Raw genomic sequence first — 115,343 nt, 5'->3', positions numbered from 1 at the left:
TTATAAGTTGACGTGTAAAGATTGTTGCCCTATGCCAGCTGGTGGAGGAACCCAAATGAACGATGCGACGCTAACGGAACAAGGGCGGCACTGAACGACGACGAAGCGGCGGCGGCGCTGGCACAGCTCTATGCGGACTTCGCTAGCGAACACCTGATGCCTCTTTGGACCCAGATCGACGATCTAATGCCGGTACATCCAAAACCCAAGGCGGTGCCTTATATTTGGAGATGGGCCAAGCTCTATCCCTTGGCGCAGCGCTCTGGCTAACTGGTTCCCGTCGGCCGCGGCGGTGAGCGGCGGGCGATCGGTCTCGGGAATCCCGGCCTCGGCGGCCGACCCTACATCAGCCCGACCCTGTGGGCGGCGATCCAATATCTAGGACCGAAGGAAACGGCGCCCGAACATCGTCACGCTCAGAACGCCTTCCGCTTCGTCGTGAAAGGGGAGGGCGTCTGGACCGTGGTAAATGGCGACCCAGTTCACATGAGGCGCGGGGATTTCCTGCTTACCCCCGGATGGAATTTCCACGGCCACCACAACGAGACCGACAAGCCGATGGCTTGGATCGACGGCCTCGACATTCCCTTTTCGTATCAGAACGATGTTGGCTTCTTCGAATTCGGCTCGGAGCGGGTTACCGATTACGCGACGCCGAATGTTTCGCGGGGCGAGCGGCTATGGTGCCACCCTGGCCTGCGGCCCCTGTTGGGATTACAGGACACTGTAAGTTCACCGTTGATGGCCTATCGCTGGGAATATACCGATCGAGCGCTGAATGAGCAGTTGCTCCTTGAGGACGAAGGCCAGCCGGCGACTGTCGATCAGGGGCATGCGGCGGTGCGTTACGTCAACCCGACAACAGGTCGCGACGTGATGCCTACGATCCGGGCGGAGTTTCACCGCCTGCGCGCTGGCGCCGTCACACCTTCTCGCCGCGAAGTGGGCTCCAGCGTATTCCAGGTTTTCGAGGGTCGAGGTTCGGTGGTGCTGAACGGCGCCGAGCATCCGCTCGAGATCGGCGATCTTTTCGTTATTCCGTCTTGGGTGGCGTGGTCGTTGCAGGCCGAAACACAGTTCGACCTGTTCCGCTTTTCTGATGCTCCGATCATTGTAAGCTGCAGGTGCCCTTGTGACATTTCGTGGTACGACTATAGCTTTTCGCGGAGCGCCTCGTAAGGCGTCTTTCCATTGAAGGCTCCGTGCGGTCAATGGAAGTTGTAGAATTGCTCCCATTGGTCAAGTTTTGCTTCGAGATCGACGTCATCCTTGTAGCTGAGCAGCTGGTAGAATTCCTGCTGATCTGATCGGTGTGAGCGCTCGACCTTGCCATTCAACTGAGGGGTGCCTCGTCTGATATATGCGTGGCGAATGCCCTTGTCCTCGACGTGCCAGTGGAATTTGGCTTGGAATTCGTGGCCGTTGTCGGTCCTGATCTCATGGATTCGGAACGGGAACTTCTCGATGATGTGGTCGACGAAGTCGATGGCGCTAGCCTGGGTGTGTTTCTCGTAGATTTTCAGAGCCCGCACCCTTGTCGCGTCATCAATGGCAGTGAACTGGAAGCGTCGAACCTTTTCACCGCACGCCCCTTTAAAAGTCAGGAACTTGACGTCCATCTGAATGTGGTGGCCGGGAACCTGCTTGTTGTAACGCTTGGTATGGACCTTGCGTAGGCGGGTGCCGCGCGGAAGGCGGTTGACGCCATTGCGTTTCAATATTCGGGAGACGGTTGCGTCTGATACCTTGATGCCGTGATACCGCGCCAGATACCAAACGATGCGCATGGGTCCGAGATAATATTTGCTCCGGAGATGGAGAACCTTCTCTTCGATCTCGATAGGCGTTCTGTTGGCGTGCCATTTAGGAATGGGCGGGTGATTCACCAAACCGGCGTCGCCGTGTTTCCGATAGGCTTCACGCCAACGGTAGAAGCTGCTGCGACCAATCCCAAAATACCGGCAGGTCTTCGCAACATGCCCAGTCTCGTCAGCATGCCGCAGAATGCGTAGCTTGCGCTGTATCTCGCGCTGATCCTTGTTCATGTGCATCTCCATCGTCCCAGAATTGGGAAGCTAATGGAAATGTCCCGCGAGTACCGACATATCTACATACGACATCTTTCTCGCCTCGGTGACGGCATCACAGCTCGCTTATTCGGGATACTCAACGAACTCGCAGTCGAGGCGATCCAGAATGGTATCGAACGTGTCACCGACGACAGCATTGAATCTTGGAGGCCAGCCTTGGAAAAGGAAGCGGCGTTCGCTTAAGCGTCCGAACATCACACTTCAATTGAGACGCGCCCGTCCTGAGTCTCAATTGAAGTGTGACTATCTTGCGAAAAACGCCCGAGTCCCAGATTGAAGTGTAAATCGACAGCTGGCTTTCCTGTCACCTCAGACGACGGATCACCGGGATTTCACCGGCGTTGTTCGCCTGCCCTCCATAAAGCCAATCGACGCTGTCGTACCACTCTTCGGGGCGCTTGGCGCGCATCATGGTGTTACGCAACTCCGCATGGGCACCTTCGGGGTGGTAGATGTTCTCGCCGATCCAGCGCGATTGCAGTTGCACGCGGGCGGTACGCATGTGGCGCTTCGCAACATAAGCTGGAATCGCGCGTTCCACCTCGCCCGAAGCGGCTTCGATCTCGGTGCTGATGCACACCGCGTCTTCCATGGCCATGCAAGCCCCTTGCGCGAAATACTGCAGCATCGGATGGGCCGCGTCGCCCAGAAGCACCACGCGGCTGTCCTGCCAGGTGATCACCGGATCGCGGTCGCAGAGGACCCAGAGCTTCCAGTCTATGCCGGTCTCGATGATCTTCTGAGCCTTGGGGTGTGTATGAGAAAAGCCTTTCATCACCTCCTGGTGGCTCACGGGCAGGCCCGCTACGGGTTCCGCTGCGTGATTGTGATAGGTGACGACGAGGTTGAAAGTCTTCCAGTCCGATAGCGGATAGTGCACAAGGTGGCACTTCGGTCCGGCCCAGAGCGTAGCCGCGTTCCAGCGCAACTCTTCGGGCATGTGGTCGGTCGGCACGACCGAACGGAAGGTCGTATGCCCCGAAACCTGCGGCTTGCCGTCGCCTGCGACGCGCCTGCGAATGTTCGACCAGAGCCCGTCCGCCCCGATCAACATCCGTCCGGTCACACGGGTTCCGTCCGTTACGATCGCCGTGACCGAAGCCGCGTCCTGCTCGTAATCGACCACCTCCGAACTGGTGCGCAACTCGACGAGGGGGTTCTCCTGGCAGGCACGCAGGAAGACGCCGAAAAGATCCCCGCGATGGACGACCGCATAGGGGTTACCGAACCGGGTGCGAAACCCGTCATCCAAGGGGATGCGCGCCACCTCTTCGGCCGTCATGGCGTCCATAAAACGGAGGCTGTCGATATAGACGGCCATCTTGCGGGCGGTCTCGCCCACACCGAGCTTCAAACGCATGAAAAGCGTTCGGGCCGAGCTGAATTCCGGCGCCGATCTCTCCAAGGACCGGGGACTTCTCGAGCACCACCGAGTGGAAGCCGCGGTTTGCGAGACCGATGGCGGTCGCAAGGCCGCCGATGCCGCCGCCTGCGATCAGGATGGGAAGGTCTTGAGACATGTCTCTTCTCTTTGCTGGGCCGGAAGGCACCGTTTAGGTTCGGAAAGGCTGCACTCGCAGGAAGCGGGGCTTGCGTGGTTAACCGGGGCCACCCTCCCGTGGCCCCGGAAAATCGTATTCAGGAGAAATCGGGCTGCCGTGCAGGTTCTGCCTCCGCAAAGGCCGGCAGGGCATTGCAGGCGGCATGGATCTCCTTCAGGCGACCAAGATCGGCGATGTCGACCTTGAACCGGTCTGCCGAAGCAAGCTGTGGAACGAGGCAAATGTCGGCGACCGATGGCGTATCGCCGAAGGTGAAGGCGCCGCCGTGTTTCTGGCGACGGGCAATCTCCTCGCACGCTTCCAGGCCGGGGCGAATCCATGTGGCGCACCAGGCCTCTTTCCCGGCCTGATCGACGCCATAGCTTGCCTGGAGATGGTTCAGCACCCGCAGGTTCTGCAGGGGATGGATGTCGGATGCGATGATCTGCGCGAAGGCGCGCGCCTGCGCTCTGAGATCCTTTTCCGCGGGCAGGAGCGGCACCTCGGGATATGTCTCGTCCAGCCATTCCATGATCGCGAGGGACTGGGTCAGCACCAGCCCGTCGACATCGAGCGATGGAACCAGGGCCTGAGGGTTCAGTGTGCGGTAGGCGTCGGAACGATGCTCGTTCTTCTGCAGATGGACGCCCCGGAACTCATAGGACAGACCCTTGAGGTTAAGTGCAATGCGGCACCTCCATGCTGCGGAGGAACGAAAATAGCCGTGAAAGATCATCACCCGGCCTCGCCAATCGTCAATTCGACGCCCTCAAGTCCATCGATGCCGCCCGTGAGTACCGCGCCCGGCTCGACCGCCCCCACGCCAGCCGGGGTGCCCGTGTAGATCACGTCACCGGGATTGAGGTGATAGAAGTGGGACAGGTGCGAGAGGATTTCCTCGACCTTCCAGATCAGGTCCGAAAGCTGGGCCTCCTGGCGACGCGCGCCACCCACGTCCAGCCAGATCCGCTGCGAACCGATCGCGCCAAAGTCCTCGGCGCGGGTGATCGCCGAGAGCACCGCCGATTTCTCGAAATTCTTGCCCAGATCCCAGGGGCGACCAGTCGCACGTGCCTTGAGTTGAAGGTCGCGACGCGTCATGTCGAGGCCGGTAGCAAAGCCAAAGGCTGCATCACGAGCGTCTTCGACCGAGGCTTTCCAGAGTGGTTTGCCGACGGCAACGACGAATTCCATTTCATAATGGTAGTTCGACGTTCCGGCGGGGTAAGGCACCGTCGCGCCCGAGGGGACATAGCTTGCAGCGTCCTTGAGGAAGTAGAAGGGTACCTCGCGGTCGACCTCAACGCCCATCTCCTTGGCATGCTCGGCATAATTGCGGCCGACACAGAAGATGCGGTGCAGCGGATAGACGTCTTCCGAGCCCGTGACCGGGATTTGCGGAAAGATCGGGTCGGGAAAGTTTGGGAAGAGGCGTTTGGTCATGTGAATCTCTGCCTTTTGTTTTCGCCCTTGGCGGGCCGACGGCGATGGGCTCGGGCCCAGCGGCTAATTTGGTTCAGTAACTATTCTGGCTCGTGCCGAGGTGGCGGCGTGCCAGCACGAAAAAATCGCCTGAGGGGTTGGGCGCGTGCCCGGTCTTCTCGGCAAGGAGCGCGCCGACGAAGTCCCCGGGGAAATCCTCGAAACGGCCTCCGTTGCGCAGGTCCACTGCGCGGAGCCAGACCTCCTTGGCGCGCAGCCAGGGCGTGACGCGGGCGCTGGGGATGCCCTCGAAGGGCAGCGACCTGTCCCAATCGTCCTCGGCCAGATCGCGCCATTCGACATTGAGATGCACCTCGGCGTGGGAAACGAGATGGCGCAGCGCGCCGGCAGGCAGTGTCTTGCCGTCTTCGATCTCCCCTTCGCGCTGGTCAGGACTTTCCCAGAGCGCAATCGGCGCACCGGTCCTGGCGCGCTCGGTCGCACGGGCCAGCGCGCGGGCGTGATAAGCCACACAGGCCGCGACCTGTCGGCGGCTCCAGCCCGGAACGCGGCTGTCGCCGTTAAGGGCGTTGTCGGACAGCTCGTTGAGCATGCGGGCAAAATAGGCAGCTCCACGACGCGCCCAGTCTAGCTCGCGGGCGGGTGCGTTCGGCGCGTCGTAGCGCGCGCCCAAGCCTTGCCGGGCTCGCAGAGCCGCGCGGGCTTGCTCGATACCGCCGAGCAGAACCTCAGGCATCCCGCCCTTCCACCCAGGTACGGTCGAAGTTCAGCCGCTCGATGATCGGCGCGTCGGAGAAGCGGAAGAGGTCGAAGCCTGTTTCAGCTTCAAGCGACCAACTCACCCACGACGGGATGACGAAGATGTCGCCCTTCTCCACGGCTTTCGTCTGGTTGCCAAGAACCACGTTGCCTCGGCCTTCGAACACCTGGAAGACGGTCGAGCCCACCTCCCGGCGAAGGGACGTCTTGGTGCCTTCGCGCAAGCGGTGGAACTCAGCTCGGATGGTGGGCATCACATCTGCGCCAGTCGTCGGATTGACGTAGCGCACTGCCGCATGGCCGGGTCCGACTGTGGCGGGCACCCCTTCCTCTTCGAGAAGAAGCTGTTCTGTCAGTGCCCGGTCGGTGAACTCCCAGCGATAGGCGCCGATGGGCGAGGAGACCGTGGCCTGAAGACCGGAGAGCGGGCGCAGGCCCGGATGGCACCAGAGCCGCTCGCCGCGCGAATAGCGTGGGGTGGCGTAGTCGGTCACCCGGTCGGAACCAAATTCGAAAAACCCCACATCGCTCTGCTGGCTGAATGGGATGTCGAGCCCGTCGATCCAGGCCATGGGCTGGTCGGTGTTATTGTGGTGGCCATGAAAGTGCCAGCCCGGGGTCAGCAGGAAATCGCCCCGCGACATGCGGACCGGATCGCCGTTGACCACGGTCCAAACGCCTTCTCCCTCTACGACGAACCGAAATGCATTCTGCGAATGGCGGTGCTCTGGCGCAGTTTCACGCGGGCCGAGATATTGGATCGCGCACCAGAGGGTGGGTGAAATATATGCATTGCCGCCGAGACCCGGATTGGCCAGGCCGAGGGCCCGGCGCTCGCCACCGCGACCCACCGGCACCAGATCTCCCGAGCGTTTCGCCAGCGGGTAGAGCTCGCGCCATTTCCACAAATGCGGCACCGCCGTGGGCTTGGGATTGCGGGGCATCAAGTCGCCCAATTGTGTCCAAAGGGGAAGAATGTGGTTGCGCTCGAAATCGGCATACAGCTCGCGAAGTTCGAGCGTTTCATCCGGCGTTGATGCGTTGTGCGCCGTGTCTTTCATTCGACTGGTCCCCCTTCGGAATGGGCACGACCGACCACCCCTTGCAACGTGACGGGTTGTGGCAGCAACGCACCGATTTGATCTCCTCCGAACGGCACCCTGTCCGGTGCGCCGTCGAAATAGTAAGTATACTTATTAGTTTCGCCTGTCAATCGCTGGTCAGTGGAATTAAGGAAGCCTGGGAATGCGGCCAGTCCGCGAGATTGGGGAGCGGAATGACGGTTGAGGTGAGCAAATCCACGAAATTCGACCTGGAAGCTTTGCCGGGCCATCTCATCCGGCGGTTGCAGCAGGTGGCGGTGGCGATTTTTGCAACGCGATTCGAGGACGCCAAGATCGATCTCACCCCCGTTCAGTTCGCCGCGCTTCACACGATCGAGCTGTCGCCGGGAATCGATCAGGCAAGCCTTGCAGGCATGATTGCCTACGACCGCACTACGATCGGAGGGGTCGTGGATCGCCTGATGCAGAAGGGCCTGATCCGGCGCGAAGTTTCCGAAAAGGACAAACGCGCCCGTTTGGTCTACCTGACGGAAGAAGGAACGGCGCTTATCCGGGAAGCCCGCCCAGCGGTGCTCGAAGTCCAGGACGTCATCCTGAAGGGCCTCTCGGCCGCCGAGCGACAAACCTTCATGGAGCTTCTGGCCAAGGCGGCCGAGGCCGGCAATAGCTACAGTCGCGCGCCGCTTTTGCGAAAATGAACCGGGTTATTAACCGGGACGGCTGTCGCGGCTGATGATCTTTGAGGGAACGAGTTTTTCCTTCAAAACGTCCGACGCCAACAAGTTCTGGAAAAGATCCGCCAACTCCTCGCGCGTGATGTTCTTCATCTGCTGCGTCCAGTAAAGATCCTGCTCGATTGCGATCTTCAGCGTCGGCTCGATGAGGGCCTGCCCCGCGGGCGTCAGCGCAATACGGACCGATCGGCCGTCTTCCTGATCATAGATTCTCTCGACCAGGCCCTTGCTGCACAGCCGGTCGATAGTGCGACTGACTGCTCCTGCATCAACACCCGCAAGGTCCGAAATCGTGCGCGGCGAGTTGGAGTCGTGGCTGTTCAGCAGGAGAAGGATATTCCACTGTGCGACCGTCACGCCATAGACGCTGAGAGCCGATTCAAAACGCTTGATCACTTCGGCGGACAGACGATGCAGCCAAAATGCCAGGAAAGCATATGTCGTGATCTGATTTTTGTCCCGGGACAATAGTTCACTCCGACTAGTAAAGGTCGTATTAGCCGCCGAAGGTGCGACCTGCAAGCATTCAGTCGCGGCGGGGCCGGACCGCTCGTGCCAGTTGTGTTTCGGTCGTCAGTGGCGGAAGACGAAGGGCGAGCCGTCGCGAAACCGTTGGAGGCGATAGATTGCCGGGTTGCAGACTGGTTTGACGCCGGCGATCATCGCCGCAAGCATCTGCCCGGCAGCGGGGGCGACCGAAAGCCCATTGCCTGAAAAGCCGGTGATGAGGAAAACTCCGGGGGTGTTGGCCACGTCCGAGATGACCGGGGTGGAATCCGGCGTGGCGTCGATGACGCCACCCCAACTGTCGACCACCCGTGCCGAGGCCAGCGCGGGGAATGCACGCGTCGCATTCGCGCGGATGGTGCCGTTTTCCTTGCGGTCGACACGGGCGCTCAGAATTCGGACATGCTCGAAGACAGAAGCCGCATCTGTTCGGCTTGATGCTCTCTCTCCAAACGACGTCCAGAAATCGCCGCCGAAGCGCAGCTTCAGCATCGAACGGGCGTGCCCCATAGCCGGCATGAAGTCGCGCAGGAAGCGAAAGCTGTCGAGCGTGAGCGGCGAGACATGGCGCAACCCGCCCATCGAATACTGGCCGTCCGCATGGCGGCGCCAGGTGAAGTCGCGACCATAACCCGCGCCCGCCGGGCCGGCGACCGATGACAGCCGCTGCATCGTGGTGCAGATGCCGAGTTGAGGCAGCCGGACGCCCAGCTGGCGTACCAGAAGCGAGCTCCAGGCACCGGCGGCGATCACCACCGTTTTGCAGCGGATGGTTCCGTGTTCGGTTTCCACCGCTGCGACCTGTCCGCCGGCGAGCTCAATTTGCCGTACCGCGCAGGGCGCACATATCGTCACCCCCTCGCGCTGGGCTCCACGCGCCAGACGTGAGATCGTGTACTGTGGCTCGATCGTGCCATCGCTGTCCTGATAGAGCGCGCCGAGATAGCGGTCTTGAAGCCCTGGCAGGAGACGGTCGAGTTCCTCGCCGGTCACGATGCGCGAGGTAATCGAAGGATCGGCTTGCTTGGCCTCGGAGAGCCAAGCCTTATGCGCCTCCATCTCCTCTTCCGAATTGATGAGGGAGAAATTCCCTGTCCGGCGATAGCCAATGTCCTCGCCGAAACGCCCGGCATAGCCTTCCCAGAGACGCTTGGCCTGGTTGGCCAGTTCCAGCTTCTCCGGGTGCCAGCCATTGGAATAGATCCAGCCGAAGGCGCGGCTGGACTGCTCGCCGGCGACCACGCCCTTCTCCAGAACCAGCACCTTCATGCCATGTTCGTTAAGATAAAGCGCGGTCGCGAGCCCCGCCACCCCCGCGCCGATCACCACGACGTCGGCCTCGGCCGGAGGGCGTTCTTCCGTCGCCACCGGCTCGGCCCGCGACACGCCCGAGGCGAGACGATAGCGGAGAAGGGATGCTATCCCCGCCCCGGCAGCCCCACCGATAATCGCTCCGCCGAGGAGAGCTTCCATGCCCGCTCCGAACATTTCATCGTTCCTTGATCTGTGAAGCCTGCCCTGCCCAACTGGCCAAGGCACGCGTGGGACGCCGGTCAGTTGGCAGTTGCCCGTGCAAGGCCGTGCAGGAGAAGTCCCCCGACGAGGTCGCGCCGATACTCCGCAGTCGAGCGGATGTCGGTGATCGGACGGGCGGCCGCCATCAGGGCGGCGGCAGCTTCCTCGCGATCTCCGCCCGCCGCGAGCAGGCGCTCGGCTTCCGGCACGCGCAACACTGTGGGCGCCACCGCGCCAATCGCGATGCGCACCTGGCGCGCGCCGTCGGCACCGGTCCATGCGTGATAGGCCACTGACGCCTTCGAGATGGTCTGCGCCTTGCGCGGGCCGCGTTTCTCGAAAAAAAACTGCTCTGCGCGCCGGTCTCCAGCCTTGGGGATTCGTATCTCGGCGATGAACTCGCCTGGTTCCAGAGCCACCCGCCGCGGGCCCTGTACGAAATCGGCAATGGGAACCGCGCGCTCGCCCTGCGGCCCCATACAGAGGATCTCGGCGTCATAGGCATAAAGCGGCGGCAGGCCGTCGGCAGCAGGCGAAGCATTGGAGATATTGCCGCCGATCGTTGCCCGGTTCTGGATCTGCATCGCGCCGATCTCGCGCGCTGCCATGGCCAGAACCGGCGAATGGGCAGCGATTTCGGGCGAATGAATGATATCGGTCCAGCAGGTCATGGCGCCGATGCTGATGTAGGTCTCGTCTTCACGGATCCCGCGCAACTCGGAAACAGCCGCCAAGTCTATCAGCGTCAAATCCTTCAGGTGGTGCTGTTCCTGCACCATCAGGTCAGTGTAGCCCGCGGCGAAGCGATATGGTGCCACCTGTGCGGCCAGACCGCTGCGCAGTTCGGCCAGCGAGGCCGGCCGCCAGTAACCGTCCATTTGCAAACTCGTGGCTGTGCCGGAGCCGAGCCGCGCGGAAAGCGGAGATCCAGGAGAGTCGTTCACGCTCTTTTGCATCGCCGTCAGGATCTTCGAATATCCGGTACAGCGGCATAGGTTGCCGCCAAGGGCATCGCGCAGGTCCTCTTCGGATCTAACCTCGCCCGAAGTGACCGCGCTCCAACCCTGCATCACGAACCCCGGCGTGCAGAACCCACATTGCACACCCCCCTCGTTTGCGAGGTTAATGGCGAGGGAGACACCGACCGGATCATTTCCTATGCCCTCGATTGTGGTGATCTCATTCCCTTCGACGGCGCCGGCTAAGGCGAGGCAAGAGCAGATCGTCTTGCCGTTCACGATGACGGTGCAGGCGCCGCACTCGCCCTCGCCGCAGCCATATTTCGTGCCGGTCAGGCCCAGGTCTTCACGCAAGACCTCCAGAAGCGGAGTGCGCGGATCGGCGGACAGGGTCTTGTCCACGCCATTAACGACGAACTTGATCATTTCTCACTCCTCTCCTTTGAGCGCAGACAGGACGGCTTCAGGGCTGATGGGGAATTTTGCGAAGCGGTGGCCGATCGCATCGTAGATGGAGTTGGCCACGCTGCAGGGGACGACCGGCAGGCCGATCTCGCCCAGGCCGCGAACGCCCAGGGGGTTAGTCACGTCTGGATGTTCGAACAGCCGCGTGGTCATCTTGATGGGGGTGTCACGGATGCTGGGGATGACGTAGTTCGTCAGCGACGGGTTCATCACCTTGCCGGCCTGAAGGATCAGATCCTCGTAGAGTGCGAAGCCCAGGCCCTGGACGAATGCCCCCTCTATCTGGCCCTCGATGTTTTGTGGATGGATCATGCGGCCAGTCTCGACATAGTTCTCGACCTCCAGGACGCTGACCTCGCCGGTTAACCGATCGACCTCGATGCCCATGACCTGGACCAGGTAGTTGTAGGCGATGTGAGGCATGCCGAAGACGAACTGCTCGGTCTGCTCGGGGATGAACGATGCCTCGACCACGAGATCATCGTTGTGGCCGGCGGCGGCGATCTTGGCGCGCAGTTCCTTGGCGGTCTTGGCAACGGCATTGCCAACCACATAGGTCGTGCGCGAACCGTGTGTCGCGCCAGAGTTCGGCCCGAAGCTGTCACCCATGATGTAATCGATGTCTTCGAGGGTGCAGGCCAGATGCTCGGCGGCGATCATCATGAACGAAGTGAGATTGCCGTTTCCGACATCGGGGACGCCGAGTTCCAGGAGGTAGCGGCCGCTTGCCCGACGGGTCAGGCGCACCGTCGCCCCCGCTTCAGCGCCCGAGCCCAGGCCGAAACTATACCATACCGAGGAAACACCGACCCCCCGCGCGGCAAAGGGACTGGCGGCCGCCTTGAAGGCCTCGCGCCCACTCCAGAGCGAGCCGGCTTCGGCCGCATCGAGCAGCGGTGCGAGGATCGGGTTTTCGGCCATTGGGAAACCAGGACCCGCCTTGTCGCCCTTGCGCAGGAGGTTTCGGCGGCGAACTTCGAAGGGCGAAATCCCGGTCGCGCGGGCAATGTCGTCCACGGCCTGTTCTATGCCTGGTAGGACCTGCGGAGCGCCCACGCCGCGGAAAGCCGAGGCTACACCGTTGTTGGTATAAATCGCCTTGGCGTCGACCTTCACCGCCTTGAAGCGGTAGGGGTCAGTGCAATGCTCGACCGACTGTGACAGCACGACCGGACTGTAGGTCATATAGGCGCCCGCATCCGACAGGAGCGAGATGTTCGCGGTCAGAAGCGTGCCGTCGGCGGCTGCTCCCACCTCGTAGGCAACCTGATAGCCGTGCCGCTTTACGCCAACGCGGATCGATTCCTCGCGGTCATACATGAGGCGGCTCGGACGGCCGGTCTTGAAGGTCGCCAGCGCAAGGGGCAGCTGGACGTTCAAGTCCTCCTTGCCGCCGAAAGCTCCTCCCATCATCGGGTTGAGGACGCGGATTTTCTCGGGCGCCAAGTTGAGCGCGCCGGAGAGCGCGACCATGTCGTGATGAGGTCCCTGACCGCCGACCGAAAGCGTCAGCACGCCGTTCTCTGAACTGATGCGGTGGATGCCCCTTCGCCTGGCATCGTATGATGTCATCCGCGCCAGGGTGGCGCATTTGAAGGAGGAGACCATGTCTAACGTGCATATTTTGGCAATTGACCTCGCCAAACGAAGCTTTCAGATCTGTGGCACTGATCGGGGTGGGGCGGTTCTATTTAACCGTACGGTTTCCCGCGCGAAGCTGATGCAGGTGCTTGATACGCAGGAGCCATGCATTGTGGCAATGGAAGCGTGCGCGACCAGCCACTATTGGGGCCGCGTCGCGCAGAGCAGCGGCCACGATGTCAGGCTGATTCCGCCTATTTATGTAAAGCCTTTCGTCAAGTTATGGCGAGGTGAGCATAACTTTACTAATCACGAGGTCGTCGTAATGCGGAGGAGCGCGGCCTGATCGGCGGATTTTCGCCGTTCTTGTCGATGTTCCTCCGCATTATTTCAGAGTGTGTCGAGCCAGGCGAGCACGCTGGCATCGCGCTTCCAGGATGGCTGGCTGCCGGGTGTGGCTGGAACGGCGACCTTTTCCAGGGCTTTCCGCTTCGTTTCCAGATTGGCCCTGGCATAGTGGTTGGTCGTGTCGAGGCTGACATGACCGAGCCAGCTTCGGATGACCGTAATGTCGACGCCGGCCGAGATGAGGTGCACGGCGGTGGCGTGCCGGAAGGCGTGTGGCGTTACGTGCTTGGCACGCAGCGTTGGCATGGTTTCGGCCGCCGCCTTCACGTAGGCGGCGAGCTTGAACCGGACCCCGGAGGCGCTGAGCGGCTCGCCATAGCGGTTGACGAACAGCCGCTGGTCGGGCGCCCGTGGTTGCCGTTCAAGCAGTTTCCGCAGCAACATCACGGTTTCTGGCCAGAGCGGACAGATACGTTCCTTCCGTCCCTTACCGGTCAAACGCACGCAACTCGGGCTTTCGAACCGGATTGCTTCTGGGCAAAGGTCGAGCGCTTCCTGTATTCGTGCGCCGCTGTTGTAGAGGAACGAGAGCAGCGCATGATCCCGCATGCCCTCAATGGTCGAACGATCTGGCTGAGCGAGGATCGCCGTCACTTCCGCCGGATCCAGATAGCTCGGTTCCGACACCGGAGCGCGCTTGATCGGTATGTTGAGGATTTCCACGCATTGCGCGATCGATCCAGGATCCCTTGTGGCCACGAAGTGGAAGAAGCTGCGGATCGCCGCAAGCCGGCAGTTGCGCGTGCCGATCGTACCGCCACGGTCATGTTCGGCGTGACTGAGGAACGCGGCGACCTCGCTGGCGGCCAGATCGGCCAGCGTGATCATAGCCACCTTCTTCCCAGTACGCTGGGCGACGAACCGGAGCAACAACCGCCAGGTATCGCGGTATGATCGGACTGTATGGATGGATGCGTTGCGCTGCTCGACCAGCCATTCGTAGAAGAACGCGCGCAGCAGGGCCGGGAACCGGTCAACCTTGCTCATGGCCGCATCTCCTGCCCCATGCTGAGGCACGGTGCGCCAACTGCCCGGAACCGCTCATTCGCGTAATGCAGCAGCTCCTGCGTGACGGTGATGTAGACCAATGTAGAGTTGATATCCCTATGGCCGAGATAGGTCGCGAGGAACGGCAGGCGATCCTGCGGGTTGATGCCCGTCCGGTACCATTCCAGGATTCTGTTCACGACCATCGAGTGGCGCAGGTCATGAACGCGAGGGCCCGCTTTTCCTCGCAATGGCTTCAACCCAGCGCGACGTATGACGTCAGAGAGCAACCACGTGATCATTTCCGGCGTGTAGTGACCGTCGCCTCGCTCGTGCCAGAACAAGCCGGAGCGCGCGTCCTGTGATCCACCGGCACGACGCCGTGCATCGACGTAGGCGCGAAGCTCGACTACAACGCTGTCGGGAAGCGGCAGTATCCGAGTCTTGAAGAACTTGGTCTGCCGGACGGTTACCGTACCGTCCCGCAGGTCAACGTCACCAAGATCGAGCCGGGCAAGCTCGCCGCGCCGCAAGCCTGCGCAATAGGCCAGCAGCAGCATTGTGTACATGCTCAGCGGCCGAAGCGGCACCCGTGGAGACGGATAGGTGCGGGCAACCTCGAGCATCCGCCGCACGTCGGCAGGCGAGTAGATATGAGCCTTTCGCCATTGCCTGGCCGCCTCCTTCCTCGGTCTCGGGTCCGGTCGCCGCACAGGTATCGACGGGTCGCGGTGACGAAGGATTTTCGCAAAGACGCGTTTGAGCTTTTCGCATTCCTCCACTTGGTGACGCGTGACATTCGTTGCCGCCCATCGATCAACCATGGCGCTCAGCGGTTCGGCCTCCGGTCCCGGATGCAGCTGCAGGAACCGGTCGAACCGCAAGAGCAACAGGGGCTGCGAAGTGTATTTGTATCCTCTGCGCCGCATCATCGCGACATGCTCAGCCATCATTTCGCCCAGCACGCTGCCGAACGGCCTGGGCTGGCGCAGTTCGGCGAGAGCCTGTTCCGGATCCCGCGACGCCAATGCCCGCCAGATGGGCATGCACTGCTTGATATTGCACGCATCTCGCAGAGCGGTGACGGGATTGCGTTCGATCGCGCCGATTTCCACCAGGCGTTCGAGGAACCGGTCAATGATGCGGGTGCGGTGTAGCCGCGTCGTCGCTGCCCAGCATTCGGCCGATTTACGCAGCCACGCAATCAGCACTTCCTGACCGAGTGCATCGTAACGTTCGGCCACATCCTGGAAGCCATGCAGGACCTGCCGATAACAGGCTCGGCTTTTCATGCTGTGCAGATCAAGGATCGCGACATGGCGGTCAATGATCGCGCGGTCGGGATCGGGCCAGCGGGCGGTCATGCCAGCACCTCCATTCCCGGCACGTCAAGCGCAATGGCCCTGAGGTCCTCGGTGGCGAGCTTGAGGTAGGGAGCCGTCGATCCCGTCGAACGGTGCCCCAGCACGTCGCCGATGACCTTTTGAGGCACCGCGACCCGCAACATCTCAACAGCGCGCGCATGGCGGAAGATATGGGGTCCACACTTACCAGGCGGTTGGACACCAGCGTCACGGAGCCACCGGCGAACCACGCTGTAAAGCTTGTCGAGCTTGCGATAGGGCGCGCGCGTGCGGAGGAAGATTTCCCTGGCGTCCGTCACGGGCCGCCCGGAACGCAGATAAGCAAGCAACGCTTCACCGACCGGCTCCATCAGGGGCAGCGATGTGCTGGCCCGCGTCTTGTGGTGGCGAACATGGATGGCTTCCGTCCGCCAGTCGATGTCCTCGATCCGCAGATTGCGGATCTCTCCAGACCGTAGCCCATATGTTGCAAGGAGTTGCAGGATTGCATGGTCCCGCAGCCCCGCTGGCGTCTTGTCCGCCCTCGCGGTTTCCAGCACCGCGGCGATCTGGTCTCGCTCCAGGATTGAGGGCACTCCTTCATATGCATAAAGCGTCGGAGCTATCACATGCCCTGACAGGTCCGTTGTGACGCGACCCGTGATGTGGAGATATCGCAGCAGCGAGCGAAGCCGCTCTGCGACAGACTTCAGCGAGCAGCGCGTCAGTTTCGGCGCGCGCAGATCCATGTAACGGTCTACGTCAACGACGCTCAGCCCCGCCAAGCCGCCGCTTCCGTAATCGATCTGCCAGGCAAGAAAGTTCCGGGCTTCCCACATCAGCGCTGCGACGCTGGAGCGAGCCAACCCGCGTTCCTCACGCAGCCAGATTTCGTATTCGTCACAAACTGCAAATCGGGCCACATCGGCCGCGCAGATAGGCTCGATTGCTGGCGGCCATTGACCGTGAGCAAGTCGCAACAGCGCATGAATTCCGGAGCGCGGAACCTCGTGCCAGCGTGCGCCGGGACGTCGACCACGCTCCTTTTCGAACTTTACGATCGCGTGCCGCAGGTATTGCTCTACCTGCACGTCGATCACGTCTGCGACCAGGATGCCCCGCTGTCCCAGATAATCGAGAAATCCAGATGCGTAGGTGCAGTAATTCCTCACCACGACCGGGCTGTATCGCTGACTGATAAGGGAGGAATTGAGTGCGGCAATTAGTTCGTGACGGATATAGGGCATTGGCGAGTCCTCTGTTGGTCGATTGACCCGCAGAGGTTCGGCACCGAATAATGCAAAGCAAGCCGATCGGAAAACAGCGAAAATCCGCCGATCAGGCCGCGCTCCTCCGCATTACGACGACCTCGTGATTAGTCAAGCGGCAGAAGAATGACGCGGCAGATGCTGCGGCAATTGCTGAAGCGGTATTGCGCCCGAACATGCATTGTGTTGCTGTGAAGAGCGCCGAGCATCAAGCGCGCGCTGTAGTTTTCCGAACCCACCAGTGCTTTGTTCGCCAGCGTACGCAACTGATCAATGCGCTGCGGGGTCACTTAGCCGAGTTCGGTCTGGTCTTTCCGCAAGGGCCAACCCATCTCAAGCAAGCAGCGGCCCTGCTGGAGGACGAGACCATCCAGATCCCGGACAGCGTCAGGGAGATGGCCCAACTTTACCTTGATCAGATTGCCCTGCTTACGGCCAAGATCGATGGCCTGACCCTCAGGCTGAGAGGCGCTATAAAAGAAACCCTTGAGATGCGGCGTCTCTGCACGGTGCCAGGTGTGGGACCAGTGACGGCCGGTGCAGTAATGGCGTTTGCTCCGGATCTGCGCACGTTTTCCAGCGGCAGGAACTTTGCCGCCTGGCTCGGCATAGTGCCACGGCAGAGGTCTACGGGTGGCAAGCAACGTCATGGCGGGGTGAGTAAAATGGGCCAGTCCGATATCCGAAAACTGCTGATTATCGGCGCTATGAGCCGGATTCGCTGGATCATCCGAAAGGGCATTTTGCCAGACAACTGGCTTGGACAGCTTGTCGGGCGCAAACCTCGCATGGTTGCGGCTGTTGCCTTGGCCAACAAGATGGCCCGGATCATATGGGCGATCATGACAAGAGAGCAAGATTATCGAATGGCGTGAACCGTCACCTCCTACAGGAGGTAGCGGCGAACGTCTCGGGGTCGTTTGATCCCGGCAAGGAAATCGACTGACGACCTATGCGGCAAGGACTTCAATGTTCAGGACGGGGTAAACCAGTCCCGGGGCTCGAGCACAAAGCTCTTTGAACCGATGTGGCCCCTGTTCTTCGAACTGCATACCGGCCCCGTGGCGCAGGCCACGATCAGAGGCCTGACACACGACCGATAGAAGCAACATGCTGCAAAAGAAATCGGAAGAAAACCCTTGCAAAGTCGGGGGCATCCACACACGCGCCGGGTTTGCCGGAGGCTAATTACGGTTAGTTACGCGGCCATGGCTTCAGTTTCCAGAGCTGCATAGAAGTTCTCCTCTGCCTGGGCTGGCGGGATGTTCCCGATTGGCTCGAGCAGGCGGCGGTTGTTAAACCAGTCGACCCATTCCAGCGTGGCATATTCGACGGCTTCGAAGCTCCGCCATGGTCCGCGCCGGTGAATGACCTCTGCCTTGAAAAGGCCGTTGATTGTTTCGGCCAGTCATAGCTGTCGCCAACGCTGCCCACCGAGGGTTCGATCCCGGCTTCTGCGAGCCGCTCACTGTAGCGAATGGACAGGTATTGCGCACCCCTGTCGCTGTGATGAACCAGCCCCATACCTTTTGCTGGACGCCTGTCGTGAACCGCCTGTTCCAGTGCGTCGAGAACGAACCCCGCATGAGCCGTGGTGCTGACGCGCCAGCCGACAATCTTGCGGGCATAGGCGTCGATGACGAAGGCGACATAAGCGAAGCCCCTCCAGGTGGCGACATAGGTGAAATCGCTGACCCATAGCATGTTCGGCGCCGGCACCTGGAACTGGCGGTTAACCTTGTCCATCGGGCAAGGCTGCTTTTTGTCCGGGATCGTCGTCTTGTGCGGCTTGCCTCTGATAATACCTTGAATGCCCATGACCTTCATCAATCTGCCAACGGTGCAGCGGGCAACGTAAAAGCCCTCGCGACGCAACTGCCGCCAAACCTTGCGCACCCCATAGACCTGATAGTTCTCCTCGAAGATGCGCCGGATCTCGGGACGTAACGCTTCGTCCCGGCGCGCACGAACTGACAGCCGTGTCGGATCAGATCGTCTCGCCAGATGATCGTAATATGTGGACGGGGCAATCGGCAGAAGGCTGCAGATCGGCTCGACCCCGTGCGCGCCCCGATGAGCGTCAATGAAACCCACCATCACTTCGACCGGCGGTCGAGTATCCGTCTTGGTCAAGGGCGATCAGGCAGCCAATCTCGCCTCTCACGCAGCAAAGTATTTGCAAGAACGATGATGCGCCGCATGATGGCGGTAATGGCGACTTTCTTCGCTTTGCCGGCCTTTAGCAACTGCTGATACTTGTCGTGGAGGTCTCGGTTGAAACGGATGGCGACAAGTGCGGGCATGTAGATCGCGCGCCGAATGGATGACCGTCCGCCGGTAATCCGCTCCTTGCCCTGCCACTTTCCAGATTGCTGCGTCATTGGCGCAAGTCCGGCGAGAGCGGTGATCTTCTTGCCCTCGAGGTGCCCAAGCTCCGGCATGTCGATCAGCATGGTGGTTGCGGTCAGACGACCAATCCCCGGAATGGTCATCAATCGGCGGATGCGCTCTTCAAGGGTGCCTCGCTGCCTGGCGATCTGCGCAATGACCTCATCAAGCGCTTGAATATCGGCACCGATGTCCTCAATGCGGCGGCCAAGCTGTTCTCGCACGAGCGGGTTCCGTGCAGTAGCAAGCCGCGTCTTCGCGGTCACCTGATCTTTGACCAAAGCGCGGCGGGCAGTCAGCAACTCTCTGAGAGGCTGACCCAAAAATATGTGAGTGATTTCAGTCAGTTGTGATTTCATCGGATTTGCGAAGATTCGATGGAGAGCACGATGGCTTGGACTGAAACCACCCGGCAGAATTATGTTCGTCATACGGCCCGATATGCAAGCGATGTCACGGATCGCGAATGGGATTTTGTTGCGGCTTTCATGCCTGCTCCCCGGCGTTTGGGTCGGCCGCGCAAGACCGATCTACGCGAGGTTGTGAACGCGCTTCTTTATATTGCGTCGACAGGTTGTCAGTGGCGGATGCTGCCGAAGGACTTTCCGCCCAGTTCGACGGTGCAGCGGTATTTTTATGAATGGCGGGCCATGGGCCTTTGGTCACGGATCAATCATCACCTCGTCATGGAGGCGCGGGAGCTGGAGGGGAAGGAGGCTTCGCCAACGGCGGGTGCCATCGACAGCCTGTAGATATGTCGGTACTCGCGGGACATTTCCATTAGCTTCCCAATTCTGGGACGATGGAGATGCACATGAACAAGGATCAGCGCGAGATACAGCGCAAGCTACGCATTCTGCGGCATGCTGACGAGACTGGGCATGTTGCGAAGACCTGCCGGTATTTTGGGATTGGTCGCAGCAGCTTCTACCGTTGGCGTGAAGCCTATCGGAAACACGGCGACGCCGGTTTGGTGAATCACCCGCCCATTCCTAAATGGCACGCCAACAGAACGCCTATCGAGATCGAAGAGAAGGTTCTCCATCTCCGGAGCAAATATTATCTCGGACCCATGCGCATCGTTTGGTATCTGGCGCGGTATCACGGCATCAAGGTATCAGACGCAACCGTCTCCCGAATATTGAAACGCAATGGCGTCAACCGCCTTCCGCGCGGCACCCGCCTACGCAAGGTCCATACCAAGCGTTACAACAAGCAGGTTCCCGGCCACCACATTCAGATGGACGTCAAGTTCCTGACTTTTAAAGGGGCGTGCGGTGAAAAGGTTCGACGCTTCCAGTTCACTGCCATTGATGACGCGACAAGGGTGCGGGCTCTGAAAATCTACGAGAAACACACCCAGGCTAGCGCCATCGACTTCGTCGACCACATCATCGAGAAGTTCCCGTTCCGAATCCATGAGATCAGGACCGACAACGGCCACGAATTCCAAGCCAAATTCTGCGTGTTTCACTAAATCACGGACACCGATTCCGGTAATTCGCGGACAGCGATTTCAGTAAATACGGGACAGTGATTCCGCTAATTCCCGGACAGTTTTCGGGGCGGATATGACGGTCGGTTCTCGGGAGCGCCGTTCTGGCATTTTGCCCTCTCATCATTGGGTTGAGAGGGGCCATGCCAAGACGGAAGCAAGCGAGACGAACGAGCGTGAAGGACATACGATCGATCCTGCGGCTGACGCATGAGCATGGGCTTTCCGTGCGTGCGGTGTCGGAACGGCTGAAGATCAGCAAGACCTCGGTTTCGACCTATCTGTTGCGAGCGCGAGAGGCAGGGCTTTGGGGCTGGCCGCTTCCGCCTGGTTGTGACGATGATGCGGCGCTTGAAGGGCTTCTATTCCGGAGGGTGGGCCGTCCGCCGCAGGATCTGATCGAGCCGGATTGGCCGATGATCGCGCGCGAGCTGAAGCGCAAGGGCGTGACGCTGACGCTGCTTTGGCAGGAATATCGAGGTGCCCACCCCGACGGTTATGGCTACACTTGGTTCTGCGACAGGTTCGGCATATTCCAGCGCCGCACGAGCGCGACATTCCGCAATCGTCACGTGGCGGGCGCGGTGATGCAGACCGACTATGCCGGCCACACCTTGCCCGTCATCGACCCCGATACCGGCGTCATCCGCCAGGCGCAAATCTTCGTGGCCGTGCTGGGCGCGTCATCCTTCACCTTCGCCCATGCCAGCTTCAGTCAAAAGCTGCCTGACTGGATCGAGGGGCAGTGCCGGGCGCTGAGCTTCTTCGGCGGCGTGCCGAAGGCGATCGTCTGCGACAATCTGAAGGCGGGCGTCGTCAAGGCACTGTGGTTCGAGCCGACGCTCAACCAGACCTTTGCCGCCATGGCCGAGCATTACGACACAACGATCCTGCCGACCCGAAGCCGCAAGCCCCGAGACAAAGGAAAGGTCGAGGGTGCGGTGCTGATCGTCGAACGCTGGATCCTGGCCCGGCTGCGCAACAGGCGCTTCTTCAGCCTCGCCGATCTGAATGCCGCAATCGCCGTTCTCCTGGAGGACCTGAACAACCGGCCCATGCGCCATGTCGGCAAGAGCCGTCGGGAGATGTTCGAGGAGATTGAACGTACGGCCTTGTCGCCATTGCCATCGACACCGTTCGAATATGCGGAATGGAAATCGGCGAAGGTCCACCCCGACTACCACGTCGAGGTCGACAGAACCTTCTACTCGACGCCGCATGGGCTGATCGGTCGGCGCGTGGATGTTCGGCTCACCCACCGGGTGGTTGAGATCTTCTACGACCACAAGCGGGTCGCCAGCCACGTCCGCCGCTCGCAGCGCTCCGGTCATGTCACCGTCAACGAGCACATGCCCAAGGCGCACCAGCGCTATGCGAACACGACACCCGCAAGCCTGATCCGACAGGCGATGACGATCGGCGTCAACACCGCCATTCTGGTCGAGCGGCTGATGCGCGACCGACCTCATCCCGAGCAGGGATACCGCTCCGCCTTCGGCATTCTCTCCCTGGCACGCCGCTATGAGCGGGAGCGTCTGGAGGCGGCCTGCGAGCGGGCGCTGATGATCAACGCGATTACCTATTCCTCCGTCAACGCCATCCTCAAATCCGGTCTCGATCGGGCAAGGCCCACCGCAGAGCCCGTCAAACCGACACCGCCGCACACCAACATCCGCGGCGGCTCCTATTATCAGTGAAGGAAAGGAACCAACCCATGCTGACACATCCCACCCTCGACCAGATGCAGGCCCTCGGCCTTGGCGGAATGGCGACCGCCTACCGGGAACTGGCTGAACAGAATAGCCCCGACGATCTCAGTCGCGATGAGTGGCTCGGTCTGATGCTCGATCGTGAAGCGGCCATCCGCGCTGACAAACGTTTGTCCAATCGGCTCGCCGCGTCGAGATTGCGTTTTGCGGATGCCTGCATCGAGAATATTGACTTCGCTGCCCATCGAGGGCTCGATCGGCGCAACACGATGTCGCTGGCCCAAGGCGCATGGTTGAAGGCTCATGAGAACCTGATCATCACCGGGCAGACCGGCACGGGAAAGACCTGGCTGGCCTGTGCCTTCGGACGGCAGGCGGCGAGGCTCGACCATTCGGTGCTCTATCTGCGCATGCCGCGTCTGTTCGAGGATCTCAGTTTGGCGCGCCTCGATGGCCGCTTCCCGCGGCTCGTCGACAAGCTGGCGCGGGTGCAACTGCTGATCCTTGATGATTGGGGCACTCACACACTGAACGACCAGCAGCGTCTCGATCTGCTGGAAATCTTCGAGGAACGCTATCGCCGGAAATCCACACTGATCACCGCGCAACTCCCCATCGCTCAATGGCACGCCATGATCGGAGAGCCGACGATCGCCGACGCCATTCTCGACCGCATCATCCACAATGCCCATCGCATCGGGCTCGAAGGGGACAGCATGAGAAAGCAAAAAACACCGCCACTCTTGACCAGCGACGAAAACGGCGAAATCAATCGCAAATGACTTCAACCAGGCAACCGGAAACCGACCCCATCATGCTGTCCCAGAATTAGTGAAATTGCTGTCCGCGACTTAGCGGAACGACTGTCCCGTTTTTGCGAAATGCGCACCAAATTCCACTGGCACGTCGAGGACAAGGGCATTCGCCACGCATATATCAGACGAGGCACCCCTCAGTTGAATGGCAAGGTCGAGCGCTCACACCGATCAGATCAGCAGGAATTCTACCAGCTGCTCAGCTACAAGGATGACGTCGATCTCGAAGCAAAACTTGACCAATGGGAGCAATTCTACAACTTCCATCGACCGCACGGAGCCTTCAATGGAAAGACGCCTTACGAGGCGCTCCGCGAAAAGCTATAGTCGTACCACGAAATGTCACAAGGGCACCTGCAGCTTACAGCGAGTGGATACGATTGCGCGTGTTCGTCGAGCCTTCCATGTTCAGGGCTGGTCGGTGAAGAAGATCGTCCGGGAGCTGCATGTTTCTCGCAACACGGTCCGCAAGATACTACGATCTGATGAGACTGACTTTTCCTACGAGCGAGAGCGGCAATCGCTTCCGAAGACCGGGGCTTGGAAGGCTGAGATCGAGCGCTTTCTGGCGACGAATGAAGGCAAGCCATCTCGCGAACGGCTGACGCTGATCCGGATTTACGAAGAGCTTCGCGCGTTGGGTTACGACGGCAGCTACGATGCGATCCGGCGCTATGCGAAGGGATGGTCGAAGGACCGGGGTGCTGTGACGGCGGAAGCCTACGTGCCGCTCTATTATTCACCTGGTGAAGCCTATCAGTTCGACTGGAGCCATGAGATCGTCCTGATCCAGGGCGTGACGACGACGGTGAAGGTCGCCGATGTCCGGCTCTGCCACAGCCGGATGATGTTCGCGCGGGCCTATATGCGTGAGAGCTAGGAGATGGTCTTCGACGCGCACGACAAGGCCTTCGACTTCTTCCGTGGCACCTGCACGCGCGGGATCTACGACAACATGAAGACGGCGGTCGAGTCCGTGTTTATCGGCAGGGAACGGCTCTACAATCGCCGCTTCCTGCAGATGTGCAGCCATTATCTCGTCCATCCCGTAGCCTGCACGCCAGCATCCCGCTGGGAGAATGGGCAGGTCGAGAACCAGGTCGGCCTCGTGCGCGAGCGGTTCTTCCACACCACGCCTCAGGGTCAAAAGCCTGGAGGAACTGAATGTCTGGCTGCTCGACAAATGCGTTGCCTATGCCAAGGCCCATAGCCATCCCGAACAGACGGGACAGACGATCCGGCAGATGTTCGAGGCCGAACGCGGCTGCCTCGTGCGCTATGTGGGGCCGTTCGACGGCTTCCATTGTGTGCCAGCGTCAGTATCCAAAACCTGCACCGTCCGCTTCGACAACAACAAATACTCGGTTCTATCGACTGCAGTCGGCCGCCCCTCGAGGTCCATGCCTATGCTGATCGGGTCGTCATCAAACAGGATGGAGTGACGGTCGCTGAACACCAACCGTGGCGAGACCGTCTATGATCCCTGGCACTATGTCCCTGTCCTCGCTCGCAAACCCGGTGCCTTGCGCAACGGCGCTCCGTTCCGGGAATGGGTTTTGCCTGCCGCGATGGAAAAGGTTCGCAAGCGACTGAAGAGCGTCGATGACGGTGATCGGCAGATGGTCAGCATACTCGGATGTGTTCCTGCTGATGGTCTTACCGCCGTTGAAGCTGCCTGCCAGGAAGCGCTCGATCACAGCGTCTGCTCGGCCTCGCTGATCATCAACACTCTGGCTCGAAGCCGCGATCCGGCTCCTGCTGCACCCCTGCAAATCCCGGATGCGCTTCGGCTTGCCCATGAGCCGGTCGACGACTGCGCCCATTACGACAGGCTCAGGAGGGCAAATTAATGGAACGCACGCAGGTTCTCGAACTGATGAGCACGCTGAAGCTCTACGGAATGCGAAGCGCCTACGACGAGGTCATGGGCAACGGCATCAAACGGCAGCACGAACCGCCACGCATCGTCGGTGATCTCCTGCAGTCGGAGATCGCCGAGAAGCAGGCACGCTCCATTTGCTACCAGCTCAGCATAGCCAAACTGCCACTCGCCAAGGACATCGACGACTTCGACTTTGCCGACACGCCCGTGAATGAACCCCTGGTCCGAGAACTGGCTACCGGCACCTTTGTGGCCGACCAGCGCAACGTCGTCCTCGTCGGCGGCACGGGAACCGGCAAGAGCCATCTGGCCATCGCGATTGCCCGTGCTCTCATCCGCAACGGCAAGCAAGGTCGCATGGCAGATTACCTTACGCGCCTCGACTTCATCATCCTCTACGAACTCGGCTATCTGCCGTTCGCGCAGGCCGGAGGTCATCTCCTCTTCCACCTGATCAGCAGGCTCTACGAGCGCACCTCGATCATCGTCACCACGAACCTTGCCTTCGGCGAATGGCCGTCGGTGTTTGGTGATGCCAAGATGACGACGGCACTCCTCGACCGCCTGACCCATCACTGCGAGATCGTGGAAACAGGAAACGAGTCCTGGCGCTTCAAGAACCGCTCTCAAAGCTAAAGCCGAAGATACCCATCACCCGCACTTGGCCTACCCTCTGCAACCCCGGCTAGCGCCGGGCAGGCCAAGCGCTGATCGTCTTCAGGGGGGGTGAATATTGGACGCCGATAAGGGGTCAACATTTCGCGCCGATTGACAATCCAAATTATTGGAACTGATCATTTCTTCGTCACAATCGCGATTTTAGGGAGGCCCACGATCACTGCCTGTCAGACACCGCAATCCGCAGCTCGAGTACCGCCTGCCGCCGCTCGGAGCGAATGACCCCGATAGCTCGTTCGAGCGCGGCGGGAAGATCGCGCCCGTGCTCGATACGCTCGACATAAGCGCGGCTTGCGGAGGCGATCTGCAGATAGTCGGGAGCGGGCTCAAGGTCGATCAGCGGCATTCGATTGGCTCTTACGGCAGCACCGTTCGGATAGCTGCTGACGACGGAACGACGAACGGCGTTCCAGATCCCGTTGTTCTTAATGATCGTCAGTATCGGCAGTTCGAGCGCCTCTGCGATCTGGTGACATGCTACCGGGTTAGCGAACATATAGGAACCATCCCCAACGCACGCGATGCACAAGCGCTCCCGATCAGCAAGCTGGGCCCCAAGGGCGGCAGGCACCCCCCATCCGAGCCCGCCACTGTGAGGAACGGTAAAGACCCGGTTAGGCCCGCACAGGCGCATGGCGTCTGGGGCGACCCCGAGTTCGGAAAACACCACGGCGCGATCATCCATCGCGTCTGCGATGCACCGGCTCATCCATTCTGTCGTCATCGGGGATGCGCAGCCCTGCGCCGACAAAGCTTCGGCGCGTTCGCGCCGTTGTACGGCCCGAGCTACGAACTCATCTCGTCGGCCATCGGCATTTACGGCGAGCGCCCGCATTGCCGCGGAAATCGACGCCACGCCCGCGGCGGGATCGCTAACGATAGCAAGGTCGCTGCGGTAGCTGCGGATAGGCATGCGCTGAAAATGCGGATCGCTTCCAAGATGGATGATCCGGGTTCCCTCGCGCGGCCGATGCAACGATTCCATCCACGGAACGGCGCTGTCGACAACGAGCACCACATCAGCTTCCGCGAGAGGCGCCTTCACGTCATAACCGAGAAACATTGGATGATCCGACGGCATGACATTTCGAATCGTGAAGGGTTCGACCACCGGGACTGCGAACTCATCTGCTAGTTGAACGATTTCCGTTGCTAGTCGCCCATGAGGATCGCCACGCTGGCAGATGATAAGCGGCGCAGCCGCACCAGCGAGCCAGGCTGCGGCAGCGGCTACGGCTTCCGGATCCGGATAGGCGGGCGACGACACGGACTGCGCGGGCGCCGCGGCCGTTGCGGAAGCTGGGATGGTGTCCATCAGCGGCTCGCGCGGCAAGCTGATATAAACCGGGCCACGGGGTTCGCTGCCAGCCAATCGCGTTGCACGCGTCGCCAGCAATTCTCCCTGCTCGGCATAGCGCATCTCATAATTAAACTTGGTGATGTCGCTGACCAAGGACGACTGGTTATACATCTCCTGGCCATATTGAATGGGGGTTACCCGCGAACCCTGACGGCCGCTTTCGGTGATCGGGGTACGCCCAGAGAGAACAACGACGGGAATATTATCACTCGCAGCGTTGATCACTCCCATTACGGAGTTGGCGAGTCCGACATTAACGTGAACCATCGTGGCCTGCGGTTTGCCGGTGACAAGATAGTATCCGTGGGCCATCGCGACACTGGCGGTTTCGTGCGGAACCGTCACGGGTCGCGGAGTCAGGTCCTCCCCCAATGCAACGAAGGCTTCAATGATTGGTGGAAAATCTGTTCCCGAATTCGCAAAAATATAATCGATGCCGTTCCGCTTGAGACCCAATAGAAGCGATTCAGCCCCGGTCTTTGCCGCCGATATCTCACGTTGGTTGCTCGTCATGCTACAAGGTCCCTTCAATCGATCTACTTAAGTTTTGGGTTTGAACGGGACGAGCCCTTAGCCGGGACGTCTGCCAAAACGGCTGACAGATTTGCCCCGCCTTAATGGCTGATTTCTCTCCACCCGCTAATGCCGCAAGTCCTTGGGAATCTTAGCTTTGAGCAACCCGTTCGCGATCGTACCCTGCGATTTTCTTGTAGTTTGAAGAGAGGCTGGCAAGTTCGTCTGCGGAAATGACATCCTCGATGCGGTCGAACGGCTTGTCGCCGGTGCGCTCGAAAACCTCCTTGAGGATGATATCAGGCGGTGTAGAGCGATTTGTGAGCACTACTTTGGCCGTTATTGGCAGCCGTTCTCCTTCATATGCCTTGAGGGCGTCGCGCGGGTTCTCAGCGCTCAGAAGCGCGTCGCCCAGCACCTTTCCATCCAGGATGGCTTGACCTGCGCCATTAGAACCACGAGGGTACATAGGATGAGCGGCATCGCCTAGCAGCGTCACCCGTCCCTGAGACCAAAACGGCAGCGGATCTTGATCGACCATAGGGAATTCCATGACCGCATCCGTGCTGCGCAGTAGCGCCGGCACGTCCAGCCAGTCGAACTTCATGTCCTCAAACGCCCACATGAAGTCGTCGAAGCAACCCTGTTTGTTCCAGTCCCGCTTCTTCTTGTACGTCGGGGTTTCGATCTCGGCCACCCAGTTGATCAACTGGTTCCCTTGGCCGTCGGCATCGTTCCGGATAGGATAGATCACCAGCTTTCCCGTCGACAGCCAGCCGATGCGCGTCATATTGGCTCCATCAAGAAACGGCTTATGTAGCGTTGCTCCGCGCCACATGTTAACGCCGGAATAGACCGGATCGCCCTCGTTGGGGTGCAAGCTCTTGCGAACCACAGAATGCAGGCCGTCGGCCGCCACCATAACGTCGCCGCGCACGCTTTCCAACAGCTTCTGGCCAAGCGTGTCCCGGAAATGCACTGTGACACCACCGTCGTCCTGATCGTATCCGACGCACTGATGGCCGGCATGAAGATGTCGCTTTGTCGCCAGTTCGGCGAAGCGCTGCAGCAGCGACTGATGCAAGTCGCCGCGATGCACGGAATATTGAGGGAGTTCGTAGCCTGCCCGGAGGCCCGCCGGCTCCGAAAAGATATGCTGGCCGAAGCGATTGAAGAAGGTCGATTCATAGGTTTCAACACTTCGGCGGGCGATCTCGCCGAGTACTCCGATCTCGGCCATCACCTTACTCGCATGCGGCAATAGATTGATTCCCAGGCCGACCGGCTGCAACTGCGGCGCTGCGTCATAGACCTCAGGAACGATTCCCCCTGCCGCAAGCTTGCATGCCAGCGTCATTCCACCGATTCCGGCGCCGATAATGATGACCTTCATCTGAAAATTACCCTCCTGCGATTTAGTATGACGTCTGATCACGTATATTGACCGTTTCTCTGCCGAAAATTCCCATCGAAGAGATGACGGCAATAGGACGGGCACCTTGCTTTACCTGAGCTTCTTCAAGCCATTCCCCGCCACTTGAGATTCGGGTTAGCCGTGTCTCGACGGCCTCGTCGCTTCCCACTGCGATCTAAATACCATGACGTCTTACTATTTTCAACCGGATAATCGACTTCCCCAGAAATGTGTATTGCGGGATTGTCGTGGCGATCTGGCCTTGTTAGATAGGATATTGACGAGACGAGGAATCGTAGGATGACTTCTCAATCCTTCGACCGAGCAAGTTGAGCATCTGACGAATGACAAATGAATTGACGATCGACGGAAGTGAGCGACCGGTTTGCAATGCTGATGTCTCGTTCTCGCAGATGTCGGGGCTTTATAACCGCCCCGGATTCAAGATCCGCCGCGCCCACCAGACGGCGGTCGCCATCTTTGCCGCCGAAACGTCGGAACTCGGGATCACATCTACCCAGTTCGGAATTCTCTTCGCGCTGGCCAGCGTCGCCGATCTCGACCAGGCCGGGATGGCGCGTCTGGTAGGGCTCGACCGGTCAACGACTGGACTAGTGGTTGACTTGCTCGAACGGCGCGAACTGCTGCATCGCGTGATGCACGAAGAGGATCGGCGCCGGCGCGTACTTAACCTTTCCGCCAAAGGAAGGGCGCTGTTCGAGCGCTCCCTGGAACCGGCCGCAACTGCCGTAAAAAGCCTGCTAGGAGATGCCGACCAGTCCGAGGTGTCTCGGTTTACCGACATCATGGAACATCTGGTCACTGAACATCTCGGCAGGGGGGAACTGGATACCGAGGGACCGCTGCGCGACCTTTACAGCCGTCCCGGTTATCTGATCCGGCGAAGCCATCAGCTATCGAGCGGGATCTTCGTTCGGGAATGCGAAGCGTTCAATGTAACCACGACACAGTTCGGTGTGCTCTATACGCTGTCGCATTGTCCCGCCATCGATCAGGCGACCCTGGCATGCCTGGTTCATCTCGACCGCTCGACGACCGCACTCGTGATAGGACTTCTTGAGGGACGCGGACTGGTGCAGCGGCGGATCGACCTCGCGGATCGACGTCGGCGCGTACTGACCCTTAGCGATGCTGGAGTGAAACTGTTCCAAGACCTCGGTCCCTCAGCCCAAGAGGCGATCGAACGTTTACTGCGTCCTTTGTCTGGGGGAGAACGAAAGTTTCTGTTGACTATGCTTGACGACATGGTGTCTCGCCACGAGCGTAGCACCTAGGCGTGTAGATATGTCGGTACTCGCGGGACATTTCCATTAGCTTCCCAATTCTGGGACGATGGAGATGCACATGAACAAGGATCAGCGCGAGATACAGCGCAAGCTACGCATTCTGCGGCATGCTGACGAGACTGGGCATGTTGCGAAGACCTGCCGGTATTTTGGGATTGGTCGCAGCAGCTTCTACCGTTGGCGTGAAGCCTATCGGAAACACGGCGACGCCGGTTTGGTGAATCACCCGCCCATTCCTAAATGGCACGCCAACAGAACGCCTATCGAGATCGAAGAGAAGGTTCTCCATCTCCGGAGCAAATATTATCTCCACCACATTCAGATGGACGTCAAGTTCCTGACTTTTAAAGGGGCGTGCGGTGAAAAGGTTCGACGCTTCCAGTTCACTGCCATTGATGACGCGACAAGGGTGCGGGTGTTGATTTGCACTGAGAGCTGATGGAGTGGATGCCCCCTCCCGACGGCATCGCAATGTGCCAGAGTGACGTTCGCGAGAACGTCACTTAGAGGAGAGAGCATCCATGAAGGAAGTTAGCATCGTTGGCCTGGACCTTGCAAAGCGGGTGTTTCAGGTTCATGCCGCCAGAAGCGATGGAAGTGTGGTCTTGCGCAGGAAACTGTCTCGCGGCCAAGTCGTCACCTTCTTTACGGAACTGCCCAAATGCATCGTCGCGATGGAGGCCTGCGCCACCGCGCATTACTGGGCGCGTGAGATCGGCAAACTTGGCCATGATGTTCGCTTGATCCCGCCGGCCTACGTTAAGCCCTTTGTCAAGTTATGGCGAGGTGAGCATAACTTTACTAATCACGAGGTCGTCGTAATGCGGAGGAGCGCGGCCTGATCGGCGGATTTTCGCCGTTCTTGTCGATGTTCCTCCGCATTATTTCAGAGTGTGTCGAGCCAGGCGAGCACGCTGGCATCGCGCTTCCAGGATGGCTGGCTGCCGGGTGTGGCTGGAACGGCGACCTTTTCCAGGGCTTTCCGCTTCGTTTCCAGATTGGCCCTGGCATAGTGGTTGGTCGTGTCGAGGCTGACATGACCGAGCCAGCTTCGGATGACCGTAATGTCGACGCCGGCCGAGATGAGGTGCACGGCGGTGGCGTGCCGGAAGGCGTGTGGCGTTACGTGCTTGGCACGCAGCGTTGGCATGGTTTCGGCCGCCGCCTTCACGTAGGCGGCGAGCTTGAACCGGACCCCGGAGGCGCTGAGCGGCTCGCCATAGCGGTTGACGAACAGCCGCTGGTCGGGCGCCCGTGGTTGCCGTTCAAGCAGTTTCCGCAGCAACATCACGGTTTCTGGCCAGAGCGGACAGATACGTTCCTTCCGTCCCTTACCGGTCAAACGCACGCAACTCGGGCTTTCGAACCGGATTGCTTCTGGGCAAAGGTCGAGCGCTTCCTGTATTCGTGCGCCGCTGTTGTAGAGGAACGAGAGCAGCGCATGATCCCGCATGCCCTCAATGGTCGAACGATCTGGCTGAGCGAGGATCGCCGTCACTTCCGCCGGATCCAGATAGCTCGGTTCCGACACCGGAGCGCGCTTGATCGGTATGTTGAGGATTTCCACGCATTGCGCGATCGATCCAGGATCCCTTGTGGCCACGAAGTGGAAGAAGCTGCGGATCGCCGCAAGCCGGCAGTTGCGCGTGCCGATCGTACCGCCACGGTCATGTTCGGCGTGACTGAGGAACGCGGCGACCTCGCTGGCGGCCAGATCGGCCAGCGTGATCATAGCCACCTTCTTCCCAGTACGCTGGGCGACGAACCGGAGCAACAACCGCCAGGTATCGCGGTATGATCGGACTGTATGGATGGATGCGTTGCGCTGCTCGACCAGCCATTCGTAGAAGAACGCGCGCAGCAGGGCCGGGAACCGGTCAACCTTGCTCATGGCCGCATCTCCTGCCCCATGCTGAGGCACGGTGCGCCAACTGCCCGGAACCGCTCATTCGCGTAATGCAGCAGCTCCTGCGTGACGGTGATGTAGACCAATGTAGAGTTGATATCCCTATGGCCGAGATAGGTCGCGAGGAACGGCAGGCGATCCTGCGGGTTGATGCCCGTCCGGTACCATTCCAGGATTCTGTTCACGACCATCGAGTGGCGCAGGTCATGAACGCGAGGGCCCGCTTTTCCTCGCAATGGCTTCAACCCAGCGCGACGTATGACGTCAGAGAGCAACCACGTGATCATTTCCGGCGTGTAGTGACCGTCGCCTCGCTCGTGCCAGAACAAGCCGGAGCGCGCGTCCTGTGATCCACCGGCACGACGCCGTGCATCGACGTAGGCGCGAAGCTCGACTACAACGCTGTCGGGAAGCGGCAGTATCCGAGTCTTGAAGAACTTGGTCTGCCGGACGGTTACCGTACCGTCCCGCAGGTCAACGTCACCAAGATCGAGCCGGGCAAGCTCGCCGCGCCGCAAGCCTGCGCAATAGGCCAGCAGCAGCATTGTGTACATGCTCAGCGGCCGAAGCGGCACCCGTGGAGACGGATAGGTGCGGGCAACCTCGAGCATCCGCCGCACGTCGGCAGGCGAGTAGATATGAGCCTTTCGCCATTGCCTGGCCGCCTCCTTCCTCGGTCTCGGGTCCGGTCGCCGCACAGGTATCGACGGGTCGCGGTGACGAAGGATTTTCGCAAAGACGCGTTTGAGCTTTTCGCATTCCTCCACTTGGTGACGCGTGACATTCGTTGCCGCCCATCGATCAACCATGGCGCTCAGCGGTTCGGCCTCCGGTCCCGGATGCAGCTGCAGGAACCGGTCGAACCGCAAGAGCAACAGGGGCTGCGAAGTGTATTTGTATCCTCTGCGCCGCATCATCGCGACATGCTCAGCCATCATTTCGCCCAGCACGCTGCCGAACGGCCTGGGCTGGCGCAGTTCGGCGAGAGCCTGTTCCGGATCCCGCGACGCCAATGCCCGCCAGATGGGCATGCACTGCTTGATATTGCACGCATCTCGCAGAGCGGTGACGGGATTGCGTTCGATCGCGCCGATTTCCACCAGGCGTTCGAGGAACCGGTCAATGATGCGGGTGCGGTGTAGCCGCGTCGTCGCTGCCCAGCATTCGGCCGATTTACGCAGCCACGCAATCAGCACTTCCTGACCGAGTGCATCGTAACGTTCGGCCACATCCTGGAAGCCATGCAGGACCTGCCGATAACAGGCTCGGCTTTTCATGCTGTGCAGATCAAGGATCGCGACATGGCGGTCAATGATCGCGCGGTCGGGATCGGGCCAGCGGGCGGTCATGCCAGCACCTCCATTCCCGGCACGTCAAGCGCAATGGCCCTGAGGTCCTCGGTGGCGAGCTTGAGGTAGGGAGCCGTCGATCCCGTCGAACGGTGCCCCAGCACGTCGCCGATGACCTTTTGAGGCACCGCGACCCGCAACATCTCAACAGCGCGCGCATGGCGGAAGATATGGGGTCCACACTTACCAGGCGGTTGGACACCAGCGTCACGGAGCCACCGGCGAACCACGCTGTAAAGCTTGTCGAGCTTGCGATAGGGCGCGCGCGTGCGGAGGAAGATTTCCCTGGCGTCCGTCACGGGCCGCCCGGAACGCAGATAAGCAAGCAACGCTTCACCGACCGGCTCCATCAGGGGCAGCGATGTGCTGGCCCGCGTCTTGTGGTGGCGAACATGGATGGCTTCCGTCCGCCAGTCGATGTCCTCGATCCGCAGATTGCGGATCTCTCCAGACCGTAGCCCATATGTTGCAAGGAGTTGCAGGATTGCATGGTCCCGCAGCCCCGCTGGCGTCTTGTCCGCCCTCGCGGTTTCCAGCACCGCGGCGATCTGGTCTCGCTCCAGGATTGAGGGCACTCCTTCATATGCATAAAGCGTCGGAGCTATCACATGCCCTGACAGGTCCGTTGTGACGCGACCCGTGATGTGGAGATATCGCAGCAGCGAGCGAAGCCGCTCTGCGACAGACTTCAGCGAGCAGCGCGTCAGTTTCGGCGCGCGCAGATCCATGTAACGGTCTACGTCAACGACGCTCAGCCCCGCCAAGCCGCCGCTTCCGTAATCGATCTGCCAGGCAAGAAAGTTCCGGGCTTCCCACATCAGCGCTGCGACGCTGGAGCGAGCCAACCCGCGTTCCTCACGCAGCCAGATTTCGTATTCGTCACAAACTGCAAATCGGGCCACATCGGCCGCGCAGATAGGCTCGATTGCTGGCGGCCATTGACCGTGAGCAAGTCGCAACAGCGCATGAATTCCGGAGCGCGGAACCTCGTGCCAGCGTGCGCCGGGACGTCGACCACGCTCCTTTTCGAACTTTACGATCGCGTGCCGCAGGTATTGCTCTACCTGCACGTCGATCACGTCTGCGACCAGGATGCCCCGCTGTCCCAGATAATCGAGAAATCCAGATGCGTAGGTGCAGTAATTCCTCACCACGACCGGGCTGTATCGCTGACTGATAAGGGAGGAATTGAGTGCGGCAATTAGTTCGTGACGGATATAGGGCATTGGCGAGTCCTCTGTTGGTCGATTGACCCGCAGAGGTTCGGCACCGAATAATGCAAAGCAAGCCGATCGGAAAACAGCGAAAATCCGCCGATCAGGCCGCGCTCCTCCGCATTACGACGACCTCGTGATTAGTCAAATTATGGCGAGGTGAGCATAACTTTACGAAGGGCCGCACATACTGCGGTGCGATCAGCTTTACCTCATGGCCATGTCTGGCCATCTCCCGAGCCCAATAGTGCGCGCTTCCGCAGGCTTCCATCACCACGGTTGCCACAGGATGGTCCGCCATGAACTTGCGGAACTGTAGCCGAGATAGCTTCCTGCGGAACTTTAGCTCCCCGGTCATTGAGGCTCCATGCACCTGGAAAACGTTCTTCGCCAGGTCGATCCCGATCATTGTCCCTATTGTCATCTTCGCCGTCCTTCCGTCCCGTTGGATTAGCCCGACGATCCTCCAACAGGAGTTGTCGGGTGGGAAGAGCGGCAACCACTCCATCTATTCAAACCTTCGGCAGCGGCTTCGCCTCTCCCGGGCGCTTGCCATGCTTTCGGATGGCTTTCCCGTGCAAACCGTCTCCCACAAGCTCGGCTACAGCACAAACTCTGCCTTCATTGCCATGTTTCAGGCGGCTACCGGGGCAACCCCCAACGCTTTTCGAGGCCTGGCGCGGGACGAAGACGAAACTTCAAACTGAGCCGCGGCTCGTCTCTTAGGTCAGCTGTGAGCTACCAGAGTAAGGCGGGGGCCGAGCCCCCGCAACATGTCAGAACTTACCGTTTTGATTCTTCCACTCGGCCTTGGCCGGAATGGTTTCGATCGTGTCCCAATGCTCAGCGATCTTGCCGTTCTGGACCCGGAACAAGTCGTAAAATGACGTCAGCTTACCGGCAAATGTGCCTTCGCTGACCGTCAAAACGAAATCGCCTTTTCCCAGAACCTTATAGACCCGGTCGTACTTCATGGTGATGCCGGCGTCTGCCATTGCCTTCAGAGCTGCACCCAGCCCCGACAGGCCGTCACCGATCTGCGGATTGTGCTGCACGTAGTTGTCGCCGTCGAAATAATCGCTCAGCTTCTGCGTACGGCCGTTGACGAGAATTTCGTCGACGAAAGACGCAACCAAGGTCTTGTTGGCCTCCGTCTTATCGAGATCCCTGGCTTCCGTGGGTCCGTCGATCATTGTACGGCCGCTCTGATTGGGGCCTGCCGTCTGCTGGAGATTGTCCCAGTGTTCAACGATTTTGCCGTCTTCGAAGCGGAAGATATCAAACCCAATCTTCGGTCCGAAGAAATCATAATCGCTATGGGCGAAAACGAAATCACCGTCCTGGAACACGCGCACTGTGCTCACTTTGGCCGCCCCCTTGGGAAGAGCAGCAAGCAGATCGCCAAAGCCTTTCAAGCCGTCGGCTGCTCCGAGATTATGCTGGATGTACTTCTCCGGATTGATCACGCCGACTGGCTCGGCCGCGCCGGTTTCGATCGCCTTGAGAAGGTCAAAGACCTGTTTTTCCTGCGTGGTCATATTGCTCTCCGTTGCATGAGTGGAGGTAACCGCCAGGTTCGCTCCGAGGGGGAGAAACGCCGCCATCGCAAGCACAACGCGGCGCGGGAGTTTGGTTTTCATGATATGTAACCATTTCTGTAACAGAAAATATGTATCTACGTCGGTTACATATAAATGTAAAGCGGTGCTGCTCTAGAAATCCGAATTTCGCTCAGCAGGCTAAATTGATCGCTAAAATATCGGTGGCGAGATCAGCGATGGTCGTGCGCGAGAGTTCGAGTTCAATCGCGGTTTGGACCTCCGCAAGGCGACCGCGCAGAACTTTGTTAATGTTCCGGCCAACCGGACATTGATGGTTCGGTTCCTGATGCAGTGGAAAAGCCACGAACTCTTCGTCGATTGCGCGATGAACGTCGAGCAACGTGATCGAGGAACCCGACCGCGCCAGCAATGCGCCCCCACCGCTTCCCATCTGAGAGGTTGTCAACCCGGCGTTGGCCAGTTGTAAAAGGAGCCGTCGGATGAGCGTCGGGTTGGTGTTGACGCTTGATGCTATGAGTTCGGAAGATGCGGGAGACCCCTGCTGGCACTGAAGAAAAGTCAGGATATGCGTGGCAACTGAGAAGCGGGTATTCATGGCGACCTCGATATGTACTTTACATAGGCACATATTGAATAGGCGAACACAATAGACAGGGCCAAAGGATCGCCAAAACGGTTGGAGCCAACTACGGCCAGTCGTGATAGTCAGACGACGTCGGGATGGTGAGCCTTTGGGCCTCGCTCACGGAGAGGGCGCGGTATCGCGCAGGCGAAAGCCCTGCATGACGCTTGAAAAAGTGGCTAAAATTGGCGGGATCTCGGAAGCCGAGCCCATAAGAAATCTCCTGCACGCTGCGGGCCGAGCGCTCGAGGCGCAGTTTGGCCTCCTGCACCACGCGGTCATGCACCAGTTGGAGCGGCGAACGCGACAGCATGCGCTGGCAGATCGCGTGTAACCGGTCGGCGCTGATTCCGAGTTCGTAGGCATAGTCGGCAATGGAACGGTGGCGGCGGAAACCGATTTCTACCGATTGTCGGAACCGCTGCAGGATCAATCCAGAACTCGCGCGGCGCTCCTCCGCGACATCGGCGCCACGCGTCAGCCGCCACGCGGCCATCAGGATGAGCCGCGTAAAGGCGGCTATCACCATTCGCGACGAACGCCCTTCCTCTGCGAGTTCTGTGACTACGCCTTCAAACAGGGGAATGATCTCTCGAACCGTTGTCGGCTGCAGGGCGTCATTGAATGAGACGCTACCGGAAAAGACGCGAAGCGCTGCGGACTCGGCATGGTCGCCGATCGCCTCACTGATGATCTCCGGCGACATGCCGACGAGATAACCGCGGCTGCCTGCGCCGATCGTGATCATTTCACCCTCGCTGGGTGGGAAGAAGGCAATGGCCGGACCTGAAATTGGCGCTGCGCCGTCATCACGCGACAGGCGGATCGAACCATTCACTAGCAACAGCGCATGGTGGAACCAGCGCTGTGGCGGCCGGCCGATGCGGATCAAGCGCGGCTGGATGGCCGCCTCGATTGCCTCGCCGCGGGCATCGTGATGGATGGCGGACTCGACGTGCATGCGTGAAATTACCACAAAATAACAAGTGTTGACCAGAAAATCACATTCTTATTTCCGGCACAAGGCGTAGCATTTTCACTATCGGCCTTTGGGAGGAGGCGGACATGGTCCTGACAAGCAATCCTGTCATCATCGAAAATCGGCGCGACCGTTCAGCGGTGGCCTCACCGCGGCTCGTGAACCTGCTGATTGGCGGTCGAGATGTCCCCGCTTCCGGTTCCGCGACTTTCGAGCGTTTCAGTCCCGTCTCCGGCGACCTTGTCGCCGTCTCGGCCGCAGCGACTCTGGAAGATTCGGTGGCCGCGGCCGATGCCGCCGCCGCAGCCTTTCCCGGCTGGTCGCAATCGAGCCCCGGCCATCGCCGCAAGCTTCTCGAACGCGCGGCTGACTTGCTGCTTGCGCGTGCGCCGGATTTCACTGCAGCCATGATGGCCGAGACCGGCGCCACGCGCGAGTGGAGCGGCTTCAATGTCGAACTGGGAGCCAGGATCTTCCAGGAGGCGGCGGCCGCAACGACGCAAGTCAGCGGCGCAATTATCCCCACCGACATTCCCGGCAAGACCTCCTTCGCCTATCGTCAGCCGGCTGGCGTTTGCCTCGCGATCGCGCCGTGGAATGCACCGGTCATCCTCGGTGTCCGCTCGATCGCAATCGCGCTTGCCTGTGGCAATACGGTGGTGCTGAAATCATCCGAACTTTGCCCGGCGACCCATCGTCTGATCGGCGACGTCCTGCAGGAGGCGGGCTTCCCGGCAGGGGTTATCAACATCATCTCCAACGCGCCGGCCGACGCCTCAGCGATCATGGAAAAGCTGATCGGTCACCCCGTCATACGCCGTATCAACTTCACCGGCTCGACCCGTGTCGGTCGGATCATCGCCCAGACGGCCGCCAAGCATCTCAAACGTTGCTTGTTGGAACTCGGCGGCAAAGCGGCCTTCATCGTCCTCGACGACGCGGACCTCGACGAGGCGGTGAAGGCCGCAGCCTTCGGTGCCTATTTCAACCAGGGCCAGATCTGCATGTCGACGGAGCGGATTATCGTCATGGACGACATCGCCGATGCCTTCGTCGAGAAATTCCTCGCCAAGGCGAGAAGCCTGCGGGCCGGCGATCCGACACGGGGTGAGTTGCCGCTCGGCAGCCTTGTCACCGCCGAATCCGCCCGCCGCGTGCGGGGCCTGATCGATGACGCTGTTGCCAAGGGAGCCTTGTTGCTGACTGGCGGCGAGAACCATGACGCGATGATGGACGCCGCCGTGATCGACCACGTCACCCGCCCGATGCGGCTCTATCGCGAAGAGAGTTTTGGGCCGGTCGCCGCGATCATCCGCGTCGGCTCGGTCGATGAGGCCGTGACGGTCGCCAACGACTGCGAATATGGCCTGTCGGGCGCCGTTTTCGGCCGAGACCTCGGCCGCGCCTTCGAGGTCGCCAAGCGCATCGAGTCGGGCATCTGCCACATCAATTCGGCCACCGTCGCCGACGAACCGCAGATCCCCTTCGGCGGGGTGAAGGCCAGCGGCTACGGCAAATTCGGGGGCCCGGCAGCACTCGACGAATTCACGGAACTCCGCTGGATCACGATATCCAGCGGCAAGGGAGAGTATCCGATCTGAGCCATGGCTCAAAACGGAGATTTCGAAAAGGGGAGGAATGGCAATGAAGAAGGGTATGACACGGCGCGAACTCATGGCGACAACAGGCGCCACAGCCGCGGCACTGGCACTCGGCGTGCGTCCGGCCTTTGCGGCCGATACGCTCAAGGTCGGGTTCATCAGCCCGCGCACCGGTCCACTTGGCAGTTTCGGAGAGACAGACGGCTACGTTCTCGAGTTGGTCCGCAAGGCGATAGGCGACGGCATCGAGATCAGCGGCAAGAAATACGCAGTGGAGATCCTCGACCAGGATACCCAGTCAGATCCATCCCGTGCCGGCCAACTCGCTAAGGACCTGATCAACAACCAGGGCATCGACATAATGCTGGCCGTCTCGACGCCCGAGACGATCAACCCGGTGGCCGATGCCTGCGAGGCCGCCGGCGTGCCGTGCCTGTCGACCGTCATGCCTTGGGAAGCCTGGTATTTCGGCCGCGGCGCCCAGCCCGGCGCACCGTCACCCTTCAAATGGAGCTACCATTTCGGCTTTGGCGTCGGTGAATTCCACAAGACCTATGTGTCGCAATGGAACCTGATCGAGACCAACAAGAAGGTCGGCGTCATGTATCCGAATGATGCCGACGGCAATGCGATCCGCGCCAATCTCGCGCCTCTGTTGCAGAAGGACGGCTTCACCATTGTCGACCCCGGCGCCTACGAGACCGGCACGACCGATTTCTCCAGCCAGATCGCGCTCTTCAAGCAGGAAGGCGTCGAGATCATCAACACCTTCCCGATTCCCCCGGACTTTGCCACCTTCTGGCGCCAGGCGGCGCAGCAGGGCCTGCATCGCCAGGTCAAGATCATTCAGGTGGCCAAGACCGGCCTCTTCCCCTCCGGCGTCGAGGCGCTCGGCAATCTCGGCGTCAATCTCGGCAGTGCCGCCTACTGGCACAAGGCCTTCCCCTACAAGTCCTCGATCGCGGGTGTCAGCGGCCCTGAACTTGCAGATGGCTACGAGGCCTCGTCGGGCAAGCAATGGACCCAGCAGCTCGGCGCGACGCTGTCGCTCTTCGATGCCGGCTTCGATGCGCTGAAGAAGACGACCGACCCGAAGAGCAAGGATGCCATCGTGAAATCCATTGCGACACTCAACACGGTCACAATCGCGGGCAAGGTCGACTTCACTTCCGGTCCGGTCCCCAATGTCTCGCCCGGCCCGATCATCGGCACGCAATGGGTCAAAGCGGCCGATGGCTCCAAATTCCCGCTCGACTATGTCGTGACGGAGAATGCGACCGATCCCAACGTCCCGGTCGTAGCCAAGCTGCTGCCCTACAACGGATAAGGGGCATGCTGGTGGAAAGCGGAAAAGGAACCAGCGAGAGTCGGTTCTCGGCGAGCGGCATCACCAAGCGCTTCGGCGCTTTACCAGTGCTGGAAAATGTCGATTTCTCGATGGACATGGGCGAGTCCGTGGGCATTGTCGGACCGAATGGCGCCGGTAAAACCACGCTGCTCGCAACACTCTCTGGTGCCTATCCGCCGAGTGCGGGATCGGTGATGTTCGCAGGACGCGACGTCACCAAGCTCCCGGCGGCCGAGCGCTGCAAGCTTGGGCTCGTGCGCACGCATCAGGTGCCCAAACCCTTCTCCGGCATGACAACATTCGAGAATGTCTATGTCGCGGCCGCGCATGGCAACGTGCAGAGTCGCGACGAGGCCTATGAGCGGGTCATCGACTCGCTGACGCTCTGCGGCATGCTCGCTGTGGCCAACCGCCGCGCCGAAACACTCGGCCTGCTCGACCGCAAGCGGTTGGAACTGGCGCGGGCGCTCGCGACCGGACCCAAAGTCATTCTGCTCGACGAGATCGGCGGCGGGCTGACCGATTCCGAGGCACAGGAGCTGGTCCATGCCATCCAGGAACTGCGCCGCCGCGGCATCGGCGTGGTCTGGATCGAGCACATCGTCCATGTGCTGCTGCAGGTGGTCGACCGGCTGATCTGCATGGATGCCGGCCGCATCATCGCGGATGGCGAACCGAAGGCTGTCATGACCGACCCGGAAGTCATTCGCGCCTATCTCGGGGGCGGCCCGAAATGAGCACGCTCATGGTAGAAAATCTCACCGCCCGCCACGGCCTGCTCGAAGCGGTGCGCGGCCTTTCCTTCTCCATCGCCAAGGGCGAGACACTGGCGCTGGTCGGCGCCAATGGCGCGGGCAAGACGACGCTGATGCGCACGCTCGCCGGCGCCCACGCCGTGCATGGCGGCCGGATCATGCTTGACGGCGAGGACGTCACCGCGCTCCCCGCCCACCAGCGCGTCAGGCGCGGCATCTCGCTCGTACCCGAAGGCCGCCGAATGTTCGCCTCGATGACCGTGTCTGAGAACCTCAAGCTCGGCGCCATGGCCGACCGCACAGGTGACTGGTCTATCGAACGGATCATCGAGATCTTCCCGAACCTCAAGAAGCGCCTCGACCACAAGACCGGCCATCTTTCCGGCGGCGAACAGCAAGCGACCGCGATCGGCCGCGCGTTGATGAGCAACCCGGACATCCTGTTACTCGACGAAGTCTCGCTCGGCCTCTCACCGCTCATCGTCGATCGCGTCTATGCCTCGCTCGAAGGGCTGATCGCATCCGGCACCACGATCATCCTGGTCGAACAGGATCTGACGCGCGCGATGAGTGTGGCAGACCGGGTGATCTGCATGCTGGAAGGCAAGGCCGTGCTCGAAGGAAGGGCGACGGATTTGACGAGGGAGCAGGTGACGGAGGCCTATTTCGGGCTCAAGCGAGCCACGGCCGGGAGGGCTCACGCATGACCAACCAGATTCTCCAGGGCATCCTGCTCGGCGGCTATTATGCGCTGATCGCCTGCGGCCTCTCCTTCATGTTCTCCGTCATGCGCATCATCAACCTCGCACACGGCAGCCTCGCCGTCGCTGCCGCCTATCTCATCTTCCTGCTGACGGAACACACCCACCTGCCGCTTTGGGCAAGTTTTCTGATCTCAGTCGCGGTCATGGCCGTCGTCGGTTGGCTGATCCAGCGCCTGATCCTTGATCGTTGCGCCCGCGGCGGCCAGCTTCTGCCGATCCTCTCCACCTTCGGCCTTTCCATGGTCATCGACAATACACTGTTTGAACAGTTCGGCGCCGATACCCGCTCCCTCGCCAACTCCATCGGCGACCTCTCCTGGGACAGTTGGGAGCTTCCCGGCGGGCTCTATGTCGGCAAACTGCCGGTGCTGATCTTCGTCACTGCGGTGGCACTGCTCGCGGCCCTGCAAATCATGCTGACCTACACCAAACTTGGCCGAGCCATCCGTGCCACGGCGGAGGATCCGGATACTGCAGGCCTCGTCGGCATCGACGCCCGTCGGGTGAATGCCGCAGCCGCCGCGATCACGCTGGTGACCGTCACCATCGCCGGCATGTTCCTTGCCATGCGCGCCACCTTCGAACCCTATTCCGGCGCGCCGCAGCTTCTCTTTGCCTTCGAGGCGGCCGTCATCGGCGGTGCGGGCTCGCTCTGGGGTACGCTGGCCGGTGGCATCATCCTCGGCATCGCCCAGACATTCGGCGCCTCGCTCCACCCGCTCGGCTTCCTGATCGCGGGCCATGCCGTGTTCCTGATCATCGTGTTCACGAGGCTGATCTTCCCGGATCTGCTGTCGCTGCCCGCGCGCCTCCTGGCGAGGCGGACCGCTCAAGGAGGTACCGCATGAGCACCGTCGTCACACCCTCGATGGTCCATCGCTGGACCCGCGCGTCGCGGACGGCCGCCTGGCTCTCTGCCATCGTGCTTCTCGGCTTCGCCGTGCTGCCGGGGGTGCTCGGCGCCGGCGCGGTTGATCGCCTCACGGCGCTCTTCATCTATGTCATCATGGCTGCGATGTGGAATGCGCTGGCGGGTTATGGAGGCCTGGTCTCGGTCGGCCAGCAGGTCTTCTTCGGCCTCGGCGCCTACTTCACCGTCCGCCTCGCCGAATCCGATATCGATCCGTTTATGTCGATGATCCTCGCCAGCCTCGTCGTTGCAGCCGTTTCCTATCCGCTGTCGCTGGTCATGCTACGGCTCAAGGGCGGTGAGTTCGCGATCGGTATGTGGGTCGTCTCGGCGCTCACCCATCTCTGCGTCAATCTCGACAGCCTGATCCAGGGCGAAACCGGCCGCTCGCTAATCTCGCTCAATGCCTATGATGCTGGCGCCCGGCGCGACATCATCTACTGGTTGGCCCTGATCGCGATGGCCGGCCTATTGATCGGCCTCTTCACGCTGCTGCGCAGCCATATCGGAGCTGCGATCCAGGCGATTCGCGACAATGAGGATGCGGCCGGCTCGCTCGGCATCGATGTGGTCAGGACCAAGCGCATCATCTTCGTTCTTGCCGCCTTCGGCACCGGCGTCGCCGGTGCGCTCTGGCTGGCGAGCGCCACGAGCTTCCAGCCCAAGACCTATTTCTCCGTCCAGTGGACGGCCTACATGATCTTCATGGTCCTGGTCGGCGGCATCGGACGCTTCGAGGGCGCGATCCTCGGCGCAGTGATCTTCTTCGTCATCGAGACCTGGTTCGGGGCGCTCGGCGTCTGGTACCTGATTGGCCTCGGCCTTGTCGCCCTTCTCTTCTCGCTGCTCCTGCCGCGTGGCCTCTGGGGCGAGATCGAAACACGTTTCGGGATTTCGCTGATGCCAGTTGGCTATCGTTTGGAGATCCCCAACCAATCCATCAGGGAGTAAAACATGTTGCTTGGAAAAACCCTCGTCGTCACCGGCGTATCATCGGGCATAGGCGCCCGAACCGCCGAACTCGCCATCGCCCAGGGTGCCGATGTGATCGGTATCGACATCAGCGATCCGCCCACGACCCACGGCGCCTTCCTCAAGGGCGACATCTCCAACCCGGACGGCATCGCCGAAATCGTCCGGCAGTTGCCGCAGCGCTTCGATGCCTTGCTGAATGTCGCCGGCGTCTCTGGCACGGGCGGCGCGGCCATCACGCTCGCAATCAATTTCTACGGCCTCAGGCATTTCAGCGAGACGCTGGCGCCAAATATTCGCGAGGGCGGCGCTGTAGTCAATGTCGCCTCCATCGCCGGCTACGGCTGGCGCGGGAATCTCGACCGGGCGAAACGGATGGTGGGCGTCCAGGGCTTTCCTGACATCGCAAAGGTCATGGCCGATAATGAGGTGCGCGACGAGATCGGCTATCCTCTCTCCAAGGAACTGCTGATCCTCTGGACGCAGATTGCCGCGCATCAACCGCTGTTCAGGGAGCATTGCATCCGCGTCAATGCGGTGAGCCCCGGCCCGGTTGAGACGCCGATCCTTAAACAGTTCCGTGATGTCCTGGGCGACGAGAAGGTGGACTCAGACATCAGCCGCACCGGCCGCGCGGGCACCGCCTCCGATATCGCTCCCGTGATCCTCTTCGCCGCCTCCGATGCGGCGCGCTGGATCAATGGTGCCAATCTCGCCGCGGATGGCGGTCTCGAAGCGTCGATCAATGCCGACGTACTTGGATTTAAGTGAAAGAGGAATCACCAATGGATATTCAACAGATCATCGGCGGCAAATTGGTCGGGGCCATTTCGGGCAGGACGTTCGACCGTATCGATCCCTTCACCGGCAATGTGGCGACCCGCTCGCCCGCATCGGGCCTGGACGACGTCAAGGCCGCGGTCGCGGCTGCGCAGGCCGCTTTCCCGGCGTGGTCGAAGTCAGGCCCGGGCGAGCGCCGTGCGCTGCTCAACAGGGCGGCCGATGCGCTTGCCGCAAAGGTCGGCGATTTCACGGAGTTGCTGACAGCAGAAACAGGCGGCACCGGTGCATGGGCCGGCTTCAACACCATGCTGGCCGCCAGCATACTTCGTGAAGCCGCTGCTATGACGACTCAGATCCAGGGCGAGATTATCCCGTCCGACAAGCCCGGCACGCTCTCGATGGCGATCCGCCAGCCGGCCGGCGTTTGCCTCGGCATTGCACCCTGGAATGCGCCGATCATTCTCGGCGTGCGCGCACTCGCCGTGGCGCTTGCCTGCGGCAATACCGTAATTCTCAAAGCCTCGGAATCCTGCCCAGGCGTGCACGTCACCATCGGCAAGGCGTTCCTCGAAGCCGGCTTCCCCGCCGGCGTGGTCAATGTCATTACCAACGCACCGGAAGATGCCGCTGCTGTCGTCGAAGCCCTGATCTTGGCGCCGGAGGTCAAGCGCGTCAACTTCACGGGCTCGACGAAGGTCGGCCGCATCATCGGCGAACTCTGCGGCAGGAACCTCAAGCCCGCCCTTCTCGAGCTTGGCGGCAAGGCGCCGATGATCGTGCTCGACGACGCGGATATCGATGCCGCCGTCAATGGCGCGATCTTCGGCGCCTTCGCCAATATGGGCCAGATCTGCATGTCGACCGAGCGGCTGATCGTGCATGAAAAGGTTGCCGACGAATTCGTTTCCAAGCTCGCCGCCCGTGCCACCAAACTCCCGGCGGGCGATCCGCGTGGCCATGTCGTGCTTGGTTCGCTGGTCAGCCCGGTCGCTGCCGAGAAGATGGATGCCTTCATTTCAGACGCGACGGGCAAGGGTGCCAAAGTGGCTGCTGGCGGCAAGCGAACCGGCAGTGTGGTTGAGGCCACGGTGCTGGACAATGTGAAGCCGGGCATGCGTGCTTACGACGAAGAGAGCTTTGGCCCGGTCAAGCCCGTCATCCGTGTGCGCGATGAGGACGAGGCGGTCCGCATCGCCAACGACACCGAATATGGCCTCTCCGCCTCTGTCTACAGCCGCGACGTTCAGCGGGCGATGGCGGTGGCTGCGCGCATCGAAAGCGGCATCTGCCACATCAACGGCCCGACGGTGCATGATGAAGCTCAGATGCCCTTCGGCGGGGTCAAAGGTTCCGGCTATGGCCGCTTCGGTGGCAAGGCGGCGATTGCTGAATTCACCGATCTTCGCTGGATCACCATCGAAGACCCACATCAGCACTATCCATTTTGAAGGTTGACGACCGGGATGCTGCGTGCATCCCGGTCGATCGATCTGATGGGCCATCACTTGCTCACAGCGATCTCACAAGTGAGGACGTCGACGTTTCGAACTTTCCCAAAAAGACCTGCTCGAACCCTACGCGGCAATTGGCACGGACGGTAAATCGAGGTGACGAAGGCGATGCACACTCAGGTAGGCATCGTTAGATTTGTATCGCCAGATCAGTACCTCGACTATATGCCGACCAATGAGCATCCGCGCCGAAGCGATGGAGCGCGCATGGTTGGCCTACTCGAAGAGGCTGATGCCGTAGCGTGCATGCACCCGAGCCGGACTTGCCATGACGCGTCGGCATTCTCCTCCAGTCAACGCCCACGCTTCGATTTCAAATAGCTGAGCGGGGGCCGTCATGATCTACGGCCAGACGGAGGAGGTAAGATTGGATCAATCACGGCTCCGAATTATGTACCTATCCCGCGAGGCCAATGCGATAACACTCAGGACCGGTGACATAGATCATCTCGCCGGCATCTCGTAGCCCCCAACCCGGTCGTGCAACAACTGAGCAAAGCGCAGAGTCGTGCGATCGTCAAGGAAATCGCCGACAACTTGGACGCCAGCAGGCAAGCCGCCGATAAAGCGTCGTGTAGGAATGACGGTGGATGGAAGGCTTGCCACGGTGATCAAGCCCGGCCACTTGAGATTGTCAAGATAGGGTCGCTTTTCGCCGCTGATATCGATTGTACGCGCGAGCTGTGCAACATGGTCTGCTCCGTGATGGTCATGCGGAAAGGCAACGGTCGACATGACAGGGCAGATCAGAACATCGCAGTCGCGGAAAAAGGCACCCCAGATCGTTCTCAATTGCTCTCGATGCTCAAGATGACCTTGCCAAGCCCTTAGATCCTGCACCGTTGCGGCGGCAATCCATTCGCCATAGCGACCGTTGTTGCCGCCGACCGCCTCGCGCGCGGTCTTGCTGTCAACATACATTTTCTGTGGCGCACTTGCGCAGAACTCGCCAAACAGCATGTTGAAGTAGGTGTTCGCGGACGCGTCGGTATCAACATCGGGCCGCGCGGCCCGGACGTTCACACCCAGCCGTTCAAGATCCTTTATCAATCCCTCAATCGCGTCCGCATATGCGGTATCAACCGGATAGGTTCTTTCGTCGAGCCAAACCCCGACACGGAAATCTTCGAGCCGCTGGTGTCGGGGTTCCGGAAGGGGCCAATGGCTGGCAGTTCGCGAACGTTCCGCCGGTCGCGAGATGACGTCGAACAGAAGGTCCAGATCGTAGGGATCGCGTGCCATCGGTCCTGCGACCAGCATTTCGGCTTTGCGCAGAGTATTTGGGCCAGGCGGCACGTGGCCTTGCACGGGCACCACGCCGTAACTGGATTTGTGACCGTAGACGCCGCAGAAATGCGCTGGGCATCGTATCGAGCCGCCGACGTCGCTGCCGATCTCAAGAGGCGTCATGCCCGCAGCAAGCGCGGCTGCGGCCCCGCCTGACGATCCACCGGGCGTTCTGGAAAGATTCCAAGGATTGTTGGTGGTGCCATAGATCGGATTGTAGGACTGATGATCACCCGCGCCTTCCGGCACGTTCGACTTACCGAATATGACAGCGCCAGCGTTGCGAAGAGCGGTGACGACCTCCGAGTCACTCTCTGGCATGTAGCCAGACAGATGCGGCAGACCTCCGGTTACGGGCATACCAGCGACGCTGAATACGTCCTTTATTGTCATAGGCAGTCCTTGAAGGATGCCCTTGTCCTCGCCACGTCCGCGCGCCTCGTCTGCCAATCTCGCCTCGAGCCTAGCTCTTTCCTCGTCGATGGCCACGATGGCATTGATCTCGGGGTTCACGGCACGCACCTGATCGAGATGCTGGTCGAGCAATTCGACCGCGCTTATCGCTCCGCTGCGCATTTGGCTCAGCATCTCGGTCGCTGTTTGGAATACACCCGATCTTGTTCCGGCACCGATGGGATTCACGTTAAGCTCCATTTCTTTTCAAGATTCAGACGACGAGGAGGTCCGTCAGCCGGTTATCTGCCAAAAGCTCTGAGGAGTTGCCCGAGATCGCCAGACGACCATGATCCAAAACCATGACCCGCCTGCAGATGCTCATGGCCAGTTTCGGATTTTGATCGACGAGAAGAAGGGCTATGCCCTGCTGGGCCGAGACCGAGACAAGCACCTCGACAAGCAGCTCGACAATTGATGGCTGCAGTCCCTGCGTGAGTTCGTCGATAATGATCAGCCGGGCACCCGTCATCAATGCGCGGGAAATCGCAACCTGCTGCTGGAGGCCGCCAGAAAGTGTCCCAGCGAGCTGATCGGACCGCCGCACCAGGTCAGGAAAGTAGGAGAAGACGTCTAGCATGCAGGGCCGATATGCGTTCATCCTGGCCAAGCGAAGGTTCTCGCCGACAGTCAAGCGTGGAAAGACGCCGCGGGTGTCTGGGATGAACGTGACTCCGGCCCTGGCCAAGCTTGCGGGCGACCGTGGTGGCAAAGGAACGCCGTCAATTGAGATAGTTCCGCGGCTTCGGTCGGCGAGACCCATAATCGTCCTGAGGAGTGTCGTTTTGCCTGTTCCGTTGCGCCCGAGCAGCGCAAGAGTTTCGCCTTCGCGCAACGTGAACGACACCTCACTGACAATCTCTATGTCCTTATAGCCTCCTGAGAGACCCTTGATATCGAGCAACATTGTCACCTCTGTCCGAGATAGGAGCGCCGAACTTCAGGATCTGCGGCAACCTGGTCCATTGTGCCCTCTTTCAATATCCGGCCCTGGTGCAGACAGATGACCCTGTCTGCAAGCTTCCGCACCAGTTCCATGTCGTGTTCGACGCAAACAATCGCGCAGCCGGTTTTTTGTCGTAGCTCTTTCAGGTCGTCGACGACCAGTTCGGATTCATTGCGAGCGAGCCCGGCCGCCGGCTCATCAAGCAGAAGCACATCTGGTCGTCTTGCCAAAGCCATGGCGATTTCGAGCATACGGCGTTCGCCAAGGGACAGCTTTCCCACCGGCACGTCCCAACGGGTTTTCTCCAGTCTCCGGTAACGCTCCGGCTGCACCTCGCTCGCGCCTCCCTCTTGCCGCGCAAGGATCATGTGGTCACCTACGGTGAGTTCCGGAAACAAGCTTGGCACCTGAAATGTGCGTGACAGCCCGAGTCGAACTCTGGTGCTCGACGACGTTTCAGTCACGTTCCTGTCCTTCAACAGGATCGAACCGCCGCTCGATGGCAGGAGCCCGGAGACAGCATTGAGCATGGTACTCTTGCCTGCGCCGTTCGGACCGATAACGCAAACGATCTCGGAAGCCCGGATAGAAAGGTCGAGTTTGTTGATGATGGTCGATCCACCCAGAGAGACAACAAGATCGCGCGTCTCAAGGCTAATACCGGCTGTACCCGTGTCCTTAGCTAACCCGGGCTTGCCCATGTCTTGTGGCTTGACCGGAGCGACATGCTCGCCTTTTTCAAACAAGCCGACGATCCCGCGTGGCATGAACAGGACGCTGAGCACGAAAAGGACGCCGAGGATGAGGAGATAATAGTCCCCAACGGAACCCGCCAGGGCGTCCTGGCCGTAGACCGCAAGAAGAGCGCCAGCGAAGGGTCCAACCAAGGTTCCCCTGCCGCCCAGTGCCACCCAAACGAGTGCCTGCGTCGACAACAGGATGCCGACTCTGTCGGGAGTGATGGTGGTGATGAGAGGGGCTGCCATCGCTCCTGCAAGCGCCGCAATGGCGGCGCCGGTCACGAAGGCGATAACGCGAGTCGAATGAATCTCGATACCCAGATGTTCGGCGCGCTGCTCGTTAAGCCTGATCGCGGTAAGGCGGTTGCCAAGCCTGCGGTCGAGGATGCATGACTTGGTGAGGAGAACCACCGACGCGATGACCCCAAGCGTACTCCAATAATACATATTTGTGTCACTGGGTGGGGCGACGAACAGACCGTTGCTACCACCTGTCACGCCAACCCAGGTTATGGCTGCCTTCTCGGCGAGCAAAGCCAATGCCAGCGTCAGCACGGCCATTGTCGAGGGGCTGGAAGCGCGCCGCAACCCGGCTCCTCCCACGGCGGCTGCAATGACGCAGGACACCGAAATCGCGCCGACAAAGCCCCAACCAGTCCAGATGCCAAACTTGGCTGCCAACCCGACACCATAGGCGCCGCAACCGAAGAAGATCGCTTGACCGATGGATACGATGCCTGCTCGCCCCCATGCGATGTCAAGTCCGAAAGCAAAAAGACCGTACAACAACGCCAAGGCCACGAGCTCGACCTGAAATGGGCCCATTAGAAAAGGGACCAAGGCAAGCATCGAAGCCCCAAGCACGGCAGCATAGCCCCCGTTGGACATTAGTTTAGGCATCATGGTGACCAATTCATCTACCCGATTACACTCGAACGACCGGCAATTGACTGGGTGGGATATCGCACTGATGTGCGTCCGAACCGGCTCGCACAATTCACTGAATTCCTTTGCCGATCAGCAGGTCAGCCCTGAAGGCAGCACGCCCGCACTCTCAGCGATCTTCCAAGTTCCCCCCGGGAGGATTTCGCAGACATACATGGGGTAGTCGACCGCCCGAGATGCTGGGGCAGCCTTGAGCGCATCCTCGCTGAGGATCGACTGCACCTCGAGGTCGTCAAATGCGCTAAGAACCTTATCTGCATCAAATGATCCGGCGCGTTGAACTGCCGCTCTGATAAAGTTCCAGCAGTCGAACGCTGCTGACGCGACCGACGGTATTGGCCCATCGCCGTGGGCCTTCTTATACTCCCGGATGAACTCGGCATTACGTTCGTTGTTGATTTCGGGTGTATATCTCGCCACCGTGAACTGGCCATCAACGGCACTGCCCAGTGCCGGATAAAATTCGGGCTGCAGTGAAATTCCAGTAATCTTTGTCTTGGCTAGAAGGCCTAGGCTATCTGCAGCCTTGATGAAGGCGATCGCATCGCCGCCGACAACGCTGGAGAGCACGACGTCGGGCGCGGCCGCCTTGAGCTTCGATACGACGCTCGACCAGTCTGCGGTACCCAATGGAGCAAATTCTTCTGCCACGACCATGCCACCGGCTGCGACGAGCTTCACCTTGGCATAATCCGTATAGTCCCGCGGGAACTGATAGTCGCTGCCCACGAAGGCCCACTTCTTACCGAAGCGACTAGTCATAAACGGGATGATTGGATCGACCATCTGCGGCACGGTTTCGCCAAGCGGAATCATGCTTCCGCCGCAGCTGTCTGCCTTGTTGCCGGCAGCTGCATAGTTACCCGCCTCTAACTGAACGAAGGGTGTGCCATAAATCGAGGCGATCCCTCGGACCGCGGTAGTCTCATCGTAGGTTACCGTGCCAACAATCAGATCTACCTTTTCTTGCTGAATGAACTTCTTGGCGAGCATGCTGGCCATGGACGGCTGGGACTGGTTATCTTGGGTGACCATCTCGACCGGCTTCCCGCCCAAACCGCCCAAAGCATTGATCTTGGCCAGCCCGAGTTCCAGTCCACGCCGCATCGCCTCACCTTCGGGAGAAATCGGACCAGTGAGCGGGGCGATAAAGCCAATCTTGAAAGAGCGGTCTGCCGTGAACCCGCTGGCGAGGGACGGTCCCGTCCATGCTCCTCCAATGCCCGCCGTCACAGCGGCGCCGAAAGCTCCCTTCAACAGTCCACGCCGAGAGAGAGTTCTCGAGCCCATCATATCAAGTTTGCTGAGTTCCATGTGATGTTCCCCTTTTTTTGAATTTCCATGCTATTCCGCGCGGCCAGACGGTCACGATGATCACAAGCAGCGCAAAAAGGATTCCGTCTGCGATCGTCACCTGGAATTGCCATCTCAGAATGATGAGCAGCAATTGAACAATGGAGGCTCCGATGATTGGGCCGAGGATGGACCCCTCCCGTGCGATCAAGACGCTAAAGAATGCCGGAGCGATGAAGCTCAATCCCATTGTGGGGGTGATCGAAAGCGTTGGAGCAACCAGAGCACCCGCAAGCAGCGCCATGGCCGACGCGATCGCGAAGACGAGCGTGAAAACATGTTGCGGCGCTATCCCGAAAACCGACGCCATTTCCACATTGTCGATGGAGGCGCGAATCCGCAGTCCGATATTTGTCTTATAGACCAGAAGAATGACAAGACCGACTATCGTCAGCATCCCCGCGCCGGCAAGCAAACGATAGAGCGGATAGGTGACACCTAGAACCTCGACCGACGTCGTGACCGGCATGTCGACGCCCTTCTGGGATATGGAGAAGGCGACTGAAACAAGTTGCTGCAGGACCAGCCCGATCCCCCACGTCGCAAGCAACGTTGCGATGAAGCCTTGGTGATAGACCCAACGCAGCACAAAGCGTTCAAGGATAAAGCCCAGGCAGAGGCCAATGACGACGGTCGACCCGAGCGCCGCCAAGAACGGCATGTCGCGCATCGCGTACATGCAATACGCGCCGACCATTACCATGTCCCCTTGGGCGATGTTGACAATTTTGAGCTCCCCCATAATCAGCCCGAGGCTTAGGGAGATGAGCGCCAGCGCCGAGAATGCCCAAAAAAAATCCAGTATCAACTGCAGCAACACGTGCTCCACCCCACCAGCAAACCATCCCTCTTGCCGTGCTCAAAACGCTATCACCGTTAGAAAGGGCTATCCCCCCCTCGAATGGGGGGGTGAGATGAGGTAATAGGTGACGTGAGGTAGACGCGCCCTGAAACAACGGACCACGGTGCGCGGGGGGATCTAGATCAGGCGCTAGAGACGCCTACAAGCGAAGTGGGAGGTAATGATGACGGCGGTTCCTCACACGAAACTGGCACCGCGCGCGATCAACTTCAAAGAGATGGCGCGCCCGCGGCTAAAGCAGTTCCTGACGACGGCATCCAGCACGCGCGTCACAATCGTCACTGCGCCCGCTGGCTACGGAAAAACCGTCACATTACGGCAATGGCGTGAAGTCCTGCTAACTCAGGGAGAACGTGTCGCCTGGATGGAGCTTGACCAGCGCGACAATGATCCATCGTCGCTCTCTCGCTTGTTGCAACAGGCAATCCTCGGTGAAGAGCTTGCCGACCCGCGTTCTTGGCGCGCGAGCCTCGATGCGTTGATCGAGAGAATGTCGCTCCTGCCGGAACGGGTTTGGCTCATGTTCGACAATTACAGTCTCGACAGCGGTGAAGGGGTGGATGAAGTGATTTCCCACCTCATCGATAATGGGCCGGATCACCTGCGCACCGTCATTTCCGGCCGAAGGCGTCCCCGGATACCGATTGCCAATCTACGTGTCGCAAACCAACTGCTCGAACTTTCCCATGAGCAACTGCGCTACGATCCGGAAGAATTGGTGCGATTTCTGCATACTAAACATCCGGCTGCGATAGATCTCGTTGACCATGAATTCATTACCGCCATCACGCGCGGTTGGCCGGCCGGGTTGAGAATGACCGCGACGATGCTTGGTCGCTACAAACGAACTAAGGACGCCTTGGCAGCCCTTGCACAATTGCCCGCAGAGTTTGCAGAGTTTTTTGCGGAATGCGTGGAAACTGACCTTACACCGCAACAGCTAGCTCTATTGGCCCGCACATCCATGCTCGATGAACTGAGCTTACCTGTGTGTAGGACCGTGGCCGGCGCTGCAGGCATCGAAGATCTCTTTCGCCGGCTGCGGTCTGGTGAACTATTCGCGAATTGCATCGATGAAGGCGGCACGCGGTTCGTGCTTCATCCACAGTTTCGCCAGTACTTGCGGACCTATTTGGACGAAAGGCTAAACGAAGACGGAAAGCTGCGGAATGCCCACGCCAGCGCGTGGTTCGCGCAAAACGGTAACTGGCAACTCGCCGTACAGCATGCCTTCTCAGCCGGAAATACACTTCAGGCGCTGGAATGGGCTCGACGATGCGCGCTCGAAGAAGTCGCGAAAGGCAATCTTTCCATGGTGCTCGGCTGGCTGGGGCAGATTTCTGTGGGCCAACTGATGGGAGATGGCGCGTTGCTGGCAGCCGCGGGCACGGCTTATGCTCTCAGCTTGAGACTGGACGACGCGAGGTCGATCGCAGGCATGATCGAAAATCTGCTTGCGGCGTCACCGTCCGATCCCGCTATCGACGAGCTATCCGACTATCGGAAAAGCCTGTTGATCTTCATCGCTTATATGTCGGATGACGGCACCACGTTACTGGCTCTCGCTGATGAATTTCGTAATTCCGTTTCACAGGCTTGGTCTGTTCTTGTGGTGGGCAATGCCACGATTCATGGGCACTTGATGGGCGGCAACATCGCTCTCGCCCGCGATTCTCTGCAGCCATTGCCCAGCGAAGCTGACCAACCGGCGCTGTCCTTCTCAGTCGTTTGCAGAACCTGCCTGCTGGCTCTGTGCGACGTGGCCGAGAATAGGCTCGACGAGGCAGAACCACGGCTCCGGCAGGCGCTTGACCTGGCGCAGAGGGTCACTGGGAGCGATACCGCGCCTGCTGTACTGGCAGCCAGCCTGCTGGCCTTCGTGCGCTACCAGCGCAACGATCTATTCGAAGCGGAGTCGCTGCTTTCAGGTCACCTCGATCTCATTGAGCAAACATGCTTTGTTGAAGGTCTGATCGCCTGCTATCTGACTTTGGTACGCATCATGGTCTCGCGCGGCGACTGGAAATCGGCATCTCAACTTCTTGAACGCGGGGACGCGGTAGGTCGAAAGCGAGACTGGCTGCGCCTTAGAACCGTTTGCATCGCTGAACAGATAAGGCTCAATTTACTCCAATCTCGACTAGCACAAGCCCGTACTCTCATGACGGGTTTCCGAGGTATGGTTCAGGCCCGGCCACCGACGGACAGGTCGCCGACATCTTACGGCTGGCGACTGCTAAGAATGTGCGAGGCTCGGCTCCTCATCGCTGAGAACAAGCCTCATCAGGCAGCTGAAATTTTCCAGCTTCAGATGCATAGCTTCGCTTGGGACAAGCCAGCCGAGTTGGAAGCGGGGATCGAGTACGCCGTTTCGTTACTAGCGATAGGCAGACGTGGCGTGGCAATGGAATTGATGACCAGCCTTCTTGCGCAAAGCGAGATTGGAGATGTCATCCGCCCGTTCATTGACTGCGGTGCAGGGGCAATCACACTGACGCAATCAGTAATCGCCTTCTTGCAGAACCATAACAGCAAGCGAGTTTCGACGGATTATCTCCACAGGCTGGCAGCTGCTCTGGCAACGGTTCAGGTCGAGCGCCAACATGGATACAATGAACCGTTCGGGACATCATCCTTGACACTGCGGGAACGCGAGGTGGTTAGTCGTGTGCAGCACGGTATGACCAACAAGGAAATCGCATCGGATCTCAAAATTGGCCTCGAAACCGTGAAGTGGCATCTAAAGACGGTCTTCAAGAAATTGAAGGTCAGGAATCGGACCGAAGTTGTCTCGGTAAGTCAGGCGGCGCTCGGTCATCCTGGACCTCGGGACGACGCTGGTCGCCCCGAGACCGAGGATGTTTTTCATTAAGCGGCTTCTTCGAGGTAGTCGTAGCAGCAATATGGCTTGAGGCGTTCGGTATCGACGTCCGCGCCGAGGCCCGGATCGGATCCGACTTCCAGTAAGCCGTTTTTGATGCGGTCTTCGGGAGCATTCTTCAGAACCTGAACGTAGCCCTGGGACTCCGGCAGGTAAGGATAGATTTCGAGGTCCATTGCATTGGCGCAAGCGGCCCAGACCTGAAGCGTAGCGGCCGTACAGAGAGACGACGCGCAGTTATGAGGAGACATTCGTGCGTTGTATGCCTCTGCCATCGCTGCGATCTGGACCAGTTCGAACACGCCCCCGCAATTGCCAACGTCCGGCATGACAACGTCGATAGCGCCGGAATCCAGGAGGTTCTTGAAACCGTTGCGGGTATAGACGCGTTCGCCGGCGGCGATCGGGAACTTGTATCGAGCGGCCAAGTTTTTGAGGCCCGCGAGGTTGAATGCGTCAAGGGGCTCCTCGACCCAGGAGACCTTGAGCTCTTCGCAGACGTCGAGGATTCGAACCAGTTGGTCGTTATTGACGCCACCTGAAAGATCGATGAGCAGTTCGGCCTGATCACCGACGACATCCTTGAGAAGGCGAATACGATCGATAGCGCGCTTGAACTCGTCGGCGGAAAGCGAGCGGCGCTGGACGTGGGTCAGCGTACGGCCCGGCTGTTGCGTTGCAAGAGGATAGCTCTTGAGCATCTTGTAGCCATCCTTGAGCGGGCGCTCGGCGGCCTTGGCCCACTCGGTGGCGTCATTGCAATGGTAGTTCCAGCCGTTCGCATAGACCGGTGCGGTGTCCTGGAAGCGGCCTCCGAAGAAGTCATAGACTGGGACGCCTGCAGCCTTGCCCTTGATATCCCAAAGCGCCTGGTCGATCGCGCTTACCGCAGCGAAGGCGATCGCGCCGCCGCCCTTGGTCCAGAAAGAGTTGTCGTAGATCGCGTGATAGACATGGCGGGGATAGTTCGGGTCCGCACCGATAACGCGCGCGGCATAGTCGGCGACCATGCCGGCTGCACCGCGAGCACCGAGGCCGTATGCCACGGCAGCTTCGCCCCAACCGGAAACTCCCTCATCCGTTACGACTTCGACAAGCACCGGGCGCACACCGCCGGTCGGGATCCGGTACGCCCGGATATTAGTTACACGCATGGCTGCACTCCTTCGTGCAAGGTATCGAGATACCTTGGCTTGGATACTGAGATTTAATCGGAACGCTCATGTCCAGAAGAGGCTTTCGCCCCTGTCTGCTCGCCTGCTCCGGCGGCAACCAATTCATCACCCAACATCGGAACTTTCGCAAAATTGAAGTTCTTATGGGGATATCAGCGGCACTTATGGGGATCACGTCCGGAGTGTAACCGACGATCTTACCGTCCTGGACGAAATCGAACGGCGCGTCGGCCGTTTCAGTCGCGACCGTGAAGACGCCTTTCTCCTGGATCGATGAAAGGGCAGGCCGAGGCGGAGAAGGACACGCCGACGGACATCGCAGCGGAGAGTGCCGCCGACGCTATGTGTTTAAAGATTTTCATGGTTGTTGCCCAGATGGTGACTGTGTCCGAATCCCGGCCCGTCAACGAGTTTTGTGGGGCAGCGAGGCTCTTGCTGCGTCAATCCGCACAAGTGCGCCGCCGAGCGCACTACAGTCATCCCGCATTGCGAAATCGACAGCAAAACCGAAGGTTTTATGCCTCCATGAGTGAAGCTTATGACCAGGCGCGCGGAGAGCTTTAGGTCCGATCGGGTCGGGAGATGTCCTCGTATGACAGCAAGGCCGTCTTGAGGCTGCCGTAGCATTTGTCCGCCACTTTCGACCTCGGTCGATATTTCGGACGGATCAGATAGTAGTGGGACGGAGATGCGTCGGATATCCGGTGGTATACGACATCCAGGCTCCCGTTGGTGAGTGCTCTCATAGCGCCGCACGTGATATTGTCGACCACCGCAACGCCGCCGTTCGAAATGGCAAAACATGCCATCGGGAAGAAGTTGGAAAATTCCACCTTGGGGGGCGCGATTTTCGACCGAATCTGTCGACTGGATCGATTCTCCTCGTAAAGCGTACAGACGTTGTAGCCTTTGATCTCCTCAGTCAGCAGGGTATCGCCTTGCGTCGAGATCAGACCGCGTGGCGAGACGGCGTAAACGGGAATGTTGAAGACCTCGACCTCGAACAGCGGTGAATTCGTCAACACTTCGAACGCCCCCTCATCGGTCAACGCGATGTCGTGAAGTTGGTTTTCCATCTCCGATACGATGGAGGCAGAGGTCCCGATCATGAGACGAAACTGCTGTCCCCCAGCCGCAATCTTGGAAATTGCGGTTGGAACAAGGTGGGTTCCCGCATTCCCGGAGGATATGATCGATATCCTTGGTACCTCGATTGAGGTAAGGCGGCCGAAATGGTGACGTATGTCGTTCAATTGAGCCATCACCGGGCTCACCTGCTGGAATAGCACCTCTGCCTCGGCGCGCGGTGATATTCGTCCTGCGTGTCGGTCAAACAGCGTGGTTGTCAGCTGCTCTTCAAGTGTCGCTATCGTCATACTCACGGCAGGTTGAGTGCGACCGAGATTCTTCGCGGCCTTCGAGATGCTGCCAGTCAACATCACTTGGTAGAATGCCTCGATCTGGTGATATTTCATTTTTTGCGGCCCCGTGCCGTAATCTCATCCCCCAGCGAGATTTTTCTTTTCCGCAGAACCTCCCTGGCCATCACCACGTCCAGATCGATCTGCTGGACCATTGCCTCAAGACCGTCGAACTTTGTCTCGGGACGCAAATACTCGATGAATGTCACCTGACATGTCTGGCCGTAAAGATCGCCGGCGTAATCGAGGACATACGTCTCCAATAGCAACTCGCCGTCGTCGACGACTGTCGGCCGCCGGCCAAAGCTGGCGACACCATTGCGAACGGTTCCGAAGCCATCCCGAAATCGCACCGCATAAATCCCTGGCGCGAGCCTACAGCATCCGCCCAGCTTCATGTTCGCCGTCGGGAAGCCGATTGCACGTCCGAGCTTAGCGCCATGAACGACCACACCTCGAACTTCCACCTGTTCTGCGAGGGTGGTTGCGTATCCATGGTGGTGGGCGCATTCTTCGGGAACCAGCAAGTCCGTTTCTTCAAGTGCAAGCATGTTCGCCTCCTTCGAACGCGCGGGGCGGTAGACACCCGGCCCGCGCGACGGTTCATTCGACGGGGTCGGCCCCTATAGCCGCAAGAGCAGCCCTGCCGACTTCGATGTCCTGATCTCCAGTGCCGGAGCCCACTCCTATTGCACCCGCCAGCTTGCCGCTGAACTTGATCGGCAGACCGCCGGGCAGATTTGTGACGCCGCCGCCAGTGGCAATTCCGGCGGCAATGCTGAATTCGGGTGTCATGCCGCCTGTCTTATTGCGGATGGACGCCGATGTGCGGGCCTTAGCCTTCGCTGTCTGCATGCTTAGGTATTTTGCTCCGTCCATACGGAGACTGGCGATCGTCTCGCCGCTGGCGTCAACGATACAAATGCACTGCGGAACCGAGATTTCCGCGGCTTTCGAAACCGCCGCAGCCAAAGCGTCCAACGCACCTGCGTGCGATAGGACAAGTGCTTCGAGATAGGAATCGGTCATCATATTCTCCTAGGGGTTAGTATCCTGCGGTCGCATCGACACGATTCCGTAAGGGTTCGCCACGCAGGTCCCTGCCAATGTTGTCAGCGAAGATCGAAAGGCAACGGTCGACGTATCCGTCGGCGTCGTCACAGGAAATATGCGGGAAGATGATCAGGTTGGGTACATCCCACAGCTGACTGTCGGCCGACAGGGGTTCCTCGTCGAAGACGTCCAGCGCAGCACCGCTCAGACGGCCATCGACGAGCGCCCTGATGAGGGGCCCCGTATCGACGAGAGGACCTCGCGCGATGTTGAACAAAGACGCGCCTGGTTTCATCAGGGCCAGTTGCTTTTCACCGATGAGCCCCTTGGTCGAGGCAGTGAGAGGGCAGCTGACGACAAGGCAGTCGGCCAGGGTAAGCGCCTGGTCAAGATCTGCGACGGTGAATACCTCATCGGCCGATGGACTGGTCTTACCTGAACGGGTGACTGCTACAATCCGCGGGCCGAACGGGCGCAAACGGTCCGCAATCGCGGTGCCGAGCGCTCCAAAACCTACGAAGACTATGGTCTTCGTATCGATCCCCGTCGCGAGGCGATTGTCCCAGCGATGGAGCCGCTGATTTTGAATGTGTCGCGGCACGCCCTCGCACAACATGAGAACGGTCATTAAGCCGAAAGCGCCGCCCTTCTTCGCGTGTACGCCGCTGCTGTTTGTCAGGACCGCTCCGTTCGGAAGCCAGTCGAGCGGCATATACTTCTCGACGCCAGCACTTGTGCAATGAACCACACGCAGGCGCTTGCCGTGGACTTTGAGGCGCGCGGTATCGAATCCGGAGCCGACGAAATAGTCTGCGGCTTCTAGCGCCTGGTAGTCGGGAAATTGAGCGTTGAATGATCGCACTTCTGCAAATCCCGCTACCGCTCCTAAAGCCTTGAGAACAGCGGGTTCCGAGACGAAGTAGGGGGACCCGGGCGGCACGGCGTTTTCCACGTATACGGAAAAATCACGCATAATCAATCCTTTAAGGTTATTTGTTATGTAGATGCAATTTGTGTGCCAATTTAATAATTTCCGATACGAAGGACTTGCGCAAGATCCAAACATGTGAGTACCCTAAGGGTGTTCGAAGGCCGTGCAGGAGAGATGGCACCGACGCCACGCCGAAGGAGCAACCCCCCAGGAAACTCTCAGGCAACCAAGACTGCACAGTTTGAACGATCTGGAGAGAGGCGCTCGCGTCCACCGAAGGGGACCCCCGTGGGGAAAAGCTCTCAGGTAAAAAGACAGATTGGGGGCTATGGGGCTGGCGAAGCCCCGGCACCAACTGTTGGAGACAAAAGTGCCCCATATCGCTGTATTAGGCGCCGGTATTACCGGCGTGACAACTGCTTACGCGCTTTCACGCCGCGGTTTCGACGTTACCGTTATCGACCGCAATCGTTATCCCGCGATGGAGACCTCGTTTGCCAATGGCGGACAGCTTTCTGCAAGCAATGCTGAGGTCTGGAATCATTGGTCTACGGTCTTGAAAGGCATCAAATGGATGCTCAAAAGCGACGCGCCGCTTCTCATGAACCCTACCCCGAGCTGGCACAAATATTCCTGGATGGGGGAATTTGTGGGGGGCATAGGCGGATATCGCACCAATACGATCGAGACTACGCGGCTCGCAATCGCTGCGCGTCAGCACATGTTCGAAATAGCCGATCGCGAGAAGATTGAGTTCGACCTCGAAAAGCGGGGCATCCTCCATGTCTACTATGACAAACCGAGCTTTGATTATGCCGGCAAGGTGAACGCGATGCTGACCGAGGGCGGCCTGGACCGGAGATCCGTATCGCAAGAGGAAATCAAGGCGATCGAACCCGCGTTGGTCGGTAATTTCTACGGCGGCTTCTTTACGCCGTCGGATTCCACAGGAGACATCCACAAATTCACGCGCGGCCTTGCCAAGGCATGTATGAAACGCGGCGTGAATTTCCTTTTCGACACGGAAATCCAACGGGTAGAATCCGGAGAAAGCACGACTGTTTACTGGAAGCCTGCCGAAAACCCTGGAAGCTCAAGCAACGTCCTGACGGCTGACGGCGTGGTTGTATGTGCTGGCGTCGGCAGCAGGAAAATCGCTGGGATGCTCGGCGATCGAATAAATGTCTATCCGGTAAAAGGCTACTCGATCACGGTTCATCTCGATGACGAGCGAAGCCAGAACGGCGCTCCCTGGGTCAGCCTACTCGACGACCGGGCAAAGATCGTCACGAGCCGTCTTGGAAACGACCGGTTCCGAGTCGCCGGTACGGCGGAGTTCAACGGTATCAATCGCGATATTAGACATGATCGCATCAAACCCTTGGTAGATTGGGTGCGCACGCTCTTTCCAGAGGCCTCGACATCCCGCGTCGTGCCTTGGGCGGGCCTTCGCCCCATGATGCCGAACATGATGCCACGGATAAAAAAGGGCTGCCGTCCCAACGTTTTCTACAACACCGGACACGGTCATCTTGGTTGGACGCTGTCAGCGGCGACGGCGGAACTCGTTGCGGAATTGGTTCAGCAGACGCCGACCTCCAGCGGTCGCAGGACAGCTTGAACAAACCGGGGCCTGGCGTATGTCGGGCCCCGTTATTTCGTCCGTAAGACTGTCTCAAGACTAAGCGCTCTCAATATTGAAACTCAAACCTGAGACCGCACTGGAAAAGTGAGACTCGTCAGGTTTGTTCGTTAACGTACTGATTCCGCAGCTATTTCCAGCGTGGCATATCGCTTGCTCATGAATATGCGAGGATCGGACAGGCCGATCTCAATTCTAGAGGAGATACCAAATGGACCTCGGTCTATTTATGATGCCCCTGCACGATCAGCGGCGCAACTTCACTGAACTCCTGAAACAGGATCGTGAAGCAGTGATCCTCGCCGACCGTCTCGGCTTCTCGGAAGTTTGGGTTGGCGAGCACATTAGCTGCTCCTGCGAACCGATTGCCGACCCGCTTCAATTTTTCGGTACGCTGATCCATGCGACGAAGCAGATCAAGTTCGCCACGGGGGTCCTGAACCTACCGCAGCACCATCCGGCACGTCTCGCCGGCCAGATCGCACAATTCGACCATCTCTCGGAAGGCCGTTTCATCATGGGCGTTGGCCCGGGCGGTCTCGTGACCGATATGGAACTGTTCGGCACGCAGGAAAAGAACCGCGCCGAAATGACCACCGAATCCATCAAGATCATGCACCAGATCTGGTCGCAGAACCCGCCCTACAACATCAAGGGCAAATACTGGGACGTGGTTATCGAGAATACGCTCATTCCCAGCCTCGGTTTCGGTCCGATGCTTAAGCCGTATCAGCAGCCGTTCCCCGAGCTGGCGATCTCGGTGATGAGCCCATCTTCAAGCAGCGCGCGCCAGGCGGGCGAAAACGGCTGGAGCATCGTCTCTGCCAACTTTACCCCGGTCGCCAACGTCAAAACCCATTGGGAACAGTACGTCGTGGGCTGCGAAAAGGCCGGCCGTCGCCCTGACCGCAACAAGTGGCGTATCGCACGTTCGCTGCTCGTGACCGACAGCGATCAGGAAGCGGCCGACTACCTCGCCGAGGGCACGTCTTCCTACCGCTGGTACTACGAGTACATCGTGGAAGATATGAAGGCGTTCAAGCTCCTCGGCGTGCTCAAGCCTTCGATGAACACGTTGGACAGCGACATCACGGTGCAGAACTGCCTCGACTGGATGGTGCTCTCGGGCTCTCCGAAAACAGTTCTCGACAAGCTCGTTGCCTTCGTCGACGAAGTTGGCGGTCCGTTTGGCTCTCTCATGATGACCCAGAAGGACTGGGACCGCCCCGCCATCCACAAGCGCTCCATGGAACTCCTCTCGACCGACGTCATGCCAAAGCTGCGTCAACACGTGGGCACGCTCGCTGCAGCCGAGTAACGCGTCCTGCAGTCCAGCCACGCGGCCCGGGCCGCGTGGCCACTAATAAGAAAATTTCACGGGAATATTCACTCTTCACCTATTCGAACTGGGAGCCCTGTTATGAAGCATGAAGACCACAACAAGAAAGAAATCACGTCCGCCCGAACCGCAGATCTTTTTAACGAGGTAATGCTCGCCCGCCGCAGCTTCATGCTGGGTACGGCTGCCATTGCAGCCGGTGCCACGCTTGGAGCCTGGGTACCCCAGGCACGTGCCGCCGTCGGTGGCAACCTCGAAGTGATGGCCTGGGAAGGCTATACGCTCGAGACCGAGACCGCGGAATGGCGCAAGGCTAACAACATCACCATGCGCGCTGCCATCATGAGCAACCAAGATGACGTCACCGCAAAGATCGTCGGAAGCAACGCCGTTCGCCTCGACCTCGCCGAGTACTCCAACGGCTACAACGCGATCTACAATGAGCTGGGTGTCCTTACGGAGCTGGATGTCTCCAAGATCCCCAACTACAATAAGGACGACATCTACGCCCCGTTCTACGAGGGTGACATGTGGTACTGGGATGGCAAGAACTGGGCCATGCCTTGGGTCTGGGGTCTGGACACGATCGTCGTCAATCCGGAACTGACCGGCTTCGAAGTGAAAAGCTACGAGGACCTCCTCCGTCCGGAACTCACCGGGAAACTTGCGTTTCTCGACAATCCGCTCACCGTTTGGCCCCAGATCGCGAAGGTCACCGGCTACGGAGAAAAGTTCCCGAACTTGACGAAGGACGAGCTTGGCGATTGCTTCGAGAAGCTAAAGCCCTACCGCGATCAGACGAAGGTTTTCGCCTCGTCGAACGGCGACGTCATCTCGCTTTTCGCCTCCGGTGAAATCGCCGCATGCTTCTGTGTCTGGAGCGCCGTTCCGCTCGAAACGGCCAAACAGAACGTCAAGACGGTTGCGGTCTACCCGAAGGAGGGCGCAGCCGTTTGGGCGGACGCTTGGTTTATTCCCAAGACCGCCGAGAACATCGAGACCGCCCACGCCTTCATCAATGAGGCACTTGAGCCGGAAATCCAGGCATCCATTTCGAAGACCGCCGTCGCAGCAGCTGTTTCCAAAAAGGCGCCCGCCTTGATGGACGCGGGTACGAAAGCTCTTTTCGACTACGACAACTTCGACCAACAGTTCAAGACGATGAAGGTGTACGGTCAACCGCCGCGGACCTCTACAGAGTTCGCGACATACGACGACTGGCTGCAGGTCTGGGCCGACTTCCGCGCGGGCTTTTGATGTCCCGGGCCAGCGGGACAATTACCGCTGGCCCGCTCATCAGTGCGCTATGATATCTTTCTTACATAACAGGATGTACGCTCATGGCGACTGCCGCTGACTACGTCGAGAAGCACAATGCGGTCACCCCGCGATCGTCCGGGTTCAGCCTCGCGCCGGGTTTCGCACTCGCAGGTCTGCCGTTCGGATTTCTGCTCGTTTTCTTCATCTTACCGGTGGTCCTCCTATTCGTGACGAGCTTTTTCACGGCTCGTTCCTTTGTGATCGAACCCGTTTGGAATCTCGACAACTATGCCAGGATTTTGTCTGCGGCTGGCTTCTGGCAAGCGACTTGGGTCGGAATGAAGAACGGCTTCTTCACCGCGACTTTCTCCGTGATCCTCAGCTTTCCGGTGGCTTACTTCCTTGTCTACAGGACCAGAAGCAACATCATCATGTATCTGGTGCTGCTGTCCTGGTTTTCCAGCTATCTGGTCCGCGTCTATGCTTGGCGGACGATTCTCGGCACAAACGGCGTGATCAACTCGCTGCTCATGGGTAGCGGGATAATTTCGCAGCCGCTCGAGGTCATCCTCTTCAGCCCGTTTGCGTCGGTCCTGACGCTGATCCACATCATGCTGCCGTTCTCTCTCCTCATACTCGTCGCGTCCCTACGCGACGTCAAACAGGACTACTTGGATGCTGCTCGCGATCTCGGCGCCACGAAGGCTGGGGTGTTCGTGAAGGTCATCATGCCCATGGCTTACAAAGGGATCGTCGGCTCGTTCATGTTCACGTTTATCCTTGCCGCTGGCGACTACATCACTCCGCAGCTACTTGGCGGCAGAGACGGTGTAACCAGCGGTCTCCTCATTGCCAATCAGTTCCGCAGCGCCGGAAACTGGCCGCTGGGATCAGCCATGGCCTTCACGCTCTTGGCAACCTTCATCGGCGTCTACATCGTGTTCACTATGACGCTGAAGATTCTAAAGCTCGCGCCTGGCCGGCGCTATCACGGGTGATCGATATGCTACGGGCTTATCTCTCTGCTTACCTATTCTTCCTGTTCGCCCCGATCGCGATCATCATCCTGTTCAGCTTTCACGCGAGTCCCGCCCTGACATTCCCCCTGCAGGGGCTTAGTCTGCGGTGGTACGAACTACTGGTTTCGAAGCCTGACTTCGTGGCATCGCTTCTCAACAGTCTAAAGGTAGGGTTCTTTACCGCCGCCGTGACCACGATACTAGGAACGATGGCGGCCTTAGCGCTCATCCGGATGAGGCGTAACCACAAATCCGCATTCGAGTGGCTGAATTTCGCCCCGATCGGTCTACCGGGTCTCTTTATTGGTATCGCGCTCGTAACGCTGTTTGCTCAGATCGGGCTCGCGCGGTCGCTCATTACGGTCACGATCGCTCACGTTCTCTGCACACTGCCGTTCTTCGTGGAGACTATGCGCTCGCGCGTCAACTATTTCGACCAGTCGCTGGAAGAAGCTGCTCGCGATCTCGGAGCCTCGCAGTTCCAGACCTTCCGAATGGTGACCATTCCAATCCTCGCGCCCACCATTGCCGGAGCGGCCATCCTCTCGTTCGCCCTTTCGTTCGACGAGTTCATTGTCACGGTTTTCGTGAGCGGCAATGACACGACGCTTCCGCTTTACATCTGGTCGATGATGCGGCGCACCGTCGATCCCTCGATCAATGCTGCCAGCGTTATCGCGTTGGCACTTTCAATTGCCGTTCTGGCAGCGGGCGGTTTCACTCTCTGGCTTCAAAGAAAACGAGCTGTCGCCGCGCGCGACACGAATGAATAAGGGGATCGTCATGTCTCAGAACATTGTCGAGTTGAACAATATCACCAAGTCCTTCGGCATCTTTACAGCTTTAGAAAACATAAACCTGACCGTAAAAAAGGGGGAAATCCTCACCTTGCTTGGGCCGAGCGGCTGCGGAAAGTCGACCCTCATGAGGATCGTTGCGGGTTTCGAGGACGCGACATCTGGCGACGTTGTGATTTCCGGACGAGATGTAACGCGAGTGCCGCCCGAGAAACGGCCAGTCAACATGGTTTTCCAGCGCTACGCGCTTTTCCCCCACCTTGATGTCTTCGACAACGTCGCTTTTGGCCTTCGCCTGAAAGGCGTTCCCAAGTCGCAGGTGAACGACCAGGTGACGGCCATGTTGAAGCTGGTACAGCTCGAGGAGTTCTCCAGCAGGTGGATCGGCGAGATAAGCGGTGGTCAAGCCCAGCGCGTGGCGTTGGCGCGTGCGCTGGTGAACAAGCCCTCGGTTCTCTTGCTTGATGAACCTCTTGCGGCGCTCGACCTCAAGATTCGCCATCACATGCTCGACGAGCTCAAGCGTATTCACACCGAAACCGGGACTACGTTCATCTACGTTACGCACGACCAGGATGAGGCGATGATCCTGTCGGACCGCGTAGTGCTCATGAACAAGGGTACCATCGAGCAAATCGGAACGCCGGACGAGATGTATGGCGCGCCCAAGACGTTGTTCTGCGCGAAGTTCTTCGGGGACACCAATCTTCTCGATGGGAAGGTCAAGTCGTCGGACGCGTCCGGCGCTCTGGTCGAACTGCCAATCGGGGCCGCGCAGGTTGCAGCGAGCAGCCTGCGCGCGGGCACACCCGTGCACGTCTCTATCCGGCCGGAGGCGATCAGCATCGCCGCATCCGACGGGCATTCCGAAACGGTGAACCGGGTGGAAGGCAATGTGGAAGATGTCGTCTTCATCGGCAGCCGGGTTGTGTACAAGGTCCGTCACGAGACGGGGGCACTACTGAAATGTCAGGAGCATCGCGCAGCAGCCGGAATTCGTTTCGGCGTCGGTAGCCCGGTGTCCTTGCGTTGGGACCCGGCGTCGGTCGTCGTTCTCGCGAGCTGAAGCAGAAATTTATAGGATCTCAAAATGTACGATTATATTGTCGTCGGTGGCGGCTCGGCGGGTTGTACTATCGCGTCACGGCTTAGCGAAGACTTTGACAGCAAGGTTTTGCTTCTCGAGCAGGGCGACCGCGACTGGAGCCCTTATATTCATCTTCCGGTGACGTATTATAAGACTTCGAAGAGTAACATGCTCACCCGCTACAAGCTCGAACCGCAGCATCATCAGGGCGGGGTTACTCCCGAGTTTGTGCAGGGGCGGGTTCTGGGTGGCGGAAGCTCTGTCAACGCAATGGTCTACATGCGCGGAATTCCCAGCGACTACAATCAGTGGGAAGCCGACGGCTGCACGGGCTGGGGCTACGACGACGTGCTTCCGTATTTCAAGAAGGCGGAAAGCAACGAGCGATTTTCCGGAGATGTCCACGGGACCGAAGGTCCGCTCAGTGTATCCGACCAACGCCACACGCATTACCTCACGAAGGCATGGGTGCGGGCGGCACAGGAACTAGGCATCAACTTCAATCCCGACTTCAACTCTGGTGACCAGGCCGGTGTCGGTTTCTACCAGGTCACGATGAAGGACGGACTCCGTTGCAGCGCCGCTGCGGCGTACCTCAAGCCCGCGCGCAAGCGTAAAAACCTCACGGTTCAAACCAAGACCAAGGCCCTCCGGATCATTATCGAGAACAACCGCGCCGTCGGCGTCGAGTACTTTCATAAAGGTCAGGTGACGCGGGCGATGGCCTCACAGGAGGTAGTGGTATGCTCCGGTGCCATTGGTTCGCCACATCTGTTGCTTCTTTCGGGCATTGGCCCAGCCGATCATCTCAAGGAGATCGGCGTTGACGTGAAGCATGACCTTCCGGGTGTCGGCCAGAACCTTCAGGACCATTTCGACATGTTCCTGATCTACGAGTTGACGGGTGCTCATAGCTACGACAAATACAAAAAACTACGCTGGCAGGCCTGGGCGGGGCTGCAATACGCCTTGTTCCGGAACGGTCCCGTCACGTCAAACGTCTGCGAAGGGGGGCTTTGCTGGTACGGAGCGGAAGACGACAAGCTGCCGACCCTCCAGTACCACTTCCTGCCGGGAGCGGGCGTCGAAGAAGGGTCCGACTCCACTCCGAGTGGCAACGGATGCACGACGAACGTCTACCAGTCGCGTCCTCGGTCGCGGGGCTTCGTCAAGCTCCGCAGCGCTGATCCGAACGTCTTTCCGGCTGTCGATCCCCGCTACTGCGCCGAGGAGTATGATGTGGAATGCCTCGCGGAAGGTGTTCGCATCGGCCAGGAAATCCTCCAGCAAAGGTCACTTTCTAAGTACGTGTCACACCCGTTCCGCCCTGGAGGCATTCTGAAGACGAAGGCCGAGCGTATGGAGTTCGTCCGAGCAACGGGGCAAGGCGCTCTTCACCCATCGGGCGCGTGCAAGATGGGGACTGATGACATGGCCGTCGTAGACACCCAGCTCCGAGTTCGCGGCATCGAGGGGCTGCGCGTTGCAGACACTTCGATCCTCCCCCGCGTTCCGTCTGGAAACCTGAACGCGCCGGCGATCATGGTGGGTGAGCGGGCAGCGGATTTCATCCGTGGCAACAAGTTTTCGGCCGCTTGAGAGCTGGAGTTTGGTCATGGACTTGCTGGCAGCAGTTCGCTCAGATGTTGAGCGGGAGTTCTCGTGGTGGCAGAAGGACGTCCGCAGTCTTTTCGGTACGCCAAGGCAACCGCCGCTGACATCGAGGATGGACGTCGATGTCGCCATCGTTGGAGGCGGTTTTACTGGCCTCTGGACGGCGCTCATATTGAAAGAGCGAAATCCTCAGCTTCGGGTCGCCATCCTCGACGCATATCGATGCGGCGATGGGGCGAGCTCTCGAAATGGGGGCAACGTCCATGGATACTGGGGGGCGCTCCCTACCCTTTTACCGATCTTCGGCGCCGACAAGAGCATCGAAGCTGCGCGTCTGGGTACCGTGGCTCAGGGTCGTCTTCGAAAATTCGCCACGGCACATAGACGGGACGTATGGTGGGTCGAAGAGGGGTATCTACGCGTCGCCACCTCGCCCGCTCAGGTAAAGAAAATCCGCGAGTTTGTCCGCACCGCACGAGACCTGGGCTTGGGTGACACTCTCCGTCAATTGCCGCAAGGGGAACTCAGAGAACTCTGTAACTCGCCGAGGTTCCTAGAAGGGCTGTTGTTTACAGAAGGCGCAACGGTAAACCCGGGACGATTGGTCCATGAGTTGCGTCAGGCTGCGTTGGACGCAGGAATATCGATTTTCGAGAATTCCCCCGTACGGCGTGTCCAAAAGGGATCCGTGAATTTCGTTGAAACGGACCGCGGTGCAGTGACCGCGCGCGATGTTGTACTCGCCACGTATACTGGAACGATGGGACTGAGCCCGGTTGCCAAGTCAACCACGCTTTTCTCCAGCTTTCCAGTGATGTCTGATCCCGATCCCGAATATTTAGAAAGCATCAATTATCGAAAGGCGCGCGGGCTCGCGGACCTCCGCATGTTCACGCACTATTTCCGACGGACGAACGACGGGCGGGTTCTTATGGGATCGGGTTCTGGACCGCTTGAATGGGGAAGCGCGCACAACTCGGAGAAGTTACGCAATGACGGGGCAAGCGCTCGACGGGCAGCTATCGGGCTCCAACGGTTCTTTCCCGGTATGAGTGGCGGCGTGGCCACGAGTTGGGGATATCCGATTGAAGTCACTTCGGACCGCCTCCCCTATTTCGGCACGTTGCAGGGAAGCCGGATCCACTACGGTTCCGGTTACTCGGGGCATGGCGTCAATGCCACGGTTATCGCCGGGGAATGCCTTTCGTCCCTCATCTTGAACCAGAAAGACGAATGGACGACGTCGGCTTTCTGCTCGCGAAATCGGATGACCTTCCCGATCGAGCCATTCCGCTTTGTGGGCGGCACGATGGTGCGCGATGCCATCGTCCGTTGTGAAGACGCCGAGGACGCTGGTCGCCGCCAGCCGCTTATCGCCCAAGCGATCTCGAACTTGCCACGCGTCATGGGAATGCGTGTCGGGACCCGTTGATACAGAATTGGAGAGCACTATGACCATTCACCGCTTTGAACCCAACGGCAAACGTCTGAGCCACGTGCTCGTCCACAATGGCATTGCGTATGTCACCGGGCAGGTCCCGACTGACCGCTCCCAGGGTATCGAAGGGCAGACCCTGCAGTTGCTAGACCGGATCGACCACCTGCTCGGTGTTGCTGGCACCGACAAGTCGAAGATACTCTTTGCCCAGATCTGGCTCCGGAACATCAAGCGCGACTTTGCGCCGATGAATGCACTCTGGGAATCCTGGATACCGGAAGACGCGCTTCCTGCCCGGGCTACGGTCGAGTCCAATCTCGCCGCCGACGAAATATTGATCGAGATCGCGCTTCAGGCTGCCGTTTGAAATTGGCGCTGCTGGCCGCGAGGCCAGCGCCGCACCTCACGGATCCTCGTGCTCACCGAGAACCAGGCCATGCTGCTTGAGTTTTCGGTAGAACGTGGCCCTGCTGATACCGAGTGCTTCCATGCACGCTATGGGATCGCGGCCAAACCGTTCCATGGCAGTTGCGAGCGCGACCTTCTCGGCTTCGGCCGCCGCCGCCTTGTACGGCGTCATTTGCCGCTTTCGTCCGGCTAGCGGCGACGTCGGACGTCGTACTCGCACTTCCCTCACTTCTCCGGACGAAGTGACCGCTGTGGGCATTGACGAAGGCGGGGGAACGGCCGAGACGGGAGTGGGCACAAGCATCAGGTCGTTCGGTTCTATCAGGCCGCGGGTGGCCAGCTTGGCCGCGCGCGTGAGGACGTTGCGCAACTCGCGAATATTACCTGGCCAGGAGTGGGCCAGCAAAATCTTCATAGCGCGGTCCGATAACGAAATCTCGACATCCTCGGAAAACTGTTCCATCAAATTGCCGATGATTGTTTCGAGGTCTTCTCGATCACGCAGCGCGGGCAATGTCACTATGGTCCCTGCGAGGCGATAGAAGAGGTCCTGTCGGAATGTGCCCGCAGCAACCTTCGAGTTAAGATCCTGGTGGGTCGCTGCGACAACCTGGACATCGACGGTGCGCGCACGGCCGGAGCCCAGCGGCATGACCTCCTGAGTTTCAAGGAACCGCAGGAGTCGTGTCTGCAGAGGGAGCGGCATATCCCCAATTTCATCGAGGAAAAGTGTACCCTTATCCGCTTCTACAATCCGCCCGACATTTCCCTCCTTGCTTGCCCCGGTGAACGCGCCGCCGCTGTATCCGAAAAGCTCGCTATCTATGAGCGTCTCCGGGACAGCGGAGCAGTTGAACGCAACGAAGGGGCCCGTAGCCCGTTCGCTCTCGTAGTGCAGGGCACGGGTAAGCGTGTCTTTTCCAACCCCCGTTTCGCCGAGGAGCAGCATGTGCAGCCCGCTGCCGAATACCTTCCTCAGGACATCGATGTTCCGCTTCATATTGCGGTCGTTGCCCGCACACTCGGCTAGCGAGGTAATCTTCTTCCCGAGCTTCGGCTTAGCAATCTTGGTTGTCGCGCCGGCGGCAAGCGACGTGATCGAAGCCGGCAGAACCGATAGCGGTCGCCTGAGGTTCACGTCGATGACCTTTCCGCTACCCAGCGGCCGGAGTTCGCGTAGATTGTCGCACAGATAGTCGAGCGGGGGATTTCCTTTGATCTTTTCAAAAACGGCCCAGAGCGTTCGCGTTCCGATCGCAGATTCCTCCAGCTTGAAGAGGCGTCTGGCATTCCGTGTCGCGCCTACGATACGGCAGTCGCTGTCGACGGCGAAGATGGTCGGCGATCGTTGTTCGGTACTGACAGCTAGTGTGTAGTATTTCCGGAACGCGTTCCGAAAATATGTGGTCTCGAGCCGATCCGCAGTGATCTGGGCGACGCCAAATACCACACGATGCGCCAACTGGGGTACGCCCGGATTGTACGTCGAAAGGTTGACGACGCCGAGTATGTTGCCGTCCGGCCCAAAGAAGGGAGCTGTCGCGCACGCTTGACCGGTTAGATCGGCATAAAAGTGATCCGAGAGGTAGACCGCGGTCGGTTCTAAATTTTTTAGCGCCGTCCCAATACCGTTTGTACCGCCGACCTCCTCACTCCACACCGCGCCGATCCGGTCCGTGCTGCAATAGAACGCGGCATCTCTGCTGCGACGCTCAGATATAATCACTCCGTTGCGGTTGGCTATGTGGGCACTGTAGCCACCGCCCTCGATCATCATCAACGTTGCTTCGAGCTCGTTTGTCGCCAGTGCCACGTCCGCGTCGAAAGTGTCCTGCTCTTCGCGCAGCTCTCTATTGGTGAGATCGACCAGTTTGGGGCGCGAGGGATCCAGCTTGTAGTCCTGAAGACAGCGCGCCCACGAGGCCGTCCGCCACTCGCCTCTTCCGGCAGTCGTCAGCACAGCCTCCTCAATCACACGGAAGTGATCGTCTGGTCCAAGCATTTTGGTGTTCCCTTATTTGCTCGAATTAGTGATCCAAAATTGCGTCAAGTCAAGGACGAGAGTACGTCCTTGTGCGTCTCATGTTTGAGACAAAATTGAGACGTTTGAGCGGGAGGTCATCTAAGCTCCAAGTTGCCTTGTAATTCAGCCGGTTAGGTGAGTGGCACGCGGCTTGCTCCTCCAAGGTAGGCCCAATGGCACTGCGAAAAGGAGACTTACATGGCTTATCCGAATACCAAACTGTACATTGGCGGAGAGTGGAGCGACGCCTCCGGGGGCAAGACGCTGGATGTCGTAAACCCGATCAACGGAGAGGTAATCGGAAACGTAGCCCACGCATCGCGGACGGATCTCGAAAGAGCGGTCCAGGCCGTCGCCTCGGGGTTTAAAACGTGGAGCGCCACGTCTGCTTTCGAACGTTATAAGGTCATCCGCCGCGCGGCATCCCTGCTCCGTGATCGTCTCGAGGACGCCGCCCGTCTTCTGACCACGGACGAAGGAAAGCCACTTTCCGAATCGCGTCTAGAAGTAAACTCCTGCGCGGACCTGCTTGACTGGTTCGCAGAAGAAGGCCGCCGGACATATGGTCGGGTCATCCCTTCTCGTGGCGTTAGCATCCAGCAGTATGCGGTCAAGGACCCGGTTGGCCCGGCTGTAGGTTTCACCCCGTGGAACTTTCCGATGAGCCAAATCGTCCGGAAACTTGGCCCCGCGATCTCGGCAGGCTGCTCGATCATCATAAAGGGTCCGGAAGAAGCTCCTGCCGCACCGGCGGTACTTTTCCAGTGCCTCCACGACGCGGGTGTTCCCGCAGGTGTTGTGAACCTTGTCTTCGGGACACCGTCGGAGATTTCCGAATTCCTCGTTCCGCATCCAGTAATCCGCAAGGTGTCGTTTACGGGTTCGGTTCAAGTTGGCAAGCACCTTGCCTCGTTGGCGGGCCTGCATATGAAGCGGGTGACGATGGAGCTTGGCGGACACGCCCCCGTCATCGTGGCAGACGACGCCAATATCGATGCGGCGACGACAGCTTTGGTTGCCGCAAAATTTAGGAATGGAGGCCAGGTCTGTATCTCCCCAACACGCTTCCTAATCCAGACCAACGTGCATGACGAGTTCGTTGATTCCTTCGTGAAAAAGACGAAGGCTCTTAAGGTCGGCGACGGCCTGGCCGATGGCGTCCAGGTCGGCCCGTTGATCAACGAACGCCGTAGGGCCGCCGTCGAGTCGCTGATCGAGGACGCAGTTAGCAAGGGAGCGAAAATCGAGACGGGAGGACACCGCATCGGAAACAGCGGTTTCTTCTTTGAGCCTACCGTGCTTACGGGTGTGACGACCGAGATGAGGGCGATGAACGAAGAGCCGTTTGGCCCGGTAGCTCTGGTGAAGTCCTTTTCCGATCTCGGCGAGGCAATCGAGGAAGCTGGCCGACTGCCGTTCGGTCTCGGATCCTACGCCTGGACGTCAAGCGCCTCTAATGCGCGACGGCTCGCGCAAGGGGTTCAGGCGGGCATGTTGTCTATCAACCACATCGGGCTTGGGCTGCCCGAAACGCCTTACGGCGGCGTCCGGGACTCCGGATATGGCTACGAAGGCGGCAGTGAGGCACTAGAGGCCTACATGAACACCCGTTTCATCACTCACGACGCCAACTAGGGAACTGCCCTGCCATGATCAGTACCGAGGATTTTCGCGAGGCCATGCAGCGGTTCGCAGGCCCCGTCACAGCAATAACCTCGATCAAAGACGGTGTTCCTTGCGGACTGATGGCCACGGCTGTGTGTAGCCTGTCCGCCGATCCGCCGTCCTTGATTGTCTGTATCAACAAAAGCGCCTCCGCTCACGATACCATCATCGATCAGGGTTTCCTCGGCGTGTCGGTCTTGACCGACTCGATGCTGGCGTTTGCCGACCACTTCGCACGCGCCAAGGGCCCCGATCGCTTCGAAGGCGCATTGTGGAATTTCCAGGAGACGGGAGCCCCGTTGCTAGCCGGGGCCTCTGTTGCGTTCGATTGTCGTATAGCCAAGACGCATGACGGATACAGCCACACGATCGTAATCGCGAAGATCCACGACATCCTTCTTCCTAACCAAGATGCCGATCGTTGCCTCTTGTGGCACCGCCAGGGCTTCGTCAGCCTCGCGGCGAAGCAGGCCGCGGAAGCACTCAAGAAATGACTTCTGTGCGACAGACATTATGGAGACGCCCATGACCATCGCTTTCGATCCGAAAGGACAAAAGATCGCCGTTATCCGTGCCCGATGGCATTCGGACATCGTTGACAGATGCGTCGAATCGTTCGTCGACGAGTGGGAGAAGCTCGGAGGCAACCGCGAGGAAGTCGAGATCGTCGATGTGCCCGGCGCGCTCGAAATCCCATTGCATGCACAGACGCTGATCAGGACCGACCGATATGCCGCGGTCGTTGGGACGGCGTTCGTCGTCGATGGCGGCATCTACCGTCACGATTTCGTCGCCCGGACCGTTCTGGACGCCATGATGCGTGTCAGTCTCGATACTGGCGTGCCCGTCCTGTCCACCGTGCTCACGCCGCATACCTTCCAGGAGAATGAACATCAAATCGCGTTCTTCAGGGATCACTTCGTGCACAAGGGCCGGGAGGCTGCAAACGCAACCCGGAAGCTCTTGGCTGAGCGGGCGAAGGTGGCGCTTCTTCAAACACTTTAACCCGCATGCGGCTACGGATTTACTGCGCTTCGACTGAAGCTCGTTTTGCGATGCAATGGAAAATGAAGTCGTCTTACCGGCCTCTTGCTCCGGCCAGAACGGCGGTTTTACGGCACGCCAACAGCGATCTTGATACCGCATCCCGGAATGCGGTCTCAAAGAAGAGACGAGTTCAGCGACCGTCTAGGAAGCGCTTTTCTAGCGACCGCAATGGCTCTAAGCGGCAACCTACGGCTTGCTTAGACGTACGCGATCGCTGTCATGACATCAAAGGTGCTGTCGAATATGGAAGATCTAATACATCACATGCGGGCGAACGAGATCGTCGTTCACAGGACGTCGTCTTCCAAAATGCCAACTCGCTTCGGGGACTTCCAGGCAACCACGTTTGTTTGCAAACGCACGGGCGTTGAGCATGTCGCTCTTACGTGCGGCGATCTATTCGGCCGCCAAAAGGTACCGGTGCGGGTGCACTCCGAGTGCCTGACGGGCGAAAGTTTCGGATCTTTGCGATGTGATTGCGGTGAGCAGCTTTCGCACGCCTTGGAATTTTTTCAACAAGCCAGGCTCGGGTGCCTCATCTACATGCGCGGGCATGAAGGTCGCGGAATCGGCATCGGAAACAAGATCGCCGCCTACGCACTTCAGGATCGTGGTTACGACACGATGGACGCAAATCTGGAACTCGGCTTTCCAGTTGACGGCCGAGACTACGCGGCCGCGGCTTCGATTCTGCGATTGCTCGGCGTATCGAGCATTGTCCTGCTGACCAACAATCCCGCCAAGCTCGAGGCACTCCGCGCTGAGAAAATTGACGTGGTGGAGCGCAGAAGCCTAATCGTGGCCGCCCAGTCGCATAGTGTCGACTATCTTCGGACCAAGCGCGAAAAGTTCGGGCACTTCCTGCACGAGGTCTAGGCATGTCCGAACGGCAAAGGCGATCTTCCGATCATCGTTCAGGAGAACGACATGTTTAAACACACCGCCATGATCTTCGTCCGGGAAGTGAAGGCGGTCGTGCGGTTCGTCGGTGGTCTGTTTCGCGACGAGCCTCGATGCCATACGTGTCCTTTTCAATTTCAATCGATGCCGCGTGGAAACGCCTGCAATCGAGGCGATAGTGTTGATCGATCGGAAAGCGCTCGCTGGGCCTGTGGTCTCTGCACCGTGTTTCTCTTGTAGCCCGCGGCGAGCCGAACACTATAGAAAACATAGTCCAGGGGATATCCGATTTGAGAAAGAGCCTGGGGTGTACTGCGGAAGAGGTCTTGATCGCGCGCGGCCTGACAGTCGAGGAAATCACCAGATAGAAGTCATGGTCGCCGGCGCGACGAAATCATCTGGCGCGTCTCTCGATCGAAGGGGCCTTAATCAGCCTGCGTCACAATCGCAGGGGTCGTAGTCTTATGGGTCAGCGCCTGACCCCCTCCGCTGCCAGGCTTGCATGCTGGGAGGAGAATGACTTTTAGCAATGAACATGTTGGCGATCGTTGCCGTCGGGCGGCTCACCCCGCTGTCGTACCGCCGTCGATGCTCAGCATGCTCCCTGTGGCGAACCTCATATTTGCTGCCACGTAAACTGCAAACTCCGCAATTTCCTCTGGGCTGGAAAATCGCTTTAGCGGAACAGCGGCAACGGCCACGGCCCGCACTTCGTCAGAGCCACCGAACCACCCAAGCTCGGAATCCATCATCGGGGTATCGATTGGACCAGGACAAACGCAGTTTACCCGGACGCTCGGTGCGAGTTCAAGCGCCAGGGCCTTCGTGAGTCCTGCCAGTCCCGCTTTCGACGCGCAGTAGTGTGCGTAGTTCGCGAGCCCTTTGAACGAAAGGTCGGAAGCAATCGATACGATGCTCCCTTCACCTCGCTGTCTCATTTTCATCGCCACCGTTCTCAGGACGTTATAGGAGCCCGTGAGGTTGATATCGATGTGCTGCTTCCAAACCGCCGGGGTCAGATCGGCCATTGCCGCTGGCGTGACGATCCCGGCGGCGTGGATGACATAATCTATATGCCCGAGTTCCTGCCAGGAATGGTCAATCGCGTTGTCAACGCTTCCAGCGTCGGCTACGTCGGTCTGGACAACGATGAAACTGTCAGGCGCTTCTGATGCGATATGGCGAAGAATATCGACCCGACGGGCTGAAATCGCCACCCGAGCTCCCTGGTCGACCAGATGGCGAGCCGCAGCGAGGCCGACGCCCGACGATGCGCCGGTTACGAATGCTGTTCGTCCCGAAAGCTTTGCCATGTACCGCTCTCCTCAAAAGCCCATGGGCCCCTCGGCCTCTGAGCGGACCGCGCTCATGCAGGCCGCCGACCAGCAAGCTTTCTGAAAATATGAAAGATGCGCGAGCGCGGCAAAGAGGATTTTCTTCTACCTTCATAAGACCTGCTGATGCCCGGCGCCGGTTCGTGACATATGAGGCGGGCCGATACAGTTTAGCGTCAGCCCGTCGGGCACTTGTTTCCTTGTAGCCTTCAGGTGACATGCGACCGGTCTTCCGCCACCACGGTTCGAAGGTCCGCTGGGTGCCCTATCCCGCGCTGTTGCCACCATCGACGGCAAGCGTAGCTCCCGTAATGAAGGACGCGCCGTCGGACGCAAGAAAACAAACGCTGCGCGCAATTTCTTCCGGGCGAGCAACTCGCCCTAAAGGGATAGCCCCTCCCAAACGCTGAAGCCGCGTCTCGTGATCGGTATCAGGCAGCGCGCTCTGGAGCATGGCGGTGTCGGTGTCGCCCGGACAGATCGCGTTCACGCGAATGCCATCGCGTGCATGATCAAGTGCCATGGAACGAGTCAATTGCACGACAGCTCCCTTGCTTGCGCCATAAGCTACAGCTCCCTGCGCGCCCACAAGCCCCCAGTCGGATGCAATATTGACAATCACACCGGCCTTCTTCTCGAGCATTACTCGCACCGCGGCACGCGACATCCGAAAGGTTGCGGTGACGTTGGTCTCAAACGTGCGGAGCCACTCCTCGTCGGTGCAGTCGAGTGAGGTCCCGCGAAATAGAATGCCGGCATTGTTGACGAGAACATCAAGCTTTCCAAAGGTGGCGATTACCTCGGCGACGATGCGATCCGCCTCGCCAGCCCCAGTGATGTCGGCCGCGATGAATGACACTTCTGTGCCGAGCGGAGAGAGGGAACTTCGCAGCTTTTCGCCGGCATCGACGTTGCGACCTGTCAGCACCGTCGAGGCGCCCAGTGCGGCGAAGGCGGTCGCGATCGCTGCACCGATTCCGGATGTAGCACCTGTGACCAGAACAACTTTTCCCAAAAATTCTCTCGACATATCAGTATTCCTTTATGACCAACATTCGCCTGCTGCGGGCATGCGCGGTTTCCGCAATGGGTCGCCATCTTCATTCAATTGCGCAAAAAGCCCAGTGGCTGTTTCGGAGCTGATGTCTGTAGAGCGATGTGCTCGCGTCGCCGCTGCACTCCAGCACGCCACGGTGCTACGTTCGTATCCTTGGGCAGATCCTATTAAACGATGTCTCCACTGTAGGCGCGAGTCTCCTCGAACCGACTTCGAGTCGGCTCCGCGGCGGCAAAGCGGGCCGCCGTACCCCGCCTTGGACGCTCAGCGCGTTGTCGGTTCGCCGGAAAACCTCTTGACAGCAACGCCGGGTATGATCTCATATACGTGATACGGTATTTGTTATAACACGGAGGAGCAATCGTGCAACCGTCACTCTTCGCACGGATAATGACGCATCTCATTCTGGGAGTTTGCGCCCTCTTCGTTGTCCTCCCTCTCCTCTGGGTGCTGCGGACGTCATTCGCCGACAAGGTGATCGCCTATCAGCTGCCGCCTGCGCTGTTTTTTACGCCGACTCTCGATAACTACAGAACGATCATCTTCGAGATGAACTTTGGCGCCTTCTTTCTAAACAGCCTGATCATCGCGCTAACGTCCACGGCGCTCGCGGTCGTCATCGGCGCGTTTGCCGCCTATGCTATCGATCGCTACAAGGCCGGCGGCAACGCGATGCCGATCGTCATCCTCGCCACGCAGATGATGCCGCCCATTGTCCTGGTCATCCCTTTTTTCTTGATCTTCAAGAATATCGGCCTGACCGACTCGCGCACCGGCTTGATCGTCACATACCTCGCCTTCAACCTACCTTATGTCGTTTGGCTTCTGATGAGCTTTATGAAGCGCGTCCCCCGCGAACTGGACGAGGCAGCGCTGATTGACGGCTGCACACCTATGACGGCGTTCATCCGCATCATTGTTCCAGCGCTACTGCCGGGCATCGGTGCAGCCGCAATTCTCAGCTTTGTACTGAGCTGGAACGAGTTTCTCTTTGCTTTGATGTTATCGGGCAATGAGTCAAAAACGCTACCCGTCGCAATTTCCAGTCTGGTTACCCAGCAGGGTACAGCTGTGGGAGCGGTAAGCGCGGCCACCATTCTCGCCATGTTGCCGATGGCAATTCTGTATTTCGCTATGCGCCGTTTCCTCGTCTCGGGGCTGAACCTCGGAGCGGTCAAAGGCTGACCAACTGACAAACGGGACGACGGTCCAATCCTGCATTCAACACGCAAAAAGGAGATCGAAGCATGCCCCGAATGATCACAACCAGGCTTGGCGTGATGGCCGCCTCGCTGCTTGCCGCCTCGACAGCGCTCGCTGATCCTGCCGCCGTCTGCAAGGGAAAAACACTCAACCTCTTGCTCGAAACCGTCCCCGATACCACCGCGCTGATTGCGGTAGGCCCAGAGTTTGAGAAGCTCTCGGGTGCGAAGCTCAACATCGAAGCGGTCAACTACACTCTGATGCATGAGAAGCTCGTGCCCTCCTTGACCGCCTCCTCAGGCTCCTACGATGTGCTTGCGGTGGATAGCTATTGGGCGGGCGAATTCGTTACCGCCAAGTGGATCCAGCCCCTCGACGAACGCATCGCCGCCGACAAGATCGACACATCGGTGTACTATCCCGCGCTGATGGAAATTAATGGCAAGGTCAAGGGTACCACCTACATGTTGCCGTTCTGGCAATATGCGATGGGCATGCTCTACCGGAAGGACATCGTCGAGGACCCGGCGTTCCAGGCCGCGTATAAGGAGAAGTTTGGCCGCGACTGGCGCCTTCCCGAGACGCTCCAGGAATTTGCGGACGTTGCAAAGTGGGCGGGTCAGCAAACCGGCAAGGTAGGCATCGCAATGGCCGGCCAGCGCGCCGACCCGGTCGTAATGGAAGCGACAAACTACGTCTTTTCGCTTGGGGGTGACTTCTACAACCGCGAGTCTTGGGAGCCCTCTCTGAACTCCCCAGAAGGCATCGAGGCGGTGAAAATCTACGCTGACCTACTCTCGAATGCCGCGCAGCCGGGCGCGCTTGGCGCGAATTTCGATGACGTTGCCAATGCGTTGAAGCAGGACAAGGCCGTCTTCGCGATCTCCTACCTGTTTCTGATGCCCACCCTGCAGGACCCAAAGGAATCCAAGGTGGTCGACAAAGTGGGTTTTGCGCGTATGCCTGGCCAGGACAGCCTGCTTGGCGCTTGGGGCTGGGCGATCCCTACCAATGCCGCGAATGCAGATTGTTCCTGGGAGTTCATCAAATGGGTGGAATCCAAAGACATCGCGAAAAAGCGCGCTTTGGCCGGCGGTCAGGCGACCCAGACCTGGATCTATGACGACGCGGAATACCTCAAGCGTTGGCCTCAGATGGCTGCGGTCGGCGATGCGCTCGCTCACGCCAAGGGCCTGCCGGTGATGTCGCGCGCCACCCAGCTCGTAGAGGTCTTCGCCGAGGTGATGGGTGACGTCCTCGCCAACGGCACTGACGCGGCCACGGCCGTCGCCAATGCTGAGGACAAGTTTGCCCGCCTGACTAAAGGCGATCCGCTGCTGAAGTGAACGTCGCCTCATACGAAATAGCTGCGGCTGGACGTTTCGTCGGCCGCAGCGCTTACTCCTCAAGTTTCACGGATGCCAAATCATGACAAGCGCCAGCCAGATCGCAGGCCAAACCTCCTCGGCCCCGGCCCGTAAGTCGGACGGGTTCTCGACGGGATTTTACAAACTGCTGTTCATGACGCCGACAATCATTGTGTTGGCATTAGTGGTGGCGGGACCGCTTCTCTATTCATTTTGGCTCAGCCTGCACGAGTACATTATCACCTACGGCATGGGAGACCTTGTCTGGTTCGAGAACTACGCTGTCATCATGACGCGTGAGTTTGCCAGCGTCTCCTGGGTCACGATGAAACTTATGGTGACCGTCGTTGTCCTTGAATTCCTGCTCGCTTTCGGCCTTGCCCTCCTCCTGAACCAATCCTGGCTGAAGTTCCGCGAATTCTATCTCATGGTGTTGATGCTGCCGATCCTCATGACTCCGGTGGCTGTCGCGCTGATGTTCCGACTGATGTTCAATCCAAACCTTGGGATCATCAATTGGCTACTGTCGCTGGTCGGCGTCCCGGGCCAGGGCTGGTTCGGTGATCCCAATCTCGCCCTTGCCACTGTGGTGTTTGTCGATGTCTGGACTGAGACTTCGCTTATGCTGATCATGCTCTATGCCGGGCTGAAATCGTTGCCGCAGGACCCAGTTGAGGCAGCACGCATTGACGGTGCGAACGCGTTTCAAATTCTCCGCCACGTCACGCTTCCGATGCTCAAGCCCGTCATCCTCGTAACGCTTCTCATCCGCATGATCACTGCGTTGAAGAGCTATGACCTCATCTACATGCTGACACAGGGTGGCCCGGGCAAGGTTACCGAGACGATCAGCTTCTACGCCTATCGCCTCGGCTTTCGCTTTCTCGATATCGGCCAGGCAGCCGCCGTTTCGTTCATTCTTCTCGCGGCGGTGATTGTCCTGACGGTCATTCTGTTGCGCATCATGCGGGAGAACTGATGTGACGCACGATCATCAACAGCGCTGGAAGCGCATTCAAGAATGGGACAAGCGCCCCCTTCGCCTCGACAGCTTTTCCGAGGAAAGCCCAGAGAACGGGTTTGCCGTGTTTCACTCGCCTTGGGACCCTGAACCCGGGCTGGTACTCGGACCAGATGGCGAGATCCTTGAGATGGACGGACGCAAAGCCGCCGATTTCGACATTCTCGACGCGTTCATTGCCGCACACCACATCGACCGAACTGTCGCGGCGGAAGCCATGGCGCTGGACAGCACAGCTGTTGCACGGATGCTTGTCGACGTGAACGTACCCCGCGGGGAGCTGGAGCGGCTAGCGCGCGGCATGACCCCCGCCAAGCTGGCGCAAGTGGTAGGTGACCTTTCCGCGCTGGAAGCTACTTTCGCCTATTCCAAGATGCGTCAGCGGCACAGCCCAGGCAACCAGGCGCACGTCACAAATGCAAAGGACGATCCACTTCAACTGGCGGCGGACTCCGCCACTGCGGTCGCGCTGGGTTTTGACGAGATTGAAACCACAATGCGCGTGGCAGGCAACGCCTGGGCCAATGCGCTCGCCTGCACGGTGGGCGCCGCTACCGGCCGCGGCAGCACGTTGTTTCAATGCTCAATCGAGGAGGCCGAGGAACTCAAGATCGGTCTCGCTGGGCTTGCCACTTATGCGGAGACCGTTTCCGTATATGGCAGCGAACGGACGTTCATTGATGGCGACGATACGCCATGGTCGAAAACGTTTCTGGCCGCCGCTTATGCCTCACGTGGCATCAAGGCGCGCTGCACCTCCGGTGCTGGGGCCGAACTACTGATGGGCTTTCATGAAAAATGCTCGGTGCTCTACCTTGAGGCTCGGTGTCTTTGTCTCCAGCGTGCTATGGGCGTCCAGGGCACTCAGAACGGCGGCGTCGACGGCGCGCCTTTGACGGCTTCGATGCCTGGCGGCGTTCGCGAGTTGATGGCGGAGAATCTGCTTGCGGTATGGCTAGGTCTAGAATGCGCCTCCGGCAATGACACGAAAACTTCGGAATCCGAGATCCGGATCGGCGCGAAGATTACACCTTATCTGCTCGCCGGGTCGGACCTCATCACCTCAGGCTTCGGCTCTATTCGCGCCTATGACAATTCCTTCAACCCGTCGCTTATCAATGCCGAGGAGATGGAAGACTACCTCGTCCTGCAGCGAGATTTTGAAGTGGATGGCGGGCTTGCTCCGCTAGCCGAGGAGGACGCACTTAATGTGCGGCGTCAGGCGGTAGACGCGCTTGACGATGTGCTGGATGAGCTCGGTCTCGCGAAAACCGAGCCTAACATGAAAGACAGCGTTATCCACGCGTCCGGGTCCAACGACACGGTCACCTTTGCCCCGGTCCGCACCCTGGAGATCAGCCGCGATATAGCCGCGCGCGGCCTGACGGCGCTCGACGTGGTGCGGGCACTGGCGCTGCGCGGCCATCGCCAAATGGCGGAGAACCTGATGAACATGCTGCGCCAGCGCATCAGCGGCGATTACCTTCAGACCTCTGCTATTTTGCGCGACGGCAAGGTCGTCAGCGCCGTGAACGAGCCGAACCATTATTCAGGGCCGGGCACCGGCTACCGGATGAACGAGGCGCGATGGAATCGCGTGAAAGCAGTCAGGGGCACGATCAATCGCGATCATGTCCTCAGCGCGGAAGGCAGCCATGAGCCTCCAACTGGGTCGGCCCAGTTCTATGCGATCGGCAAGGCAGAGAAGGGCGTAGACCCCCACGAGGTGGTGATCGGCATCTCTCCGGCCTTCGGCGAACGCCTTCACCGCACGACAGCGGGCCATGCCGTAGCCGACGTGCTGGAAGCACTGACGCGGGGCGTGCTGGAAGGTGGTGGCATGCCGCGCGTAGTGCGGATTCGCCATACGGCGGACACGTCATTCCTTGGCCTTAGCGCTGCACATCTCGCGGGCTCGGGCTATGGCATCGGAATACAGGCAAAGGGAACCGCGATAATTCACCATCGCGACCGGCTGCCGCATATGAACCTGGAACTGTTTTCCAACGCACCGCTGGTGTCACTGGAGCAATACCGCGCTATGGGCCGGAACGCCGGGCGCATGACCTGGGGCGAAACGCCCGAACCAATTATCGTGACCAATGATGGGCAAGCGCTTGGGGCGCGGTTCCACCCGCGCGTGGCGCTACTTTACGCAATCGAAACGGAAATGACCCAACCCGGCGCCGAGCCGGAAGAGATGTTCTTTAATAGCGCGGAGCGAAACTCATGAGCACCGATGCACGCGAACTCTACCCGCTCTCCGAAAAAGCGCCGCATCTGGTGCGCAGTAAGACTGGGCTGGGCCTCGAGGATTTCACGGTCGACGCCGTCCTGGAAGGCAGGATCACCGCCCAAGATCTGGCGATCACGCCCGACGCGCTGCGTTTGCAGGCCGATGTGGCGCGCGCCACCAACCGCGACCGTCTGGCCGAGAATTTCGAGCGCGCCGCCGAGCTGGTGGCTGTCCCGCAGGACATGCTGCTCGATACTTACGAACTGCTACGTCCCGGCCGCGCAAAATCCGCCACTGAGCTGCGCGAGCGCGCCGTGCTTATGCGGCGCGACTATGGCGCAACCCGCATAGCCGACCTGATTGAAGAGGCTGCCGATGTCTGTGAACGACGCGGCCTTTTTTCAAAGAGATTCTAGAAGAGGAAATTTCGCATGGCCCAGGTAGAAGTGGTTCGGCTTGCTAAGAGCTTTGGCACCGTCGATATCATACGCGATCTCGATTTGAGCATCGCCAACGGAGAATTCGTCGTGTTGGTCGGGCCTTCAGGTTGCGGCAAGACCACATTGCTGCGCATGATAGCCGGGCTGGAAACTACCACTGCCGGTGCGATCCGCATCGGCGACAGAGACGTAACAAATCTTTCGCCGCGCAATCGTGACATCGCAATGGTCTTCCAGTCCTATGCGCTCTACCCGCACATGACCGCTGCGGAGAACATGGGCTTCAGCCTAAAGCTAGCCAAGGTCCCGCAAGCAGAAATCAACGAGCAGGTTAACCGAGCGGCAAAGATGCTGCATATCGAACACCTGCTAGCACGCAAGCCCCGGGACCTCTCCGGTGGCCAGCGTCAGCGTGTCGCCATGGGCCGCGCGATGGTGCGCGAGCCAGCGGTTTATCTCTTTGACGAGCCTCTCTCCAATCTCGACGCGCAGCTCCGTACCACGATGCGAGCCGAGATCAAGCGCATGCATCTGGAAGAGAAGCAGACCGTGATTTACGTTACTCATGACCAGATTGAAGCTATGACGCTTGCTGATCGGATTGTCGCCATGCGGGGCGGCAGCATTGAGCAGATCGGCTCGCCCGATGATCTCTACAATCGCCCAGCCACCACCTTTGTTGCAAAATTCATCGGCTCCCCAGCCATGAACCTCCTGCCCGCGAAGATCAAAGATGGCCTCATCTCAGTCGACGGTGCCCTCTCCTTCCCTCTTCCGGCAGCCTTCGCTAACCTGAAGGAGGAACGCGGTCGAGAGGTGTTGCTCGGCGTCAGGCCAGAAGCGTTCCACCTGGAGGCGCGGCGTTCCGATTGGCCGACCTTCACCATCACAGCGTCGCTGATCGAACCGTGCGGCGCCGAGGTCTACGTCATCGGTGATCTCGCCGACCGGGAAGTCACGTTGCGTCTCCAACCAGGCACCGCGCCTGAACGCGGCGAAGTGCGTAGCTTCTATATCGACATCGGGGCCGTGCACCTGTTTGACGCGAAGACCGAGCGCAGCTTGCGCCATGTCGGAGACACTCCATGAGCGAAAAGATCCTCAGCGGCAGAACCGCGCTCGTGACCGCAGCGGGCTCCGGTATCGGGCGGCAATCCGCCTTTATCCTTGGGGCCAACGGTGCCTTCGTGATGGTGACCGACCGAGACGAGGCACTGGCCGAGGAGACTGCGCAGGCCATCCTCGCCGCCGGCGGCCTGGCCGCGTCCTCCGTGATGGATGTAGCGGACGATTCCGCCGTCACCGAGGTATTCGCCAAGCTCGTCCGCGAACACGGCGCTCTCAATATCCTGCACAATCACGCCGGGATCCAAATCGGAGGCGCGCTGGAAGCGATAAATGCCGACGACATGCGCAAAAGCTACGAGATCAACGTCGTAGCGCAGTTCACGGCCTGCAAGGCGGCGCTGCCGCACATGCGGGCACAGGGCGGCGGCGTTATCCTCAATACCGCCTCGAATGCCGGCGTGTTCCTCGACAAAGGGATGCTTGCCTATATCACCACCAAGTCGGCCGTTATAACCATGACGAAGCAGATCGCACTGGACTACGCCCGCGATGGCATCCGGGTGAATGCACTTTGCCCCGGCTGGGTCGATACGCCGTTCAATGGTCCGTACGAGGCCCAGCTCGGCGGCCGCGCGGCTTTGGAAAACGTCGTGCGCGATCTCGTGCCAATGGGCCGCTTCGGTCGGCCGGAGGAGATCGCCGAAGCTGTCCTCTTTCTCTGCTCGGACCGCTCGTCCTTTATCACCGGTCATGCGCTGGTGGTTGATGGTGGCGAGTGCCTTGCCGGCGGCAGTAACTCTTCGGTCTGACGTGCGGCCCGATACATAACCAAAGGATACAACCGTGGTCATTAATCCTCGAGCGGGCGGAGCTGGCGTCTCCTCTGAGCTGCCGCCATTTATTGTTTCGACCGATTGCTTCTCCTCATTTCCGACCGGAAACGCCGATGAGAGTTCGCTTCTGTCGGTTGCGCCACCAGGGATCTCCCCGGAAGAAGCAAGCGATATTGCCAAGCGCGTATTTGGCGTTTCCGGCGAGATAAGGATGCTATCATCGGAACGAGATTCCAACTTCTACGTCCGCCTAACAAGCGGCGAGCAGGCGTTGCTCAAGATCACAAACGTGGCGGAAGATCGCGATGTCACTGCCATGCAGACCGCGGCTCTTGCGCATATCGCAGCCGTCGATCCTTCACTGCCCGTGCAGCGGATATGCCAAACCCTGTCCGGCGAACCTTGGGAGATTATCCAGGGACCATCTGGGCAAGAACACGTCGCGCGGTTGCTGACCTTTATCGATGGCACGATGTTACATGCAGCCAATCCGAGGTCCACGGTTTACCGGGAGATTGGCGTCCTGCTTGCACAGTTGACAAAGGCGTTGCGCGGCTTTTTTCATCCGGCAGCGGGCCACGCCCTGCAATGGGACATCAAGCATGCTGGAAGACTGCGTCCCATGCTGGAAGCCATCGAAAATGGCCAGCTCCGCACGCGGTTAGCCTTGCTACTCGACCGTTTCGACGCTGAAATCGCTCCACAGCTTCCGCACTTTCGCACCCAGATCGTTCACAATGACTTTAACCCCCACAACCTGGTGGTTGACCAAGTGGATGCGTCCCGTCTGACCGGGATCATTGATTTCGGCGATATGGTACACACACCGATCATTTGTGACTTAGCTGTCGCTTGCTCCTATCACATTACGGATGACGCGGAACCTTTGCGTCGTGCAGCTGATATGGTTGGCGGCTACGTCAGCGTGCTGCCGCTTGATGAGGACGAACTATCGCTGTTGCCGGATTTAATCCGGCTGCGTCATCTTACAACGCTCGCCATCACCTCGTGGCGCGCAAGGCGTTATCCTGAAAATGCGAGCTACATTATGCGAAACGCCGCCGCATCACTGCGCGGGCTCGACGTTATCGACGAAATTGGCGTCGTCCCGACCGCGCGCGCGTTACGCGCCGCCGCCCTTTCCGCCACACAGGAGTATGTACAATGACCATGGTCAATGCGTTTGATCCCAATACCCTGTCGGCTCTCGACGCCGAGGACGTGGCTTTGATCGAGCATCGAAACCAAGTTCTTGGACCTGCCTATCGTCTGTTTTACGAGCAGCCCCTTCATCTTGTCCGCGGCGAAGGCGTCTGGCTCTATGACAACAAGGGGAAAGCCTATCTCGATGCCTACAATAACGTGACATCCGTGGGGCACTGCCACCCCAAGGTCGTTGAGGCGGTCACACGCCAGCTCGGCATCCTCAATACCCATACCCGATATCTACATGATGGCGTGGTCGCCTATGCGGACAGGTTGCTCAGATCCATGCCTGACGCGCTCGGCCACATGATGTTCACCTGTACCGGCTCGGAGGCAAATGACCTCGCACTGAGGATCGCGCGGTCGTACACTGGGCGACAGGGCGTCATCGTGACGAACCGCGCCTATCACGGCGTGACCGAGGCGGTTTCGGAAATATCCCCTGCCTTAGGTGAATTCGTCCATCGTGGACCGAGGGTTCGACTGATCCCCGCGCCAGATTCGTACCGCGTCCCACCGGAGGAACAGGGAGCGCTACTCGCTCGCGACCTCGCCGCAGCCATCGCCGAAATGCGCCGCGACGGCATCGAGCCTGCTGCGTTCGTCGTTGATACAATCTTCTCCAGCGATGGGCTCTATGTTGATCCTCCGGGTTTCCTCAAACCCGCCGTTGAGCTCATTCGAGCTGAGGGGGGACTCTTTATCGCGGATGAAGTGCAACCAGGTTTCGCCCGAACAGGCGAGACTTTTTGGGGATTTCAGCGCCACGACGTTGTTCCAGATATGGTAAGTCTGGGTAAACCGATGGGAAATGGCTTTCCGGTAGCCGGGCTCGCACTACGACCTGAGCTCGTCGAAGAGTTTGGGACAAAGGCACGATACTTCAACACTTTCGGCGGCAGCCCGGTGGCTTGTGCAGCCGGAATGGCTGTACTCGACGTTATTGAGCAGGAAGGCCTACAGGAAAATTCGCGCACCGTCGGAGATTTCCTCCTCAAGAGCTTTAGTGAGGTAACCGCCGGGCGTGATGATGTCGCACAAGTGCGTGGCGCGGGGCTGTTCCTTGCTGTGGAATGCATCGATGGCGATAAGGCCAACGCCGGACTTGCGAGCCACGTGGTAAACCATCTCCGTCAAAACGGGGCCCTGATAAGCGCAATCGGACCGGGGGCAAATATTCTGAAAATTCGGCCCCCTCTAGTCCTTGGCCGCAGCGACGCGGAGCGGCTCGTAGAATCCATCAAAGCGGCTTTCAATGCCTATTGACCGACGAGCATTAGTGGGAAATCCCGGCCATGTGCTCGTCTACTCCGAATGCCAAGGAGTGGCCACGTTCGCATTGCGCGGACGGCTTCTTTTGGCAGCCCAAACTTGGAAGAGCAAATGGAGTTCACTCAGTTAACGTCGGAGCCGTTGCACGAACAGGCGTACGTTGCGTTGCGCAACGCGCTACTGACCGGCAGGCTCGCGCCTGGGCAGCCTTTAACCATCCGCGGCATTGGCTCGAGCTTAGGTATCTCGTCGACACCGGTGCGGGAGGCCTTGCAACGGCTTATCGCAGAGGGCGCTCTGCAGCTGGCGGCCAATCGTAGCATCCAGGTCCCGGTGATGACCCGCGACCGGTTCGTCGAAGTTACCGACATACGTCTTCGACTAGAACGCCTAGCTGTCGAAGCGGCGGCGACTCGTGCAGGGGAAGAACTCTGTGACCGACTTCATGCGTTGTCGGCACGGATGCAAGTGGCAATAAACAATCGTTCGTTCCCAGATTACCTTGCAGACAATCAAACGTTTCATTTTACAATTTATGAAGCGTCCAACCTGCCCTATCTGCAACAGTTGATTGGCCTATGCTGGCTTAGAACCGGTCCTTGGCTCAATGGCCTAGCGCAAGAAGGCCGATACCATTCAATTGCCAACGACGAGCACGAGAAGATGATAAACGCCCTTAGGCGAAAGGACGCATGCGCGGCATCGGAGGCAACTGGCCGTGACATAAGCGAGGCAGCTTCAGTGCTAATAGAATTGCTTCCGTGAGTAGTATCGCCGTTTCCACCTGGCGGCGATGGCATGGGTTTGCAAGCTGATCACCAACACCGCGGTGGTCGTCGACGCAACCGTTTCCAAACCGCCGCCTGACACAACGGCGCGCTGTCGAAGAACTTCCATGTCATTGTCCGTCCATTGCCGGCTCCGGCTCTTCAATCCGCACGGCGCTGCCGATGGACCGGGTCGCTGACCTCTTCTCCAAGCTCATTAACGAGACCCGGCGTTATGGCAGGTTTATCGTCGCGGGCGGCGACAGCGGCTCGATCATCTCGATGTCGCTGGCTCAGCATCATCCGAGCAGCTGCTCGGCTACCACTTGACCGATGTCGGCCGCCCCGACGGGTCACCGACTTTGCCTTGCTTACCCCGCCCGAGCAGGCCTATGCCGCGGCCATCCAGCAGTGGTTCTTCGCTCATGGCGCCTTAAATCTGCGCGCTACCAAGCCGCAAAGTCTGTCTTTGCCATGAACCACTCGCCAGTCGGCCTCGCCGCCTGGATCATGAGCTTCATGGCGGGCATGGGCGGCGGAAGAGACCGACGCACGCTTTGGTCGCGACGGGCTGATCACAGACATCATGACCTACTGGCTCACCGGGACGATCGTCGTTCGGGCTATAGTCAAAAGGCCATGCAGCCGCCGAGCTCAAGGGCGCCAATACGGCTAGCTTCGACGCGGGGGCTCAAACAGAATGCCGCCGACACTGCGGCGGCATTCTGGTTGGCTGAACCAGGGGAGGTAGCTGGTCCCATGCCAACTATCTAATTAATTGCGCTTCTCGAACATGCTTGGCCGCCGCCGAGCGCAAGGTACCTCAACGTGCTTGTGTCCGTATAATCATGAGCGTTTGCTACGAAGACGCGGTAGGAACACGGCTAGAACGCCAACAACTGGCAGGAATGAACAAACGCTGTACACCCCTTCGATCCCAACGCGATCAGCCAATGATCCCAGCAAAGCAGCGGCGACGCCACCAATCGCGAAGTTCAAGCCGTAAAAGAGACCGCCTATGAGCCCTATACGGCTAGGTACCAGTTCCATGGCGTAGATCATGATCGAAGCGAACGCGCTTGCCATCAGAAGGTTGATCACCACGGTTAACACGCCAGTCCAAAAGAAATCTGCAAAGGGCAGAAGTAGAGTGAACGGCAGTGGACCGAGTATCGAGATCCAGATGATCTGATACCTCCCGATCCTATCGCCCACTAATCCGCCCAGCAGAACGCCAACGGCTGAAGATATGAAAAATACAAAAAGCATCAATTGGGATGTTTCGACGGACACGTTGAAGCGGTCGATCAAGTAAAAGGTGTAGAAAGAGCGGAACCCTTCGAGATAGGAGAGCTTAGAGGCCATTAGAACGGTCAAAATGCCCATCCCAATAATGACGGCTCGGCGCGGATAAATGCTGCCAGCTTCGCCCGCGGCCTTTTTGTAAGCCTCAAAGTGCGATTTGATCTGATCGGACTGACGGGCGGTCCAGACAAGCAGAAAAATCGCGATTACAACCAGGATTGTGAATACGGCGACGCTTTGTCGACCGTTCGACACAATCAAGAACGCAGCGGCTAGTGGTCCCAACGCGCCGCCAATCTGTCCACCGACTTGGAAGATTCCTTGCGCCAGGCCCTGCCTTCCCCCGGACGCGTAGCGGGCAGCGCGGGTTGCCTCGGGATGAAAGATTGATGATCCAATTCCGATCAAAGTGACAGCAATTAGCACTAGCGGATAGGAGGAGGCGTAAGCCAGCGCAGCAAGGCCAGCCATAGTGAAGATCATGCCGAAAGCCGCGGAGTACGGGAGCGGATGACGATCTGTGTAGAGGCCTATCGCCGGTTGGAAAAGGGCTCCCGCAATCTGGAACACAAGTGTAATTATGCCGATCTGCATAAAATCGAGGGAAAACTCTGCCTTTACAAGTGGATATACGGCTGGGATGATGGACTGTATCGTGTCGTTGCATAGGTGGGAAACACCCAACGCGAATAGCACGGCAATATGTACTTGCTTGGTGGAAGGCAGATGTACATCACTTGTGGACTGAGCGGAAGAAGTGGACATGAAGTCATAGGTCCTTCGAAACGTTTGCAAAATTGCGGCTAGCTTTCGCAGAGCCATACTGTCAGCCGCGCGAACCAAAATCCCCGCCATCTGTTGGGAGCAAGGGGTGGCGCTCAGATGCAGCATCTACCCGCGATACCGCCTAGTCGAAACCTCTATCCCCACTTTCGAGTTGGCATCGGCTCAAGTGAGCCACTAGGCAAGGTCTTCGGGGCACCGCTATTGGCTATGCAGCTTCCGACCCGTTCGAACCTAGGCAAGAACAAACTAAAGATAAATCATCCAAAATGAAAAACTCCGCGGAGGAAAAGTTGGTAATAAGGTCGAATGTCGAGAGCGTTGCAGCCCTAAGAGCGTTTGTCGCAGCGGCCGAGCTCCGCAGTTTCAAGGGTGCGGGCTTCGCTCTCGGGATTACGTCCTCTGCGATAGGCAAATCGATCTCAGGGTTGGAGATGCAGCTTGGGTGTGCACTTTTTCATCGTACGACGCGGAGTCTGTCGTTAACCGAGGCGGGCAGCATCTATCTCGGTCGCGTGCGCAATATTCTTGAGGAATTGAAAGCTGCCGAGGACGAGGTCGCGGAGGTCTCGCAGGAACCCCGTGGACATCTACGAGTCGGCCTTCCACTCGGGGGAGAGCTCCTCACTTCTGTTATGGCGCGGTTCACCGCGCTTCACCCCGGTATCGTTTTGGAGCTCGATTACAGTGATCGCCTGGTCGATGTTATCGAGGAGGGTTACGACGTGGTGATAAGGACTGGCGAGCTTTCAACTTCAAGGCTCATTCATCGAAAACTCGGTAGCTTCGACTGGGTCCTCGCTGCGTCGCCAGCCTACCTCCAGGCGCACGGAGAACCGCGCAGCCCCGCAGACCTTCTCACGCACACCTGCCTTCGGCAAAAATTCTGGAATGGGCGGCTTGTACCGTGGCCCTTCCCAAGCGAACCAGATTTTGAAGCGCCCATTAGCCTTACCTCTACAATCAATGCACCTCTCTTTGACATGGCGCTCGCCGGCGGAGGTATCGCAGCATTTCCGAGTTTCATTCTAACGACCAGTTTGGCTAACACATCGCTGAAGACCGTGCTTGATGGGCAGATGGAACGTCGAGGCACGTACAATATCCTCTGGCCTCCAAATCGCTATCGCGTCCCCAAAGTTCGTGCGTTTGTTGACTTTTTTTGCGAGTGGCTGCCTCCGCGCATCGCGCAAACTGAGTGAGGACTTGCGGGGAAAAGACGCAATTTCGACTAGCGACGCCTGCTGTCAGCCGTGATTTTCTCTCGTCTTTCACATAATGCCAGCCCCTAGCGCCTGAGAATGCATCTCCGCCGGTTAACGCGCGGCGATCGATACTGGCGGAGCCACATGCTCCGCTCCCTCGCCTACACGATTACCTCCGAGTGACGGCATCCAATGCATGACGTGCGTAGATCGAGGCCTCCCGAGATTAGACGCGAAGACCGAGCTTGGCTGCTCCACGGTCTTGCTGGAGTTGCCCCCAAAAGACCGGACATGCTCAGGTGTGAGATTTCGAGCTGATGAACTCGCGCGGTGACTGATATCCTAAAGCACTGTGAGGGTGAAGATTGTTGTAATGCTCGAACCAGAACGGCAGTTGCGCCATGACGGTTTCGGCGTCTGGGGTTGGATTCACCGAGACGTAATCGCGCTTGAAGGTTTTGACGAACGCCTCGGCCATTCCGTTCGATTGCGGACTTCGCACCGGCGTCGTGCACGGTTCCATGCCGATGTCGCGGAGCAAGGATGCGGTGTCTCTGGCGATGAAGCAGGAACCGTTGTCGGTGAGCCATTCGATGGGTTCGGACAGTATGTTGATGCGGCCGAAGCGGTTCTCGACGGCGGTGATCACGAGGTCCTGCACGTCCCGGCTCTTGATGCCCTCGGTGGTGGCGACATGAGCGATAGCCTCACGGTCGCAGCAGTCGAGGGCGAAGGCGACACGGACCTTCTCCTTGTTGTCGCAGCCGATCTCGAAGCCGTCGGAGCACCAGCGGATGTTCGAACGTTCGACAGCGACCTGACCGTCGTGGAGGCGTTTGTCGACCGCTCCGGTGTGGCGCACCAGCAGCAGATTGTGCAGCTTCATGACCCGGTAAACGCGCTTGGCATTGGGCCACGAACGCCCGTCTTTCCGCGCATTCCTGCGCAGGATGGCATGGACACGCCGATAGCCGTAGGTGGGCATGTCGGCGATGATGGCCTTGATTTCCTCCACCAGTTCCCGATCCGGGAGTGGTGGCCGTCCTCTGGCTCTGGAAGGGGAGCCTGCGGCACGCGCGGCGATATTCGACCGGGCGACACCCAAAGTCTCGCAGACGGTCTTCATCCCAAAATCCCCCTTGGAAGCGAGAGCGCACGCAACATCTGTTTTTTTGGGCCGTTGGCGATTTCGAGAGCTTCCTTCAGGATTTCGCTCTCCATCGTCTTCTTGCCCAACAGGCGTTGCAACTCCTTCACCTGGGACTGAAGCGCCCGGTATTCGGAAGCCGGAACGACCTCCTCTTCGGCGGCCGTCGCCGTTAGTGCCCCTTGGGACGCCAGCTTACGCCAGGCGAACAACTGGTTCGGCTGGATGCCGTGACGCCGGGCAACGATGCTAACCGTCGCGTCCGCCTCATAGGTCTCCTGAATGATCGCCAGCTTCTCTGCCGTGCTCCAGCGCCGCCGACGTTCCGGCCCGGAGAGAACTTCCATCTTAAAATTGCTGCTAGTCATATTACCAACATTACTCCTACACACTTAGCTAAGTGGGGGAGCATGTCCGGGCCTTTCGGGGGCTAATTCACTTGCCATTGCGGCCAATTTCCGCTCTCGTGCATAAACAGGGCCGCTCAAGCGCGCCGGAAAATGTATGGTCCATAGGCACCGAGAATAGGCTTCATGGAAAGACGCGGAATCCTTTCGACACATCGCGGACCGCTGATGGGTCCTGGGGGGCGCAGCGGCGGCAGTTGCTGCACGTTTCGTAGCAGTCGCAGAAGGTTCGGACGGAGCCGGATCGATCCGAGTTCCTGCATTGTGCTGCGGGTTGTCGGCCTCAAACGATCACGTGGCCGGATTACCTATGGTCCAGATATCGCTGATGCGTGGTTCGGTTGTGTATATACGCTTTGCAAAAGCCCTACAGTCCGGGACACGGCAGCATTTCTAGACGTTACTTCAGACAATTCTCCTGGCGATCCTTCCGCAACGTAGAAGCCGGAGCAGAGTTGGTTGTCACTTAGCACACAATCTCCGATGAATTGAAAAATGGCGTCACGCGGGGGGGGGGGGCCAACTGGGGTCCTGCCCCTGACCCGGAGGCCTGTCAGCGCTCGCAACAAACTACATCGGTCTAAAGCTGGTCTTCCTGTGGGGATCCAGTACGTTGCCAGGCACGGGGACGAAACCACTCTTCTTCAACTCGCGGCTCAAGTCGAGGATCATCATCCCTGGAAGTCCCATTTGCCAGCCGTTAGCGGAGTTGCGCGGTGATCGTTTTCTCCTCGTTTGCGAGAAATTCGATCCTTGGGAGAAGGAAGTCTGCGGCTTTCGAGATGTCGGCCACCATATGGCGTCGCACCTCGGAAGCGTTGCCATTCCGGATTTCCCTGACAATGTGCTCATGTTCCTCGTTGGCGATTGAGCCGTACCCGGGGTGTGAGAAGAGCTCGTTCATATAGACGCCAACCTCACCCCATAGATTCTCGATGATACGAAGTAAACGAGGCGACGAGGCATGCTGGTAAATCGTAAAGTGGAAGCGTTGGTTAAGAGAGACGTAGTCGGCGTGGTCTTCGCGCTTGGCGGCGTCACCAAGTTGTTGAGACAGTGCCGCTAGCTCGGAAATCACCCGCGGCGGCAGGATCTTCGTGGCAAGCTCGGCGGCCAGGCCCTCGAGTTCGCATCGAATCCGGAAGAGCTCCACGAATTTGGCGGCATCCCAGTCGGGGACTGCAATGGATCGGTTAGCCAGCATGACGAGTTGTCCTTCCCCGACAAGCCGTTGCAAAGCCTCACGAATAGGAGTCGTGGAAATGCCGTAAGCTTCTGCCAACGTACGGATCACAAGTACCTGCCGTGGAGTGAACTCTCCTGAGATCAGACTGCTTTTAATCGAGTCGTAGGCGCGCTCGTTAAGTGGCTTATATTCGATCTTGCCCATATCACTTTTGAACACAGTCATCATGGCCTGTTTCTTGGTTTGTAATCATCGTGACATCATACAACATGTCATTGCCGCGACAATGACAATAATTCCCTCGGGCGAGTAGAATGTCGACTATCATACAACTTAAACGACGTGAACGTGCAGCTTGTCCCCAAATGCGCAGGAGTTACCTAATGACCATCTCGGACACACTCGTATCGAAGTTGAACGCCACCTCTCTCGTTAGCGACAAAGCTTTTCTTGCAGGAAGGTGGGCTGCCAAGAGCGACAGCGGGAAGACCTCCAAGGTGACGAACCCGCCAATGGCGAGTTGATCGCCACGCTGCCGGACATGAACCGGGCCGAGGCGGCCCGTGCGATCGATGCCGCCTACAGGGCGCGGAAGACCGGCAAGGAGCGCGCAGCCGTGCTGCGCAAATTATACGACCTGATCGTCGCCAATGCTGACCACCTCGCCACGATCCTGACCATGGAAATGGGCAAGCCGCTGGCCGAGGCCAAGGGCGAGATCCTCTACGGCGCGTCCTGTGTCGAATGGTTCGGCGAGGAGGCAAAGCGCGTCTATGGCAATACTATTCCGGGTCACCAACAGGACAAGCGCATCATCGTCATCAAATAGCGATCGGCATTGTCGCGGCGATCACGCCTTGGAACTTCCCGAACGCCATGCTGGCCCGCAAGTTTGCGCCGGCCGTGGCCGCCGGCTGCGCCATGATCTCGAAGCCAGCAGCGGAAACGGCGCTCTCGCTGGCGCTCCTGGCCGAGCGTGCAGGTCTCCCGGCTGGTATCTGCAACGTCGTCACCTCAAAGGACTCGCCGGCGATCGGCAAGTAGTTCGCGGAGAACGACAAGGTCCACAAGCTGACCTTCACCGGATCGACAGGCATGGGCAAGAACCTGATGTGCCAGGGCGCCGAACAGATCATGAAGCTGGGCCTCGAGATTGGCGGCAACGCACCCTTGATCGTTTTTGACGAAGCCGATCTCGACGCGGCGGTCGAGGGAGCCATGGTCTCCAAGTACCGCAACAACGGTCAGACCTGCGTCTGCGCCAACCGCCTTTACGTCCAGGCCGGCGTCTATGACGCGTTTGCTAAGAAACTGACCGAAAAGGTTGGCGCGTTGAAGGTAGGTGATGGCTTCGAATCGGGCGTCAATGCAGGCCCGCTGATCACCGAGAAAGCGGTCGAGAAGGTCGAGGAACACATCGCGGACGCGCTTAAGAAGGGCGCGAAGATCGCTGTCGGAGGCAAGCCGCATGAGAAGGGCGGCCTTTTCTTCCAGCCGGCCATCCTGACCGGCGTCATCAGCGAGATGATCGTTGCCCGCGAGGAAACCTTCGGTCCGGTGGCACCATTGTTCAAATTCGAGACGGAGAAACAGGTTATCGAGATGGCCAACAACACCGAGTTCGGCCTGGCCTCCTACTTCTTCTCGAAGGATGTCTCGAAGATCTTCCGCGTCGCCGAAGCACTTGAATACGGCATGGTCAGCGTCAACACCGGCCTGATTTCCACCGAAGTGGCGCCCTTCGGCGGCATCAGCAGTCCGAGCAGGGCCGCGAAGGTTCGAAGTACGGCACCGAGGATTACATCGAAATCAAATACATTTGCTTGAGCATCTGAGGACAGCTGCGCCGGCCGAATGGGGCGAAGCTCACCTCCAGGCCCAGGAGAAACGCCGCAATAGGCACCGGACTGACTTGACTGCGCAAAACAGACACAGCCGATGGGCGTCATGGTTTGGCGACGACGCTGTTCGGCCTTCTGGATAATTTCGACCAAATCCCCGCTAGACTTGGGAATATCCGCGATCTACAATCCGGCTCATATATGAGAGCCTAAAGTGACAGTGGATATTTGCCCCGTTCTACCGCCCGGGCAAAGAACTGCCATTCGGGCCTGCGGCTTCATCCCTCAACCTTGACAAGAATCCCAGGGTGCACCCTGGAGGATGTACCATGCACGATGCTGAATGCGCCTGCGGCGCTCTGAAATTGAAAGTCGGCGAGCCGCCAAAATTGACTGCGCTATGCCACTGCCTCGCTTGCCAGAGGAGAACTGGGGCGCCGTTCAGCGCTAATGCGTTCTACTCGATCGACAGCGTCGAAATATCGGGAGCCTCCACAGAGTTCGTTCGCACTGCTGAGAGTGGCCGTAAGGTCCGAATGCATTTTTGTCCAACTTGTGGCTCGACCGTCTATTGGCAGGCCGATGCTTCCCCGGATTGGATCGGCGTGGCGGTGGGATCATTTGCGGATCTCAGCTTCGAACCACCTGCCCTGTCGGTATTTGAACAATCGAAACATAAGTGGGTGCGACTTGACGATGCGATGGAGCATTTCCGAGGTTTGCCTGTTGACAAGGATTAATCTTACTTTCCGCGGTTGCCGACAGTTGTGGCGAAGCGGCTAGGACGCTCAGTCATTTCCCGAAGTAGCCGTCGCCCTTGAGAGCCTCCCGCTCAAGACGCCATTGCTTGAGAGCGGCGCTATACGGCTGAACTTCTTTGTTAATCCGCATGTGCTCTGTGGATCCGGGCCAACGAGTCTTATCCTAAATCAATGATCCTAAGCCGATGCGCGATCGCGGCCGCTGCGCCACGATTGGGAACGGAAAGTTTGCTCAAAATATTGGACACGTGCACGCTCGCCGTTTTCGGGCTGATGAATAAATTCTTGGCTATCTCGCGGTTGCTTTGGCCGTTGGCGATAAGTCGGAGTACCTCGAATTCCCGGTCGGTTAAGCCGAAAGGCGCCCTTGGGACATAGCCGCTCTCTCCATCTCGGAGATCAATACGAGCCTTCGCAGCGATGGCCTCGATCTGGTGGGACAGAGGTTGCGCGCGAATCGACTGTGCAAGATGAAGTGCCCGTCGGAAATTGTGCGCCCCGATCGCTCGCTTGCCAGCGTTCATTGCGGCGGCACCTGCCTGCATGAGGGCATATGCCTGCGGGAACGGCTGGCTTAGACCGGCCCAGCTTCGAGCGACTGACTCCCATGTATCCAGATCAGAAGCTGTGACGCGTGACATCTCAGCCGAGATCTCCAGCCTCAGGACCTGCTCCAGCATATTGCGGCACGAGGCCCGAGCGGCGAGTTCAGCGAGGTCAAGAGCGACGTCGTTCTGGTTCGTGTCGACGGCAACGCGTATGGCGGAAACCAGGAGCGACCAAGACACTCCTCGTCGAGTCTTCAGGTATTTTCGGGCGGATCTCACCAACTCTGCCGAATAGTCGCAGTTACCTGAAAGAGCACCGCTTTCGATCTCAAATCTAAGAAGATTGGCCTCCATATAGTCGACAACCTGCGGTCCGGGCGGAAGACCGCGCAAAGATCGTACCGCCGCCGCTATCCGATCCGCATCGCCTAACACGATTGCGATCTCCGCTCGGCATTCAAAGACTTGAATAAGCCCCAGTGGCAGCGGATCAAGCGCCGCCATCCGTTCACAGGTCTCAGCGGCAGCGGATACGCGGCCCAAAGCCAAGTACGCGCGACAAAGGGGTGAACCGACTATTGCGCCTATATATCGAGCTTGGCCGAGCTCGACCGTCCGCTCGAAAATCGCTGGGCCGATCTCAAGGATACTCGCATAGTTTCCCGTCTCCAACAGGGCCTGAAGTAGGGCGGCGCCAGCCAGCACCTCGACCCGGCCGATTGAAGCGTGGTCGGCGCGCCGAGCCACGCTCCAAAACGCCTCGACGTCAGACCCATTCTCCGCGAAACTCACCAAGGCCTCTATGACCAGGGCCTCGATGCGATACTCCTCGTCATCTAGCCTTTCCGCGAGATCAATCAATTGCTCGCCTAGTTGCTTGGCGCGATCGAATTCTCCTCGCAGTATCAGCGCGCGGGAAAACTGCCCGAGGGCGTCAGCGCGCAACCTTGTTGGACGAGTTGCATGGTCAAGTGCACGCTCGAGATCTGCGATCTCCCCTGCGATAAGTGAATGCTGACGCATTACGGCACGCTGCAGGAGAAGACCTGCCAACAGTTCCCCGTCGCGGTCGATGTCCAGTTCGGCAAGTGCGCGTTCGACAAAGGCGAGCCCCTGCTCCGCCTCGGCTGCCCAGCAAGCGGCGTCAGCGGCGAGCTCCAGCACTTTGCAATGGTCCGCACCGATCAATCCGTTGGCATTTTCGACTTCAGGCCATGCGGCCAATACGAGCTTCAGCATTTCCATCTGGTCCATATAGGCGAAAGCAGCAGCGGCTTCCGCCGCAGCATGCCAGGCCCATTTGAGGCATCGTTCCGCCTGGCCGGCGCCTTGCCAGTGCCGCGCCAGCGCTACGGAATGCCAGATGCGATAGCTTGGAACCGGTCCACGTTCGAGCACATCCGCATAAATCAAATGGATTGCCACCTTTTCGCCGGCAATCAGGTCGTCCCGCACCGCGTTGTGGATGAGCGCGTGGCGGAACGCATACCCTTCTCGATCAGACACCAAAATCCCGGCCATTATCGCGGGGAGTAACAACTCCGCGAGCTCAAGGTCCGGCTTGTTCGCCACATTGCGAAGAAGCGAATGGGTGACATGCGTCCCACCGAGCGCTATCATTTTCAGCAATGCGCGCGTCGTTGCTGGCACATCTCTCACGGCTTTCAGCAGATAGTCGTTGAGCGAGCCGGGAACATCTGTCCGCAGGCTTCCGGATGCATCCACGAGAGCCTCAGTGAATAGCGGGATTCCGCAGCCCCTTGCATAGACGCTGTTGACCATTGCAGGCGTTGGCAGCCGCCCGAGCAGGCCCTCAAGCTGCATGCCAATCTCCTTGCGGGTGAGGCGAGGAAGTTTCACCGCATCGCAACCCTCGGAAAGAGAAAGGTCCGCGATGGTGGTCCGCATGGCGTTGCTGGCGCTCGCCTCTTCGGGTCGGTAGGTGAGGATCAGCATGAGCCGAATTCCCTTCAACCGCCTCGTGAGAAAGCGAAGCAGATCGAAGGTTCCCTGATCGGCCCAGTGAATGTCCTCTATGATAAGGACAAGCGGCAGGTCGCGTGCCAGTTCCTCGAAAAGCCTCCGCAGCGTCTCGAACAGCCGCGACCTTGCGATGCCCGCATCAAATCGTTCGGAGATCTCGCCGAATTCGGGAAGAAGCCACGCCAGTTCTCGCGCACCCTCACGGCCGACGAGCGATGTGATCAGGGACTGGCCGCGCAGACGAACCAATTCATGCAACAGAGCCGTGACAGGCGCATAGGGTAGGGCTGATTCCTGTTGTTCAATGCATCCCCCTTTCAGAATAAAGGCGCGGTCGGAGATCCGGTCTGCGAACTCTTGCGCCAACCGGCTTTTTCCGCCCCCTGCTTCGGCCCCGAGAAGAACGCAGCGTTGCCGGCCGCCAGCAACATCTCGGAAAGCGGTTTCCATGAAAGCGAGTTCTGCGGTTCGGCCCGAGAGCGGCACCCTTTTACAGAAAGTCGACACAAAATACTCCGCTAACGTGAACTCGTAATCAGCAAAGAAGAAGTCACAGTTGTCCCAATGCGCGCGATCAGCAGACGACTGTCCGACTGACGGGAGCGCACCGGCGGTGCCTGGAAGCCAGGGCCGCGGTTGAAGCTGAGCGTCTCCGGCGAAATGCGCGGTCGATCCGTCGGATTACTCTGCTCCCAACATGCATTTCTAATCGGCCTACTCAATATGCCTGATGCGGCACCCCATGCCTTAGCCACAGTATGGGGCACAAAGGGGACGTCCACGGGCATCGACCGGCCGCATGGCCTGACCTACCTCTTCTCAGAAACGCACATAACAAGCAAAGGAAGGATCAATTGGATGAAACTCTACTCGGCGCCCGGGTTCACAAGCCTAGCGGACCACATCGCGATGCTGGAGGCAGGACTTCAGTTCGACCTGGTCAAGGTCGACCTCGAGACCAGGCAGATTGAAAGCGGCGGTTTATACACGGACATCAATCCAACGGGCTATGTGCCCGCTCTTATGTTTGACGATGGTGAGATGCTGACCGAAAACGTCGCGATCCTGGCCTGGGTCGCCGATTGCGAACCAAAGCTGGCACCGCAAGGCCATCTCAGCCGCTATCGCCTGCTCGAGATGCTGAGCTTTATCGCGACCGAGATTCACAAGCGCTTTCCCACCTACCTCTCCCTTCCAGAGGAAGTCAGGGAGCCGACCGGCCTGCAAATAGTACACTGGTTCGGCTTCGTCGCGGGTCGACTGGAACGGGGCTATCTGTTCGGAGAGATCTTCACAGTCGCGGACGCCTATCTCTTCCAACTTGCCTGGGGCGCGACTCACCTCGGGTTCTCCCTGCCGGAACCCTTCGAAGGCTACATCGCACGAATCATGCAGCGGCCTTCCGTGCAAGCCGCGCTGCACCGGGAGGGACTCGCATGAGTGGACTGATGATCCGCACTGACGGGGTCGAACTCGCGACGCAGAGCTTTGGCGATGCAAACGACCCACCGCTCGTTCTCATCATGGGCGGAATGGCGTCGATGCTGTGGTGGCCCGAGGGATTCTGCGAGCGCCTGGCTGGGCGAGGTCGCTTTATCATCCGCTATGACCAGCGCGACACCGGCCTTTCGACAAAATATCCACCCGGTAGGCCCGGCTACACCTTCGACGATGCTGTCGGCGACGTCTTCCGCGTGCTCGACGGCTACGGGACTTCAAGCGCTCATATCGTCGGCTTCTCCCTCGGCGGCATGGTCGGCCAGGTGGCCGCATTGAGGAATCCAGAGCGCGTGCTGTCGCTGACGACGATCAGCACCTCGCCGGTCGGCGTCGACACGTCCGGCCTTCCAGCTAGCGGCCCGGCCTGGATGGAACATATGTCCGTGGAGGCAAACTGGTCGGACCGAGCGGATGCAGTCGCCTACCTGGTCGAGGATGCGCGCCTGACGGCAGGGACGGCACACCAGTTCGACGCAGCAGGCACCCGCGCTTTTCTCGAACGAGATTTCGACCGCTCTGGAGGCTATCTGAGTGCCACCAACCACAGCGTCCTTTTCGACGTCGGCGCGACATGGCGGGGGCGGCTGGCCGAGATGAACGTGCCGCTTCTCGTCATTCACGGCACGGCCGATCCGGTTTTCCCGATAGCGCATGGCGAGACTCTCGCACGAGCCGTGGCTGGTGCCAGGTTTGTGAAAATCGAAAGTGGGGGCCATGAACTTCATCCCGGTGACTGGGACAAAATCGTTTCCGCCATCAACGAACATGTCGGAATGCCGCCAAATGACAGTGACAAGCAGTGAGAGCAAAGACCTTGAATCGCGCCGACTTCTATGACGCCGAATTACAACGGCACAATCAGCACCTGCGCGCGGCCGCCGGCGTTGGCACACGAGATCGCGTGCTCGATATCGGCTGCGGGGCAGGACAAACGACGCGTGAGGCCGCCCGCGTCGCGGTGAATGGCCATGCGGTCGGCGTGGATACGTCGCGGAAGATGCTTGAGATCGCGCGACGACGTGCCAGCGAAGCGGGACTGCGGAATGTTACATTCGAGCATGGCGATGCCCAGCATCACCCATTTCCGCCAGCGAGCTTTGACCTATGCATCAGTCGGTTTGGTACCATGTTCTTTGCCGATCCGGCAGCCGCGTGTGCCAATATAGCCCGCGCGATGCGTCCAGGCGCGCGCCTTGCATGGATGGTGTGGCAGAGCCAGGAGCGCAATGATTGGGCCCGGTCCATCAGACGGGCTATGGCACCCCTGATCGCAGTTTCCCCCGATGCTCCCGCAGCATTTTCAATGAGCGATCCCGCCATTGTAACGGAAGTCCTCAGGGATGCAGGCTTCGGTTCGATCAATTTTGCCGAGGTGCGAGAATCCGTTTTCTATGGCGTGGATATCGATGCGGCCTCTGAAGCACTCATCGATCTCTATCTGGCAAAGGAGGACATGACCCACGCCGCCGAGCAGCGTGACAGGGCATTGAAACAATTGGGTGATTTGCTTGAGGCGCATGTTACCCCCGAGGGAGTACTCTTCGACTCCTACGCGTGGATCATAACTGCTCGCATGCTCTGAAAAGGGGTGATGGCCGGACGCGCAAACAATTTTCTTCTTTTTGCAGCTGAAAGGACTCGAAACGTCGCTAATTGTTTTCAGATAATTGGTCATCGTGCGCAGTATGGCAGTCCGCGCTCATTAGTTTTGCTTGTGGCGTTACCAATGAAAGGAGAGGTGGTCCCGCTTGGTGAGACAGTTTGGCGGCTTGGCTAAGGTGGATCGGGTTACGTTTTTACGCCGCCAGTTTCTCCGTCATTTCCGCCATAGCATAGACCTCGTCGGGCGTCTTGCCGCCGAAGGTCGAGTGCGGGCGTCGCCGGTTGTAATAGTCGATCCAGGAACCGATGCCGCTGCGGGCTTCGCTTCCCGTCTCGAATGCGTTGGGGAAGACGCACTCGTATTTGAGGCTGCGCCACAGCCGCTCGATGAAGACGTTGTCCATCCAGCGCCCGCGTCCGTCCATGGAGATGCGAATGCCGGCGTCCTTCAGCGCGTCGTGAAGGCGAAGCTGGTGAACTGGCATCCCTGGACGGTATTGAGATGTCGGGCTTGCCGTGGCAGGCGATCGCCTCTTCAAGAGCGGCGACGCAAAAGTCGGCATCCATCGTGTTCGATAGCCGCCAGGCCAGCACCTTGCGGCTGAACCAGTTCATGATGGCGACCAGGTAGAGGAAGCCGCGCGGCATCGGGATATAGGTCACATCCGCACACCAGACCTGATCCGGCCGCTTGCCCTCAAGATTTGCCAATGGAGAAGGCAGCCCTCGGCTTCTCCTTGACGGCTTTCATGAACAGTGGCTCCCATGACCGAATGTGAGACTTGAGCAAAACAGACAGCTCTTCGGCATCGCCTGAGTTTACGAGCTCAACGATACGGTAGTGCTCCGGAACGGACGCCTTCTGGCGCTCGAAACCCTCTTCGGAGATATCGCCGTAAAATCGCATCCGGTCACGTAGCGAGAAGACCGTATCCGTGAGTATGGGATTGCCCGCCGTCGACGTCAGCACGTGGTGGAACTCACGGTCGGCCATGAGATAGGCCCTGAAGCTCTTTGTCTCTACGGCCGCGGCAATCTGATCGGCGAACCGCTCGAGTTTGCCGAGGTTCTTCTTCGGCATCTTCGCGACCTTGATCGCCGCATGGACCTCCAGCACTTCTCGCATGTCGAAAATATTCCGGGTCTCCTCCACCGACGGGGAGGTCACACGAAAGCCGCGGTTCTTGTGAGGCTCGAGAAGTCCTAGACGGACGAGTTCGAGGAGGGCCTCCCTAACAGGCGTTGACGAAGTCCCGAAACTTTCGGCGATTGTAGGAACCGAGTACATGCTTCCAGGCGGTGCGTGACCGGCGATGATTTCGCCCCTGATCTGGCTGAAGACCTGTTCTCTAAGGTTTGTATCTTGGACTTTCATTGAGGCCCCTGTTCGTCACGACAGATGGTCGTAGCGAAGCTCCGAAGTGCGGACTTTATGCGATGCAACCCGATAGGGGCGCAAGGGCATTCGGATGACGATTTTGATGTAGCAGGAAGAGGCGCAGATCGCGCCTCTTCCCTATCTCCTTATTTTTTTACGAGCGTGCACGTGCTCTCCGATAACGGCAGGAAGATATCATCTCCCTTGATGGTGGCGACGATTTCCTCGTAGTCCCATGGGTACTTGGATTCCGAGGGGGATTTGACCTTCACGAGGTACATGTCGTGAACCATTCGACCGTCCTCCCGAATTTTCCCGCCTTGTGCGAAGAAGTCATCCACGGGGAGCTCACGCATCTTGGCGGCGACGGCCTTCGCCTCGTCGGTGCCAGCGGCCTTTACCGCTTTGAGGTAGTGGGCCACGCTGGAATAGACGCCAGCCTGGATGCTCGTCGGCATAGCACCGCCATGGCGCTCGGCGAAACGCTTGGCGAAAGCCCGGGTGTCGTCTGTGCGGTCCCAATAGAAGCCATCGATAAACGAAATGCCTTGAGCCTGCTCGAGGCCCATAGCGTGGATGTCGCTTAGGAACATGACGGGAGCTGTGATTGTCTGTCCGCCTGCGACGATACCGAACTCGTTCGCCTGCTTTACAAGGGTGGAGAGGTCGCGCCCTGAGCCCGCCACGAGAATGGCTTCCGCGCCGGATGCCTGGGCTGGCAGCAGGAATGCGCTGAAGTCAGGTGCGTTGAGTGGATGCCGCACCGAGCCTGCGATCGTTGCACCATTGGCTTCCACTGTCTTCTTCGCGATCGCTTCCAGAGAATGACCGAACGCGAAGTCGGATACGATGAAGTACCAGGACTTCTTGCCTTGAGCGATCAAGGCCTTCACTGGGCCAACACCATTCGAGTAATTATCATAGACCCAGTGGAACCCCGTTGGCGAACATTTCGCCCCGGTAAGGTCCGTGGTCCCTGGGGAGGTGAAGATCGCGATCCGGTTTGCTTCGCGAGCGATATCCTGGACTGCCAGGGCAATAGCGCTGTTGGTTAGGTCGACCAGGGTGTCGACCTGTTCGTTGTCGATCCAACGATGCGCGATGCTCGTACCGACGTCCGCCTTCTGCTGATGGTCGGCGCTGATGAGCTCGATCGGCTTGTCCAGAACGGTCTTGCCGAAGTCTTCAATTGCGAGCTGGGCGGCGACTACCGACCCCTGCCCGTTCATATCCGAGTAAACGCCAGACATATCCGTAAGCACGCCGATCTTCACGACGTCATCGCTTACCGACTGGGCCTGGGCCGGAGACGCCGCCCAGGACACGCCAATAGCAAGTGCTGCCAGAATGCGGCTCGTCCCTTTTAGATGATTCATTCTTCTCATCTGCTGTTCCCTTTGCTTGATGATGCGCTTTGCCCTCGATCTCTCATGCTTACGCACTTGGGATCAGATTCTTCTGGATGGACGGTGAGGATTTGGTGGTATCGACGCGACCGCGCGACGATAGCCAGGAGATGATTTCGCCGACGATGCCGCGACGAAAGGCAAGTATGCAGACCACGAAGACCCCGCCATGGATCACGGTCACCCAAGCTCCGAAGGCCGCGAGATAGTTCTGCATGGCAACGACGATGAATGCGCCGACGACAGGTCCGTAAAGCGTTCCGACACCACCAAGGAAGGTCATCAGGATGACTTCGCCGGACATCGCCCAATGCACATCCGTAAGACTGGCGATCTGGGTCACGATGACTTTGGTCGACCCGGCAAGTCCGGATAGCGCCGCCGAGATAACGAACGCCGCGAGTTTGTACCGCTCGGTCGAGAAGCCGAGTGACTGTGTGCGCGGCTCGTGATCGCGGATGGCCTTTAGTACCTGTCCGAACGGCGAGCGGATAAGTCCCGAAAGGAACAGGAACCCGCCGAGGAACACGACGACCACAAAACCGTAGAGCGTCGTCGGATTGCTAAGGTCGAACAGCCCGAAGAGAATACCGCGCGGAACACTCTGAATCCCGTCCTCGCCGCCCGTCTGCGGTAGCTGCAAGGCGACAAAGTACACCATCTGGGCAAGCGCAAGGCTGATCATCGCGAAGTAGACACCGCTGGAACGCGTGCAAAGCCAACCCGCGACGAGACCCAGCAGCGCCGCGCAACCCGTGCCAGCAAGGATCGCCAGTTCGGGAGGGAGACCCCACATCTTTGCGGCATAGGCCGTGACATAGCCTGCGGTCCCAAGGAACATCGCATGCCCGAACGAGACAAGCTTTCCGTAGCCAGCCATCAAATTGAAAGCGCAGGCGAACAATCCGTAAGTCATCGCCTTCATGAGGAACGCGGGATACGCAAAGAGTGGGGCCACGATGAGCGCAGCGGCCATGGCTCCGAAGAGCGCCCAACGAACAAGGGGCGTTTCACGAGACAGCGATGGCAAGGCTACCGACGTGTGGGAAGCCTGTGCTTTGGACCCGAACAGCCCGGTCGGATAGACGAGCAGAACGAGCGCCATGAGTAGAAAGACGACTGTCGTGGACGCTTCGGGGTAGAAGGCCTTCGTGAGCCCTTCGAGAATGCCTGCTGCGAAACCCGCGATGATGGCCCCTTTGATCGAGCCAAGACCACCGATGACAACCACCGCGAAGATCACGATAAGTATGTCCGCGCCCATCGTCGGATTGACCTGCAAGATCGGCGCGGCAAGAACACCCGCGAATGCCGCCAGCGCAGCACCGCCCCCGTAGACCACCATAATCAAGAGCGGCACGTTGATCCCGAACGCCTGTACGAGCTTCGGGTTCTCGGTCGCGGCTCTCAGCGTCGCTCCTAGGCTGGTCTTCTCGATGACGAACCATGTCGCGAAGCAGACGATGACGGAGGCGACGATCACCCAGGCTCGGTAGTACGGCAGGAAGATGAAGCCGAGATTGACGCCACCCGTCAGTGAAGTCGGGATCGCATAAGGAAGACCCGAAGCACCGAAGAAGAACCGGAAAGCGCCTTGAACTATCAGGGCGAGACCGAATGTCAGGAGCATGCCGTAGAGATGGTCGAGGTGACTGACCCGCCTCAGTACTAAACGCTCCATCGCGATGCCGACAATGCCCACCAGAACAGGACATATGATCAACGCCGGCCAGTACCCAACCCCCAGCCAGTTCAGAAGGAGCCAGGCACCGACAGCCCCCATCATGTAGAGCGCACCGTGCGCGAAATTCGCGATGTTCATCATCCCAAAAATGACGGCGAGGCCGAGGCTGAGGGTCGCGTAGAAAGCCCCGTTGATGATACCGAGCAGGAGTTGGCCGAAGAGCAGCGCCGTCGGAATTCCAAATATAGTTGTCATTTCGCTTTCCGTGCGTGCGAGGGGTCAGATACCCAGGTAGCGTTGGATGGCCGCCAGCCGGCTTGAAAAGTCTGCGGCAACGACCTCGTCTACGAGCGATCCCGTTTCCATGACGTAGTTTCGATCCGCGAGTGCGTGGGCGAAGCCGACGTTCTGCTCGACGAGAAGGATGGTGAAGCCGAGCTCTTTGAGCTTTACGATCGTGTTCTCGATCTGCTTGATGATGATCGGAGCTAAACCCTCTGTCGGCTCGTCCAGCAGTAGCACCCTCGCCCCGGTCCGCAGAATTCGCGCAAGTGCAAGCATCTGCTGTTCACCACCCGAGAGTTTCGTGCCAGGGCTGTCGATGCGCTCGCGAAGGTTCGGAAACAGGTCGAGGATTTCCTCGACCGACATGCCGTTGGCGGCGATGGCTGGAGGTAACAGGAGGTTTTCGCGCACGCTAAGCGTTGCGAAGATTCCGCGCTCTTCTGGACAGAAGGCGATCCCCTTGCGCGCGACCTCGTAGGGCTTTGCAGCCACCAACTCGTCGTCGATATAACGGATCGAACCGGAGCGGTTCTCCATCAGCCCCATAATCGCTTTGAGGGTCGTCGATTTACCTGCGCCATTGCGGCCAAGAAGAGTAACCACCTCACCTTCCTTGAGGTGGAAGTTAAGGCCGTGAAGCACCTTGGATTCGCCGTACCATGCCTCGAGTTTGTTTACTGAAAGGACCTGACCCATTAGTGTGCTCCTCCCGTATAGGCGGCAATGACTTCAGGCCGGGTCGAGACGTCTGAATACGTCCCAGAAGCGAGAACCTGTCCGCGGACCATTACGGTGATGCGGTGGGCTAGGCGCGCGACGACCTGCATATTGTGCTCGACCAGCAGAACGGTACGTCCGATTGCCGTCGTCTGGATCAAGTCGACAACACGGTCGATGTCTTCTCTTCCAAGCCCTGCCATCGGTTCGTCGAGGAGCAAAACGCGAGGATCGGCAGCGACGGTGGTGGCTAACTCGAGAACACGTTTGCCCCCATACGACAGCTGGGCAGCGGCGGTGTCGGCCTCGCGCTGAAAACCAAATTGCTCAATTATCTCCTCTGTTCGCTGGACGAGAGCTCGGTCACGGCGCGCGTTTCCGAGGAGACGCCATTGCAAGCCGCTTCGACGAAGTAGCGCGAGTTCTACGTTTTCCCGGACAGTGAGGGTCTGAAAGACAGCGGAAATCTGGAAAGACCTCACGACGCCCCTCCGCGCGATGGCAGCCGGCTTCATGATGGTGACATCTGCCCCGTCATGAAAAATCTTGCCTTCCGTAGGCTGAAGAAACTTGGTGAGCAGGTTGAAGAGCGTCGTTTTGCCAGCGCCGTTCGGCCCGATCACCGCATGGATCTCGCCCTCTTCCAGGTTGAAGTCGACCCCTTTCACGGCGTAGAATCCGTTGAATGCGATGCTTATTTTTCGCGCTTCCAGCACAGCCATGGGGAGCTCCCTCGGTTACGGGTTACGCGCCGGTAGACGCGTGTCAACTGCGGAGATGGCAATCTGTCGAGCGAAGGGTCCCGTGGTAGCCACGCGGACGCATACGAGCGCTTGTTAAAGCGGGCGCACCAATTTCTGTTTTGAACCCCTCGATCGATCTTGATGCCGATCCTTTGTGATGCGCGACAGTGACGCACTACTGAGGACCTGTCAAGCGGCTTATTAGGAGTTTGATTCCCGATGAAAGACGCATTGACAACGACCATTGGCTGCTTTTAGTAATGCACTACTATCACGCGCTACAAGTCGAATGAGGCCTTCCGTGACTGCAGAGATAGCCGGATACTGCACCCTCTGTCGCTCGCGATGCGGCACAATCAACACCGTCGAAGATGATAGGCTTGTCGCTGTTCGACCCGACCTAAGCCATCCGACTGGCAAGTCGATGTGCATGAAGGGTAGAGCAGCACCCGAGCTCGTACACTCGCCTCACCGTCAACTCTTTCCGATGCGGCGTACCGCTCCCAAGGGTGGCGCCGACCCGGGGTGGGTACGGATCAGTTGGGAGGAAGCCCTCACCGAAACGGCGGAGAAGCTGGGACGGGTAAAAGCCGAAAGCGGCCCGGAGGCCGTGGCGTTTTCCGTCACGACGCCCAGTGGAACGCCCCTGTCAGACAGCATCGACTGGATCGAGCGGTTCATCCGTCACTTCGGCAGTCCAAATATCTGCTACGGAACCGAAATCTGCAATTGGCACAAGGACTCTGCGCACGCTTTCACATTCGGTAGCGGTATTCCACCTGCGGACTACACCAACGCAGACACGATCATGCTCTGGGGTCACAATCCGGCAAACACCTGGCTGGCACAGGCAAGTGCTGTGTCAGCAGGCAAAGCTCGAGGCTCAAAGCTTCTCGTAATTGATCCGCGACCAACCGCTTTCGCCAAACAAGCGGACGTTTGGCTTCCAGTGCGTCCTGGTACAGACGGCGCGCTCGCTCTTGGCCTCATGCGCCTGATTTTAGACGCCGAAACCTTCGACGATGTCTTCGTCCGTACATGGACGAATGCGCCTTACCTGGTGCGAGAAGACAACGGGCTCTTCCTGCGCGAACAGATGATCTGGCCCGGTGCAAACACCAATCGATATTTGGTTTGGGACGAGATTGCGTCCACTATTGTTCCAGTCGACGACAGTCGAGCGATCAATGAAGGTTTGCGCGATCGGGTGCTGCTGCTGGGCACCGTCGATGTGTCTCCGTCGACAGACTCGATGCCCGTACGATGTTCACCAGCATTCGAGTTGCTGCACAATGCGACCCGCGCGTATGATCCCATTACGGTGGAAGGCATAACGGGCGTTGCACCCGACGCCTTGAGAGCTGCCGCGCAACTCCTGGAAGGCGGCCGCCGGATCGCCTATCACGCCTGGACCGGTATCGGTCAGCATACCAATGCCACCCAGACGGAGCGCGCGGTAGCGTCGCTTTACGCGTTGTCTGGCAGCTACGATCGGATCGGAGGTAACAGGGTCCGCCGCGGTCCATTCTACCGTCCCACAAATGCGCTCGGAGAGCTGTCCAAGGAACAGCTTTCGAAGGCGTTGGGGATTGAGGCTCGTCCCATCGGTCCACCGTCGACGGGATGGATTACTGCTCGAGACATGTACCGCGCGATCACGGATGGCGAGCCTTACAAGGTCAGAGCGCTCATGGCGTTCGGCACTAACCTCACAGTTTCCCAAGCTGATACCGCTATGGCGGAAGAGGCCTTGAAAAACCTGGAGTTCCACGTTCATTGCGACCTATTTGTAACGCCCGCGGCACGCTACGCCGATATATTCTTACCTGTGAACTCGCCTTGGGAACATGAAGGCATCAGGTTCGGATTCGAGATAAACGACGACGCCGCCTCGCTGGTCCAGATGCGTCCACGGATGGTGACGCCGCGTGGCGAATCCCGCTCCGATAACGAGATTGTCTTTGATCTCGCGACCCGCCTGGGAATGGACGAAGATTTCTTCGGCGGCGATTTGCATGCCGCTTGGGACTACATGCTTGAGCCGCTTGGCGCGTCCGTAGACACTTTGAAAAACACTTCCGGCGGAATCCGTTGCGAGATAGATGCGCGAGAGCAGAAGTATCTTGAACCTCACCACGACGGCAGCGGTCGGGTTCGAGGCTTCGACACGGAGACACGCCGCGTCGAATTTTACTCTGAACTACTTCATCGCCACGGCCAACCTGGGGTTCCAACCTACGTGCCGCCGTCAGAAAACGAGATTGTGGAGCGCGCTGGAAAAGGCAGAAGGTTTCCTCTGATCCTGAGTTCCGCGAAGAATGGCTACTACTGCCACAGCCAGCACCGCGGCCTCGCCTCACTCAGGAAAAAGGCCCCCGATCCGATCGCGGAAATTAGCCCTGGACTAGCGGATAGCAGGGACGTCAGGAACGGCGATTGGATCAGGATATCCACACGAAATGGGAGCGCACGCTTCGTGGCGAAGGTCACCCCAAAACTCGCAGACGACGTCGTCGTGGCTGAGTTCGGCTGGTGGCAATCCTGCCCGGAGTTGGGCCGCGGTTCGTTTTCGACAACGGGTCCGGAAAGCAGCAACGCCAACAGCCTGATATCGGCCGACGCAATCGATCCCGTCAGCGGTTCCATTCCGCATCGCTCGTTCCGATGCAACATCGAGCTTGATCCCTTGACCGAGACTCGGCAACGCGGGTGGCGCGACTTCATGAATTTTCGGGTAGTCGCCGTAAAGGCGGAGGCCGAGGGCGTCCGTTCGGTCGCCTTCGAAGCGGAAGATAGCCGCCAACTCCCGGACTTCCTTCCAGGTCAGCACCTCCAGGTCCGCCTCACCGATGGTTCGAGGGTCGATAGAGCATATTCGCTCACGGGCGCGGCGATCGTCGACGGAAGACAACGGTATAGCATCGCGGTCCGCCATCAAAAGACGATTGGTAGCGAGGGCACCCAGTACCAAGGGCGGATGTCTACCTATATCAACCACCATCTCAGAGTTGGCGAGGTTGTCGAACTCAAAGCTCCGTCCGGAAACTTCGTTATCCCGAGACATTCTCTACAACCCTTGATCCTGCTGGCAGGCGGGATCGGCATAACGCCGTTCATAAGTCTGCTGGAATCGCTAGACGACGACAGCGACACCGAAATCTGGCTCTTCTACGGAAACTTGAACAGCGGCACCCACGCCTTTCGAGAGCGCATCAAGTGGCACGCGCGCCGCCTGAAGAACCTCAAAGTGATCGATCACTACGACAGCCCCCTACCCGAGGACGTTCAAGGGGTGGATTACGACAGCAACGAGCGGATCAGCGCCGACGCAGTCCCAGACCACCTGATCGAGCGTAGGCCGCGGGTCTACATGTGCGGGCCACCGGGGATGATGAACGCGTTTGCCGACGGTCTCGCCGCCCGTGGGGTCTTCAAATTTGACATCTTCCGCGAAATCTTCAGGTCGCCACCAGGTCCGGTCGTCGATGACGGTCGAAAGCATGCGGTGACCTTCTCGCAGTCCCAGGAACCTCCGGTTTTCTGGTCGGCTGCTGATGGCCCTCTACTCGACTTCGCAACGCGGCTGGGCCTAACGCTCCCGAACGGATGTCGGGTGGGACAATGTGAAAGCTGCGCGGTGAGAATTGTTTCAGGGACGGTGCGCCACCTGCACGGAAGCGAACCAGACGACCCTGGGACCTGCCTGACTTGCCAGGCTGTCCCTCTGAGCGATCTTGTGCTCGACGCCTGAACTCCGCCATCGTGCGGCATTAATCAAAAACAAAGGGAACACCTATGACGACAGGACCAATATCGATCTCCGAGCGAGATCTTTCTTCGCTTTTGCCCATGAACAAACTCGTCGAGGCTCTGCGAACGTCATTCAAAGACGGATGCCATGCACCTCCTCGAGAACACCATGAGATTGACGTCGCCTCAGGGGAAAACGCGACACTGCTTCTTATGCCTGCTTGGTCGAAGCAGGGGCCACGACGGTATCTCGGCGTCAAGCAGGTCAACGTCTTCCCAGGAAACGCGCGGATTTCAAAGCCTGCTCTGACATCGATCTACAATCTGTTCGACGGTGACACTGGCGAACACCTTGCATCGATGGATGGCAACACGATAACAGGACGGAGAACCGTTGCCGTTTCCGCACTTGCCGCCAGCTATTTGTCGAGGCCGGATGCGACCACACTTACCGTAGTCGGTTCGGGCCGTATCGCGAGCCTCATTCCTTATGCTTACAAAGCAGTGCGCGATATCCAGCA

The 115,343-nt window shown here is 59.1% G+C and carries 93 protein-coding genes, 11 pseudogenes, 1 riboswitch and 1 other annotated feature (1 of these 106 running past the window's edge); of the genes and pseudogenes, 56 read left to right on the top strand and 48 right to left on the bottom strand.

Features of this window, described 5'->3' with window-relative positions; translation table 11 throughout:
• Positions 1 to 270: 270 nt before the first annotated feature.
• Positions 271 to 1,179: a cupin domain-containing protein gene (locus ACVTFQ_RS32315; protein ID WP_309568478.1), complete on the top strand. Its 909-nt coding sequence runs from the start codon at positions 271 to 273 to the stop codon at positions 1,177 to 1,179.
• 29 nt (positions 1,180 to 1,208) lie between these two features.
• On the opposite strand, the gene ACVTFQ_RS32310 is transcribed toward ACVTFQ_RS32315, so the two are convergent.
• From ACVTFQ_RS32310 to ACVTFQ_RS32280, 7 genes are all read right to left on the bottom strand, one after another.
• The gene (locus ACVTFQ_RS32310) at positions 1,209 to 2,045 is read right to left on the bottom strand and encodes an IS481 family transposase (RefSeq protein ID WP_283159214.1); all 837 of its coding nucleotides are present in this window, start codon (positions 2,043 to 2,045) and stop codon (positions 1,209 to 1,211) included.
• A gap of 349 nt (positions 2,046 to 2,394) precedes the next feature.
• Positions 2,395 to 3,450 (bottom strand): 3-hydroxybenzoate 6-monooxygenase, encoded by a 1,056-nt coding sequence (locus ACVTFQ_RS32305; RefSeq protein ID WP_269704255.1) that lies wholly within the window; start codon positions 3,448 to 3,450, stop codon positions 2,395 to 2,397.
• Positions 3,335 to 3,610 (bottom strand): NAD(P)-binding protein, encoded by a 276-nt coding sequence (locus ACVTFQ_RS32300; protein WP_269704257.1) that lies wholly within the window; start codon positions 3,608 to 3,610, stop codon positions 3,335 to 3,337. The genes ACVTFQ_RS32305 and ACVTFQ_RS32300 overlap by 116 nt, the downstream gene beginning before the upstream one ends.
• Before the next feature lie 118 nt (positions 3,611 to 3,728).
• Positions 3,729 to 4,367 (bottom strand): maleylacetoacetate isomerase, encoded by a 639-nt coding sequence (maiA, locus tag ACVTFQ_RS32295; protein WP_269704259.1) that lies wholly within the window; start codon positions 4,365 to 4,367, stop codon positions 3,729 to 3,731.
• Positions 4,367 to 5,074, bottom strand: coding sequence for a fumarylacetoacetate hydrolase family protein (locus ACVTFQ_RS32290; RefSeq protein WP_269704261.1), 708 nt, complete (start codon positions 5,072 to 5,074; stop codon positions 4,367 to 4,369). Before ACVTFQ_RS32290 ends, maiA begins: the two co-directional genes overlap by 1 nt.
• A gap of 73 nt (positions 5,075 to 5,147) precedes the next feature.
• Positions 5,148 to 5,810, bottom strand: a complete 663-nt coding sequence (locus ACVTFQ_RS32285) for a maleylpyruvate isomerase N-terminal domain-containing protein (RefSeq protein ID WP_269704263.1) — start codon at positions 5,808 to 5,810, stop codon at positions 5,148 to 5,150.
• Positions 5,803 to 6,894, bottom strand: coding sequence for a cupin domain-containing protein (locus ACVTFQ_RS32280; protein WP_269704265.1), 1,092 nt, complete (start codon positions 6,892 to 6,894; stop codon positions 5,803 to 5,805). The genes ACVTFQ_RS32285 and ACVTFQ_RS32280 overlap by 8 nt, the downstream gene beginning before the upstream one ends.
• Positions 6,895 to 6,914: 20 nt before the next feature.
• Between ACVTFQ_RS32280 and ACVTFQ_RS32275 the strand changes: the two genes are divergently transcribed.
• Entirely contained in the window at positions 6,915 to 7,595 is a 681-nt protein-coding gene (locus tag ACVTFQ_RS32275; RefSeq protein WP_309568479.1) for a MarR family winged helix-turn-helix transcriptional regulator, read from the top strand.
• A gap of 9 nt (positions 7,596 to 7,604) precedes the next feature.
• On the opposite strand, the gene ACVTFQ_RS32270 is transcribed toward ACVTFQ_RS32275, so the two are convergent.
• The 4 genes from ACVTFQ_RS32270 to ACVTFQ_RS32255 form a co-directional block, all read right to left on the bottom strand.
• Positions 7,605 to 8,099, bottom strand: coding sequence for a MarR family winged helix-turn-helix transcriptional regulator (locus ACVTFQ_RS32270; RefSeq protein WP_269704267.1), 495 nt, complete (start codon positions 8,097 to 8,099; stop codon positions 7,605 to 7,607).
• Between the two features lie 105 nt (positions 8,100 to 8,204).
• Positions 8,205 to 9,611, bottom strand: coding sequence for an NAD(P)/FAD-dependent oxidoreductase (locus ACVTFQ_RS32265; RefSeq protein WP_269704269.1), 1,407 nt, complete (start codon positions 9,609 to 9,611; stop codon positions 8,205 to 8,207).
• A gap of 80 nt (positions 9,612 to 9,691) precedes the next feature.
• Positions 9,692 to 11,038 (bottom strand): FAD binding domain-containing protein, encoded by a 1,347-nt coding sequence (locus ACVTFQ_RS32260; protein WP_269704272.1) that lies wholly within the window; start codon positions 11,036 to 11,038, stop codon positions 9,692 to 9,694.
• Positions 11,039 to 11,041: 3 nt separating this feature from the next.
• Positions 11,042 to 12,649 (bottom strand): xanthine dehydrogenase family protein molybdopterin-binding subunit, encoded by a 1,608-nt coding sequence (locus ACVTFQ_RS32255; RefSeq protein ID WP_470424651.1) that lies wholly within the window; start codon positions 12,647 to 12,649, stop codon positions 11,042 to 11,044.
• Positions 12,650 to 12,683: 34 nt separating this feature from the next.
• Between ACVTFQ_RS32255 and ACVTFQ_RS32250 the strand changes: the two genes are divergently transcribed.
• The gene (locus ACVTFQ_RS32250) at positions 12,684 to 13,004 is read left to right on the top strand and encodes a hypothetical protein (RefSeq protein WP_269704278.1); all 321 of its coding nucleotides are present in this window, start codon (positions 12,684 to 12,686) and stop codon (positions 13,002 to 13,004) included.
• A 44-nt stretch (positions 13,005 to 13,048) separates the two neighbouring features.
• Here ACVTFQ_RS32250 and ACVTFQ_RS32245 read toward each other — a convergent pair whose 3' ends face one another.
• The 3 genes from ACVTFQ_RS32245 to ACVTFQ_RS32235 are packed head-to-tail and all read right to left on the bottom strand — an operon-like array spanning position 13,049 to position 16,643.
• Entirely contained in the window at positions 13,049 to 14,053 is a 1,005-nt protein-coding gene (locus tag ACVTFQ_RS32245; RefSeq protein WP_269704331.1) for a site-specific integrase, read from the bottom strand.
• Complete coding sequence (locus tag ACVTFQ_RS32240) at positions 14,050 to 15,417, bottom strand: tyrosine-type recombinase/integrase (RefSeq protein ID WP_269704329.1); 1,368 nt, start codon at positions 15,415 to 15,417, stop codon at positions 14,050 to 14,052. The genes ACVTFQ_RS32245 and ACVTFQ_RS32240 overlap by 4 nt, the downstream gene beginning before the upstream one ends.
• Entirely contained in the window at positions 15,414 to 16,643 is a 1,230-nt protein-coding gene (locus ACVTFQ_RS32235) for a site-specific integrase (RefSeq protein WP_269704327.1), read from the bottom strand. The genes ACVTFQ_RS32240 and ACVTFQ_RS32235 overlap by 4 nt, the downstream gene beginning before the upstream one ends.
• A 149-nt stretch (positions 16,644 to 16,792) precedes the next feature.
• On the opposite strand from ACVTFQ_RS32235, the pseudogene ACVTFQ_RS32230 reads away from it, so the two are divergent.
• A pseudogene (locus tag ACVTFQ_RS32230) lies at positions 16,793 to 17,539 on the top strand (IS110 family RNA-guided transposase); the annotation flags it as partial.
• Positions 17,540 to 17,862: 323 nt separating this feature from the next.
• On the opposite strand, the pseudogene ACVTFQ_RS32225 reads toward ACVTFQ_RS32230, so the two are convergent.
• Positions 17,863 to 18,779, bottom strand: a pseudogene (locus tag ACVTFQ_RS32225) (IS3 family transposase); the annotation flags it as partial.
• Positions 18,687 to 18,802, bottom strand: a sequence feature (AL1L pseudoknot). (Overlaps the previous pseudogene by 93 nt.)
• On the bottom strand, positions 18,794 to 19,411 hold the full coding sequence (locus tag ACVTFQ_RS32220) for a transposase (RefSeq protein WP_269704333.1): 618 nt from the start codon (positions 19,409 to 19,411) through the stop codon (positions 18,794 to 18,796). (Overlaps the previous feature by 9 nt.)
• Positions 19,412 to 19,441: 30 nt before the next feature.
• On the opposite strand from ACVTFQ_RS32220, the pseudogene ACVTFQ_RS32215 reads away from it, so the two are divergent.
• The 7 genes and pseudogenes from ACVTFQ_RS32215 to ACVTFQ_RS32185 all read left to right on the top strand — a co-directional run.
• A pseudogene (locus tag ACVTFQ_RS32215) lies at positions 19,442 to 19,798 on the top strand (transposase); the annotation flags it as partial.
• Positions 19,799 to 19,866: 68 nt separating this feature from the next.
• Positions 19,867 to 20,514, top strand: a pseudogene (locus ACVTFQ_RS32210) (helix-turn-helix domain-containing protein); the annotation flags it as partial.
• A 176-nt stretch (positions 20,515 to 20,690) separates the two neighbouring features.
• Positions 20,691 to 22,244, top strand: coding sequence for an IS21 family transposase (istA, locus tag ACVTFQ_RS32205; RefSeq protein WP_269704282.1), 1,554 nt, complete (start codon positions 20,691 to 20,693; stop codon positions 22,242 to 22,244).
• Between the two features lie 17 nt (positions 22,245 to 22,261).
• Positions 22,262 to 23,038, top strand: coding sequence for an IS21-like element helper ATPase IstB (gene istB / locus ACVTFQ_RS32200; RefSeq protein ID WP_269704284.1), 777 nt, complete (start codon positions 22,262 to 22,264; stop codon positions 23,036 to 23,038).
• A gap of 96 nt (positions 23,039 to 23,134) precedes the next feature.
• Positions 23,135 to 23,398, top strand: a pseudogene (locus ACVTFQ_RS32195) (integrase core domain-containing protein); the annotation flags it as partial.
• A 43-nt stretch (positions 23,399 to 23,441) separates the two neighbouring features.
• A pseudogene (gene istA, locus ACVTFQ_RS32190) lies at positions 23,442 to 24,915 on the top strand (IS21 family transposase); the annotation flags it as partial.
• A 5-nt stretch (positions 24,916 to 24,920) separates the two neighbouring features.
• Complete coding sequence (locus ACVTFQ_RS32185; protein ID WP_269704287.1) at positions 24,921 to 25,589, top strand: ATP-binding protein; 669 nt, start codon at positions 24,921 to 24,923, stop codon at positions 25,587 to 25,589.
• A 199-nt stretch (positions 25,590 to 25,788) separates the two neighbouring features.
• Here the strand turns inward: ACVTFQ_RS32185 and ACVTFQ_RS32180 are convergent, their stop codons facing one another.
• Together ACVTFQ_RS32180 and ACVTFQ_RS32175 are read right to left on the bottom strand one after the other, a co-directional pair.
• A complete protein-coding gene (locus ACVTFQ_RS32180; RefSeq protein ID WP_269704289.1) occupies positions 25,789 to 27,504 on the bottom strand; it encodes a thiamine pyrophosphate-requiring protein in 1,716 nt (571 codons plus the stop codon).
• Between the two features lie 151 nt (positions 27,505 to 27,655).
• Positions 27,656 to 28,897 (bottom strand): flavin-dependent oxidoreductase, encoded by a 1,242-nt coding sequence (locus tag ACVTFQ_RS32175; RefSeq protein WP_269704291.1) that lies wholly within the window; start codon positions 28,895 to 28,897, stop codon positions 27,656 to 27,658.
• A 365-nt stretch (positions 28,898 to 29,262) separates the two neighbouring features.
• Between ACVTFQ_RS32175 and ACVTFQ_RS32170 the strand changes: the two genes are divergently transcribed.
• The 3 genes and pseudogenes from ACVTFQ_RS32170 to ACVTFQ_RS32160 all read left to right on the top strand — a co-directional run.
• Positions 29,263 to 30,213, top strand: coding sequence for a MarR family winged helix-turn-helix transcriptional regulator (locus tag ACVTFQ_RS32170; RefSeq protein WP_269704293.1), 951 nt, complete (start codon positions 29,263 to 29,265; stop codon positions 30,211 to 30,213).
• 70 nt (positions 30,214 to 30,283) lie between these two features.
• Positions 30,284 to 30,646, top strand: a pseudogene (locus ACVTFQ_RS32165) (helix-turn-helix domain-containing protein); the annotation flags it as partial.
• Positions 30,647 to 30,746: 100 nt separating this feature from the next.
• Positions 30,747 to 31,001, top strand: a pseudogene (locus tag ACVTFQ_RS32160) (IS110 family transposase); the annotation flags it as partial.
• A 110-nt stretch (positions 31,002 to 31,111) separates the two neighbouring features.
• Here ACVTFQ_RS32160 and ACVTFQ_RS32155 read toward each other — a convergent pair.
• From ACVTFQ_RS32155 to ACVTFQ_RS32140, 4 genes and pseudogenes are all read right to left on the bottom strand, one after another.
• On the bottom strand, positions 31,112 to 32,116 hold the full coding sequence (locus ACVTFQ_RS32155; protein WP_269704331.1) for a site-specific integrase: 1,005 nt from the start codon (positions 32,114 to 32,116) through the stop codon (positions 31,112 to 31,114).
• Positions 32,113 to 33,480 carry a tyrosine-type recombinase/integrase gene (locus ACVTFQ_RS32150; RefSeq protein ID WP_269704329.1) on the bottom strand — a complete coding sequence of 456 codons (1,368 nt, stop codon included), beginning with the start codon at positions 33,478 to 33,480 and terminating at the stop codon, positions 32,113 to 32,115. Before ACVTFQ_RS32150 ends, ACVTFQ_RS32155 begins: the two co-directional genes overlap by 4 nt.
• A complete protein-coding gene (locus ACVTFQ_RS32145) occupies positions 33,477 to 34,706 on the bottom strand; it encodes a site-specific integrase (protein WP_269704327.1) in 1,230 nt (409 codons plus the stop codon). Before ACVTFQ_RS32145 ends, ACVTFQ_RS32150 begins: the two co-directional genes overlap by 4 nt.
• Before the next feature lie 157 nt (positions 34,707 to 34,863).
• Positions 34,864 to 35,118: pseudogene (locus tag ACVTFQ_RS32140) on the bottom strand (IS110 family RNA-guided transposase); the annotation flags it as partial.
• Between ACVTFQ_RS32140 and ACVTFQ_RS32135 the strand changes: the two are divergent.
• Positions 35,000 to 35,401: a helix-turn-helix domain-containing protein gene (locus ACVTFQ_RS32135; protein ID WP_428845913.1), complete on the top strand. Its 402-nt coding sequence runs from the start codon at positions 35,000 to 35,002 to the stop codon at positions 35,399 to 35,401. The pseudogene ACVTFQ_RS32140 and the gene ACVTFQ_RS32135 sit on opposite strands and share 119 nt — an antisense overlap.
• Positions 35,402 to 35,470: 69 nt before the next feature.
• Here the strand turns inward: ACVTFQ_RS32135 and ACVTFQ_RS32130 are convergent, their stop codons facing one another.
• From ACVTFQ_RS32130 to ACVTFQ_RS32120, 3 genes are all read right to left on the bottom strand, one after another.
• Positions 35,471 to 36,334 (bottom strand): nuclear transport factor 2 family protein, encoded by an 864-nt coding sequence (locus ACVTFQ_RS32130; RefSeq protein WP_269703732.1) that lies wholly within the window; start codon positions 36,332 to 36,334, stop codon positions 35,471 to 35,473.
• 91 nt (positions 36,335 to 36,425) lie between these two features.
• Complete coding sequence (locus ACVTFQ_RS32125; protein WP_269703734.1) at positions 36,426 to 36,851, bottom strand: Rrf2 family transcriptional regulator; 426 nt, start codon at positions 36,849 to 36,851, stop codon at positions 36,426 to 36,428.
• 91 nt (positions 36,852 to 36,942) lie between these two features.
• Entirely contained in the window at positions 36,943 to 37,839 is an 897-nt protein-coding gene (locus ACVTFQ_RS32120) for a helix-turn-helix domain-containing protein (protein ID WP_269703736.1), read from the bottom strand.
• Between the two features lie 104 nt (positions 37,840 to 37,943).
• On the opposite strand from ACVTFQ_RS32120, the gene ACVTFQ_RS32115 reads away from it, so the two are divergent.
• Genes ACVTFQ_RS32115 through ACVTFQ_RS32080 form a run of 8 tightly spaced genes read left to right on the top strand, consistent with a single transcriptional unit; the run spans position 37,944 to position 46,438 of the window.
• Positions 37,944 to 39,458 carry an aldehyde dehydrogenase gene (locus tag ACVTFQ_RS32115; protein ID WP_269703739.1) on the top strand — a complete coding sequence of 505 codons (1,515 nt, stop codon included), beginning with the start codon at positions 37,944 to 37,946 and terminating at the stop codon, positions 39,456 to 39,458.
• Positions 39,459 to 39,501: 43 nt separating this feature from the next.
• Entirely contained in the window at positions 39,502 to 40,785 is a 1,284-nt protein-coding gene (locus ACVTFQ_RS32110; protein ID WP_283159219.1) for an ABC transporter substrate-binding protein, read from the top strand.
• Between the two features lie 5 nt (positions 40,786 to 40,790).
• Positions 40,791 to 41,543 carry an ABC transporter ATP-binding protein gene (locus tag ACVTFQ_RS32105; RefSeq protein WP_269703741.1) on the top strand — a complete coding sequence of 251 codons (753 nt, stop codon included), beginning with the start codon at positions 40,791 to 40,793 and terminating at the stop codon, positions 41,541 to 41,543.
• On the top strand, positions 41,540 to 42,268 hold the full coding sequence (locus tag ACVTFQ_RS32100) for an ABC transporter ATP-binding protein (RefSeq protein WP_269703743.1): 729 nt from the start codon (positions 41,540 to 41,542) through the stop codon (positions 42,266 to 42,268). The genes ACVTFQ_RS32105 and ACVTFQ_RS32100 overlap by 4 nt, the downstream gene beginning before the upstream one ends.
• On the top strand, positions 42,265 to 43,173 hold the full coding sequence (locus ACVTFQ_RS32095; RefSeq protein ID WP_142859730.1) for a branched-chain amino acid ABC transporter permease: 909 nt from the start codon (positions 42,265 to 42,267) through the stop codon (positions 43,171 to 43,173). Before ACVTFQ_RS32100 ends, ACVTFQ_RS32095 begins: the two co-directional genes overlap by 4 nt.
• The gene (locus ACVTFQ_RS32090) at positions 43,170 to 44,186 is read left to right on the top strand and encodes a branched-chain amino acid ABC transporter permease (protein ID WP_269703745.1); all 1,017 of its coding nucleotides are present in this window, start codon (positions 43,170 to 43,172) and stop codon (positions 44,184 to 44,186) included. Before ACVTFQ_RS32095 ends, ACVTFQ_RS32090 begins: the two co-directional genes overlap by 4 nt.
• Positions 44,187 to 44,189: 3 nt before the next feature.
• Complete coding sequence (locus ACVTFQ_RS32085; RefSeq protein ID WP_269703747.1) at positions 44,190 to 44,978, top strand: coniferyl-alcohol dehydrogenase; 789 nt, start codon at positions 44,190 to 44,192, stop codon at positions 44,976 to 44,978.
• 14 nt (positions 44,979 to 44,992) lie between these two features.
• Complete coding sequence (locus tag ACVTFQ_RS32080) at positions 44,993 to 46,438, top strand: aldehyde dehydrogenase (protein WP_142859736.1); 1,446 nt, start codon at positions 44,993 to 44,995, stop codon at positions 46,436 to 46,438.
• A gap of 507 nt (positions 46,439 to 46,945) precedes the next feature.
• Here ACVTFQ_RS32080 and ACVTFQ_RS32075 read toward each other — a convergent pair.
• The 5 genes from ACVTFQ_RS32075 to ACVTFQ_RS32055 form a co-directional block, all read right to left on the bottom strand.
• A complete protein-coding gene (locus ACVTFQ_RS32075; protein WP_236774513.1) occupies positions 46,946 to 48,430 on the bottom strand; it encodes an amidase in 1,485 nt (494 codons plus the stop codon).
• A gap of 25 nt (positions 48,431 to 48,455) precedes the next feature.
• The gene (locus tag ACVTFQ_RS32070) at positions 48,456 to 49,148 is read right to left on the bottom strand and encodes an ABC transporter ATP-binding protein (protein WP_142859740.1); all 693 of its coding nucleotides are present in this window, start codon (positions 49,146 to 49,148) and stop codon (positions 48,456 to 48,458) included.
• Between the two features lie 2 nt (positions 49,149 to 49,150).
• Positions 49,151 to 50,776, bottom strand: a complete 1,626-nt coding sequence (locus tag ACVTFQ_RS32065; RefSeq protein WP_161991862.1) for a branched-chain amino acid ABC transporter ATP-binding protein/permease — start codon at positions 50,774 to 50,776, stop codon at positions 49,151 to 49,153.
• A 168-nt stretch (positions 50,777 to 50,944) separates the two neighbouring features.
• Positions 50,945 to 52,186: an ABC transporter substrate-binding protein gene (locus tag ACVTFQ_RS32060; protein WP_142859743.1), complete on the bottom strand. Its 1,242-nt coding sequence runs from the start codon at positions 52,184 to 52,186 to the stop codon at positions 50,945 to 50,947.
• Positions 52,167 to 53,042, bottom strand: coding sequence for a branched-chain amino acid ABC transporter permease (locus ACVTFQ_RS32055; RefSeq protein ID WP_161991863.1), 876 nt, complete (start codon positions 53,040 to 53,042; stop codon positions 52,167 to 52,169). Before ACVTFQ_RS32055 ends, ACVTFQ_RS32060 begins: the two co-directional genes overlap by 20 nt.
• 205 nt (positions 53,043 to 53,247) lie before the next feature.
• Between ACVTFQ_RS32055 and ACVTFQ_RS32050 the strand changes: the two genes are divergently transcribed.
• On the top strand, positions 53,248 to 55,959 hold the full coding sequence (locus ACVTFQ_RS32050; RefSeq protein WP_142859747.1) for a LuxR C-terminal-related transcriptional regulator: 2,712 nt from the start codon (positions 53,248 to 53,250) through the stop codon (positions 55,957 to 55,959).
• Here ACVTFQ_RS32050 and ACVTFQ_RS32045 read toward each other — a convergent pair.
• The 5 genes from ACVTFQ_RS32045 to ACVTFQ_RS32025 form a co-directional block, all read right to left on the bottom strand.
• Positions 55,956 to 57,122, bottom strand: a complete 1,167-nt coding sequence (locus ACVTFQ_RS32045; protein WP_142859748.1) for a mandelate racemase/muconate lactonizing enzyme family protein — start codon at positions 57,120 to 57,122, stop codon at positions 55,956 to 55,958. The genes ACVTFQ_RS32050 and ACVTFQ_RS32045 overlap by 4 nt on opposite strands.
• 581 nt (positions 57,123 to 57,703) lie before the next feature.
• The gene (locus ACVTFQ_RS32040) at positions 57,704 to 58,618 is read right to left on the bottom strand and encodes a LysR family transcriptional regulator (protein WP_142859750.1); all 915 of its coding nucleotides are present in this window, start codon (positions 58,616 to 58,618) and stop codon (positions 57,704 to 57,706) included.
• Positions 58,615 to 59,115: a riboflavin kinase gene (locus tag ACVTFQ_RS32035; RefSeq protein ID WP_142859752.1), complete on the bottom strand. Its 501-nt coding sequence runs from the start codon at positions 59,113 to 59,115 to the stop codon at positions 58,615 to 58,617. Before ACVTFQ_RS32035 ends, ACVTFQ_RS32040 begins: the two co-directional genes overlap by 4 nt.
• Before the next feature lie 52 nt (positions 59,116 to 59,167).
• Positions 59,168 to 59,593, bottom strand: coding sequence for a GlcG/HbpS family heme-binding protein (locus ACVTFQ_RS32030; RefSeq protein WP_142859754.1), 426 nt, complete (start codon positions 59,591 to 59,593; stop codon positions 59,168 to 59,170).
• Positions 59,594 to 59,609: 16 nt separating this feature from the next.
• Positions 59,610 to 60,590, bottom strand: coding sequence for a D-2-hydroxyacid dehydrogenase (locus ACVTFQ_RS32025; protein ID WP_142859756.1), 981 nt, complete (start codon positions 60,588 to 60,590; stop codon positions 59,610 to 59,612).
• Between the two features lie 114 nt (positions 60,591 to 60,704).
• Positions 60,705 to 60,793: riboswitch (glycine riboswitch) on the top strand.
• 125 nt (positions 60,794 to 60,918) lie between these two features.
• On the opposite strand from ACVTFQ_RS32025, the gene ACVTFQ_RS32020 reads away from it, so the two are divergent.
• The 9 genes from ACVTFQ_RS32020 to ACVTFQ_RS31980 all read left to right on the top strand — a co-directional run bounded on the left by ACVTFQ_RS32020 (position 60,919) and on the right by ACVTFQ_RS31980 (position 71,111).
• Positions 60,919 to 62,169 (top strand): D-amino acid dehydrogenase, encoded by a 1,251-nt coding sequence (locus ACVTFQ_RS32020; RefSeq protein WP_142859758.1) that lies wholly within the window; start codon positions 60,919 to 60,921, stop codon positions 62,167 to 62,169.
• 232 nt (positions 62,170 to 62,401) lie between these two features.
• Complete coding sequence (locus ACVTFQ_RS32015) at positions 62,402 to 63,508, top strand: LLM class flavin-dependent oxidoreductase (RefSeq protein WP_142859759.1); 1,107 nt, start codon at positions 62,402 to 62,404, stop codon at positions 63,506 to 63,508.
• Between the two features lie 102 nt (positions 63,509 to 63,610).
• On the top strand, positions 63,611 to 64,786 hold the full coding sequence (locus ACVTFQ_RS32010) for an ABC transporter substrate-binding protein (RefSeq protein WP_142859761.1): 1,176 nt from the start codon (positions 63,611 to 63,613) through the stop codon (positions 64,784 to 64,786).
• Between the two features lie 83 nt (positions 64,787 to 64,869).
• On the top strand, positions 64,870 to 65,787 hold the full coding sequence (locus ACVTFQ_RS32005; RefSeq protein ID WP_142859762.1) for an ABC transporter permease: 918 nt from the start codon (positions 64,870 to 64,872) through the stop codon (positions 65,785 to 65,787).
• A gap of 5 nt (positions 65,788 to 65,792) precedes the next feature.
• Complete coding sequence (locus ACVTFQ_RS32000; RefSeq protein WP_142859764.1) at positions 65,793 to 66,581, top strand: ABC transporter permease; 789 nt, start codon at positions 65,793 to 65,795, stop codon at positions 66,579 to 66,581.
• Positions 66,582 to 66,591: 10 nt separating this feature from the next.
• Positions 66,592 to 67,671, top strand: a complete 1,080-nt coding sequence (locus ACVTFQ_RS31995) for an ABC transporter ATP-binding protein (RefSeq protein WP_142859766.1) — start codon at positions 66,592 to 66,594, stop codon at positions 67,669 to 67,671.
• A gap of 24 nt (positions 67,672 to 67,695) precedes the next feature.
• On the top strand, positions 67,696 to 69,291 hold the full coding sequence (locus ACVTFQ_RS31990; RefSeq protein WP_142859768.1) for a GMC family oxidoreductase: 1,596 nt from the start codon (positions 67,696 to 67,698) through the stop codon (positions 69,289 to 69,291).
• A gap of 16 nt (positions 69,292 to 69,307) precedes the next feature.
• Positions 69,308 to 70,738 (top strand): NAD(P)/FAD-dependent oxidoreductase, encoded by a 1,431-nt coding sequence (locus tag ACVTFQ_RS31985; protein ID WP_142859770.1) that lies wholly within the window; start codon positions 69,308 to 69,310, stop codon positions 70,736 to 70,738.
• 19 nt (positions 70,739 to 70,757) lie between these two features.
• Positions 70,758 to 71,111 carry a RidA family protein gene (locus ACVTFQ_RS31980; RefSeq protein WP_142859772.1) on the top strand — a complete coding sequence of 118 codons (354 nt, stop codon included), beginning with the start codon at positions 70,758 to 70,760 and terminating at the stop codon, positions 71,109 to 71,111.
• Positions 71,112 to 71,147: 36 nt separating this feature from the next.
• Here ACVTFQ_RS31980 and ACVTFQ_RS31975 read toward each other — a convergent pair whose 3' ends face one another.
• On the bottom strand, positions 71,148 to 73,154 hold the full coding sequence (locus tag ACVTFQ_RS31975; protein WP_142859774.1) for a sigma-54-dependent Fis family transcriptional regulator: 2,007 nt from the start codon (positions 73,152 to 73,154) through the stop codon (positions 71,148 to 71,150).
• 219 nt (positions 73,155 to 73,373) lie between these two features.
• Between ACVTFQ_RS31975 and ACVTFQ_RS31970 the strand changes: the two genes are divergently transcribed.
• The 4 genes from ACVTFQ_RS31970 to ribA all read left to right on the top strand — a co-directional run bounded on the left by ACVTFQ_RS31970 (position 73,374) and on the right by ribA (position 76,763).
• Entirely contained in the window at positions 73,374 to 74,810 is a 1,437-nt protein-coding gene (locus ACVTFQ_RS31970) for an NAD-dependent succinate-semialdehyde dehydrogenase (protein ID WP_142859775.1), read from the top strand.
• Positions 74,811 to 74,824: 14 nt separating this feature from the next.
• Positions 74,825 to 75,334, top strand: a complete 510-nt coding sequence (locus ACVTFQ_RS31965; RefSeq protein WP_142859777.1) for a flavin reductase family protein — start codon at positions 74,825 to 74,827, stop codon at positions 75,332 to 75,334.
• A 31-nt stretch (positions 75,335 to 75,365) separates the two neighbouring features.
• Complete coding sequence (locus tag ACVTFQ_RS31960) at positions 75,366 to 75,845, top strand: 6,7-dimethyl-8-ribityllumazine synthase (RefSeq protein WP_142859779.1); 480 nt, start codon at positions 75,366 to 75,368, stop codon at positions 75,843 to 75,845.
• A 261-nt stretch (positions 75,846 to 76,106) separates the two neighbouring features.
• On the top strand, positions 76,107 to 76,763 hold the full coding sequence (ribA, locus tag ACVTFQ_RS31955) for a GTP cyclohydrolase II (RefSeq protein WP_142859781.1): 657 nt from the start codon (positions 76,107 to 76,109) through the stop codon (positions 76,761 to 76,763).
• A gap of 587 nt (positions 76,764 to 77,350) precedes the next feature.
• Here the strand turns inward: ribA and ACVTFQ_RS31950 are convergent.
• Both ACVTFQ_RS31950 and ACVTFQ_RS31945 read right to left on the bottom strand, forming a co-directional pair.
• Positions 77,351 to 78,100, bottom strand: a complete 750-nt coding sequence (locus ACVTFQ_RS31950; RefSeq protein ID WP_142859783.1) for an SDR family NAD(P)-dependent oxidoreductase — start codon at positions 78,098 to 78,100, stop codon at positions 77,351 to 77,353.
• 286 nt (positions 78,101 to 78,386) lie between these two features.
• Complete coding sequence (locus ACVTFQ_RS31945) at positions 78,387 to 79,151, bottom strand: SDR family NAD(P)-dependent oxidoreductase (RefSeq protein ID WP_142859785.1); 765 nt, start codon at positions 79,149 to 79,151, stop codon at positions 78,387 to 78,389.
• 390 nt (positions 79,152 to 79,541) lie between these two features.
• Between ACVTFQ_RS31945 and ACVTFQ_RS31940 the strand changes: the two genes are divergently transcribed.
• The 10 genes from ACVTFQ_RS31940 (at position 79,542) to ACVTFQ_RS31895 (ending at position 90,589) form a co-directional block, all read left to right on the top strand.
• Positions 79,542 to 80,363: an ABC transporter permease subunit gene (locus ACVTFQ_RS31940; protein WP_171520492.1), complete on the top strand. Its 822-nt coding sequence runs from the start codon at positions 79,542 to 79,544 to the stop codon at positions 80,361 to 80,363.
• A gap of 62 nt (positions 80,364 to 80,425) precedes the next feature.
• Positions 80,426 to 81,727 (top strand): extracellular solute-binding protein, encoded by a 1,302-nt coding sequence (locus ACVTFQ_RS31935; RefSeq protein ID WP_142859788.1) that lies wholly within the window; start codon positions 80,426 to 80,428, stop codon positions 81,725 to 81,727.
• A gap of 82 nt (positions 81,728 to 81,809) precedes the next feature.
• On the top strand, positions 81,810 to 82,727 hold the full coding sequence (locus ACVTFQ_RS31930; RefSeq protein WP_142859790.1) for a carbohydrate ABC transporter permease: 918 nt from the start codon (positions 81,810 to 81,812) through the stop codon (positions 82,725 to 82,727).
• A gap of 1 nt (position 82,728) precedes the next feature.
• Positions 82,729 to 85,002: a propanediol/glycerol family dehydratase large subunit gene (locus ACVTFQ_RS31925; RefSeq protein ID WP_206666274.1), complete on the top strand. Its 2,274-nt coding sequence runs from the start codon at positions 82,729 to 82,731 to the stop codon at positions 85,000 to 85,002.
• Complete coding sequence (locus ACVTFQ_RS31920) at positions 84,999 to 85,421, top strand: diol dehydratase small subunit (protein ID WP_142859791.1); 423 nt, start codon at positions 84,999 to 85,001, stop codon at positions 85,419 to 85,421. The genes ACVTFQ_RS31925 and ACVTFQ_RS31920 overlap by 4 nt, the downstream gene beginning before the upstream one ends.
• 15 nt (positions 85,422 to 85,436) lie before the next feature.
• A complete protein-coding gene (locus ACVTFQ_RS31915) occupies positions 85,437 to 86,534 on the top strand; it encodes an ABC transporter ATP-binding protein (RefSeq protein ID WP_142859793.1) in 1,098 nt (365 codons plus the stop codon).
• Complete coding sequence (locus ACVTFQ_RS31910; protein ID WP_142859795.1) at positions 86,531 to 87,322, top strand: SDR family NAD(P)-dependent oxidoreductase; 792 nt, start codon at positions 86,531 to 86,533, stop codon at positions 87,320 to 87,322. The genes ACVTFQ_RS31915 and ACVTFQ_RS31910 overlap by 4 nt, the downstream gene beginning before the upstream one ends.
• A 34-nt stretch (positions 87,323 to 87,356) precedes the next feature.
• Positions 87,357 to 88,514: a phosphotransferase gene (locus tag ACVTFQ_RS31905; RefSeq protein ID WP_142859797.1), complete on the top strand. Its 1,158-nt coding sequence runs from the start codon at positions 87,357 to 87,359 to the stop codon at positions 88,512 to 88,514.
• Complete coding sequence (locus tag ACVTFQ_RS31900; protein WP_142859799.1) at positions 88,511 to 89,818, top strand: aspartate aminotransferase family protein; 1,308 nt, start codon at positions 88,511 to 88,513, stop codon at positions 89,816 to 89,818. The genes ACVTFQ_RS31905 and ACVTFQ_RS31900 overlap by 4 nt, the downstream gene beginning before the upstream one ends.
• Before the next feature lie 117 nt (positions 89,819 to 89,935).
• Positions 89,936 to 90,589 (top strand): GntR family transcriptional regulator, encoded by a 654-nt coding sequence (locus ACVTFQ_RS31895; RefSeq protein ID WP_161991865.1) that lies wholly within the window; start codon positions 89,936 to 89,938, stop codon positions 90,587 to 90,589.
• A gap of 848 nt (positions 90,590 to 91,437) precedes the next feature.
• Here the strand turns inward: ACVTFQ_RS31895 and ACVTFQ_RS31890 are convergent.
• Positions 91,438 to 92,661: an MFS transporter gene (locus tag ACVTFQ_RS31890; protein ID WP_142859803.1), complete on the bottom strand. Its 1,224-nt coding sequence runs from the start codon at positions 92,659 to 92,661 to the stop codon at positions 91,438 to 91,440.
• 287 nt (positions 92,662 to 92,948) lie between these two features.
• Between ACVTFQ_RS31890 and ACVTFQ_RS31885 the strand changes: the two genes are divergently transcribed.
• Positions 92,949 to 93,881: a LysR family transcriptional regulator gene (locus ACVTFQ_RS31885; protein ID WP_142859805.1), complete on the top strand. Its 933-nt coding sequence runs from the start codon at positions 92,949 to 92,951 to the stop codon at positions 93,879 to 93,881.
• Positions 93,882 to 94,179: 298 nt separating this feature from the next.
• Here the strand turns inward: ACVTFQ_RS31885 and ACVTFQ_RS31880 are convergent.
• Positions 94,180 to 95,399, bottom strand: a protein-coding gene (locus ACVTFQ_RS31880; protein WP_269703770.1) for an IS3 family transposase whose coding sequence is annotated in 2 segments (ribosomal slippage) — positions 94,180 to 95,063 and positions 95,063 to 95,399 — 1,221 coding nt in all. Because the reading frame shifts where the segments join, the coding sequence is not laid out codon by codon here.
• A gap of 214 nt (positions 95,400 to 95,613) precedes the next feature.
• Between ACVTFQ_RS31880 and ACVTFQ_RS31875 the strand changes: the two genes are divergently transcribed.
• Positions 95,614 to 95,835 carry an amidase family protein gene (locus ACVTFQ_RS31875; protein ID WP_236774525.1) on the top strand — a complete coding sequence of 74 codons (222 nt, stop codon included), beginning with the start codon at positions 95,614 to 95,616 and terminating at the stop codon, positions 95,833 to 95,835.
• 303 nt (positions 95,836 to 96,138) lie between these two features.
• Here the strand turns inward: ACVTFQ_RS31875 and ACVTFQ_RS31870 are convergent, their stop codons facing one another.
• Positions 96,139 to 96,852, bottom strand: a complete 714-nt coding sequence (locus tag ACVTFQ_RS31870; RefSeq protein ID WP_142859807.1) for a GntR family transcriptional regulator — start codon at positions 96,850 to 96,852, stop codon at positions 96,139 to 96,141.
• Positions 96,853 to 97,007: 155 nt separating this feature from the next.
• Here ACVTFQ_RS31870 and ACVTFQ_RS31865 point away from each other — a divergent pair.
• Together ACVTFQ_RS31865 and ACVTFQ_RS31860 are read left to right on the top strand one after the other, a co-directional pair.
• Positions 97,008 to 98,459, top strand: a pseudogene (locus ACVTFQ_RS31865) (NAD-dependent succinate-semialdehyde dehydrogenase).
• A gap of 335 nt (positions 98,460 to 98,794) precedes the next feature.
• Positions 98,795 to 99,205, top strand: coding sequence for a GFA family protein (locus tag ACVTFQ_RS31860; RefSeq protein ID WP_142859809.1), 411 nt, complete (start codon positions 98,795 to 98,797; stop codon positions 99,203 to 99,205).
• Positions 99,206 to 99,384: 179 nt separating this feature from the next.
• On the opposite strand, the gene ACVTFQ_RS31855 is transcribed toward ACVTFQ_RS31860, so the two are convergent.
• Positions 99,385 to 102,264 (bottom strand): helix-turn-helix transcriptional regulator, encoded by a 2,880-nt coding sequence (locus ACVTFQ_RS31855; RefSeq protein ID WP_142859811.1) that lies wholly within the window; start codon positions 102,262 to 102,264, stop codon positions 99,385 to 99,387.
• A 351-nt stretch (positions 102,265 to 102,615) separates the two neighbouring features.
• Between ACVTFQ_RS31855 and ACVTFQ_RS31850 the strand changes: the two genes are divergently transcribed.
• Genes ACVTFQ_RS31850 through ACVTFQ_RS31840 form a run of 3 tightly spaced genes read left to right on the top strand, consistent with a single transcriptional unit; the run spans position 102,616 to position 104,839 of the window.
• Entirely contained in the window at positions 102,616 to 103,197 is a 582-nt protein-coding gene (locus ACVTFQ_RS31850; RefSeq protein ID WP_142859813.1) for a glutathione S-transferase N-terminal domain-containing protein, read from the top strand.
• On the top strand, positions 103,194 to 104,060 hold the full coding sequence (locus ACVTFQ_RS31845) for an alpha/beta fold hydrolase (RefSeq protein WP_142859815.1): 867 nt from the start codon (positions 103,194 to 103,196) through the stop codon (positions 104,058 to 104,060). The genes ACVTFQ_RS31850 and ACVTFQ_RS31845 overlap by 4 nt, the downstream gene beginning before the upstream one ends.
• Positions 104,061 to 104,071: 11 nt before the next feature.
• Entirely contained in the window at positions 104,072 to 104,839 is a 768-nt protein-coding gene (locus ACVTFQ_RS31840; RefSeq protein WP_142859817.1) for a class I SAM-dependent methyltransferase, read from the top strand.
• Positions 104,840 to 105,053: 214 nt separating this feature from the next.
• On the opposite strand, the pseudogene ACVTFQ_RS31835 reads toward ACVTFQ_RS31840, so the two are convergent.
• From ACVTFQ_RS31835 to ACVTFQ_RS31810, 6 genes and pseudogenes are all read right to left on the bottom strand, one after another.
• Positions 105,054 to 105,570, bottom strand: a pseudogene (locus tag ACVTFQ_RS31835) (IS3 family transposase); the annotation flags it as partial.
• Complete coding sequence (locus ACVTFQ_RS31830; protein WP_269703776.1) at positions 105,557 to 106,234, bottom strand: GntR family transcriptional regulator; 678 nt, start codon at positions 106,232 to 106,234, stop codon at positions 105,557 to 105,559. The pseudogene ACVTFQ_RS31835 and the gene ACVTFQ_RS31830, both read right to left, overlap by 14 nt.
• Positions 106,235 to 106,383: 149 nt before the next feature.
• Complete coding sequence (locus ACVTFQ_RS31825; protein WP_283159217.1) at positions 106,384 to 107,622, bottom strand: ABC transporter substrate-binding protein; 1,239 nt, start codon at positions 107,620 to 107,622, stop codon at positions 106,384 to 106,386.
• 49 nt (positions 107,623 to 107,671) lie between these two features.
• Positions 107,672 to 109,582: an ABC transporter permease gene (locus ACVTFQ_RS31820; protein ID WP_269703778.1), complete on the bottom strand. Its 1,911-nt coding sequence runs from the start codon at positions 109,580 to 109,582 to the stop codon at positions 107,672 to 107,674.
• A gap of 24 nt (positions 109,583 to 109,606) precedes the next feature.
• Positions 109,607 to 110,308, bottom strand: coding sequence for an ABC transporter ATP-binding protein (locus ACVTFQ_RS31815; RefSeq protein WP_269703780.1), 702 nt, complete (start codon positions 110,306 to 110,308; stop codon positions 109,607 to 109,609).
• Positions 110,308 to 111,051, bottom strand: coding sequence for an ABC transporter ATP-binding protein (locus tag ACVTFQ_RS31810; RefSeq protein ID WP_269703782.1), 744 nt, complete (start codon positions 111,049 to 111,051; stop codon positions 110,308 to 110,310). Before ACVTFQ_RS31810 ends, ACVTFQ_RS31815 begins: the two co-directional genes overlap by 1 nt.
• Positions 111,052 to 111,361: 310 nt before the next feature.
• Between ACVTFQ_RS31810 and ACVTFQ_RS31805 the strand changes: the two genes are divergently transcribed.
• Both ACVTFQ_RS31805 and lhpI read left to right on the top strand, forming a co-directional pair.
• Positions 111,362 to 114,823, top strand: a complete 3,462-nt coding sequence (locus ACVTFQ_RS31805; RefSeq protein WP_269703784.1) for a molybdopterin-dependent oxidoreductase — start codon at positions 111,362 to 111,364, stop codon at positions 114,821 to 114,823.
• 44 nt (positions 114,824 to 114,867) lie between these two features.
• On the top strand, positions 114,868 to 115,343 hold the 5' portion of the coding sequence (lhpI, locus tag ACVTFQ_RS31800; protein ID WP_269703786.1) for a bifunctional Delta(1)-pyrroline-2-carboxylate/Delta(1)-piperideine-2-carboxylate reductase. The gene runs 511 nt beyond the window's last position; the window shows 476 of its 987 coding nt (coding positions 1–476); its start codon is at positions 114,868 to 114,870; its stop codon lies beyond the right edge, outside the window.

Source organism: Rhizobium sp. O111 (genome assembly GCF_055616315.1).
This window is presented reverse-complemented; position numbering and strand designations above follow the sequence as displayed.

Bases quoted from the DNA above. Each gene is read 5' to 3' on its own strand.
- ACVTFQ_RS32090 (WP_269703745.1), top strand. From the start codon at position 43,170: ATGAGCACCGTCGTCACACCCTCGATGGTCCATCGCTGGACCCGCGCG.
- ACVTFQ_RS31870 (WP_142859807.1), bottom strand. From the start codon at position 96,852: ATGATGACTGTGTTCAAAAGTGATATGGGCAAGATCGAATATAAGCCA.
- ACVTFQ_RS31860 (WP_142859809.1), top strand. From the start codon at position 98,795: ATGCACGATGCTGAATGCGCCTGCGGCGCTCTGAAATTGAAAGTCGGC.
- ACVTFQ_RS32065 (WP_161991862.1), bottom strand. From the start codon at position 50,776: ATGCTTGCCTTGGTCCCTTTTCTAATGGGCCCATTTCAGGTCGAGCTC.
- ACVTFQ_RS32025 (WP_142859756.1), bottom strand. From the start codon at position 60,590: ATGCGTGATTTTTCCGTATACGTGGAAAACGCCGTGCCGCCCGGGTCC.
- ACVTFQ_RS32010 (WP_142859761.1), top strand. From the start codon at position 63,611: ATGAAGCATGAAGACCACAACAAGAAAGAAATCACGTCCGCCCGAACC.
- ACVTFQ_RS32060 (WP_142859743.1), bottom strand. From the start codon at position 52,186: ATGGAACTCAGCAAACTTGATATGATGGGCTCGAGAACTCTCTCTCGG.
- ACVTFQ_RS32005 (WP_142859762.1), top strand. From the start codon at position 64,870: ATGGCGACTGCCGCTGACTACGTCGAGAAGCACAATGCGGTCACCCCG.
- ACVTFQ_RS32155 (WP_269704331.1), bottom strand. From the start codon at position 32,116: ATGAGCAAGGTTGACCGGTTCCCGGCCCTGCTGCGCGCGTTCTTCTAC.
- ACVTFQ_RS31805 (WP_269703784.1), top strand. From the start codon at position 111,362: ATGAGGCCTTCCGTGACTGCAGAGATAGCCGGATACTGCACCCTCTGT.
- ACVTFQ_RS32185 (WP_269704287.1), top strand. From the start codon at position 24,921: ATGGAACGCACGCAGGTTCTCGAACTGATGAGCACGCTGAAGCTCTAC.
- ACVTFQ_RS31900 (WP_142859799.1), top strand. From the start codon at position 88,511: ATGACCATGGTCAATGCGTTTGATCCCAATACCCTGTCGGCTCTCGAC.
- ACVTFQ_RS31845 (WP_142859815.1), top strand. From the start codon at position 103,194: ATGAGTGGACTGATGATCCGCACTGACGGGGTCGAACTCGCGACGCAG.
- ACVTFQ_RS32050 (WP_142859747.1), top strand. From the start codon at position 53,248: ATGATGACGGCGGTTCCTCACACGAAACTGGCACCGCGCGCGATCAAC.
- ACVTFQ_RS32290 (WP_269704261.1), bottom strand. From the start codon at position 5,074: ATGACCAAACGCCTCTTCCCAAACTTTCCCGACCCGATCTTTCCGCAA.
- ACVTFQ_RS32145 (WP_269704327.1), bottom strand. From the start codon at position 34,706: ATGCCCTATATCCGTCACGAACTAATTGCCGCACTCAATTCCTCCCTT.
- ACVTFQ_RS31950 (WP_142859783.1), bottom strand. From the start codon at position 78,100: ATGGCAAAGCTTTCGGGACGAACAGCATTCGTAACCGGCGCATCGTCG.
- ACVTFQ_RS32300 (WP_269704257.1), bottom strand. From the start codon at position 3,610: ATGTCTCAAGACCTTCCCATCCTGATCGCAGGCGGCGGCATCGGCGGC.
- ACVTFQ_RS31885 (WP_142859805.1), top strand. From the start codon at position 92,949: ATGAAAAACTCCGCGGAGGAAAAGTTGGTAATAAGGTCGAATGTCGAG.
- ACVTFQ_RS32250 (WP_269704278.1), top strand. From the start codon at position 12,684: ATGTCTAACGTGCATATTTTGGCAATTGACCTCGCCAAACGAAGCTTT.
- ACVTFQ_RS31890 (WP_142859803.1), bottom strand. From the start codon at position 92,661: ATGTCCACTTCTTCCGCTCAGTCCACAAGTGATGTACATCTGCCTTCC.
- ACVTFQ_RS32150 (WP_269704329.1), bottom strand. From the start codon at position 33,480: ATGACCGCCCGCTGGCCCGATCCCGACCGCGCGATCATTGACCGCCAT.
- ACVTFQ_RS32070 (WP_142859740.1), bottom strand. From the start codon at position 49,148: ATGTTGCTCGATATCAAGGGTCTCTCAGGAGGCTATAAGGACATAGAG.
- ACVTFQ_RS32120 (WP_269703736.1), bottom strand. From the start codon at position 37,839: ATGCACGTCGAGTCCGCCATCCATCACGATGCCCGCGGCGAGGCAATC.
- ACVTFQ_RS31810 (WP_269703782.1), bottom strand. From the start codon at position 111,051: ATGGCTGTGCTGGAAGCGCGAAAAATAAGCATCGCATTCAACGGATTC.
- istB (WP_269704284.1), top strand. From the start codon at position 22,262: ATGCTGACACATCCCACCCTCGACCAGATGCAGGCCCTCGGCCTTGGC.
- ACVTFQ_RS32100 (WP_269703743.1), top strand. From the start codon at position 41,540: ATGAGCACGCTCATGGTAGAAAATCTCACCGCCCGCCACGGCCTGCTC.
- ACVTFQ_RS32125 (WP_269703734.1), bottom strand. From the start codon at position 36,851: ATGAATACCCGCTTCTCAGTTGCCACGCATATCCTGACTTTTCTTCAG.
- ACVTFQ_RS32115 (WP_269703739.1), top strand. From the start codon at position 37,944: ATGGTCCTGACAAGCAATCCTGTCATCATCGAAAATCGGCGCGACCGT.
- ACVTFQ_RS31995 (WP_142859766.1), top strand. From the start codon at position 66,592: ATGTCTCAGAACATTGTCGAGTTGAACAATATCACCAAGTCCTTCGGC.
- ACVTFQ_RS32245 (WP_269704331.1), bottom strand. From the start codon at position 14,053: ATGAGCAAGGTTGACCGGTTCCCGGCCCTGCTGCGCGCGTTCTTCTAC.
- maiA (WP_269704259.1), bottom strand. From the start codon at position 4,367: ATGATCTTTCACGGCTATTTTCGTTCCTCCGCAGCATGGAGGTGCCGC.
- ACVTFQ_RS31960 (WP_142859779.1), top strand. From the start codon at position 75,366: ATGACCATCGCTTTCGATCCGAAAGGACAAAAGATCGCCGTTATCCGT.
- ACVTFQ_RS32110 (WP_283159219.1), top strand. From the start codon at position 39,502: ATGAAGAAGGGTATGACACGGCGCGAACTCATGGCGACAACAGGCGCC.
- ACVTFQ_RS32080 (WP_142859736.1), top strand. From the start codon at position 44,993: ATGGATATTCAACAGATCATCGGCGGCAAATTGGTCGGGGCCATTTCG.
- ACVTFQ_RS31825 (WP_283159217.1), bottom strand. From the start codon at position 107,622: ATGAGAAGAATGAATCATCTAAAAGGGACGAGCCGCATTCTGGCAGCA.
- ribA (WP_142859781.1), top strand. From the start codon at position 76,107: ATGACATCAAAGGTGCTGTCGAATATGGAAGATCTAATACATCACATG.
- ACVTFQ_RS32305 (WP_269704255.1), bottom strand. From the start codon at position 3,450: ATGCGTTTGAAGCTCGGTGTGGGCGAGACCGCCCGCAAGATGGCCGTC.
- ACVTFQ_RS32000 (WP_142859764.1), top strand. From the start codon at position 65,793: ATGCTACGGGCTTATCTCTCTGCTTACCTATTCTTCCTGTTCGCCCCG.
- ACVTFQ_RS32220 (WP_269704333.1), bottom strand. From the start codon at position 19,411: ATGAAATCACAACTGACTGAAATCACTCACATATTTTTGGGTCAGCCT.
- ACVTFQ_RS32280 (WP_269704265.1), bottom strand. From the start codon at position 6,894: ATGAAAGACACGGCGCACAACGCATCAACGCCGGATGAAACGCTCGAA.
- ACVTFQ_RS32260 (WP_269704272.1), bottom strand. From the start codon at position 11,038: ATGATCAAGTTCGTCGTTAATGGCGTGGACAAGACCCTGTCCGCCGAT.
- ACVTFQ_RS32275 (WP_309568479.1), top strand. From the start codon at position 6,915: ATGGGCACGACCGACCACCCCTTGCAACGTGACGGGTTGTGGCAGCAA.
- ACVTFQ_RS32035 (WP_142859752.1), bottom strand. From the start codon at position 59,115: ATGCTTGCACTTGAAGAAACGGACTTGCTGGTTCCCGAAGAATGCGCC.
- ACVTFQ_RS32285 (WP_269704263.1), bottom strand. From the start codon at position 5,810: ATGCCTGAGGTTCTGCTCGGCGGTATCGAGCAAGCCCGCGCGGCTCTG.
- ACVTFQ_RS32015 (WP_142859759.1), top strand. From the start codon at position 62,402: ATGGACCTCGGTCTATTTATGATGCCCCTGCACGATCAGCGGCGCAAC.
- ACVTFQ_RS32045 (WP_142859748.1), bottom strand. From the start codon at position 57,122: ATGCGTGTAACTAATATCCGGGCGTACCGGATCCCGACCGGCGGTGTG.
- ACVTFQ_RS31965 (WP_142859777.1), top strand. From the start codon at position 74,825: ATGATCAGTACCGAGGATTTTCGCGAGGCCATGCAGCGGTTCGCAGGC.
- ACVTFQ_RS32040 (WP_142859750.1), bottom strand. From the start codon at position 58,618: ATGAAATATCACCAGATCGAGGCATTCTACCAAGTGATGTTGACTGGC.
- ACVTFQ_RS31820 (WP_269703778.1), bottom strand. From the start codon at position 109,582: ATGACAACTATATTTGGAATTCCGACGGCGCTGCTCTTCGGCCAACTC.
- ACVTFQ_RS31935 (WP_142859788.1), top strand. From the start codon at position 80,426: ATGCCCCGAATGATCACAACCAGGCTTGGCGTGATGGCCGCCTCGCTG.
- ACVTFQ_RS32310 (WP_283159214.1), bottom strand. From the start codon at position 2,045: ATGAACAAGGATCAGCGCGAGATACAGCGCAAGCTACGCATTCTGCGG.
- ACVTFQ_RS32030 (WP_142859754.1), bottom strand. From the start codon at position 59,593: ATGACCGATTCCTATCTCGAAGCACTTGTCCTATCGCACGCAGGTGCG.
- ACVTFQ_RS32130 (WP_269703732.1), bottom strand. From the start codon at position 36,334: ATGAAAACCAAACTCCCGCGCCGCGTTGTGCTTGCGATGGCGGCGTTT.
- istA (WP_269704282.1), top strand. From the start codon at position 20,691: ATGCCAAGACGGAAGCAAGCGAGACGAACGAGCGTGAAGGACATACGA.
- ACVTFQ_RS32265 (WP_269704269.1), bottom strand. From the start codon at position 9,611: ATGGAAGCTCTCCTCGGCGGAGCGATTATCGGTGGGGCTGCCGGGGCG.
- ACVTFQ_RS32095 (WP_142859730.1), top strand. From the start codon at position 42,265: ATGACCAACCAGATTCTCCAGGGCATCCTGCTCGGCGGCTATTATGCG.
- ACVTFQ_RS31920 (WP_142859791.1), top strand. From the start codon at position 84,999: ATGAGCACCGATGCACGCGAACTCTACCCGCTCTCCGAAAAAGCGCCG.
- ACVTFQ_RS32255 (WP_470424651.1), bottom strand. From the start codon at position 12,649: ATGACATCATACGATGCCAGGCGAAGGGGCATCCACCGCATCAGTTCA.
- ACVTFQ_RS31985 (WP_142859770.1), top strand. From the start codon at position 69,308: ATGGACTTGCTGGCAGCAGTTCGCTCAGATGTTGAGCGGGAGTTCTCG.
- ACVTFQ_RS31910 (WP_142859795.1), top strand. From the start codon at position 86,531: ATGAGCGAAAAGATCCTCAGCGGCAGAACCGCGCTCGTGACCGCAGCG.
- ACVTFQ_RS31850 (WP_142859813.1), top strand. From the start codon at position 102,616: ATGAAACTCTACTCGGCGCCCGGGTTCACAAGCCTAGCGGACCACATC.
- ACVTFQ_RS31970 (WP_142859775.1), top strand. From the start codon at position 73,374: ATGGCTTATCCGAATACCAAACTGTACATTGGCGGAGAGTGGAGCGAC.
- ACVTFQ_RS31815 (WP_269703780.1), bottom strand. From the start codon at position 110,308: ATGGGTCAGGTCCTTTCAGTAAACAAACTCGAGGCATGGTACGGCGAA.
- ACVTFQ_RS31945 (WP_142859785.1), bottom strand. From the start codon at position 79,151: ATGTCGAGAGAATTTTTGGGAAAAGTTGTTCTGGTCACAGGTGCTACA.
- ACVTFQ_RS31915 (WP_142859793.1), top strand. From the start codon at position 85,437: ATGGCCCAGGTAGAAGTGGTTCGGCTTGCTAAGAGCTTTGGCACCGTC.
- ACVTFQ_RS32180 (WP_269704289.1), bottom strand. From the start codon at position 27,504: ATGACGAGCAACCAACGTGAGATATCGGCGGCAAAGACCGGGGCTGAA.
- ACVTFQ_RS31990 (WP_142859768.1), top strand. From the start codon at position 67,696: ATGTACGATTATATTGTCGTCGGTGGCGGCTCGGCGGGTTGTACTATC.
- ACVTFQ_RS32170 (WP_269704293.1), top strand. From the start codon at position 29,263: ATGACAAATGAATTGACGATCGACGGAAGTGAGCGACCGGTTTGCAAT.
- ACVTFQ_RS32235 (WP_269704327.1), bottom strand. From the start codon at position 16,643: ATGCCCTATATCCGTCACGAACTAATTGCCGCACTCAATTCCTCCCTT.
- ACVTFQ_RS32175 (WP_269704291.1), bottom strand. From the start codon at position 28,897: ATGAAGGTCATCATTATCGGCGCCGGAATCGGTGGAATGACGCTGGCA.
- ACVTFQ_RS31980 (WP_142859772.1), top strand. From the start codon at position 70,758: ATGACCATTCACCGCTTTGAACCCAACGGCAAACGTCTGAGCCACGTG.
- ACVTFQ_RS32105 (WP_269703741.1), top strand. From the start codon at position 40,791: ATGCTGGTGGAAAGCGGAAAAGGAACCAGCGAGAGTCGGTTCTCGGCG.
- ACVTFQ_RS32085 (WP_269703747.1), top strand. From the start codon at position 44,190: ATGTTGCTTGGAAAAACCCTCGTCGTCACCGGCGTATCATCGGGCATA.
- ACVTFQ_RS31895 (WP_161991865.1), top strand. From the start codon at position 89,936: ATGGAGTTCACTCAGTTAACGTCGGAGCCGTTGCACGAACAGGCGTAC.
- ACVTFQ_RS31830 (WP_269703776.1), bottom strand. From the start codon at position 106,234: ATGAAAGTCCAAGATACAAACCTTAGAGAACAGGTCTTCAGCCAGATC.
- ACVTFQ_RS32240 (WP_269704329.1), bottom strand. From the start codon at position 15,417: ATGACCGCCCGCTGGCCCGATCCCGACCGCGCGATCATTGACCGCCAT.
- ACVTFQ_RS31930 (WP_142859790.1), top strand. From the start codon at position 81,810: ATGACAAGCGCCAGCCAGATCGCAGGCCAAACCTCCTCGGCCCCGGCC.
- ACVTFQ_RS31975 (WP_142859774.1), bottom strand. From the start codon at position 73,154: ATGCTTGGACCAGACGATCACTTCCGTGTGATTGAGGAGGCTGTGCTG.